Origin of the sequence: Klebsiella sp. BIGb0149 (genome assembly GCF_004362605.1) — a bacterium.
In the GTDB taxonomy this organism is placed as follows: domain Bacteria; phylum Pseudomonadota; class Gammaproteobacteria; order Enterobacterales; family Enterobacteriaceae; genus Klebsiella; species Klebsiella terrigena.
In genome coordinates this window covers 1-115343 of the sequence record NZ_SNYG01000008.1, presented here as the reverse complement: position 1 = coordinate 115343, position 115343 = coordinate 1, and the positions used below count along the sequence as shown (strand labels likewise).

Below are 115343 nucleotides of genomic sequence, written 5' to 3'. Positions count from 1 at the left end.
CATTACAATATCGGCTACCAGCGCCAGCCGCGCGTGCTGCTGGTGTGCGATACCAGCAACGCGATGGTGCGGATGATCGAGGCGACCCTGCAGCGCAAATATCCGCAGCTGGAAATTGCCGCCACCCTGTCGCAGCGCGAGTACGAGCAGCTTGCGGCCGTTGCCGAGGATTTCGTCATTTCCACGGTGCGCATCGGCGAAAAGGATAAGCCGGTGGTCACCATCGCCCCGTTCCCGACGGATTATCAGCTGGATCAGATCGGCAAGCTGGTGCTGGTGGACAGAACCCGTCCGTGGATGCTGGATAAGTATTTCGACGAGGCCCATTTCCGGGTAATCGACACCCCCATCGATCGCCAGACGCTGTTTGCCGAACTGTGCCAGCAGCTGCAGGAGGAGGGTTTTGTCGACGCCGGTTTTTATGACTCGGTTGTCGAGCGTGAGGCCATCGTCAGCACCATGCTCGGCGACGGCATTGCGCTACCGCACGCCCTGGGCCTGCTGGCGAAAAAAACGGTGGTCTACACCGTGATTGCCCCGAACGGCATGGTCTGGGGCGACGAAACCGCCCATATCATCTTCCTGCTGGCCATCAGCAAAAGCGAGTATGAAGAGGCGATGGCGATCTACGATATTTTCGTGACTTTCCTGCGCGAACGCGCGATGACCCGCCTTGCCGCCACCGGCAGCTTTGACGAATTTAAAACCGTGGCAATGGAGTGCGTCAGCCGCTTTTAAGCGCGGCTAGCGCAGATGGTGCACCACCTGGTTGCTGCTGCCGCGCCAGATAAGCATCGGGTCTTTTAGATCCTGCACGAACTTGCCGTCGACCAGCACGTTAATCAGGTCGACCACCGCCATCTGCGCGTCGTTAAGCTCCGCAATCCTGTAGCCCGTCCACATCCAGATATCCTTCCCGGGGCACTCGGCGCGAATGCGCTGCACCAGCGCGAGGATCTCCGATACGTTCTGCGGATGCAGGGGATCGCCGCCGGAGAGGGTGATCCCCTGGCGCTGAATGCGCGCGTCGTTGAGGTCGGCGATGATGCGGTCGGCCATTTCGGTGGTGAACGGCAGGCCGGAGTTGAGCCGCCACGTGCTCTTGTTATAGCAGCCGGGGCATTCGTGGACGCAGCCTGAGACGAACAGGGTGCAGCGGGTGCCGGGGCCGTTGACGATATCGACAGGGTAATACTGATGGTAATTCATTGTTTCCTCTTCTCATTTGACGCTGTAGCGGCGTTGGCTGCGCTCGTGCGCCCAGGTCACTTACTACAGTAAGCTCCCCGGGACTTGCTCGCTTGCCGCCTTGCTACAACGCCAACTGATTTGAGGAAACCCATATAGTGGCGGTAGCCCTGGATAAAAAGCGCTTTGCGGCGCGATCCGCGAGCGGCTCCTGAATGGTCAAACGGCTACTGATTGATCCCCTCTCCTCGTTGGGGAGAGGGGGAGGGGCTAAACCGCTCGGAATTAACCGATCTGCCCGTTGCCAAGGTGCTTAATGCGGCGTTTAACTTCTTCCTGCTTGCCGGCGTTGAACGGACGGGCGTCCGGGCTGCCGAGATAGCCGCACACTCGGCGGGTGACCGAGACGCGGGCCGCGTCGTGGTTGCCGCATTTCGGGCAGGTAAACCCTTTGCTGGTGCACTCGAACTCGCCGGTAAAGCCGCACTCGTAGCACTCGTCGATGGGCGTGTTGGTCCCGTAGTACGGCACGTGCTGGTAGCTGTAGTCCCAGACGTCTTCCAGCGCCTTCAGGTTGTGCTGAATGTTCGGGTATTCGCCGTAGCAAATGAAGCCGCCGTTGGCCAGCGGCGGGTAAGGCGCTTCGAAGTCGATCTTATCGTAAGGATTGACTTTCTTCTCGACGTCGAGGTGGAAGCTGTTGGTGTAGTAGCCCTTATCGGTCACGCCGCTGATGACGCCAAATTCGGCGGTATCGAGGCGACAGAAGCGATCGCACAGGTTTTCACTCGGCGTGCTGTAGAGGCTGAAGCCGTAGCCGGTCTCCTCCTTCCACTGCTCCACGGCGTCGCGCATGCGCTTGACGATGGCGATGCCTTTCTCACGCAGCGCGTCGCTATCGTACATATGCTGGTTGCCGGAGAGCGCGTTGATGGTTTCGTGAATGCCGATATAGCCCAGCGAAATCGACGCGCGGCCGTTTTTAAAGATATCCGCCACGTCGTCGTCCGCCTTCAGGCGCACGCCGCAGGCGCCTTCCATATAGAGGATCGGCGCGACGCGGGCCTTCACCCCTTCGAGGCGCGCAATGCGCGTCATCAGGGCCTTACGCGCCAGCTCCAGGCGGCTGTCGAGCAGTTTCCAGAAGGCGGCTTCGTCGCCCTTAGCTTCCAGCGCGATCCGCGGCAGGTTGAGGCTGATGACGCCGAGGTTGTTGCGGCCGTCGTGAACCTGCTCGCCGTCCTCGTTTTCCCACACCCCGAGGAAGCTGCGGCAGCCCATCGGCGTTTTAAACGAGCCGGTGACCTTCACCACCTGATCGTAGTTGAGGATATCCGGATACATGCGCTTGCTCGCGCACTCCAGCGCCAGCTGCTTGATGTCGTAGTTGGCGTCGCCGAAGCGGTGGTTCAGGCCGTCGCGAATGGCGAAGACCAGCTTCGGGAACACCGCGGTTTTGCGGTTTTTACCCAGACCGGCAATGCGGTTGCGCAGAATCGATTGCTGAATCAGACGCGATTCCCAACTGGTGCCGAGGCCAAAGCCAAAGGTGACGAACGGCGTCTGGCCGTTGGCGGTGTGCAGGGTATTCACTTCGTATTCCAGCGACTGGAAGGCGTCGTAGCACTCTTTCTCGGTGCGAGAGCGGGCGTACTCTTCGGCGTTCGGGATCTGCCACTCTTCGGCGATTTTACGATGCTTCTTGCAGCTCTCGGCCACGAACGGCGCCAGCACTTCGTCAATCCGGTTGATGGTAGTCCCGCCGTAAATATGGCTGGCGACCTGGGCGATGATCTGCGCCGTAACCGCCGTGGCGGTAGAGATAGATTTCGGCGGCTCGATCTCGGCGTTGCCCATTTTAAAGCCGTGGGTCAGCATGCCCTTGAGGTCAATCAGCATGCAGTTAAACATCGGGAAGAACGGCGAGTAGTCGAGATCGTGATAGTGGATCTCGCCGCGTTCGTGCGCCTGAACCACGTCGCGCGGCAGCAGGTGCTGGCGAGCGTAGTGTTTGGCGACAATCCCGGCCAGCAGGTCGCGCTGGGTGGGAATTACCTTACTGTCTTTGTTTGCGTTTTCGTTAAGCAGGGACGAGTTGGTTTGCTCTACCAGGCCGCGGATCTCCTGGTTCAGGCGGCCGCGTTTTTCACGCTCGATATCGCGATCGTGGCGATATTCAATATAGGCGCGAGCCAGCTGCTTCCACGGACCGGACATCAGCTGGTTCTCAACGGCGGTCTGGATTTCGTTAATATCGACCTGAGCCCGATTCTGCATTTGCTGGCTAACGACTTCTGCGACGGTGGCGCAATAGTCTGCGTCATCGACTCCCGCTGCTTTAGCTGCACGCAGAATTGCTTCTTTAATGCGCTCTGACTTAAACGGCATTTTGCAGCCATCTCTTTTCATCACATGCGGTGTCATGATCACTCCATACTTTATAGAACAGGTTATCCACAGAGGCGGAAGGTATACCGAGGTCGCGAGGGGCTATAGCTGCCGCCGTTTTCCTGCGGTTCCGGCCCGTTTTATCCACATCCCACCACCGCCTGATTACGATGGGCTGTGTCGACATAATAGACGATTAATACAATATGTAGGGCCGGGACGCATTTTAAGTTCTATATGTAGTGATTTGCATCAAAGATGTTTGCGATTTTATTGATGCAGGACAAAGTAAAAAGGTGAGAGTACGGATGGTGGGCGCTTGCGCTAAATGTAAATTTATCTGCCTAAAAAACAAGCATAAAAATGTCGTGACGCCGCCCGGACAGGCGGCAGGCGGCGTGGCTCAGGCAATCAGCGTATCGTTCAGCAGATCGACCAGCAGCAGCAGGGCGTAGCGGGCCAGCTGCGGGCTATCGGGGAGCGGAATAATCCCGGCGGCCATGTTGGCCAGGGCGTGGTTTTCCGGCGCCAGGGCGATGATGGTTACCCCCTGGGTTCGCGCCTGTAGGGTCGCGCTTTGCAAAATATTGTCCGCGCCGGCGGTGACCAGCACCAGCAGCAGGTGATCGTCGCTCAGCGTCGAAGCCGTCATGCGCATCAGGGCGCTGTCCTGGCACAGATTGATGGCGATGCCGGAGGGCAGCAGCTGGTGCTGCAGCAGCGTGGCGAGGGCAACATCCTGGGCGCCGAGCGCGAAGCAGTGCACGGCGCGCGCGGTCAGCAGGCGGGATTTGAGCTTCTCGACCGCCGCCTCCGAGGTCTGCGCCAGCTGCCGGGTCAGCGTATCGCCAAGATAGCTCAGCCTGTCGCGCCAGGCGGCGGGCAGGGCGTGGCTGTTCGGGCTCACCCAGCTGGTCCGACGCTCGCTGGCCTGCGCCAGCTGCTTGCGCAGATCGCGAATATCCTCGCAGCCAACGGAGCGGGCGAAGCGGGTGATGGTGGCCGGGCTGACCCCGGCGCTGGCGGCCAGTTCATCGATGGACGCGCTGGCGGTAAAGCTCAAATTTTCCAGAATAAACGCCGCAACGCGCGACTCCTGGGCGCTAAAGCGCACCAGCCCTTGCTGCAACTGACCTACGATATCCATCCTGACCGTCCCTTTCCCCAGAACATCACGTTGAAAATATTTTTCACTTACCGCCTGTGCCTATTTATAGCACCAGCCCAAGGTATTTCCTATGGTTTCGCCGTTAATCGGGCAAACGGCGCGAGCAATAATGATCAAAAATTACGTTTCGATCACATCGGTGAAAATTATTTTCATATAGCCTTCACTTTCACACAATCTTAACAATATATTCGCTGAGGCCCTAACGGGCGAGGTCATAAATCCATCTGGGGGAGAGGTCATGCAACGAATCGTTCTGTGCTGTGCAGCAGGTATGTCAACCAGCATGCTGGTCACGAAGATGAAAGCCGAGGCGCAGCAGCGCGCGCTGTCGCTGGATATCTACGCGGTGGCGGTGGCGGAATTTGAGCGCGAGCTGGCCAACGCCGACGTGATCCTGCTGGGACCGCAGGTGAAGTATGAGGCCGGACGCCTGAGCGCGCTGGCCGCCCCGCACGGAAAAGCGGTCGCGGTGATCGATATGGCCGACTACGGCATGATGCGCGGCGCGGCGGTGCTTGATAAGGCGCTCGCGCTGCTTAATTCCTGATTTTTCTCTCATATCCCTGAACCATCACGCGCGCTCACGTCGACCGCGCGCGGCTCTCTGCATGCCGAAAGAGGTCTCTATGCAAGCACTAAAAATTGCCGTCATTGGCGGCGGCAGTAGCTATACGCCGGAGCTTATTGAAGGAATTATCGTTCGTTATGAACAGCTTCCGGTCACGGAGCTGGCGCTGGTTGACGTTGAATCAGGCAGGGAGAAGGTGGAAATTATCGCCGCGCTGACGCGCCGAATGCTCACCCGCAAAGGTCTGGAGCACGTCATCGTCAGCGTCCACTTTGCGCTGGACGAGGCGATCCGCGGGGCCAGTTTCGTCCTGACTCAGCTGCGCGTCGGCCAGCTGGCGGCGCGGGCCGGCGACGAGCGCCTCGGGCTGAAGTACAACCTGCTGGGCCAGGAAACCACCGGCGTGGGTGGATTCGCTAAAGCGCTGCGCACCATCCCGGCGATCCTTGAGGTGGCGCGCAAGGTCGAGCAGCTGGCGCCGCAGGCGTTTATCCTCAACTTCACCAACCCGGCCGGGATTGTCACCGAGGCGGTGAGCCGCTACAGCAAGGCGAGGATTATCGGCCTGTGCAACGTGCCGATTAATATGCAGCACATGATTACCGGCATGCTGGGCGCGAAAGAAGAAGAGGTTAACCTGCGCTTTGCCGGGCTCAACCATATGGTATGGGTGCATAAAGTGATGCAGGGGCGCGAAGACGTGACCCGCAAGGTTATCGATATGCTGTGCGATGGTCAGGCGCTGTCGATGAACAATATCAAAGAGCTGCCGTGGCCGGCGCCGTTCCTGCGCGCGCTGAACGCTATTCCCTGCCCCTATCACCGCTATTTTTGGCTGACGCCGGCGATGCTGGCGGAGGAGATCGCGGCGGCAAAAACCAAAGGTACCCGCGCCGAGCAGGTGATGAAGGTCGAGCAGGAGCTGTTCGCGCTGTACGCCAATCCGGCCCTCGATGAGAAGCCGGAGCAGCTCAGCTTCCGCGGCGGCGCTTACTACTCGGAAGTGGCCGTGGAGCTCATCAACGCGATTCATAACAATCTCGGCAAAGAGATGGTGGTGAATACCCGCAACAACGGGGCGATTCACGGCCTGGACGATGACGCGGTGGTGGAAACCAACAGCATTATTGATGCCCAGGGCGCCCGCCCGCTGACCTTTGGCGCGCTGCCGCCGGCGATGAACGGCCTGACGCAGCAGGTGAAGGCCTTTGAGCGGCTGACCATTGAAGCCGCGGTACACGGCTGTCGCGATAGCGCGCTGCTGGCGCTGGTGACCAACCCGCTGGTGGGCAACGTCACCGACGCGCAGGCGCTGCTGGACGAAGTCTTAACCATCAACCGTCAATGGCTGACGCAATTTAACTGACCGTTATTTCCTTTGGGGATCGTCTTATGTCGAACACTACGTGGATTGAACGTTACGTCATGCCTGCGGCGCTGAAAATCGCCGGGCAAAAGCACGTCCTGTCGGTGCGCGACGGCATTATTTTGAATATGCCGTTTATGCTGATTGGCTCATTTTTCCTGATTTTCGCCTACCTGCCCATTCCCGGCTATGCCGATATGATGAGCGGCCTGTTCGGCGACGTCTGGCGCGATAAAATTCTTTATCCGGTCAAAGCGACCTACGACATTATGGCGCTGATATCGAGCTTCGGGATTGCCTACCGGCTGGCGGAGAAGTACCGCACGCTCGATCCGCTGACCGCCGGGGCGATGTCGCTGGTCGCCTTCGTGATGACGATCCCGCAAAGTACCCTGTTTACGCCGGTGCACGGCGCGGCGGAAGTGGTCAAAGGGGTGATCCCGGTCGGGCTGGTGGGCAGCCAGGGGCTGTTTGTTGCCATCGTGATTTCGCTGCTCTCCACCGAGATTTACCGCTTTGTCGCCGGCCGTAACCTGGTTATCCGCATGCCGGACGGCGTGCCGCCGGCGGTGGCGAAATCCTTCCTCGCGCTGATCCCCGGATTCTGCGTGCTGGCGGTGGTGCTGGCGCTGCGCCTGATCGTCGAAGCCTCGCCGTTCGGCGACATTAACAGCATGATCGCCACCATTATCGGCATTCCGATGCACCACGTCGGCGGTACGCTGCCGGGGATGATCTTCTCGGTTATCCTGATCGGCATTCTGTGGACGCTGGGCCTGCACGGCGATGCCATCGTGCTGGTGTTTATTCAGCCGGTGTGGCTGTCGAATATGTCGGAAAACCTCACCGCATTCCAGAACGGCCAGCCGATCCCGCATATCATTACGCAGCAGTTTTACGATCTGTGGATTGCCCCCGGCGGCACCGGGGCGCTGCTGGGGCTGGTGCTGTTTATGCTGTTCAGAAGCCGCAGCCAGCAGATGAAGCAGCTGGGGAAAATCGCCGCCCCCGGCGCGCTGTTTAATATCAGCGAACCGATGGTGTTCGGCATCCCGCTGGTGATGAACCCCTATTTCTTCCTGCCGTTTATCCTGACGCCGGTTCTGCTGGTGATTGTCTCGTACACCGCGATGGCGACCGGGCTGGTCGCTCCGCCGGCGGGGATTGCGCTGCCGTTTACCACGCCGATTTTTATTAGCGGCTATCTGGCAACCGGCGGGCATATTTCCGGGACCCTTCTGCAGGTGGTGAACCTGACGATTTCGCTGGTGGTTTACTATCCGTTCTTCCGGGCGTGGGATCGCCTGAAGGCGAAAGAGGAGCACGCTTCGACCCGCGAGGAGGCCGGCAGCGCGCTGTCAACGGCCGACAGGGCCTGACGACAAAGGCGCGTCGCCAGCTCGGGCTACCCTAAGGTAGCCCGGCTAAGCGCGGCGTCGCCTTACTCCTGCAGCCACCACACGGCTTCAAACGGACGCAGGGTCATGGCCGCCGGGCGATTCGCCGCTTCCGCGTAGTTGCTCATCACTACCCGCCAGTCGCCCTTCATCTCATCCGGCTGCCAGGTCTGGAATTCACGGCTCAGGTTAGCCACCACCACCAGCGTTTGCCCCTGCCACTGCCGGCGATAGCACCACAGAGACGGATGCGCCGGGCAAAGATCGAGATAGTCGCCCCAGGTCAGCACCGGCGTGCTTTTGCGCAGCGCGATCAGCTGCTGATAGGCATAAAACACCGAATCAGGATCGGCCAGCGCCGCCTCGGCGTTGATGTGGCGATAGTTATCGCACAATGCAATCCACGGCTCGCCTTCGCTGAAGCCGCCGTTCTCGCGGCCGCTCCACTGCATCGGCGTCCGGCTGTTGTCGCGGGATTTGCTGGCCAGAATCGCCAGCAGCTCGTCGGGCGCCTGCCCCTGAGCCGCACGCTCAATAAACATGTTGTGGCTTTCGACGTCGCGATAGTCGCTGATTCGCGAGAAGTGCGGGTTGGTCATGCCAATCTCTTCCCCCTGGTAGATATAGGGGGTGCCCTGCATCCCGTGCAGCACCATCGCCAGCATTTTGGCCGCCGGAACCCGATATTCGCCCTCGTCGCCGAAGCGCGAAACGATGCGCGGCTGATCGTGGTTACACCAGAACAGCGCGTTCCACGCGCGGTTGTGCATCCCCTGCTGCCAGTGGCTGAACAGCGCCTTTAGCGCCACGTAGTCAGGACGCGCGAGGCTCCATTTTTCGCCGCCGGGATAATCCACCTTCAGATGATGGAAGTTAAAGGTCATCGACAGCTCCTTGCCCTCCTGCGCCGCGTACTGCTGGCAGTGTTCCAGGGTGGTGGAGGACATTTCCCCGACCGTCATCAGATTGCGCGGGGTGAAGACGTCGCGGCTCATCTCCTGCAGGAATTCGTGCACGCGCGGGCCGTCGGTATAGAAGCGGCGGCCGTCGCCCTCGGCGTCGGACGGGAAGGTCTGGTCTTTCGAGATCAGGTTGACGACGTCGAGGCGCAGGCCGTCAACGCCGCGGTTGGCCCAGAATTCGCAGACCTTTTTTAGCTCCGCGCGCACGGCCGGGTTTTCCCAGTTGAGGTCCGCCTGCTCGGCGGCGAAGAGGTGCAGATAGTACTGGCCGCTTTCGGCGTGCCACTGCCAGGCGTTGCCGCCGAATTTGGAGCGCCAGTTGTTCGGCGGGACGGTGGGCTCGCCGTCGCGCCAGATATAAAACTGGCGGTACGGGCTCTCTCTCTTTAACGACTCGCGGAACCAGGCGTGGGCGGTTGAGGTGTGGTTAAGCACCATATCCAGCACGATGCGGATGCCGCGCGCTTTCGCCTCGGCCACCAGCTCGTCAAAATCATCCAGCGTGCCATAGGTCGGATCGATGGCGGTGTAGTTCGCCACATCGTAGCCGTTATCCACCTGCGGCGAGACGTAGAACGGGGTCAGCCAGATGGCGTCCACGCCGAGCTTGTGCAGGTAGTCGAGGCGCGCGGTGACTCCGCGCAGATCGCCGGTACCGCTGCCGGTCGTATCCTGGAAACTCTTCGGATAGATTTGGTAAATAACGCCGTTTTGCCACCAGAGGGGAAGGGTATTCATAGTGCTTTCCTGCTACAACGAGGGGGCGCTTTCGCGCCCCGGAAGGAAGATAAAATCAGACAATCTGCAAGGTGCCCTGGCGGAATTTGCGCTGGTACACGAAGGTCGTGAGAACAATCGGCACGACGACGGCGATAGCCATTGCCAGGCCGTAAACCTGCCAGTAGGTCGGCTGGATGGAGAGGATGCCCGGCAGGCCGCCGACGCCGATCCCGTTGGCCATCACGCCGTTCAGGCCGCACAGCAGCCCGGCGAGGCCGGAGCCGATCATGGCGCAGAGCATCGGGAAGCGGTACTTGAGGTTGATGCCGTACATTGCCGGCTCGGTGACGCCCAGGTAGGCGGAGATCGCCGCCGGGACGGAGATTTCACGCTCATTCTGCTTGCGGCTGGCGATAATAATGCCGACTACCGCCGAGGCCTGGGCAATGTTGGAGAGCGCAATCAGCGGCCACACCGGCGTACCGCCCATGCTCTGAATCATCTGCATATCGATAGCCAGCGTGGTCTGATGGACGCCGGTGATCACCAGCGGCGCATACAGGAAGCCGAACAGCGCGGCGCCAATCGGCGCGAAGCTACCGGTCATCAGGTGGCGCACCGCAAAGGCCACGCCGTCGCCGATCATGCGGCCAAACGGGCCGATAAAGGCGTGAGCAAGGAACACCGCCAGGATCAGGGAGCACACCGGGACGATGACCAGGTAGAGGTAGTCAGGCACGATGCGCTTCATGCGCGTTTCGATAAAGCCCAGCGCCAAGCCCGCCAGCAGCGCCGGGATCACCTGCGCCTGATAGCCCACTTTGGCGATGGTAAACAGGCCGAAGTTCCACACTTCCGGTACCTGCTGGCCGAGCATATAGGCGTTCATCAGCTGGGGAGAAACCAGCGTAACGCCCAGCACGATGCCGAGGATCGGCGTGCCGCCCATTTTCTTCACCGCTGACCAGCAGATGCCGACCGGCAGGTAGAAGAAGATGGCTTCGCCAATCAGCCACAGGAAGTCATAAATCGTTTTCAGCGACGGGTGCATTTGCGCCAGCGTCTGACCGTTGCTCATCGGCAGATCGCCGATTACGTTGCGGAAACCGAGGATCAGGCCGCCGCTGATCAGCGCCGGCAGCAGCGGGAAGAAGATCTCGGCAAAGTGCGAGATCAGCTGCTCGTGCCACTTCATGTTCTGCCGCGCGGCCTGTTTGGCCTGCTCTTTATCCGCAGAGGCCTGGCCGGTGGTGGCCAGCAGCGCCTTGTAGTAGTCGTCCACGTCCGTGCCGATCACCACCTGGAACTGGCCGGCGTTGGTAAAGCAGCCCTTTACCATGCGCAGCTGCTCAATATCTTTCGGCCTGGCGATGGCCGGGTTATTCAGCACAAAGCGCAGACGGGTAATACAGTGGCTGACGGTGGCGATGTTGTCGCGCCCGCCCACCAGTTCGATTAATTTATCGATGTCCTGCTGATTTACTTTACTCATTGTGAGGCCTCAAAACAGAGGGAAGAGATTGCGTAATGAACTGAGACGAATCCTAACCGCTCCGCTTCATTTGCAAAATGGGAACGTTCCCGAAACGCAGCCACGATCACATAAATCCTGCTGACAGGATTAAATCAGCGCCGCGGGAATGACGATTTGACGAGGGTTAGCGTTGCCGGCGATCTGTTCGATCAGCTGCCGCGCCGCCTGGCGTCCGGCCTCGGCGTAGCCCGGATCGACGGTGAGAATTTCCGGGTGCAGGAACTTCATCAGCGGCGTGCTGCCGACGCTGGCGATCTGCAGGCTGTCGATGCGCTGCTCCTGCAGGTACTTGCTGGCGCCAAGGGCGAGGGTATCGGTGGCGCAAAGCAGGGCGCTGGTGTCGGCGCCGAGGACGCCGGCGACGTTTTCATAGCCCTGCTTCATCGCCAGGCCCGGCAGCGCGGCGGTGGGCGTGAGCCGGTGCTGCCGGCAGAAATCGAGGTAGGCCTGATGGCGGCGCTGGCCGGTGGTGACGTCGCTGTGCGGCACCCCGAGGAAGCTGATATGACGATGGCCGCGATCGTAGAGGCGCTGCATCAGCATCCTCACCGCCCCGTCGTCGTCGTAGCAGACCGAGGCAAAGCCCGGCGCGTCGCGGGCCAGCAGCACCAGCGTTTCGCGCCACGGCGTGAGCATCTCTTCGGTAATGCCGGTAAAGCCAAACAGCACCACGCCGTCGACATGGCGGCGGGCGAGGATCCTGAGGTGCTCGCCAACCAGCGCCGGGGAGAACTGGCTCTCCATCATAATCGGATCGTAACCCTGCTCGTAAAAAGCGGGCAGCATGGTCTGCACGGCGAGGTTTTCCGACAGCGAGTCCAGACGGGTGACGATAATCGCCACCACCTTGTCGCTCTGGCCGCGCATCGCGCGCGCGGAGCGGGAGGGCGAGAAGCCGTGCTGCAGCATGACCGCCTCCACCCGCTCGCGGGTGCGCTCGTTGACGCCGCTTTCATTGTTGAGCACGCGCGATACCGTCGATTTGCCGACGCCGCTCAAGCGCGCGATATCTTTGATGGTCAGCCGGTTTTGCATGCAGGGTTCTCGCGGTGGTCCGATTAAATTGAGCCTAATGCTACTCAACCAGACCGCAATGAGCAAAGTCTGGTTTACGTCCGGCAGCGGATCGGCTGCCTCTTTGCGCCGCCTGTCGAAGCAGCCGCAGTGCCAGGCCGCGGCGGCTATTCCGATACAGATCACATTTTCGCGATTTCTTTGCGGGAATTTAACTTTTATATATGAAACCAGCAAAAAGCAACCTAACTATATTGCGCTGATATTAAATAATATTTTTGCCATCAATAGCCGTGCGGCCTTTTTGACTTTTACCTGTAAAAGCACGGGCGGGCGGGAGCGAAGATTCTATTTACTCACTCACAAACGGCGGCTTTTGCCGGCATCTTGCGGCGAATTGACGGGATCGCCACATCAATTACACTGCCGCTAACACCCACCTTTTCTGGAAAATGAGCGCAACGTAATGAAAAAATATCGTAGCCAGACGTGGTTTGGACGCAAGGATAAATCAGGGTTTATCGCCAGAAGCTGGTTAAAAAATCAGGGGCTGCCCAATGATATTTTTGATGGTCGCCCGGTTATCGGGATTTGTAATACCTGGTCTGAATTAACCCCCTGCAACGCGCATCTACGCGATCTTGCCGAGCAGGTCAAAATGGGCGTTCTAGAAGCCGGCGGCGTGGCTTTTGAGTTTCCGGTGATGTCGCTCGGCGAAGCGCTGATGAAGCCGACGACCATGCTGTTCCGCAACCTTGCCAGCATGGACGTTGAAGAGTCGATTCGTGGGAATCCCATTGACGGCGTGGTGCTGCTCACCAACTGCGACAAAACGACGCCATCCTGCCTGATGGGGGCCGCCAGCGTGGATTTACCGACGCTGGTGGTGAGCGGCGGACCGATGCTCAACGGTAAGTATCGCGGGGCGGATATCGGTTCCGGCACCGACTTGTGGAAATTTAGCGAGGACCTGCGTGCGGGCCTGATGAGCCAGGCCGAGTTTGACGAGGTGGAAAACGCCATGTCGCGCAGCCCCGGCGCCTGCAATACGATGGGTACCGCGTCCACGCTCTCCTGCATGGTTGAGGCGCTGGGCATGTCGCTGCCGGGTTCGGCCGCCATTCCCGCCGTTGACGCCGCGCGTCGTCGGGTCTCCCGGCTGTCCGGCCGGCGTATTGTCGAGATGGTGAAAGAGGATTTGTGCATGTCGCAGATCCTGACCCGCGAGGCTTTTCAGAATGCCATCGTCGTCAATGCGGCAATCGGCGGTTCAACCAACTTTATCCTGCATCTTCTGGCGCTTGCCGGGCGGATCGAGGTGCCGCTGACGCTGGAGGATTTTGACCGCTTTAGTCAGAACGTTCCCCTACTGGCAAACCTGAAGCCGTCGGGGGAGTTTCTGATGGAGGATTTCTACTACGCGGGCGGCGTTCCGGCGGTGATCGGCCAGCTTACCGACAAGCTGCATAGCCAGGTGCTGCAGTGCAATGGCAAAACCCTGGATGAAAACTACCGCGAGGCGGCGATTTTAAACGAGCGCGTCATTGCGCAGCGGCACAATGCGCTGCTGGATGACGCCGGAACGATTGTGCTGAAGGGCAACCTTTGCGCCGACGGCGCGGTGATAAAGCCTTCGGCCGCGACGCCGGCGCTGCTCAACCATACCGCGCGAGCGGTCGTTTTCGAGAACATCGAAGATTATAACCGGCGCATCAATGACCCGGATCTGGACGTGCGGCCCGACGATATTCTGGTGCTGAAGGGCGTGGGGCCAAAGGGCTATCCGGGCATGCCGGAAGTCGGCAACTTTGGCCTGCCGCTGAAGATCCTACAGCAGGGCGTGCGCGATATGGTGCGCATTTCGGACGGGCGCATGTCGGGCACCGCATTTGGCACGATTGTCCTGCACGTCAGCCCGGAATCGACCATCGGCGGAACCCTGGCGGTGGTGGAAAACGGCGACATGATTGAGCTGAACTGCCGCGAGCGCCGGCTGACGCTGCACGTCAGCGATAGCGAACTGAGCAGGCGTAAAGAAAACCGACCGCAGGAATATCCTGATTATCCCCGCGGCTACGCCAGCCTTTATATCCAGACGGTGCAGCAGGCGCACACCGGCGCCGACCTGAACTTTTTACCGGGTAAGTCAGGTAGTGACATTAAACGTGAACCCCATCCTGAATAATACACAGAGGAAATATTATGAGCCACGCCTGGTCAGATGATGAAACGTTATTTGCATTAGCAAAAGAAAAGCTCTTTGTTGCATTAGTGGGGGATATTCTGGATTCAATGGGATTGCTTCATCAGTTTTTATCGCCGCAGTTAAAACCGATTGATGCCAATATGGTTATTATTGGCCGGGCGATGCCGGTACTCGAAGCTGATTATTTCCAGCAAAGCGCCCCGGGCCATAATACGCTCAGCGAAAAGCCGTTCGGCTTAATGTTTCACGCGCTGGACGATCTGCAAAAGAACGAAGTTTATATTTGTGCGGGCGGCTCGCTACGCTATGCGCAATGGGGCGGGCTAATGTCGACCCGCGCCATGCAGTGCGGGGCGGCCGGAGCCGTCATTCATGGCTACCATCGGGACAGCAATGAAATTTTGAACCTCGGTTTCCCGGTGGCCTCCTTCGGCAGCTACGCGCAGGATCAGGGACCGCGCGGCAAGGTGGTTGACTGGCGCGTGCCTATTGAACTGGACGGCGTGCGCGTTGCGCCTGGCGACGTGATTTTTGGCGACCGCGACGGCGTGCTGGTGATCCCGGCGCAGGCCGTGGACGAAGCCTTCCACGGGGCGTTTGAAAAGGCTAAAGGTGAAAATGAAGTGCTGCACGCGCTGAGAAAAGGCATGAGTACCGTCGAGGCCTTTGATAAGTTCGGTATTATGTAAGCGTTATTTCAGGGGGCCTCACGCTTTTATTCTTCGAACACGGTTATATCGCACCATCATTATTTGATGAACTAAATTAAGGATGCAATTATGTGTTCTGCAGACGGTCGTATGGAAAGGGCGACGATAAAGAAAATTTCCGCCAAAATAATACCGATCATGGTGATGCTCTACGTGATTGCCTATATCGATCGGCAGAATATCGGTTTTGCCAAGCTCCATATGGCGGAAAGCCTGTCGCTGAGTGAAACCGCCTACGGCCTTGGCGCATCGTTATTCTTTATTGGCTATTTATTATTTGAAGTCCCGGGCAATATCATGCTGCATAAAGTGGGCGCCCGCCTGTGGTTTGCCAGGATAATGCTGACGTGGGGCGCCATTACGGTTTTAATGGCGTTTACCACCAGCGCCAGCATGTTTTACGTTTTACGCTTTTGCCTGGGCGCCGCCGAGGCGGGCCTCTATCCCGGCCTGCTTTATTATATGACCCGCTGGTTTCCTTTGGCGTATCGTCCCCGGGTTGTTGGCTATCTGATTATGGCCAGCCTCGCGGCGAACCTGATCGGAGCGCCGCTTAACGGCGCGCTGTTAAGCATTCATGGCATATTGAATCTTGAGGGCTGGCAGTGGATTTTCATTGGCACTGGCCTGCCGGCGCTGCTGTTTATTATTCCGGTCCTTTTTTGGCTGCCCGATACGCCGGAAAAAGCCCGCTTTCTGAGCGCGGAAGAAAAGGCCTGGCTTGGGGCGATGCTGCAACAGGAGCAGAGCCGGGACCGGGATCGCCAGGTGAACGGCGTGCTGAAAACGTTGAAAGACGCGCGGGTGCTGCTGCTGGCGCTGGTGCTGGGCTTTATTTCCTTTGGCGCCTATGGTCTGAGCTACTGGATGCCAACTATTGTGAAAGGGTTTGGCGTATCCGATATGACCAACGGGATGATCAACATGATCCCCTGGCTGATGGCGATGCTGCTGCTCTGGTGGATGACGCGCAATCCGGCGCGGACCTCCGATCCGGTGAAAAATATTGCCCTGCCGATGCTGGTGGCCGCGTTTTTTCTTGCCGGCAGCGCGCTGTTTATCGCCACGCCCTGGCTGAGTTTTTTATGCATAACCCTGGTTATTATGGCTATATTCTCAATTCAGCCCTGCTTCTGGACCCTGACGCGGTTTTTAGGCGGCTCGGCGGCAGCGGCCGGATTAGCGGCGATAAACTCGCTGGCTAACCTCGGCGGCTTCTTTGCGCAGAATACCGTTCCGGCAGTACGCGATCTGACGGGAAGCGTCAGCGCCCCGATGTACTATTTAGGCGGGTGTATGGCCATCGGCTGCGTGGTGACGCTATTGACGATTCGCTATCTGCACCGGCGCAGCGATGACCAGGATCCGCTGCATCATACCGATGCGCCACAGAAAGGAGCGTTATGACCGATTATCGAGCCCCGGCGCTAAGCCGGGGTTTACGCGTACTGGAATATTTGTCGGCGTCGGGCGTCCCCATGACGATGGGGGAGATTAGCCTGGCGCTCAGCCTTTCCTTTAACCAGCTATTCCGGATTATTCAGTGCCTGGAAGAGGAGGGGTACCTCAGGCAGGATGCCCGACGCTATTATCATTTGACCGATAAACTCCCCCTCACCGGCCAGTACCGCTATATCGAGCAGCTGGCGCAGTCGGAACGCTGCCAGCAGCTGATGAAAGACTTTACCTGGCGTACCAATCAGCCCTGCCACCTGGCCGGACTGCGGGACGATCGGGTGGTCGTTATCGCCCATCGTCACCCGGACTTCACCCCGGCGATTAGCGCCAGAGAAGGGTCGCTGCTGCATACCATCCGCTCAAGTTCATCGCTGGTGCTTTTGGCCTTCGCCAGCGACCAGGATAGCTGGCGTTTGATCCGCCATCACGCGCTGGATACGGCATTACGCGGGGAGATGGCCGAGCAGCTTGCGCGCATAAAATCCCAGGGCTTTGCCGAAATCCCCCACGATCGCATTATTGGACTGACGTCGGCCTCGTGGCCCGTTTTCGGACCGGATAGCTACGCCCACGCGGTGATTACCTGCCCGTGGTTCGATCGGCTGCCGGGAGACTATGAAGAGACAAAGCAGGCCCTGGGCGAAATGGCGACGGCGCTGGGGGATGCGCTTGCCGCGCTAATGCGTTCGCGATGCTGAACGCGTGATAAAAAGGCCTGAACGGCTGCGCGTATACGTTTGGTTTAGTTACGCGGGGTTACCATAGCCATCATTGCTACAAATAGATCGCTGGCCGCGGTATAATCCGCGCCGTTTTTTACTCACTTACCGGAGATTTTATGGACCCCGATCCCACTCCTCATCCTCGATGGAGTTATACCCCTTTCCGGTAAGCCTGCTTAGCACTGCTTTACCGGAAGCGTAAAGCAGTGACGTCCTTGATGTCCCTGCCATAAAAAAATAATGCCTGACAGGTAGGGTTTTACCGTGCCCGTCGATTTGCTGCGTTCGCCGTGCGAGCGCGGAGGGACTGTTTATGCTGAAAAATTTTACCCGGCAGCTGTTTGCGCAGCTTAGCCGCCACCTGCCACACCGCCTGGTGCAGCGCGATCCGCTGCCCGATGCCCGCAATCTGGCCAGCGCGCCGATCCCGGACTCGCTGGGCAAGCGCTGCCTGAACGTGGCGGCCATGGATGAAAACGAAATCTGGCGCGCCTTCGACAGCCACCCGGAAGGGCTCAACGCCGCCGAAGTGGCGCAAAAAGTTGCGGCGCACGGCGACAACCAAATCCCCGCCCAGAAGCCTTCGCCGTGGTGGGTGCATCTGTGGACCTGCTATCGCAACCCCTTCAACCTGCTGCTAACCGTGCTGGGCGTCGTCTCCTACTCTACGGAGGATCTGTTTGCCGCGGGCGTGATCGCGCTGATGGTCGGGATCTCCACGCTGCTCAACTTTATTCAGGAAGCCCGCTCCACCAGGGCGGCGGATGCGCTGAAGGCGATGGTCAGCAACACCGCCACGGTGCTGCGGGTGGTCAACGAGCAGGGCGAAAGCCGCTGGTGCGAGCTGCCTATCGACCGGCTGGTGCCGGGGGATATCGTTAAGCTCTCGGCGGGAGATATGATCCCGGCAGACCTGCGCATTCTCCAGGCGCGCGATCTTTTTGTCGCCCAGGCGTCGCTGACCGGCGAATCGCTGCCGGTGGAAAAAGTGGCCCGCAGCCGCGATCCGCTGCAGAGCAACCCGCTGGAGTGCGATACCCTGTGCTTTATGGGCACCAACGTGGTGAGCGGCACGGCGCAGGCGATCGTCTTCGCCACCGGCGGCGGCACCTGGTTCGGCCAACTGGCCGGACGGGTGAGCGAGCAGGAGAGCGAACCCAACGCCTTCCAGAAGGGCATCAGCCGCGTCAGCATGCTGCTGATCCGCTTTATGCTGGTGATGGCACCGGTGGTGCTGCTGATCAACGGCTTTACCAAAGGCGACTGGTGGGAAGCGGCGCTGTTCGCCCTGTCGGTGGCGGTTGGCCTGACGCCGGAAATGCTGCCGATGATCGTCACCTCGACCCTGGCGCGCGGGGCGGTGAAGCTGTCGAAACAGAAGGTTATCGTTAAACACCTCGACGCCATCCAGAACTTTGGCGCGATGGATATCCTGTGTACCGATAAAACCGGCACCCTGACCCAGGATAAAATCGTGCTGGAAAACCATACCGACGTTTCCGGCAAGGTGAGCGAGCTGGTGCTGAACGCCGCCTGGCTTAACAGCCACTACCAGACCGGGCTGAAAAACCTGCTCGATACCGCGGTGCTGGAGGGCGTGGAGCTGGACGCCGCCCGCCAGCTGGCCGAGCGCTGGCAGAAAGTGGACGAGATCCCGTTCGACTTTGAGCGCCGCCGGATGTCGGTGGTGGTGAGCGAGCAGGAAGGCGTCCATCAGCTTATCTGCAAAGGCGCGCTGCAGGAGATCCTCAACGTCTCGACCCAGGTCCGCTACAACGGCGACATCGTGCCGCTGGACGAGACCATGCTGCGCCGCATCCGCCGGGTAACCGACACGCTTAACCGTCAGGGGCTGCGCGTGGTGGCGGTAGCGACCCGCTATCTGCCGGCGCGGGAAGGGGACTATCAGCGGGCCGACGAGTCGGATCTGATCCTCGAAGGCTATATCGCGTTCCTCGATCCGCCGAAAGAGACCACCGCCCCGGCGCTGAAAGCGCTGAAGGCCAGCGGCATTACCGTCAAAATCCTCACCGGCGATAGCGAGCTGGTGGCGGCGAAGGTGTGCCATGAGGTGGGCCTCGACGCGGGAGAGGTGGTTGTCGGCAGCCAGATTGAAGCGCTCAGCGACGACGAGCTGGCGGCGCTGGCGAAACGAACCACCCTGTTTGCGCGCCTTGCGCCGCTGCATAAAGAGCGCATCGTGACGCTGCTCAAACGCGAGGGGCACGTGGTGGGCTTTATGGGCGACGGGATTAACGACGCCCCGGCGCTGCGCGCGGCGGACATCGGGATTTCCGTCGACGGGGCGGTGGATATCGCCCGCGAGGCGGCGGATATCATCCTGCTGGAAAAGAGCCTGATGGTGCTGGAAGAGGGGGTTATCGAAGGGCGCCGCACTTTTGCCAACATGCTCAAGTACATCAAAATGACCGCCAGCTCGAACTTCGGGAACGTCTTCAGCGTGCTGGTGGCGAGCGCATTTCTGCCGTTTCTGCCGATGCTGCCGCTGCACTTGCTGATTCAGAACCTGCTGTACGATGTATCCCAGGTGGCGATCCCGTTTGATAACGTGGACGATGAGCAGATCCGTAAGCCGCAGCGCTGGAACCCGGCCGAGCTGGGGCGCTTTATGGTCTTCTTCGGCCCGATTAGCTCAATCTTCGATATCCTCACCTTCTGCCTGATGTGGTGGGTGTTCCACGCCAACGTGCCGGAAGCGCAGACGCTGTTCCAGTCGGGCTGGTTTATTGAAGGGCTGCTGTCGCAAACGCTGATTGTGCATATGATCCGCACCCGACGCATTCCGTTTGTCCAGAGCCGCGCCGCGTGGCCGCTGTTCGCCATGACCCTGGTGGTGATGGTGGTCGGCATCGCGCTGCCGTTCTCGCCGCTGGCGGGCTATCTACAGCTGCAGGCGCTGCCGCTGAGCTACTTCCCGTGGCTGATTGCGATTCTGGCGGGCTATATGACGCTGACCCAGATGGTCAAAGGCTTCTACAGCCGTCGCTACGGCTGGCAGTAACCCTGGCTTCCTCCGCCCCTCTCCCGTTCATGGGAGAGGGCATTTATCTTAAACTTCATCAAGTTGTGAAGCCCGTCATGTCATTTCCTTGACGCTTTTTTTGGCGCATGTTAACCAAATGTTTTGCTTTTTTTTGGCCCGTCATCAAAAGGAAAACTCATGCTTAACACCCTGCGCTATGGACTGCTTACCAGCGGATTAATTCTCAGCGGCCTGGCCTGCGCCGCCCCGGCGGGCGATCTGCCGCTTATGCCCTGGCCGGCTCACGTCGAGCGTCCGCAGGCGCAGGGCGCGCTGGTGCTGAATAATCAGCTGACGCTAAACGTCAGCGGCGACGATTTGGGGGATGCCGCCGGCCGCTGGCGCGAGCGCATCGCCCGCCAGACCGGCTGGACGCTGGAACCGCAGCTGGCACCGGCGAAAGCGCCGACGATTAACGTGGTGATTGCTAAAAAGGTCCCGGCCATTCCGCGCCCGGACAGCGATGAAAGCTACCAGCTGAAGGTGACCGCCGAGGGCGTGACCCTCAAGGCGAACACCCGTTTCGGCGCCCTGCGCGGGATGGAAACTCTGCTCCAGCTGATCCAGAACGGCGCGGAGAATACCGCCATTCCTTACGTCACGATCGACGATGCGCCGCGCTTCCCGTGGCGCGGGCTGCTGCTGGACTCCGCGCGCCACTTTATGCCGCTGGAGGCCATTAAGCGGCAGATCGACGGCATGGCGGCCGCCAAGCTCAACGTCTTCCACTGGCACCTGACCGACGATCAGGGCTGGCGCTTTGCCTCCACGCGCTACCCGAAGCTGCAGCAGCAGGCCAGCGACGGGCTGTTCTACACCCAGGCGCAGATGAAAGAGATCGTGCGCTACGCGACGGATCGCGGCATCCGCGTGGTGCCGGAAATCGATATGCCGGGACACGCCTCGGCCATTGCGGTGGCCTATCCGGAGCTGATGAGCGCGCCGGGCCCCTATCAAATGGAGCGTCACTGGGGCGTGCTTAAGCCGGTGCTTGACCCGACCAAAGAGGCCACTTACGCCTTTGCCGAGGCGATGATCGGCGAGCTGGCGGCGATCTTCCCCGATCCCTATCTGCACATTGGCGGGGATGAGGTTGACGACAGCCAGTGGCGGGCGAATCCGGCGATCCAGAAGTTTATGCGCGATAAGGGGCTGGCGGACAGCCACGCGCTGCAGGCGTACTTCAACCGCCGGCTGGAGACGATCCTCGAAAAGCACCATCGCCAGATGGTGGGCTGGGACGAAATCTATCATCCCGATCTGCCGAAAAGCATTTTGATCCAGTCGTGGCAGGGGCAGGACGCGCTGGGAGAAGTGGCGAAGCACGGCTACCGCGGGATCCTCTCTACCGGATTTTATCTCGATCAGCCGCAGTACACCGCCTATCACTACCGCAATGAAATCGTGCCGCAGGGGCTGAACGGCGTCGACACCATTACCGATAACGACAGCGCCCAAAGCTGGAGCTTTGTGATGCCGCGGCTGAAGGGGAGCGCGGTGGAAGGCAGCTTCACGTTGGTAAAAGGCGAGAGCGGCTGGCGCGGGTTTATTGATTTTAAGGGCAAATCACGTCGGGCGGTGCAGGATATTGCGTGGCTGAACGATAACCAGATAACCTTCAGCGTCGATACCTGGATGGGGGAAACCCGGCCGGTGCTCACCGTCAATGACGATAAGCTTGGCGGCTACTTCCTGCTGGGCAACGCCCGCTATCCGGTGAGCGGGCAGCGGCTGGACGAGGTGCCGGAGGGGATCCCGCCGGTGGTTCCCGATGCCGAACAGCAGAAGAACCTGCTCGGCGGCGAAGCGGCGCTGTGGGCGGAAAACGTGGCGGCGCCGGTGCTGGATATCAAGCTGTGGCCGCGGGCCTTCGCGGTCGCCGAGCGGCTGTGGTCGGCGCAGGATGTCAAAGACAGCGACAATATGTACCAGCGCCTGCAGGCGATGGACGGCTGGTCAACGGTCTCGGTCGGCCTGCAGCAGCACGGCCAGCAGCTGGTGCAGTTCACCCGGCTGGCAAACGGCGGCAGCCCCCTGGCGCTGCAGATCCTCGCCCAGGCCATCGAGCCGGCGCACTATTACACGCGCCAGCATCTGAAATTCCAGGCCAATAATTATCATCAGTTTGAGCCGCTGAACCGCCTGGCCGACGCGCTGCCGCCGGAGAGCGACACCGTGCGCAGCCTTGACCGCTGGGCCGAAAGGCTGATTAGCGATGCGGAAGATAACGAAAGCGCGGACGCGCTGCGTCACGTCTTTACCCGCTGGCAAAATAATACCGCCGATGCGCTGGCGCTAACGGAAAATAGCTATCAGCTGGCGGCGATCGGCCCGGTGGTGCAGCAGGTTGATAAGCTGGCGACGCTGGGGCTGCGGCTGACGGACCTGGTGGCCCGTCAGGGTACGCTGGATGATAAGGAGTATGCGTCGGTGCAGGCGCAGCTGGATGAGGCGGCGAAAACCCAGGATGAGCTGGTGATTGCGGCGGTCTATCCGCTGGAGAAACTGCTGCGGGCAACGAAGGTCGAGTAGGGGAGATATGCCAGTGCCGGCCTTAAGGGCCGGCACTGTGGCAGAAGACTCTTGCCGTAGAGACCAGCGGCTTAGCCAGCGATCCCGTTCAGCTTTTCCATCACTTCATCGGACAATACTATTTGCGCGCTGGCCAGGTTCTCCTGCAAATGCTGCGGCGATGACGTGCCGGGGATCAGCAGAATATTGGCCGAGCGCTTGAGCAGCCAGGCGAGGGCGACCTGCATGGGCGTTGCCTGTAATTCGCCGGCGACCTCATCGAGCCGCGCGGACTGCAGCGGCGAGAAACCGCCGAGCGGGAAGAACGGCACGTAGGCGATGCCCTGCGCGGCCAGGCTATCGACCAGCTCGTCGTCCTGGCGGTTGGCAAGGTTATACATATTCTGAACGCAGACAATCGGCGTCATCTTTTGCGCATCGGCGATCTGTTTGGCGGTCACGTTACTCAGGCCAATATGACGGATTAATCCGCGCTCTTTCAGCTGAATCAGCGTTTCCAGCTCTTTTTCCAGCGAACCTTCCTTCGGCGTGTGGACGTCATGCATGCTGCGCAGATTCACTACCTGCATGGCGTCCAGCCCCAGATTCTGTAAGTTCTCTTCTACCGCACGGGTCAGCTCCTGCGGGCTGAAGGCCGGGATCCATCCGCCCTTTTCATCCCGACGAGCGCCAACCTTAGTGACGATGCTCAGGTCGTCGGAATAGGGATGCAGCGCTTTTTTAATCAGCCGGTTGGTCTCATGCGGGCCGTAAAAATCGCTGGTATCAATGTGGTTAACGCCGGAGGCGACGGCATCACGAAGAACCTGAATGGCCCGGGGCTCATCCTTCACCGGGCCAAAAACGCCCGGACCTGCCAGCTGCATTGCGCCATAGCCTAAACGGTTCACTTCGCGGTCGCCGAGGCGGTAAGTCATTGTGGGTTTTGACATGGTGCTCTCCTGTATGAGTGTGTTTCGATTGTATCGATGAATGCGCTGTGCAACTATCCAGCTAAATGAGGACAACCTGTACGAGGTGGCGCACAGTGTCGATGGATATGGGGTTGCTGCATGCGGTGGTAGAAGTGGCGAAGGCCGGGGGATTTCGCGAGGCCGCAAGGATCACCGGCAGCAGCGCGTCGCGGCTAAGCGATGCGGTACGTCGTGCGGAAGAGCAGCTTGGCATCAGGCTGTTCCATCGCACCACGCGCACCGTGGTGTTGACCGAGGCCGGCAGGGCGCTGATTGAGCGCCTGCTTCCGGCCATGAACGAAGTGGACGCCGCGCTGGATTCACTCAATCGCTATCGTAATACTCCCGGCGGCACGCTGCGGCTGAACGTGCCGGTCAGCGCCGCGCGGCTGGTATTGCCCTCTCTGGTGCCGGAGTTTATCCGCCGTTATCCCAATATTCAGCTGGAGATCGTCGCCGAAAGTAACGTCCAGGATGTGTTTCGTGACGGCTGCGATGCCGGCATTCGCTATGACGAGCGGCTCGAGCAGGATGTGATTGCTCTGCCTATCGGGCCGCGCCGTCAGCGATTTGCCGTAGCCGCCGCCCCGGCGTATTTAAGCCAGCACGGCAGGCCTACGCATCCACGCGATCTGATGCACCATCAATGTATTCGTGGCCGCTACGCCACGGGCGTCATGCCGGCGTGGGAGTTTGAGCGTGAGGGAGAGAGCTACAGCGTACAGGTGAATGGCCCGCTGGTGGTGAGCGTCGGTAGCGCAGTCGACCTGGCGGTTGACTCTGCGATTGCCGGTATTGGCGTTATCTATCTGTTCGAAGAGTGGCTGCGGCCCGCTATCGCCAGCGGCCAGCTCGAACCAATATTACAGCCGTGGTGGCTGTCGTTCTCCGGGCCCTATCTTTACTACAACGATCGTCGGCTGATCCCGGTGCCCCTGCAGGCGTTTATTGATTTTGTGCGCGAGATGAATGCGTCGTCATGAGATGAATTGCCGAAGATAACCCTCCCCGCAGCGGAGAGGGCTGAACAATCAGCGGCGAATCGCGATCGCTTCAATCTCAATCTTCACGTCTTTCGGCAGACGCGCAACTTCGACGCAGGAGCGTGCCGGGAAGGTCGCATCATGCTCGGTGAAAAACGCTTCATACGCGGCGTTCACGGTGGCAAAGTCGTTCAGGTCTTTGACGAATACGGTGGTTTTAACGATATCGCCCACTTTCAGGCCTGCCGCTTCAACGATAGCCTTTACGTTGTCCAGAGACTGGCGCGCCTGAGCGGCAACCTCTTCCGGTACGCTGCCCGTTTTAGGATCAACCGGGATCTGGCCGGAAGTGATGATCATGCTACCCAGATCAACACCCTGAACGTACGGGCCGATAGCTGCGGGTGCATTTTCCGTCGCGATAGTTTTAGACATGAGTTCTCCTGAATAACAGCTTAATTAAGAAGTGACGCGAAATCCTTCGGGTTGCATCGACGCGGCAGGAGGCGAGTCGCCTTGGGCGCTCACGCCGCCGACAAGGAAGCAGCTTGAAGGATAGCGCGTTAAGGACCCGGCCATTATAGGGAGCCGGGTTGCCAATACCAACCTCAATTAGTTGGCCAGAACCACATTATGTGAAAACTCTTTTTCACAATATTTGCACTTCAGCGCGATGTCATTTTCGCGTTTTTTCACCGCAAAGCTGGAGGAAACGGGCTCGGCGTGGCTGATACAGTTGCTGTTCGGACACACCAGCACGCTGTTAATCCGATCCGGCAGGTTAGGCCGCGATTTGCCGACCACCTCATAGTCGTCGATACGGTTCACCGTCGCATGCGGGGCGTACAGCGCCAGCTGGTTGACCTGCTCGTCGGTGAGGAAGGTATTCTCGATTTTAATCAGATCTTTGCGGCCCATTTCGCCTGACGGCAGGTTCAGGCCGATGGTGATGCGCTGGTCGGTTTCGGTCAGCTTAAACAGCGTCAGCAGCTTAAAGCCCACCTGCGCGGGGATGTGGTCGATGACGGTGCCACGCTTAATGGCTTCTACCTGCAGTTTATTATCGTGTGTCATGGTCGTTTCCCCTTACAGAGCCAGCTCGCTAGTCAGTACCAGTGCCAGTAACGCCTGGCGTGCGAAGATGCCGTTGCCGGCCTGCTGGAAGTACCAGGCGTGCGGCGTTTTATCAACATCGGTGGTGATTTCGTCAATGCGCGGCAGCGGGTGCAGCACTTTCATATTGTCGCGGGCGCCTTCCAGATCGGCGGCGCGCAGCACAAACTGCGCCTTCACGTTGGCATATTCCGACGGGTCGAGGCGCTCCTTCTGGACGCGGGTCATATAGAGAATATCGACCTCCTCCATGACCTCATCAATGGCGCTATGGACGCTCCAGGCAATCCCTTTCTCGTCGAGCATATCGAGGATGTACTGCGGCATGGCCAGCGCGTCAGGGGCGATAAAGTAGAAGCGGTTGCCGTTAAATTTCGCCAGCGCCTGGGTCAGGGAGTGCACGGTGCGGCCGTATTTAAGGTCGCCGACCATCGCCACGTTAAGGTTTTCCAGGCGGCCCTGGGTTTCCTGGATGGTGAACAGATCCAGCAGGGTTTGCGTCGGGTGCTGGTTGGCGCCGTCGCCGGCGTTGAGCACCGGAATGCCGCCGGAGAATTCGGTTGCCAGCCGCGACGCGCCTTCCTGCGGATGACGCATCACGATGGCGTCAACGTAGGTGCTGATGACCGAAATGGTGTCGGCGAGGGTTTCGCCCTTTTTGCCCAGCGAGGTGTTGCTGCTGTCGGAGAAGCCTACCACGCTGGCGCCGAGGCGGTGCATCGAGGTTTCGAACGACAGACGGGTGCGGGTAGAGGCTTCAAAAAAACAGCTGGCGATAACCTTGTGCTTCAGCAGTTCCGGCTGCGGGTGCGCTTTCAGCTTTGCAGCGGTCGCCAGGACCAGTTCAAGGTCTTCGCGGCTGAGATCGTTTATGGAAATGATATGTTTTTGATATAGCGGGTTAGCCATGTTTATCTCCTGACGCCTGGGCAAAAAAAAAGCCCCTTAAATAAGGGGCTTCGAGAATTCATTGAGCAACGGAAAGAAAAACGCTACGCCAGCGCCTGTTTTCAGACGCGGTAAGACAGAATGTCGTACGCAATAGACCATGCTTCCTCCCGGCAAATCGACCGGCATTATACGCAGCTCAAATTTCGGATCAAGCGATTCGTCCACAAACAGGTAAACGTTTGCTTCGATATCGCTGCGCCAGCGCAAAAAAGCGTTAAAAAGTGGTGGTATGGCAGTCGCAAGGGGCGTATAAAAACCGGAAATGAAAAGCTGTTTTATATTTGAGGGTTATTATGATCGTCGGCAACATTCACCATCTGCAGGCCTGGCTACCGGAGCCGCTGCGTCACGCTATCGAATACGTTAAGGCTCACGTCAGCGAGCAGACGCCGCTCGGTAAACACGATATTGACGGCAACAACCTGTTTTATCTCATTTCGCAGGATACTACCGAAGCGCTCAGCGAGCGCCGCGCCGAGTATCACGCGCGCTACCTGGATATCCAGATTGTGCTGCAGGGCGAGGAGGGGATGACCTTCAGCACCCGGCCCGCCGGGACGCCGGATATCGACTGGCTGGCGGATAAAGACATTGCGTTCCTCGCCGCCGGCGAACAGGAGAAAACCATGATTCTCAGCGCGGGAGATTTTGTGGTGTTTTATCCAGGAGAGGTGCATAAGCCGCTGTGCGCGGTGGGCTCGCCCGCCAAAGTGCGCAAAGCGGTGGTGAAGATGCTGATGGGCTAAGGGCCATCACTCCCCGGCCGCGCTGCGCTTGCCGGGGAGTGGCCGGACAGGGCGCACGCGCCGCCTCCGGGAGTCTTCGCGGGTTATTTACTCAGGGTCGCGACCATCACCGCCTTGATGGTATGCATGCGGTTTTCGGCCTGATCGAAGACGATGCTCGCCGCAGATTCAAACACCTCGTCGGTGACCTCCATGCCGCCGTGCAGGCCGAACTCGGCGGCCATCTGCTTGCCAAGCGCGGTCTGATCGTCGTGGAACGCCGGCAGGCAGTGGAGGAACTTCACCTGCGGATTGCCGGTCAGCGCCATCATGCTGCTGTTCACCTGATAGTCACGCAGCTGGGCGATACGCTCGGCCCATTTCTCTTTGGCTTCGCCCATCGATACCCAAACGTCGGTATAGATAAAGTCCGCGCCCTTCACGCCGGCGGCGATATCTTCGGTCAGGGTGATGTTGCCGCCGTGCTTTTGCGCCAGCGCTTGGCACTCGGCCACCAGGCTCTCTTCCGGCCAGCAGGCCGCCGGCGCGACGAGGCGCAGATCCAGCCCGGTAAGGGCCGCCGCTTCCAGCATCGAATTGCCCATGTTATTACGCGCGTCGCCGGCGTAGGCGAGGGTCATCTCGTTGAACGCTTTCCCCGGCAGATGTTCCTGCATGGTCAGCAGATCCGCCAGCAGCTGGGTAGGGTGAAATTCGTTGGTCAGGCCGTTCCACACCGGCACGCCGGCATATTGGGCGAGGGTTTCAACCACTTCCTGGCCGTGGCCACGGTACTGAATACCGTCATACATCCGGCCCAGCACGCGGGCGGTATCTTTAATGGACTCTTTATGGCCGATCTGGCTGCCGCTTGGCCCGAGGTAGGTGACGCGCGCGCCCTGATCGAATGCGGCAACTTCGAAAGAGCATCGTGTGCGGGTAGAGTCTTTTTCGAAGATGAGCGCGATGTTTTTGCCAGCGAGATGCTGGATTTCAATGCTGTTTTTTTTATCGGTTTTGAGCCGGGTCGCTAGCTTGAGCAGGGCGGTGATTTCTGCAGGTGTAAAATCAAGCAACTTCAAAAAATGCTTCTGATAAAACGTCGACATGGTTCCCTCGCATGGCTTAAGCCACTTATTGAATTAAAATTCACTTTATATGTATGAATATTCATTTTCAACCCCGCCGCACAAATCTTTCGCGCAAAGGTGGAGGCAATCACGGCGGTATGTGACAATAGAAGTAACTGCCGCACATTATGAGGAACGAGCCATGGCAAACCCGGAACTACTGGAAGAACAGCGTGAAGAAACGCGTCTGATTATCGAAGAGCTGCTCGAAGACGGCAGCGATCCGGACGCGCTGTACACCATTGAGCATCATCTCTCCGCCGACGACTTCGAAACGCTGGAAAAAGTTGCGGTCGAAGCCTTCAAGATGGGTTACGAAGTGACCGAGCCGGAAGAGCTGGAAGTCGAAGAGGGCGAAACCGTTATCTGCTGCGACATCCTGAGCGAGAGCGCGCTGAAGGTTGAGCTGATTGATGCCCAGGTTGAACAGCTGCTGACGCTGGCAGAAAAGTTTGGCGTCGAGTATGACGGTTGGGGCACCTACTACGAAGACCCTAACGGTGAAGATGGCGACGAAGACGATGACGAAGATTTCGTCGATGAAGATGACGACGGCGTACGTCACTAAGCCGCTGATGGATACGGCGGTATCTGCCGCCGTATAGCAAGGAATCTCGATGGACTACCCGCAAATACTCTCCCCCGTACTCAACTTCCTGCACTGCACCACCCCGCAAGCGTGGATTGATGAAGCCCGTAAGCCGGAAAACCTGCCGCTGCTGCTCACCGATCATATGGTCTGCGAGCTGAAAGCGGCGCAGAACGCCATGCTGCTGGTGCGTAAATATGTGGCGGATAAAGAGGGCGCCGACGAGCTGCTGGCCTGCCTGAAGCCGTACGAGGACTTTACCTATCGCTGGGGCCCGGAGCCGGATTTCGTCGCGCTGCATAAGCGGATCAATAAAAGCACCATGCCGCATACGGACGACCCGTGGGGACGCCAGCTGATTGACAGCATGGTGCTGCTGATTAAAGAAGAGCTGCACCACTTTTGGCAGGTGCGCGAGATCATGCAGGCGCACGATATTCCCTACGTCAAAATGACCGCCAGCAGCTACGCCCGCGGGCTGCGCCGGGAGGTGCGATCCCATGAGCCGGCGATGCTGATCGATAAGCTGATCTGCGGGGCCTATATCGAAGCGCGCTCCTGCGAGCGCTTTGCCGCCCTGGCGCCGTGGCTGGAGGAGAGTCTGCAGAAGTTCTACCTGTCGCTGCTGCGCTCCGAAGCGCGCCACTTCGAAGATTACCTGCGCCTGGCGCAGCAGATTGCCGGGGAAGATATCAGCGAGCGCGTGCGCCAGTTGGGCGCTGCGGAAGCCGCGCTGATCAACGCGCCGGAGGCGGAGATTCGCTTTCATAGCGGGGTGCCGGTGGCCGCTTAAGGCGGCGCTCCCGCAGCCGCGGCAGAATATGCTGAGGCGGGTCCCCGGTAAGCGCAGCGCGGCCGGGGAAGCGTAAACAACAAGACTCACTACAGCGTTTTAAGCATCCGCACTTCGCAGTCAACGTGGCCGGTATGGCCCAGCGGCCCGTCGATATGCTCGAAGCCAAGGTGCTCGTATAGGCCTACCGCTTCCTTGAGGAAGGCGGTGGTTTCCAGATAGCAGCGCCTGAATCCCTGCTCGCGGGCATGATCCAGCGCGAGCAGCGCCAGCTTTTTCGCCAGCCCCTGTCCGCGGGCCGAAGTCATAAAGTACATTTTCTGCAGCTCGCAGATATCGGGCTCGCTGTGGGCTAATGGCGCCACGCCGCCGCCGCCGACCACCTGACCATTCTGCTCCACCACCCAGTATGCGGAACCCGGCTGGCTGTAGAGCTGGAAAAGCTCATCCAGATTAGGGTCGGCTACCGTATAGCCTTTATCGGCGGTCAGCCCGTATTCGGCTGAAACCTGGCGAATAACGCCGGCGATAGCCGCATTGTCTTGCGCGGTGATCCGGCGCAGCGACACCGTGATGGTCGCGATGGTATTCATACGATTACTCATAGCAAAAATGGCGGATGATGCTGTTGTTAATAACATCGGAAAAGGGGGCAGCGCAAGCGCTGTTCAACGCGACGGACGTTTGTGCTGCAACCTGGTCGTTAGCGCGTGGGAATACGCGGTGATTGGGCCCCTTGCCCGGTCAGGCAAGGGGCAGAAGGTTACAGCGCGGCGATGACGGCCTGCTGTTCAACCAGCTTGGTTTTCGCTTCCGCGTAACCTTCCAGCTTTTCACGCTCTTTAGCAATGACCGCTTCCGGCGCGCGGGCGACAAAGCCTTCGTTGGAAAGCTTGCTTTCGATGCGGCCAATTTCCGCTTCGACTTTCGCCACTTCTTTCGCCAGACGCGCCAGCTCGGCGTCCTTGTCGATAAGGCCGGCCATCGGGATCAGCAGCTCGGCGCCGTCGATGATCTTGGTGACGGAAACCGGACCTTTGTCATCCGCAGGCAGAATGGTGATGCTTTCCAGACGCGCCATGGACTGCAGGAAGCTCTGGTTATCCGTCACGCGACGCACAGCATCTACGCTGCAACCACGAAGCAGCAGCTCCAGCGGTTTACCCGGCGCGATGTTCATTTCCGCACGGATGTTACGTACGGCAACGATCGCCTGCTTCAGCCATTCGGTATCGGCAAGGGCGGCTTCATCAACCTGAGACGCGTCATAGGCCGGGAACGGCTGCAACATGATGGTACGGTCTTCGTTCACGGTATTTAATTGGAAACGAAGTTCTTTATTCGCGATAGCATCAACACGCTGCCAGATGGTTTCGGTGATAAACGGAATGATCGGGTGCGCCAGGCGCAGCAGGCCTTCCAGCACGGTGACCAGCGTATGGCGGGTGCCGCGCAGCTCGGCCTCGCTGCCGCCGTTCATTACCGGCTTGGTCAGCTCCAGATACCAGTCGCAGAACTGGTTCCAGGTGAACTCGTACAGAATGCCCGCGGCGATATCGAAGCGGAAGTTATCCAGCGCTTCGCGGTACGCTTTGATGGTCTGGTTGAATTCAGCCAGGATCCAGCGATCGGCCAGAGAGAGCTCCATGGCGCCGCCGTTGAAGCCGCAGTCCTGATCTTCGGTATTCATCAGCACGAAGCGGCTGGCGTTCCACAGCTTGTTACAGAAGTTGCGGTAGCCTTCCAGGCGCTTCATGTCCCAGTTGATGTCGCGGCCGGTTGAGGCCAGCGCCGCCAGGGTGAAGCGCAGGGCGTCGGTACCGTGCGGCTCGATGCCGTCCGGGAACTGTTTTTCGGTGCGCTTAGCGATTTTTTCCGCCAGCTGCGGCTGCATCATGTTGCCGGTGCGTTTCTCCAGCAGGTCGGCCAGGGAAATACCGTCGACCATATCCAGCGGGTCAATCACGTTACCCTTGGATTTGGACATCTTCTGGCCTTCGTCATCGCGGATCAGGCCGGTCATGTAGACGGTCTTAAACGGAACCTGCGGCTTGCCGTTTTCATCTTTGATGAAGTGCATGGTCATCATGATCATGCGGGCAATCCAGAAGAAGATGATGTCGAAGCCGGAGACCATCACGCTGGTTGGGTGGAACTGACGCAGCGCGTCGGTGTTTTCCGGCCAGCCGAGGGTGGAGAAGGTCCACAGCGCGGAGGAGAACCAGGTATCGAGAACGTCGTCGTCCTGGCGCAGCGCGACGTCTGCGCTCAGGTTGTTTTCGCTGCGCACTTCTTCTTCGGTGCGGCCAACGTAGACGTTGCCTTCGTTGTCGTACCATGCCGGGATGCGGTGGCCCCACCACAGCTGACGGGAGATACACCAGTCCTGAATATCGCGCATCCAGGAGAAATACATGTTTTCGTACTGCTTCGGCACGAACTGAATGTCGCCGTTCTCAACCGCTTCCACCGCCGGTTTTGCCAGCACGTCGGCACGAACGTACCACTGGTCGGTCAGCATCGGCTCGATAACCACGCCGCCGCGATCGCCGTACGGGACGGTCAGGTCGTGCGGTTTAATCTCTTCTAACAGGCCCAGCGCATCGACGGCGGCAACCACCGCTTTACGCGCGGCAAAGCGTTCCAGATTCTGGAACTGGGCCGGGATCGCGTTAGGGTAGGCGTCAGATTCGTTGCCTTTGGTGTCGTACACCTCCGCGGTTTCGCGGATATCGCCGTCAAAGGTCAGGATGTTGATCATCGGCAGGCCGTGACGTTTACCGACTTCGTAGTCGTTAAAGTCGTGCGCCGGGGTGATCTTCACGCAGCCGGTGCCCTTTTCCATATCGGCGTGTTCGTCGCCGACGATGGGAATGCGGCGGTCAACCAGCGGCAGAATAACGAATTTGCCGATCAGGTCCTTATAGCGCGGATCTTCCGGGTTAACCGCCACGCCGGTATCGCCGAGTACGGTTTCCGGACGGGTGGTGGCGACCACCAGGTAATCTTTGCCGTCGGCGGTTTTCGCGCCGTCGGCCAGCGGGTAGCGGATGTGCCACATGGAGCCTTTAGACTCGCGGTTTTCCACTTCGAGATCGGAAATCGCGGTGCGCAGCTTCGGATCCCAGTTGACCAGGCGCTTGCCGCGGTAGATCAGGTCCTCTTTGTACAGGCGGACAAAGACTTCCTTCACGGCGTTGGAGAGGCCTTCGTCCATGGTGAAGCGCTCGCGCTCCCAGTCCACGGAGTTGCCCAGGCGGCGCATCTGACGGGTAATGGTGCCGCCGGATTCCGCTTTCCACTGCCAGATTTTATCGATAAAGGCGTCGCGACCGTAATCGTGGCGGGTTTTACCTTCTTCGGCGGCAATCTTACGTTCAACCACCATCTGGGTTGCGATACCCGCATGGTCGGTACCGGCCTGCCACAGGGTATTTTTACCCTGCATGCGCTGGTAGCGAATCATGGTATCCATGATGGTTTGCTGGAAGGCATGACCCATATGCAAACTGCCGGTGACGTTCGGCGGTGGGATCATGATGCAGAAGCTCTCCTGGCTTTCATCACCATTCGGTTTGAAATAGCCCTGCTTTTCCCAGTGCTCGTAAAGCGGCTGTTCGATATCTTGTGGGTTGTATGTCTTTTCCATTATTTCCAGGTTGCCGTGTTCAGGTTGAAACCAGCCATGCGGTACGCTTTATAGCGTTCGCGTGCCAGTTGTTTCAAAGAGTCTTCGTAAGGGACAAAGTCTATCACTTCTGTGAAAGCGGTGGCAAAATCTGCAAAGTTTACCCGCAGACTGATCAGGATGTCCCGCGGGCTGCTGTTGCGCTTTTGCGGCCAGGCGACCTCCACCGGCGCGCCACCTCTGGGGCCTTCTCCCGCCAGATTATGCGGGACAAAACTCTCCGGTGGCCGCGTCCACAGCGCTTCGTCGAGGCGAACCGCCTGCTGCTCATCTTCACAGGCGATCAGCACGCGCTTGCCGCTGCGCCAGCGCTCCGCGGCAATTTCACACACCAGCTGTTCGACGGCGCTTAAACCGTCCTGCTGCGCGTCGTTGTCCAGCAGATAAAAGGTTGCGTTCTTCATATCTCTACCCGTTGTCTTTCCCGTTGCCTCTTGGTTGGCCGCCTTTGGGCACCCCCGACCGCAGAGTGAACTATGCTGACGGAAGTGTGCGCCGCTCTGCCGCCGCGATGCAACTCGAAATCCATAGGGTACTGAATTCTAATTGCTCGAACTTACGGGCCGGATAAGCGTCGCGCCATCCGGCCTGCAAGATTACTCTTCGCCGGTAAAGCCGGCGCGGTTGAGCAGGAACTGCGACAGCAGCGCCACCGGACGACCGGTCGCGCCTTTGGCTTTACCCGAACGCCATGCGGTGCCGGCGATATCGAGGTGCGCCCAGTTGTACTTGCGGGCGAAGCGCGACAGGAAGCAGCCGGCGGTAATGGCTCCGCCCGGACGGCCGCCGATGTTGGCCATATCCGCGAAGTTGGACTCCAGCTGATCCTGGAACTCGTCGCCCAGCGGCAGACGCCACGCGCGGTCCCCCGCCAGCTCGGATGCGCCAATCAGCTCATGGGCCAGCGGATTGTGGTTCGACATCAGGCCGGTGATATGGTGGCCGAGGGCAATCACGCAGGCGCCGGTCAGCGTCGCCACGTCAATCACCGCTTCCGGTTCGAAGCGCTCAACGTAGGTCAGGACGTCGCAGAGCACCAGGCGGCCTTCGGCATCGGTATTCAGCACTTCCACCGTCTGGCCGGACATGGTGGTCAGGACGTCGCCCGGGCGATAGGCGCGACCGCCGGGCATGTTTTCACAGCCCGCCAGCACGCCGATGACGTTCAGCGGCAGCTGCAGCTCGGCCACCATACGCATCACGCCGTACACCGCCGCCGCGCCGCACATGTCGTACTTCATCTCGTCCATGCCTTCGGCAGGCTTGATGGAGATACCGCCGGAGTCGAAGGTCAGGCCTTTACCGACCAGTACGATCGGGCGGGCGTCTTCCGCCGGGTTGCCTTTGTACTCAATCACCGACATCAGCGATTCGTTCTGCGAACCGTTGCCGACCGCGAGGTAGGAGTTCATCCCCAGCTCGCGCATCTGCTGCTCGCCGATCACGCGGGTGACGACGTTTTTGCTGTAAGTATCCGCCAGCTGGCGCGCCTGCGAGGCCAGATAGGCCGCGTTGCAGATATTCGGCGGCATGTTGCCGAGATCTTTTGCCGCTTTGATCCCGGAGGCGATGGCCAGGCCGTGCTGGATTGCGCGCTCGCCGCTGGTCAGCTCGCGGCGGGTGGGCACGTTGAAGACCATTTTACGCAGCGGACGACGCGGTTCGCTTTTGTTGGTCTTCAGCTGATCGAAGCTGTACAGCGTCTCTTTCGCGGTCTCAACGGCCTGGCGAACTTTCCAGTAGTTGTTGCGCCCTTTGACGTGCAGCTCGGTCAGGAAACAGACCGCTTCCATCGACCCGGTATCATTCAGGGTATTAATGGTTTTTTGAATCACCTGCTTGTACTGGCGCTCATCCAGCTCGCGCTCTTTGCCACATCCAATCAGCAGAATGCGCTCTGACAGAATATTTGGCACATGGTGGAGCAGCAGCGTCTGGCCTGGCTTACCTTCCAGTTCACCGCGACGCAGCAGGGCGCTGATATAGCCGTCACTGATTTTATCGAGTTGTTCGGCAATGGGGGAGAGGCGACGCGGTTCGAAGACGCCGACCACGATACAGGCACTCCGCTGCTTCTCCGGGCTACCGCTTTTTACACTGAACTCCATGCACTACGCTCCTGAATCTTAAAGACAACGACGGTGGCTACGGATAGAATTGAAAGCTTTCGTAACTCATGTCCGCTGTTGTGGTGACTTCGTGTTAATCTTAACGTTATTACGGCCTTGGTTCGTCAGAAAAAAACCTGATACGCAGAACCGATGAGTCATTTAATCTTAGCGATGTTTTCGACGACCAAAGAGAATAAATGACGTTTAAGCCATGAAACAAGCAATTTTCCTGCAATAAGACGGGTTTTTACGGGCGTATTTATAGTGATAATCATAAGATATCTGGTTCGTGAGACGCTGAAAAGCCAGTTGGCGATCCTATTCATCCTGCTGCTCATTTTCTTTTGTCAGAAACTGGTCAGGATCCTCGGCGCTGCGGTAGATGGCGATATCCCGACAAATCTGGTGCTCTCGCTGTTAGGGCTGGGCATTCCGGAAATGGCGCAGCTGATCCTGCCCCTGAGCCTGTTCCTCGGGCTGCTGATGACGCTGGGCAAACTCTATACTGAAAGCGAAATCACGGTGATGCACGCCTGCGGCCTGAGCAAAGCGGTACTGGTGAAGGCGGCGATGATCCTCGCGCTGTTCACCGGCGCGGTCGCGGCGGTCAACGTGATGTGGGCGGGGCCGTGGTCGTCCCGGCATCAGGACGAAGTTCTGTCGGAAGCAAAAGCTAACCCCGGCATGGCCGCGCTGGCCCAGGGCCAGTTCCAGCAGGCCAGCGACGGTAGCGCGGTGCTGTTTATTGAAAGCGTTAACGGCAAGCGTTTCCAGGACGTATTCCTCGCGCAGCTGCGGCCGAAAGGCAACGCCCGTCCGTCGGTGGTGGTCGCCGATTCGGGCGAACTCTCGCAGCAGAAAGACGGCTCGCAGGTGGTGACCATGAATCAGGGTACCCGCTTTGAGGGTACCGCGATGCTGCGCGATTTCCGCATCACCGATTTCAAAAACTATCAGGCGATTGTCGGCCACCAGGCGGTGGCGTCGGATCCCGATGACACCGAACAGATGGATATGCGCACGCTGTGGCATACCCAGACCGATCGCGCTCGCGCCGAGCTGCACTGGCGCTTCACGCTGGTGGCGACCGTCTTTATCATGGCGCTGATGGTGGTTCCGCTGAGCGTCGTCAACCCGCGCCAGGGCCGCGTGCTGTCGATGCTGCCGGCAATGCTGCTTTACCTGGTCTTCTTCCTGCTGCAAACCTCGATTAAGTCGAACGGCGGCAAAGGTAAAATGGACCCGATGATCTGGATGTGGGGCATCAACCTGCTCTATTTCGCGCTGGCGGTGCTGTTGAACCTGTGGGATACGGTGCCAATGCGTCGCTTCCGTGCCCGTTTTAACAAAGGAGCGGCGTGATGCAGGCGTTTGGCGTACTTGACCGTTACATCGGTAAGACGATTTTCAACACCATCATGATGACGCTGTTCATGCTGGTTTCGCTGTCGGGCATTATCAAGTTTGTCGATCAGCTGAAAAAAGCCGGGCAGGGCAGCTACGACGCGCTGGGCGCCGGACTCTATACCCTGCTCAGCGTGCCGAAAGACGTGCAGATATTCTTCCCGATGGCGGCGCTGCTCGGGGCGCTGCTTGGCCTCGGCGCGCTGGCACAGCGCAGCGAACTGGTGGTGATGCAGGCCTCAGGCTTCACCCGTCTGCAGGTGGCGCTGGCGGTAATGAAAACCGCTATCCCGCTGGTTCTGCTGACGATGGCGATGGGGGAATGGGTTGCGCCGCAGGGCGAGCAGATGGCGCGTAACTACCGCGCTCAGCAGATGTACGGCGGCTCGCTGCTTTCCACTCAGCAGGGCCTGTGGGCGAAAGACGGCCACAATTTTGTCTATATCGAACGGGTTAAAGGTAACGACGAGCTGGGCGGCGTGAGCATTTACGCCTTCAACGATGCGCGTCGTCTGCAGTCGGTCCGCTACGCCGCGTCGGCGAAATTCGATAGCGAGAATAAGGTCTGGCGCCTGTCGCAGGTCGATGAGTCCAACCTCACCGACCCGAAACAGATTACCGGCTCGCAGATGGTCAGCGGCACCTGGAACACCAAGCTGACGCCGGACAAGCTGGGCGTGGTGGCGCTGGATCCCGACGCGCTGTCGATTAGCGGCCTGCATAACTACGTCACCTATCTGAAGTCCAGCGGTCAGGACCCTGGCCGCTACCAGCTCAATATGTGGAGCAAGATCTTCCAGCCGCTGTCGGTAGCGGTAATGATGCTGATGGCGCTGTCGTTTATCTTTGGTCCGCTGCGCAGCGTGGCGATGGGCGTGAGGGTGGTGACGGGGATTAGCTTCGGCTTTATCTTCTACGTGCTGGACCAGATTTTTGGCCCGCTGACCCTGGTCTACGGCATTCCGCCGATCATCGGCGCGCTGCTGCCGAGCGCCAGCTTCTTCCTGATAAGCCTCTGGCTAATGATGAGAAAAAGCTAGCGCACTTCCCCCTCTCCGGCGCGGAGAGGGGGCACTAACCTACCGTTTTCGCCCGCCGAGCAAGCTTCCCAGCATCCCCCTCACTATCTGATTCGTCACCTGACGCACCGCGCTTTTGGCCGCCGTTTGCACAATACCGTCGCGCTTGCCGCCGCGCGGGCCGGTGGTGCCAAACAGAATATCCTTCAGGCCGCCGAGCAGGCCGTCGTCGGCGCTGCTCTGCTGGCCTTTGGCCGGCGGCGCATCCTGCTGCTCGGTGGTGGCCTGTACCCCTTTTTGCAGCATTTCAAACGCCGACTCGCGATCGACCTCCTCCTCGTATTTTCCGTACAGCGCGGAGTGGTTAATCAGCCCGTTACGCTCGTCGTCCGTGACCGGCCCCATCCGCGAGCAGGGGGCGATAACCATCGCGCGCTCTACCACCGACGGGCTGCCTTTTTCGTCGAGGAAGGAAACCAGCGCCTCGCCGGTGCCCAGCTCCTGAATCGCCTGTTCGGTACTGAACGCCGGATTGGCGCGCATGGTTTGCGCCGCCGTTTTTACCGCCTTCTGATCCTTTGGCGTGAAGGCGCGCAGGGCGTGCTGCACCCGGTTACCCAGCTGGCCGAGCACCGCGTCGGGGATATCCGCCGGGTTTTGCGAAACGAAGTAAACCCCCACCGCCTTGGAGCGAATAAGGCGGATAACCTGTTCAATTTTATCGAGTAAAACCTGCGGCGCGTCGTTAAACAGCAGGTGCGCCTCGTCGAAGAAAAAGACCAGCTTCGGTTTGTCCAGATCGCCGGCTTCCGGCAGGCGCTCGTAGAGCTCCGAGAGCATCCACAGCAGGCTGGCCGCGTACAGCTTCGGCATCTGATACAGCTTTTCAGCGCTGAGGATATTAATCACCCCTTTGCCGCTGGCATCAACGCGCATCCAGTCCGCGATATCCAGCATCGGCTCGCCGAAGAAGTGCTCCGCCCCCTGCTGCTCAAGCGTCAGCAGGCCGCGCTGGATAGCTCCCACCGAGGCGCTGCTGATGTTGCCGTACTGGTTCTGGAAGCTTTTCGCGTTATCGCCGATGTACTGGGTAATGGCGCGCAGATCTTTAAAGTCGAGCAGCAGCAGGCCGCGGTCGTCGGCGATGCGGAAAATGATATTCAGCACCCCGGACTGGACCTCGTTGAGGTTCAGCAGGCGCGCCAGCAGCAGCGGGCCGAGGTCGGAGACCGTGGCGCGAAGCGGGTGGCCTTTCTCGCCGAAAATATCCCACACTACCACCGGGTTAGCGTGCGGCTGCCAGTCGCTGACGCCGATTTTTTCCAGCCGCGCCTGCAGCTTTTCGCTGCTCTGGCCCGCCTCGGCGATACCGGTGAGGTCACCCTTCACGTCGGCCATAAATACCGGCACGCCGATTTCGGAAAAGGACTCCGCCAGCTTCTGCAGCGTGACGGTTTTACCGGTCCCGGTAGCCCCGGTGATCAGGCCGTGACGGTTGGCCATTCCGGGGAGTAGATGCAGCTGTTTTTCCAGCGTACGCGCAATCAGCAGGGGTGAGCTCATGGTCGATTCCTCCATTTATCCTGCGTCGATTATAGGCAACCTGGCCGCAAAAAGACGCAGGGAATCGCCACTTTAGGGCGGAGTCGGCGTTTATTTTCTTCAGGCGCAGTGCTGCTGGATCAGCGCGATGCTCTGCTCAACCTCACGACGGATATCCTCTTCACGCCAGTTTGCCAGCTCCGGGGCAAACGGCTCGAAGGCGTAAACGCCCCGATAGCCGCGCGCCTCGAGGTTTTTGACCTGCTCGCAGGTCTGCAGCCTGTCGCGCGGCGTCAGCATAATGCGCTCATCGTCGGTGAGCTCCTCGCGCGGGCGGGTATCCTCGACGCCGGAGAGATGGACCAGGCCGATAGCGTCGATCTCCAGCTGGCTAAACTCCTCATCCGCCTGCGGGTAGAGATGGTGGTGGAAGGTATCGATCAGCAGCTTAAACGGCACGCGGGCATCGTGAATAAGCGTTTGCGCCTGCGCCGCCGAGCGCAGCGAGCTTTGCGGAAAGCCCAGCGGCTCAACCAGCCCGTTGATGCCGTAAAAAGAGAACAGCGGCGCCAGCTCGCGAAGCGCGCTCAGCGTCTCGTCGGTGGAGACCGCGCGGCCGTCGTTGAGCGGGCAGAGCACCAGCGACTTCGCGCCAACGGCCTGCGCCTCCTTCAGCAGGGATTCGGTCAGGCTGCGTACCTCCGGCGTACGGCAGTTGAAGGGATAAACCGCATTGATGGTCAGAATCTCAATATGATAGCGCTCGGCCAGTTCGCGCACCTGGCGGGCGCTGAGGTCGTCCGTCACCTTTGCGCCGGGGAGATCGTTGCGCAGCTCGACCTTGTTCAGCCCGAGGCTGTTCACCAGGCGAAAGAAGGACTCGATATTCAGAGAAGGGGCGATCTTGCGATTAATGCAGAAGCGGTGCTGGGCAATGGTCATTTTACTCTCCGGGAACAGGATGAAGTGGCTTCGTTCGATTACCCTCTAGTCAAAACGTTTATTCCAAAATTGGCAATACGTGAAATGGTGATTGTTTGAGCCGCCTCGCAAAATAGCGTGCGCAAAAGGGACGATACGCGCCGGGTCGAAGTGCCGCAGCGTCTGTTTCCGTGCGATCGCGCTTTCCTGCAGGAACAGAAGCGTTATTGCTGAAAATTGCGACCATTATCACCAAATTGGAATTTCATTTTATATCTGTGTTGAAATATAAATTTCATTTTACTACGGTTATAGCACAGCAAAATCGGAGATGGGCCGCAGCGTTGGCCTTCCACACCATGAGGCGAGAACATGACGATCACAGGAAACTTTATTGGCGGGCAGACCGTTACCAGCAGCAGCAATGAAACGATGCCGGTGTTTGACCCGGCGACGGGCAAAGTGGTGCGCGAAGTCACGCTCTCCACCGCCCAGGAGGTCTCTGACGCCATTCAGGTCGCGCGCGACGCGTTTGAAGGCTGGTCGCGCACCACGCCCCTGCGCCGTGCCAGGGTGCTGTTCAACTTTAAAATGCTGCTGGAACAACATGCCGAAGAGCTGGCGGGGATCATCGTGAGCGAGCACGGTAAGGTGTGGTCGGATGCGCTGGGCGAGCTGACCCGCGGCCTGGAAGTGGTTGAGTTTGCCTGCGGGATCCCGCACCTGATTAAAGGCGAGTATTCATCCGACGTCGGTACCGGCGTCGACAGCTATTCCCTGATGCAGCCGCTGGGCGTGGTGGCGGGGATTACGCCGTTTAACTTCCCGGCAATGGTGCCGATGTGGATGTTCCCGCTGGCGCTGGCCTGCGGCAACAGCTTCATCCTCAAGCCGCCTGCGCTGGCGCCTACCGCGGCGGTACGTCTTGCGGAGCTGCTCAAAGAGGCGGGCCTGCCGGATGGCGTCTTTAACGTGATCCACTGCAGCAACGAAGATGCTGAGCAGCTCTACACCGACCCGCGCATTGCGGCGGTCAGCTTTGTCGGCTCCTCCGGCGTGGCGGAGTATATCTACAAAACCGCCAGCGCTCACGGGAAGCGCGTGCAGGCCTTCGGCGCGGCGAAAAACCATGCGATCGTCATGCCGGATGCGGACCTCGATGCCACGGTGAACGCGATTATGGGCGGCGCGTTTGGGTCGGCGGGAGAACGCTGCATGGCGCTGCCGGTGGTGGTTGCCGTCGGCGATGAAACCGCGGACAAGCTGATTGCCCGCCTCCAGCCGCTGGTGCAGGCGCTGAAGGTCGGCCCTGGCTGCATGCGCGGCAAAGAAGAGAACGAAATGGGCCCGGTGGTTTCCGACAGCCATCAGAAAAAAGTGCTGGGCTATATTGATAAGGGCGTCAGCGAAGGCGCGACGCTGGTCGTCGACGGCCGTAAGCCGCGGGTGCCGGGTTACGATGAGGGTTACTATGTTGGCGGGACGCTGTTTGATAACGTGACGCCGGAGATGACCATCTGGCGGGAAGAGATTTTCGGGCCGGTGCTGGGGATTGTGCGCGTCGCCGACTATCACAGTGCGCTGGAGCTGGTGAACAGCCACGAGTTTGGCAACGGTAGCGCTGTCTTCACCAGCAGCGGTCATACCGCGCGTGAATTCGTCCATGACGTGCAGGCCGGGATGGTCGGGGTCAACGTGCCGGTGCCGGTACCGATGGCGTTCCACAGCTTTGGCGGCTGGAAGCGCTCGGTCTTCGGCGCCCTGAACGTCCACGGGCCGGACGGCGTGCGTTTCTACACGCGCATGAAAACCGCCACCGTCCGCTGGCCGGAAGGGCAGCAAACCGTATCTGAATTCAGCATGCCGACGTTAGGCTAATCGGCGAAGGAGAGCGCCATGTCGTTACTGGCTAAATCGCAAAAAGAGGGGCAGATCCAGCACATTACGCCGCAAAGCGCCGGCTGGCGCTATATCGGATTTGACGTCTGGATGCTGAAAAAGGGGCAGAGCGTGACGCTGGAAAGCGGCGAACGCGAGCTGTGCCTGGTGCTGGTTGCCGGGCTGGCTTCGGTCAAAACGACGAAGGCCGACTTCCCGGACCTCGGGCAGCGGATGTCGCCGTTTGAGCGCACGCCGCCGTGGTCGGTCTACGTGCCGCCGCAGGATAAAGTCGAGGTTACCGCCGATTCCGATCTCGAGCTGGCGGTCTGCAGCGCGCCGGGTAAGGGGAGCTTCCCGGCGCGGGTGATTCGCCCGCAGGACGTTGGCGTTGAGCATCGCGGCAAAGGGCGCAACCAGCGCCGGGTGCACAATATTCTGCCGGACAGCGCGCAGGCTGACTGCCTGCTGGTGGTCGAGGTCTACACCGATGAGGGGGCCACCAGCTCGTGGCCGTCGCACAAGCACGATACCGCGCTGCCGGGCCGCGAGACCCAGCTGGAGGAGACCTACTATCACCGCTTCGACCCGCCGCAGGGCTTTGCCTTCCAGCGCGTCTATACCGATGACCGCAGCCTGGATGCCTGCATGGCGCCCTACAACCACGACGTGGTGATGGTGCCGCGCGGCTATCATCCGGTGGCGGCGATTGCCGGCTATGACAGCTACTATTTGAACGTGATGGCCGGGCCGGATCGCCGGTGGCTGTTTAGCTGGGAAGAGGATCACGCGTGGATCAATAGCCCCGACTATCCTCGCCACGACTGATATGCCGTGAACGCGACGCAGGGCCGGTTAGATTTGCTAACCGGCCTTTTTTGTTGCCTGAGCGTTCCCGGTCGCGCGACCCGGGCCGACAACGGGCCGTAGGGGCGGGCGGGGCGAATTTGCACAATGTCGCCCGACTGGACGGGATGATAAGGCGTGCGGCGCCAGCCCGGATAAGGCGCCGACGCCGCCATCCGGGGAGAAGAGAGAACGTTTGGTCGTGGTCGCCCGGACGGGCGAGCGCGCCGCCTCCGGGGAGGCGGTGCCTCAGGCCTGCTGCTGGGCCTGCGGATCTTTACTGCTGTTGAGGGCCAGCGAAACCGCCAGCGTCTGGGCGAGGCAGAGCGAAGCCACCTGCGAGCGGAACCCGTCAACCTGGGCCTCGCGCACCACGAAGCAGACGTCGCTGAAGGCCGCGAGCGGGCTAACCTGGCTGTCGGTGATGGCAATCTGCCGCGCCTTGCGCTGAGCGCCGAGCTCAACCAGCTCAACCACCTCGCGGGCGTAAGGCGAGAAGCTGACCGCCACCACCACGTCTTTCGGGCCGACCAGGCTCAGCTGTTCGGTAAACATGCCGCCGAGTCCGTCGATCAGGAAGGCCTTGCGGTCAAGGTGGCGCAGGGCGTAGGTCAGATAGGAGGCGACGCTAAACGAGCGGCGCAGGCCGATAACGTAGATATTCTCCGCTTCCGCCAGCAGGGCTACCGCGCGCTCAAGATCGTCGCCCGAGGTCTGCATGGCAAGCTGCTGCAGCGCCTGGGTGTTGACCATGGTAAACATATTGAGAATTTCGGTCGGCGTTTCCGGCGGCGAGCTCTCATCGCTGGTGGTCTGGCGGAACAGGCGCGCGCGCTCGGTATAGTTGGCGGTCTCTTCCATCAGATGCTGTCTGAACATCTGCTTCATTTCGTTAAAGCCGCTGAAGCCAAAAGCGTTGGCGAAACGAATCAGGGTGGATGGCGGAACGTCGGCCTGCTGGGCAATAGAGGCTACGGTATCGAAAGCCACGCTATTGCTGTTATCCAGAATATAGCGCGCCACCTGTTTTAAGCGTTTGCTTAACGTCTCGTAGCGACGCCTGATCTCATCCTGCAGGATGGTAAGTTGGGTTGGATTATTGGCCATAAATTGCGCTCTGATGAAATGAAAGAAATATAACTTCCAGTGTACCAAATGAAGCGAATTTTTCATTTTTTGCGATGAAATACGCGATTCATTTCACGAAGAAAGCGAAAAAGCCCGCACCGGAGGGGGAAGGTGCGGGCTGAACAGGATTAGCCGCGGGCTTCGCGCCAGTAGCCGATAAGCGCCAGGTAGTTGCGTTTCACCTCATCGATCAGCGCCTCATCGCTAAGCTCGCCCTGCATCCAGCGGCGTGAAGGCTGACCAAAGATGGTACGCCCGACGGCAAAGCCTTTGATGATAGGGTGGTTCGCGGCCTCGGCGAATCCGGCGCGCAGGCGATCGGGCGGCGCGTCGAGGCCAAGGATCAGGATCCCGCGGCACAGGCTATCTTCGCGTTCGATCAGCGCGGCGATCTTCTCCCAGTTCGCGCTGGAGAGCGGCGGCAGTTTCCACCAGTCGGGCTGGATACCGAGCCGGTAAAAATGTTCCAGCATGGCGTAATAGTGGCGCTCGTCCTTATCCGGACCGCTTTCCGGCAGGATCACTTCCAGCAGCAGCTCGTGCCCGGACTTATTGCAGGCCTGCCAGACCTCCAGCAGCAGCGCATCCTGCTCGGCGCGCAGCGCCGCCGGGTCGGCCGGATGATAGAAGACCAGGCACTTAACCACCTGTTCCAGCGGCCAGTCGATCAGCTGAGAGCCGATATTACCGTGCTCAAGACGCAGCGGGCGAGAGCCCGGCAGCTCGATTGGCCGCCCGATCCACCAGCCTTTGCCGGTAATGGCGTTCAGCGCGCGCTGGCCGTAGGTGCCATCGGCGAGGATACCGCTGCGCCGATCGAGCCCGGCCTCCTGCGCCGCCGCTTCGGCTGCGGCCAGCAGCAGCAGCTTGAGCTGCGGGATGCAGGCCGTATCGCGACCGGTTTCCTGCACCAGTTCCGCCAGCTGCTTGCGGTGGTCAAAGGCGAAGATGCACAGCTCAGGCCACTGCTGGCGGCGGCTGGTCACCCGATGGAGATGGTTCAGGCGCGCGTCGAGGTCCGGGCGCGGGACCGATTCCGCGCGCAGCAGATAGTCATCCAGCTCCACTTTCGTCGGCATCGCCGGCGCGCAGCCGTGGCGAGAGACCACCAGCGCCCCGCAGGCGTTAGCGTAGCGGCAGGCCTGCTCCCAGCCCTCGTCGTTCAGCCAGCCGCGCAGCAGGCCGGACATAAAGGCATCGCCGGCGCCCAGTACGTTGAGCACCTCCACCCGCACGCCCTGCTGCAGCGGCACGCTGTCCCAACCGTCGGGGATCTCGCCTTCCAGCACCACGCAGCCCATCGGGCCGCGCTTGCACACCAGGGTGGCTTTAGTGGCGTGGCGGACGTTTTTCAGCGCCGTCAGCGTATCGGTGCTGCCGCCGGCAATATGAAACTCTTCTTCTGTACCGACCACTAAATCGAACAGATGTAGCACTTCCTGCAGCTGACGGGTGACGGAACCGGAAGCAATGAAACGCGTTTCACCGTCGCCGGGCGAGGTTAATCCCCAAAGAACCGGGCGATAGTCGATATCCAGCGCCGTCCGCAGGCCGTGGCGGCGGGCGTACTCCAGCGCTTTCAGCACCGCTGCGCGGGTGTTGGCATGCGAAAGGTGCGTACCGGTGATCGCCAGCGCCCGGGAGGAGGCGATGTACTCTTCCTTAATATCTTCCGGCGTCAGCGCCATATCGGCGCAGTTGTCGCGGTAAAAAATGAGCGGGAAGGTTTCCTGATCTTTAATCCCCAGCATCACCAGCGCGGTAAGGCGCTGCTGGTCGGTTATCAGGTATTCGGTATCGACCCCGGCACGGCTTAGCGTTTCCCGTAAAAAGCGGCCATTGTGCTCATCACCCACGCGGGCAAGCATTGCCGATTTTAATCCCTGAATGGCGGTGCCAAAGGCCACGTTGCCCGAGGAGCCGCCCAGATATTTAGAGAAACTGGCGACATCTTCCAGCCTTGCGCCAATCTGCTGGGCATAGAGGTCGACAGCCACCCGGCCAATACAGATGACGTCGAGCCGCTTTACTGCTGCATTCATAGCTAGGGTTTCCTTTTGCATGTCTGCTGTACGGAAGGGTCGATATCGACGAGGTCTCCACAAACAGCCTGAGAGTGAACGATTCCCCTTAGTTTGAGAAATAAATATTTCATTTGCAAATTGGATCGAAATTAAAAAACCAAAAGTGTGAGGGATCTACCACTCTGCGGCGCCGGGCACCATTATACAAAGGTTTGCCGGTGCCGGCTGCTCTTGCATGAAAAAGGGTGAGTAATAAGCATCTTTATACCTGATTTTTAAAAGGATATTGGCCTGTGGCGCGACGTGGAATGGGAGGCGGGTTGCGCGCCGATGTCGATGAAACGAGTGAAATGCGCCGAGAGTTTGATCCTTCTCGCAAAATGAAATGTTTTTTCTGTATTTATGTTTAATGAAAAAAATGTTTGCCTATAATCCAACAGTATTCCAGTGGCCGTTAACGATTTCCCTCTACCTCTTCCGGTATCGCCGCAGGGGCAAAAGCGCTAACCCACACACAAATACTGAACAATAAGGATTGTGCAACATGGGCAAACTGAGACTGACAATGGCGCAGGCGCTGGTGAAGTTCCTTGATAACCAGTATCTGGAAGTCGATGGCGAAGAGCATAAATTCGTCAAAGGTATTTTTGCCATCTTCGGCCACGGCAACGTGCTGGGGCTGGGCCAGGCGCTGGAGCAGGACAGCGGCGAAATGCGGGTATTCCAGGGGCGTAACGAGCAGGGGATGGCGCACGCGGCGACCGGCTTTGCCAGACAGTCTCTGCGCCGGCAGATCATCGCCTGCACCTCCTCCGTGGGGCCGGGCGCCGCCAACATGATTACCGCCGCGGCCACCGCGACCGCCAACCGTATTCCTCTGCTGCTGCTGCCCGGCGACGTCTTTGCGACCCGTCAGCCCGACCCCGTCCTGCAGCAGGTTGAACAGAGCTATGACCTGAGCATCAGCACCAACGACGCGTTTCGCGCGGTGAGCAAATACTGGGACCGTATTACGCGCCCGGAGCAGCTGATGAGCGCCTGTATTAACGCGATGCGCGTTCTGACCGACCCGGCAGAGACCGGCGCCGTGACCCTCTGTCTGCCGCAGGACGTTCAGGGCGAAGCCTGGGATTATCCGCTCTCTTTCTTTGCCCGACGCGTGCATCGGCTCGACCGTCGCCCGGCCAGCGCCGCGCAGCTGGCGGACGCGCTGGCGGCGATTAAGGCCAGCCGCAAGCCGCTGATTATCTGCGGCGGCGGGGTGAAGTACGCCGGTGCCGGCGAGGCGCTGTCCCGCTTTGCCGAACGCTACGGCATCCCCTTTGCGGAAACGCAGGCCGGGAAAGGCTCGGTGGTCTCCTCCCATCCGCTGAACGTTGGCGGGGTGGGCGAAACCGGCTGCCTGGCGGCCAACCTGCTGGCGAAAGAGGCCGACTTAGTGATCGGTGTCGGCACCCGCTTCAGCGATTTCACCACCGCCTCAAAATGGCTTTTCCAGCATCCCGGCGTGCGCTTCCTCAACGTCAACGTCAGCAATTTTGACGCCTGGAAGCTGGACGGGATCCCGCTGCTGGCCGATGCCCGCGAAGCGCTCACCGCGCTGGACGACGCGCTGGCGGGCGAGTCCTGGCAGGCGGAATGGGGAGCGCAGATCGACAGCGTTCAGAGCCGCCAGCTGAAAGAGACCCAGCGCGTCTATCAGGCGGTATGGCAGGAGGAGTCCTTCGTCCCGGAAATTGACGACCGCCTGGATCGCGATGCGGTGTACCGCGAATTCCGCCAGATCACGGATTCAACCTTAACGCAGTGCAGCGTGCTGGGCGTGCTGAACGAAACCCTGGCCTCCGACGCGGTGATCGTGGCGGCGGCGGGCAGCCTGCCCGGCGATCTGCAGCGCGTCTGGCGCAACCGGGCGACCAACACCTATCACGTTGAGTACGGCTACTCCTGCATGGGCTACGAGGTGAATGCCGCGCTGGGCGTGAAGCTGGCGCAGCCCCAAAGCGAGGTCTATTCGCTGGTGGGCGACGGCTCATTCATGATGCTGCACTCCGAGCTGGTCACCTCTTTACAGGAGCGCGCCAAGATCAACATCGTGCTGCTCGATAACATGGCCAACGGCTGTATTAACAACCTGCAGATCGAGCACGGTATGGACAGCTTCGGCACCGAGTTCCGCTACCGCTCGGCGGAGAGCGGGCGGCTGCAGGGCGGCCTGGTGCCGGTCGATTTCGCGACCATCGCCGCGGGCTACGGCTGCAAAACCTGGCGCGTCACCACCCTTGATGAGCTGCGCCAGGCGCTGGACGCCGCGCGTCGTGAAACGGTCAGCACGCTGATTGATATTAAAGTGCTGCCGAAAACCATGGTGCATAAGTACGGCAGCTGGTGGAACGTCGGCGTGGCCCAGACGGCGCTGTCCGAGCGGATCCGCAAAGTCGCAGAGCAGATTAATGAAAAACGCGCCGAGGCGCGGGATTACTAAAACAGAACACTTACCCTGAACCCTACAGAACCGCGGGAGAACACTATTATGTCACTCAGATTAGGCGTTATCGGCGCAGGCGCCATTGGTAAAGAGCATATCCGTCGCTGCACGCAGGTATTACAGGGGGCCACGGTGGTGGCCGTTTCGGACATCAATGCCGACAACGCGCGGGCGGCGGTTGCGCTGCCCGGCGTTCACGCTGAAGTCTACGCCGACGGCCACGACGTGATTAACGCCAGCGACGTTGACGCTATCCTGGTGACCTCATGGGACCCGACCCACGAAGAGTACACCCTCGCGGCGATTGCCGCCGGCAAGCCGGTATTCTGCGAAAAGCCGCTGGCGATGAGCGCCGAAGGCTGCCGCCGCATTGTCGATGCCGAAATAAAAGCCGGCCGCAGGCTGGTACAGGTCGGCTTTATGCGTCCGTACGATGAAGGCTACCTGGCGCTGAAAAAAGTAATTGATGACGGCGACATTGGCGCGCCGCTGATGCTGAAGTGCGCGCACCGCAACCAGAGCGTCGGCGAGAACTACACCACCGATATGGCGATCACCAACACCCTGATCCACGAGCTGGACGTGCTGCGCTGGCTGCTGAACGATGACTATCGCTCGGTGCAGGTTCGCTTCCCGCGCGCCACTTCCCACACCCACGCCCGGCTGAGAGATCCGCAGATCGTCTCGTTTGAAACCAAAAAAGGCGCCCTGATCGACGTCGAGGTTTTCGTCAACTGCCAGTACGGCTATGACATTCAGTGCGAAGTGGTGGGCGAAACCGGGATTGCGCGCCTGCCGGAACCCTCGGCGGTGCAGATGCGCAAGGCGGCGAACCTCTCAACCCCGATCCTCACCGACTGGAAAGACCGCTTTATCAAAGCCTACGACGTCGAGCTGCAGGCCTTTATCAACGACGTGCAGGCCGGCAGGCTGCAGGGCCCGTCGGCGTGGGATGGCTATGCCGCCTCCGTCGCCGCCGACGCCTGCCTGCAGGCGCAGGAAAGCACCGGGCCGGTCGCGGTCGCGCTGCCGGAGTGCCCGGCTTTCTATCAGCGCTAAGCGCGGCCGCGTCTGCGCAACCTATGCAAACAGGACTCGACGATGAAAATTGCCTTTGATGTGGATGTGATTAAAGACCTCGGGATTAGCGGGATGGTGCATCAGGTAGCGGAGTGGGGCTACCGCTATATTGAGCAGTCGCCGCACCCGCAGATTAACCCGTTCTATAAGCACCCGCGCGCCGGTCGCGAAGTGATTGCCGAGTACAGGCAGGCGCTGCGCGACACCGGCGTTGAGCTCTCTTCATTTATCTGCGTCTATCGCTGGTCGGGTCCGGATGAAGCGCGTCGCCAGGCGGCGGTGAAAAACTGGAAGCGGCTGATCGAAGTCGCGGTGGAGATGGGCGTCCAGGTGATCAACACCGAGTTCTCGGGCGATCCCAACCAGCCGGAGATCTGCGAAGAGATGTTCTATCGCTCGATGGAGGAGCTGCTGCCGATCTTTGAGCGCGAAGGTATTCGCGTCGAGATCCAGGCCCATCCGTGGGACTTCTGCGAAGAGAACAACGAAACCGTCGATATCGTGAAGTCGTTCCGCAGCGACAACGTGAAGTACGTGTACAGCGTGCCGCACACCTTCTTTTATGACAAAGGGAAAGGCGACGTGGAGAAGATGCTGCGCTACGCCGGCGACGATCTCTCCCACGTGCTGATCGCCGATACCCGCAACCATACCAGGCACTGCCGTTACATCGTTAACCCTCCGGGCGTTGATGCCGCCGTGCACCAGCACGTGGGCGTCGGCGAAGGGGACGTAGATTTCAACGCGCTGTTCCGCACGCTGCGCGAGATGAAATTTGCCGAACGGACGTTCAAAGTCGGCGGCGAGCCGATTGTGGCCGCCTCCCTGTTCGGCTACCCGGAGAAGATGAAGTACCAGGCAGTGGAAACCCGTGAACTCATCGAACGTGAATTGCTGCGTCGTTAAGACGCGGCGGCAGGAGCAACCTAATGAACAAAGATAATATCAAACTCGCTATCGCCCCGATCGGCTGGACTAACGACGACATGCCGGAGCTGGGCGGCGAAAATACCTTCCAGCAGATCGTCAGCGAAATGGCGCTGGCGGGCTTTAGCGGCAGCGAAGTCGGCAGTAAATACCCCCGCGATCCGGCGGTGCTGCAGCCGATGCTGGCGATCCGCGGTATCCAGATCTGCAACGCCTGGTTTAGCACCTTTTTTGCCGACGGGCAGCGCGAAAAAACCATTGATGAATTCGTTAACCATATGAATTTCCTCCATGCGATGGGGGCGAAGGTGATCGGCTGCTCCGAGCAGAGCGGCAGCATCCAGGGGCTGGACAAGCCGATTTTGGCCGACGCCAAGCCGTGCTTTAGCGAAGAGGAGTGGCAGCGGGTTGCCGAGGGCTACAACACCCTGGGGCGCCTGGCCGCGGAAAAAGGGATGCAGGTTTGCCTGCACCACCACATGGGAACCGGCGTTCAGACGACGGCAGAGATCGATAAGTTTATGTCGCTGGTGGATGACGGCGTCTTCCTGCTGTACGACACCGGCCACGCCTGGTACTCCGAAGGCGGCGAAGAGCCGATGCTGGCGATCCTCAAAAAATATCTGCCGCGTATCAACCACGTGCACCTGAAGGACGTGCGCCCGGCGGTGATTGAGCAGGTGCGCCGCGAGGGGCTTTCCTTCCTCGACGGCGTGAAGAAGGGCACCTTTACCGTGCCCGGCGACGGCACAATTGATTTCCGTCCGGTATTTAAGCTGCTGGATGATTTTGGCTACAAGGGCTGGATGGTGGTGGAAGCCGAGCAGGATCCGGCGCTGGCCAACCCCTTCGAATATGCGCTGAAGGCGCGGAAATATATTCGCGAAACGGCAGGAATTTAATCGTTGCTTCACTTCAGGCCATGCAGCAGCGTGGCCTGCTTTTTCCCGGCGCTGTGCGCTAATCAAATAAACACGTCAGTGAGGCCATCGCCTCTGCATTCAGACCAGAGCGGATCTCCCCCTACAAGGCAGGTTACTGGAGTCTTTTATGTCAAAGGAACAATATCTCACCCTCAACAGGGCCTCGGGGCCCAATAGCGACGCCCCGACCACGCCGTTTGTGAAGGTCGTTGCGCTGATAGCAACGCTCGGCGGTTTGCTGTTCGGCTACGATACCGGCGTTATCTCCGGCGCATTGCTGTTTATGGGCAATGAGCTGCATCTCACCCCGTTCACCACCGGCCTGGTGACCAGCTCGCTGCTGTTCGGTGCCGCGTTCGGCGCGCTGCTTTCCGGCTATATGGCCAGCGCGGCGGGTAGAAAGAAAATCATCCTCTGGCTGGCGGTTATCTTCGCCATTGGCGCCATCGGTACCGCGCTGGCGCCCGACGTGAGCTGGATGATTTTCTTTCGCCTGGTGCTCGGCGTGGCGGTAGGCGGCGCGGCGGCGACCGTGCCGGTCTATATCGCCGAAATGGCGCCGGCGAATAAACGCGGACAGCTGGTGACGCTGCAGGAGCTGATGATTGTCTCGGGCCAGCTGCTGGCCTATATCTCGAACGCCGGGTTCCACGCCGTGTGGGGCGGGGAGAGTACCTGGCGCTGGATGCTGGCGGTCGCCACGCTGCCCGCCGTGCTGCTGTGGTTTGGCATGATGTTTATGCCGGATTCGCCGCGCTGGTACGCGATGAAAGGGCGCCTGGCGGAAGCGCGCCGGGTTCTGGAGCGCACCCGCCGCAAAGAGGACGTCGAATGGGAGCTGATGGAGATCAGCGAAACCCTCGACGAGCAGCGCAATCTCGGCAAGCCGCGGTTCCGCGAAATTATGACTCCGTGGTTGTTTAAGCTGTTTATGATTGGCATCGGTATTGCCGTTATTCAGCAGCTTACCGGCGTAAACACCATTATGTACTACGCGCCAACGGTGCTGACGTCGGTAGGGATGAGCGATAACGCCGCGCTGTTTGCCACCATTGCCAACGGGGTGGTGTCGGTATTGATGACCTTTGTCGGCATCTGGATGCTGGGTAAAATTGGCCGCCGGACGATGACCATGATCGGCCAGTTTGGCTGTACCGCCTGCCTGGTGTTTATCGGCGCGGTGAGCTATTTGCTGCCGGAAACCGTCAACGGCCAGCCGGACGCGCTGCGGGCCTATATGGTGCTGGTGGGCATGCTGCTGTTCCTCAGCTTCCAGCAGGGGGCGCTGTCGCCGGTGACCTGGCTGCTGCTGTCGGAGATTTTCCCCACCCGCCTGCGCGGGATCTTTATGGGCGGGGCGGTGTTCTCAATGTGGATCGCCAACTTCCTGATTTCGCTCTTCTTCCCGATACTGCTGTCGTGGATTGGCCTCTCCGGAACCTTCTTTATCTTCGCCGGGATCGGCGTGTTTGGCGCGCTGTTCGTCATTAAATGCGTGCCGGAAACCCGCAACCGCAGCCTCGAGCAGATTGAGCACTATCTGCAGGACCGGCTTGATACCAGCGAAGAGCGCAGGGCCGCGCGTAAGATGTGGGCCGAATCCCAGGCGGATAAGGCCTAAGTCAGCGTTACCCCGGAAAATCCCCACAGGCGCCGCGCCGCCTGGCGGGGAGACGGGGCTGCGGGCCCGCGCTCCTGCAGCCCGCACCGGTGCCACGCGCCACCTCGGGTATTTTCTCCTCTCGCGCCGCCCCTGCAAGAACGACGGCCGGAGGATTTTCTCCGCCTCCGCCTCCGCTGCGCGGCGCTATAGATCAGCGCCGTTGCAGCATTATGTGATCCAGCCTGAAAAATCGGCACCTGCGTCCGCAACCCCATTTACCTTCCCTTTCCCGGCAGCATAGTATGATCGGTAAATAAACGAACGCTGTTCTATAATATAGAACAAAAATGTCGAGCAATGCATCAGCAAGGAGATCTCATGCAGCAGACCGTGCAGTTCTCGGGGATTATTCCGCCTGTTTCCACCATCTTTACCGCCGACGGCCAGCTTGATAAGCCGGGCTTCGCGGCGCTTATTGACGATACGATCGCCGCGGGCGTTGACGGCCTGTTCTTCCTCGGCAGCGGCGGGGAGTTCTCGCAGCTCGGCACCGAAGAGCGCAAGGCGGTTGCGGCGTTCGCCATTGGCCACGTCGATCGGCGGGTGCCGGTTCTGATTGGCACCGGCGGCACCAACGCGCGGGAGACCGTTGAGCTCAGCCAGCATGCGCAGGCGGCGGGAGCTGACGGCATTGTGGTGATTAACCCCTATTACTGGAAAGTGTCGGAACAGAACCTGATCCGCTACTACCAGCAGGTGGCGGACTGCGTGACGCTGCCGGTTATTCTCTATAACTTCCCGGCGCTCAGCGGCCAGGACCTGACGCCGGCGCTGGTCAAAACCCTGGCGGACTCACGCAGCAATATCGTCGGCATCAAGGACACCATCGACTCCGTGGCCCATCTGCGCAGCATGATCCTGACCGTGAAGGCGGCGCACCCGAATTTCTCGGTGCTCTGCGGCTACGACGATCACCTGTTCAATACGCTGCTGCTGGGCGGCGACGGGGCGATCTCGGCCAGCGCTAACTTTGCGCCGCAGCTGTCGGTGAAGCTGCTGCAGGCCTTTCGCGACGGCGACCTGGCGCAGGCGGCAAGCTATCATCAGACGCTGCTGCAAATCCCGCAGATCTACCAGCTCGATACGCCGTTCGTGAACGTGATTAAAGAGGCGACGGTCCTGTGCGGCCGGCCGCTGTCAACGCACGTGCTGCCGCCGGCCTCGCCGCTGAGTGAGGCCGGCAAGGCGCAGCTCAAAGCGCTGCTGCAACGGCTCAAGCTCTGCTGATACGGAAAAAGACGATGACCATCGACAAGATTTTCACTCCGCAGGACGATGCATTCTATGCGGTCACTACCCACGCCGCCGGCCCTCAGGGCGCGCTGCCGCTGACGCCGCAGATGCTGATGGAGTCGCCGAGCGGCAACCTGTTCGGCATGACGCAGAACGCCGGCATGGGCTGGGACGCCAACAAGCTGACGGGGAAAGAGGTGCTGATCGTCGGCACCCAGGGCGGCATTCGCGCCGGCGACGGCCGGCCGATCGCGCTGGGCTACCATACCGGGCACTGGGAGATTGGCCTGCAGATGCAGGCGGCGGCAAAGGAGATCACCCGCAGCGGCGGCATTCCCTTCGCCGCCTTCGTCAGCGATCCGTGCGACGGACGCTCCCAGGGCACCCACGGGATGTTCGACTCCCTGCCGTACCGCAACGACGCGGCGATCGTGTTTCGCCGCCTGATCCGCTCCCTGCCAACCCGGCGGGCGGTGATCGGCGTCGCCACCTGCGACAAGGGGCTGCCGGCGACGATGATCGCCCTGGCGGCGATGCATAATCTGCCGACGATCCTCGTGCCCGGCGGGGCGACGCTGCCGCCAACCTTTGGCGAAGATGCCGGAAAGGTGCAGACCATCGGCGCGCGCTACGCCAACCACGAGCTGTCGCTGCAGGAAGCGGCGGAACTCGGCTGCCGCGCCTGCGCGTCGCCGGGAGGCGGCTGCCAGTTTTTAGGCACCGCCGGGACCTCGCAGGTGGTGGCGGAGGCGCTGGGCATGGCGCTGCCGCACTCGGCGCTGGCCCCGTCCGGGCAGGACGTGTGGCTGGAGATCTCCCGCCAGTCGGCAAGGGCGGTGAGCGAGTTGGATAATCGCGGCATTACCACCCGCGATATCCTGACCGATAAGGCCATCGAAAACGCGATGGTGATCCACGCCGCGTTTGGCGGCTCAACCAACCTGCTGCTGCATATTCCGGCCGTTGCCCACGCGGCGGGCTGCACCATTCCCGACGTCGAGCGCTGGACGCGCATCAACCGCAAGGTCCCGCGGCTGGTCAGCGTGCTGCCCAACGGCCCGGACTACCATCCGACGGTGCGCGCGTTCCTCGCCGGCGGCGTGCCGGAAGTGATGCTGCACCTGCGCGATCTCGGCCTGCTGCACCTCGATGCTATGACGGTCACGGGCCAGACGGTCGGGGAAAACCTCGACTGGTGGCAGGCCTCTGAGCGTCGGCAGAAGTTCCGCCAGTGCCTGCTGGAGCAGGACGGCGTCGATCCGGATGACGTGATCCTGCCGCCGGAGCGCGCCAGGGCGAAAGGGCTCACCTCGACGGTGGCCTTCCCGGTGGGCAACATCGCGCCGGAAGGTTCGGTAGTCAAAGCCACCGCCATTGACCCGTCGGTAGTGGGCGACGACGGCGTGTACCGCCACACCGGCCGGGCGCGGGTATTTGTTTCGGAAGCGCGGGCGATCGGGGCGATTAAAAACGGCGAGATTGAGCGGGGCGATATCATGGTGGTGATCGGCGGCGGGCCGTCCGGCACCGGCATGGAGGAGACCTACCAGCTCACCTCGGCGCTGAAGCACGTGTCGTGGGGCAAAACGGTTTCGCTGATCACCGACGCGCGCTTCTCCGGCGTCTCGACCGGCGCCTGTTTTGGCCACGTGGCGCCCGAGGCGCTGGCGGGCGGGCCCATCGGCAGGCTGCGCGATAACGATATCATCGAGATCGTGGTTGACCGTCTTGCCCTGACCGGCAGCGTGAACTTTATCGGCACGGCGGAGGCGCGCCTGACGCCGGAGGAGGGCGCCCTGGCGCTGGCGGCGAGAGCGCCGCATCCGGATCTGCACCCTCACGATTTTTTACCGGACGATACGCGCCTCTGGGCCGCGCTGCAGTCGGTGAGCGGCGGCACCTGGAAAGGTTGTATTTATGATACCGATAAAATTATTGAGGTTATTAACGCCGGTAAAAAAGCCCTCGGCTTATAAATAATTAAGCGGTTAATTTTAGCCTGCGGAAAATATTCCGCGGGCGAATTTTAGTTGGCTTTAAAATCCTATTTATTGAGTATTTTGTTATTCAATAACTCGTTAAAAATAAAAGCTAAAAATATTTATTCAGTTTCCTCTTTATACCGACTTTAATCACAAAAACAAAAAAACATAATTCATAAATTAAAAATGGTCATTGCCGTAAAAACGAGCGGCTCATTACACTCTATTAACACGACAACGTGAATTAGGCACACGCATCACGGGTGTTTTCCTGACGACGCTGCGGGTATTTTTTTGCCCTCTTCAGGCCCCTGACGTTTGCATCATTCCACTCTCTGGGGTTGGGGATAAATATGCAATTAACCATGAAAGATAAAATTGGCTACGGGCTGGGCGACACCGCCTGCGGCTTTGTCTGGCAGGCGACGATGTTCCTGCTGGCCTATTTCTATACCGACGTCTTTGGGCTTTCCGCCGGGGTGATGGGCACGCTGTTCTTAATTTCGCGCGTGCTGGATGCCGTTACCGATCCGCTGATGGGGCTGCTGGTGGATCGCACCCGCACCCGCTACGGTCAGTTCCGCCCGTTCCTGCTGTGGGGGGCGATCCCGTTTGGCCTCGTCTGCATGCTGACCTTCTACACGCCGGACTTCTCCGCGCAGGGTAAAATCATCTATGCCAGCATCACCTATATCCTGCTGACGCTGGTGTACACCTTCGTCAACGTGCCCTACTGCGCGATGCCGGGGGTGATCACCGCCGATCCGAAAGAGCGCCACACGCTGCAGTCATGGCGCTTTTTCCTCGCCGCCGCCGGATCGCTGGCGATCAGCGGTATCGCGCTGCCGCTGGTGGGGATCATCGGCAAGGGCAACGAACAGGTGGGCTACTTTGGCGCGATGTGCGTGCTGGGGCTGACCGGCGTGGTGCTGCTGTACGTCTGCTTCTTTACCACCAAAGAGCGCTACACCTTTGAGGTGCAGCCGGGCGCTTCGGTGATGAAAGATCTCCGGCTGCTGTTCGGCAATACCCAATGGCGGATCATGTGCACCTTCAAAATGATGGCGACCTGTTCCAACGTGGTGCGCGGCGGGGCGACGCTCTACTTCGTCAAATACGTGATGGATCACCCGGAGATGGCGATGCAGTTTCTGCTGTACGGCAGCATCGCCACCATGTTCGGCTCGCTGGCCTCGTCGCGCCTGCTGGGGCGCTTCGATCGGGTGAAGGCCTTCAAAGGGATTATCGTCGTCTATTCGCTGTTAAGCCTGCTGCTGTTCTTTATCCCTGCCGAACAGATTGGGCTGATTTTCGCGCTCAACATCGTTTTCCTGTTCATCTTTAACACCACCACGCCGCTGCAGTGGCTGATGGCCTCCGACGTGGTGGATTACGAAGAGAGCCGCAGCGGCCGCCGCCTCGACGGCCTGGTGTTCTCCACCTATCTGTTCAGCCTGAAGATTGGCCTGGCGATCGGCGGCGCGGTGGTGGGCTGGGTTCTCGCCTTTGTGAACTACTCCGCCAGCAGCAGCGTGCAGCCGGTGGAAGTGCTCACCACCATTAAAATCCTGTTCTGCGTGGTGCCGGTGGTGCTCTACGTCGGCATGTTCATCATGCTCTCACTTTATAAGCTGAGCGACGAGCGCGTTGAGGCCATCAGCCGGCAGCTGCTTAAGCATCGCGCGGCGCAGAGTGAAGCCGTTCCCGGCGCCGCGGCCGCAGCATCTAACTAAGAGGGAGGAAATATGTATACGATTACTAACCCGATTTTGACCGGCTTCAACCCCGACCCGTCGCTGTGCCGGCAGGGCGAGGATTACTATATCGCGACGTCCACCTTTGAGTGGTTTCCGGGCGTGCGTATTTACCACTCGCGGGATTTGAAAAACTGGTCGCTGGCCAGCACGCCGCTGGATCGCGTGTCGATGCTGGATATGAAAGGCAACCCCGACTCCGGCGGCATCTGGGCGCCGTGCCTGAGCTACGCCGACGGCCTGTTCTGGCTGCTGTATACCGATGTCAAAATCGTCGACTCGCCGTGGAAAAACGGCCGCAACTATCTGGTGACCGCCCCATCCGTCGAAGGCCCGTGGAGCGAGCCGATTGCGATGGGCAACGGCGGCTTTGACCCGTCGCTGTTTCACGATAGCGACGGCCGCAAATACTACATCTATCGCCCGTGGGGGCCGCGCCACCACAGCGATCCGCACTGTAGCATCGTCATGCAGGAGTACTTCCCGCAGACGCAAACCCTGGCGAAGACGCGCAAAACCCTGTTTACCGGCACCGACCTGCGCTATACCGAAGGGGCGCACCTGTACCGCAAAGAGGGCTGGTACTACCTGCTGGTGGCGGAGGGCGGCACCGGCTACGAGCACGCGGTGGTGGTGCTGCGGGCGAAAAATATCGACGGGCCCTACGAGCTCTCTCCGGAGGTGACGCTGATGAGCAGCTGGCACCTGCCGGAGAACCCGCTGCAGAAAAGCGGCCACGGTTCGCTGCTGGAGACGCATACCGGCGAGTGGTATATGGCGTACCTCGTCAGCCGCCCGCAGCGCCTGCCCGGCGTGCCGCTGCTGGCATCCGGCGGGCGCGGCTACTGCTCGCTGGGGCGTGAAACCGGCATTACGCCCGTCGCCTGGCGCGACGGCTGGCCGGTTATCGAGGGCGGCAAGCACGCGGCGCTGACGGTGGCGGGGCCGCAGATGACCGAAAGCCAGGCGCCGGCTGAGCCGGCGTGGTGCGACGAGTTCGACGGCGCGACCCTCGACCCGGAGCTACAAACCCTGCGCATTCCCTTCGATGAGACGCTCGGCTCCCTCAGCGCCCGGCCGGGCTATCTGCGCCTGTACGGCAACGATTCGCTTAACTCCACCTTTACCCAGTCCACCGTGGCGCGGCGCTGGCAGCACTTTGCCTTCCGCGCCGAAACGCGGATGGAGTTTGCGCCGGAGAACTTCCAGCAGAGCGCCGGTTTAACCTGCTATTACAACAGCAAAAACTGGAGCTACTGTTTTGTCGATTTCGAAGAGGGGCGGGGCAGAACGCTGAAGGTGCTGCAGCTCGACCACAACGTGCCTTCCTGGCCGCTGCACGAGCAGCCGATCCCGGTGCCGGACGAGGTGCAGAGCCTGTGGCTGCGGGTGGACGTTGACCATCTGGTGTACCGCTACAGCTATTCGTTTGACGGCGAGAACTGGCACCGGGTGCCGATCGACTACGCGGCGTGGAAGCTGTCGGACGACTATATCGGCGGCCGCGGGTTCTTTACCGGGGCGTTCGTCGGCCTGCACTGCGAGGATATCAGCGGCGACGGCTGCTACGCTGATTTTGACTACTTCCGCTACCTGCCGGTAGAGGCGTAGGCCATCAGGCCGGGTAGCCCAGCGCTTTTGACAGCTGGCGCCCGGCCTCTTCCAGCTGCAGCCGGTAGCGGGTGAGCTCGTCGTCGTCCACCCGTGAGGTGAGGGTGGAGAGGCTCAGGGCGGCAATCACCCGCGATTCATGATTCCACACCGGTACCGCCACGCAGCGCACGCCCTGTTCGTTCTCTTCGCTGTCGAGGGCGTAGCCCCGGGAGCGGGTTTGCGCCAGGACATCCAGCAGCGCCTCGCGGGAGGTGATGGTCGCGGGCGTGAAGGCGGTGTACTGATAGCCATCCAGCAGGGTATTCAGCTCGGCGTCGCTCAGCCAGGCAATCAGCACCTTGCCGATGGCGGTGGCGTGCACCGGCAGGCGGCGGCCAATGCGCGAGTAGGCGATGGCGGCGAGCCGGCCTTCAATCTTTTCTATATAGACCCCTTCGCGGCCGTCGAGAATACCGAGATGGGTGGTCTGCCCGGTATGTTGGGAGAGTTCCGTCAGCCAGCCCTTCGCCTTCTGGCGGATATCCATTGAGCCCACCACAAAGTGGCCGCGCTCCACCAGCTTCATGCCGAGGCGGTATTTGCCGTTTTCCGGGTTCTGGTCGATATAGCCGTGCAGCTGCAGAGTTTTGAGCAGCGAATGGAGCGTGCTTTTGCTCAGGCCCATTTGCTTGCTGATGTCGGTGATTTTGAGCTCCTTCGCCTGGTCGTTAAACAGATCGAGGATCGTCAAGGCACGTTCAACAGACTGAATAATAGGCATTATGTACGACCATTCGCGCGGGGAGAGGGTGAAAAAGTACCTTTTTTGCGCTGAAAAATCAAACGGCTGGGGTGAAAATGCCTCGTCGCCCCGCTCGGCGCGGTGCGGCCGTCGGGGCGACGAGGTGGGGGCTTACTTTATCTCCGCGAGCGCGGTTTTATCCACGTACGGCTTCATCAGGGCATCGGCCTCTTTCTGCGCGGCCTGGGCCGCCGCTTCCGGGGTGACCTTCGCATCGTTGACGACCGCCGCCAGCTGGTTCTCCATCGCCTTACGTACGGCGACGGTTTCCCAGGTGGAGTACCACGGATGGGCGTATTTCAGCTGCTCCAGGGCGATGGCCGCGCGCGGGTCCTGCTGCAGATAGGCCTTCATTTCCGGCGTATCGTAGGCGGCTTTGCGCGGAGAGAAGTAGCCGGTGAAGCGGCTCCACTCGCCGTTGACCTGCGGGCTGACGAGGTAAGTGAGGAACTGATAGGCCGCCTTTTTCTGCTCGTCGGAAATGCCTTTAAAGCTCACAAGGCTGGCGCCGCCGATCGGTACCGCGCGCTGCTCTTTGGCCGGCAGCATCGCCACGCCGAGCTCGAAGTCTTTGCTGTTCTCGCGCATAAAGCCCAGCGCGCCGGTGCTCAGCATCGCCATCCCGACCTTGCCGGAGAAGAACGACGCGCTGATCTGCTTCGAGTTCAGCACGCCGGAGGGCATCACCTTGTCCTGATAGACCAGGTTCTGCCAGAAGCGCAGGGCGCCGATGGTGGTCGGGGCGTTGTAATAGACTTCGCCAGGGTAGTCTTCGTTAAAGTATTTCCCGCCGTTGGCGCGCACCAGCGCCGAGAAGATCCAGCCGCCGTAGTCGTCGTTGGTGGACGGCAGCATAATGCCCCACTGGCCTTTGCTCTCGTCGGTCAGCTTTTTGGCATCCGCCAGCATCTCGGCCCAGGTCTGCGGCGGCTGCTTGATCCCGGCCTGCTCGAACAGGGTTTTGTTGTAGTAGAGGATCGGCGTCGAGTTATGGAACGGAATGGCGTAAGTGGTGCCCATCACCTGGGCGTTTTTGTGCATCGCCGGCCAGAACTCGTTGACCAGGAAATCCCCGGCCTTCTGGTCGCCGTATTTGAACAGCTCGTCCATCGGCAGGATCTCATCCTTGAGCGCGAGGTCGGTGGTGAAGTTGGCGGACATAATCACCAGCGCCGGCGGCTGCCCGGCCTTCTGCGCCGACTCGGCTTTGATCTTGGTGGTGTCGTAGTTGCCGGTAAAGATCCCGCGCACTTCCACGTCCTGCTGCGAGTCGTTAAAGGCCTTGATGACGCGGGTCATCTCCATGGTCAGCTTGCCGTCTACCGGCGCCGGGAACATGAAATCGATCTTCTCTTTCGCCAGCGCCGTACCGCAGAGGGCAAGGCTAAGGCTGACGGTGATGGCCGCTAAGGGCTTAAGCATGGTCAATCTCCTGGAGTAAATTATGCTGTTTCTCAGCATGAAAAAGATGAATATCCCCGGGCGAGAAGCCGAGGATCAGCGAATCGCCTTTCTCCGGCACCGCGCCGCGATGGCGGCGGCTAAAGCGCAGGGTGCCGATGGGGGTGCTGACGTGGAGCAGGTAGTCGGCCCCCATCAGTTCTCGTTGCAGCACGGTGGCACAGAGGCGCAGATGGCCCTCTTCCACGCGATCGCTGATATGTTCCGGGCGGATGCCCAGCCAGACGCGGGACTCATCGCGATAGCGCGGCGGCAGCGGATGACGCAGCTCGCCGAGACGTACCTTGCCGTCGGCGCAGGGTAGCGACAGCAGGTTCATCGCCGGGGAGCCGATAAACCCGGCGACAAACAGATTGGCCGGGTGGGCGTAGAGGTGTTCCGGACGCCCGACCTGCTGCACGTGGCCGGCGTTCATCACCACGATACGGTCGGCCATCGACATCGCCTCGGTCTGGTCATGGGTGACGTACACGGTGCTGGTTTTCAGCTGCTGGTGGAGGTCCATAATGCTGTCGCGCACCTCGCTGCGCAGGCGGGCGTCAAGGTTGGAGAGCGGCTCATCCATCAGGAACAGCCGCGGATTGCGCACGATGGCGCGGGCCATCGCCACCCGCTGGCGCTGGCCGCCGGAGAGCTTCGCCGGCTTGCGATCCAATAGGGCGTCCAGCTGCAGCATCTGCGCGACGTTATCCACCCGCGGCTGCCAGCTGGCCTTCTCCTCCTTGCGCACCTTCATGCCGAAGGTGATGTTGTCGCGCACCGACAGATGCGGAAACAGGGCGTAGTTCTGGAAGATCATCGCGAAGTTGCGCTCGCGCGGCGACATATCGGTGATGTTCTGCTCGTGCAGCCAGATTTCACCGTCGCTGACCCGATCGAGCCCGGCCAGCAGGCGCAGCAGGGTGCTTTTACCGCAGCCGGAGGGGCCGACCAGCACCACGAACTCGCCTTCGTGAATATCCAGCGACAGGGCGCTGAGGGCCGGCTTGCCGTCGAAGCGTTTGGTGATATTTTGCAAACTCAGCATCGTGATTAGCGCTCTTGCGTCGGGCAGCTGATGTTTTCGTCATACAGCCACGGCCCGGCATAGTGCGCCAGCGAGTGCTGGTAGCTCACCCACTGCTCGCCCACCTGGCGATGCATCAGGCAGGAGGCCGGCGACATGTCGTAGTACGGGCGGGTATCTTCGTGGAAATAGGGCACCTGATGCACGGTTCCCGGCACGGTGGAGATAATCGCCTGGCGGTGCTGGGTCAGGGTCAGGCTGTGGTTGTGGCCGCAGAAAATGCGCGTCAGCGACGGGAAGCGCTCCACCAGCGCCAGCAGGCGATAGCCGTTTTCACAGGCGATGGGGTCCATCTGGGCGTTGCCCAGCGGCAGCGGCGGGTGATGCATAAATACCGTCGCCGGCTTATCGCCGCCGTCGAACAGCTGGGCTTCCAGCCATTTAATGGTCTCGTCGGTCAGCCAGCCGCTGGAGGTGCCGGCGCGGCTGGAGTCGATAAATAGCAGGCGGGTGGCAAAATCGTCCACCGCATAGCGCATGTTCTGCGGATCGCTGCCGAGCTGCGGGCACAGCGGATGCAGGTATTCGAGAAACAGCGCTTTGTCGTCGTGGTTGCCGGGAATGAGATACAGCGGGTAGTTCAGGCCGCTGAGGATCTGGCGGGCCGCCTCGTACTCCTCCGGGCGGCCGCAGTTGACGATATCGCCGCTGACCACCACCGCGTCCGGACGCTCCTGCAGGGCGTTGAGCTGGGAAACCACGTCGGCGTTGGCGGCATTAACGTCGATAAAGCCGTACAGCTTCTGGCCGTGGCTGCGGAAGTGGGTATCGGAAATTTGCGCTAACAGCATCAATAACTCCTTATTTGATCCCGGAGAAGCCGAAGCTTCGCAGGAACTGTTTCTGGAAAAGGATGAACGCCAGCATCAGCGGCAGGCAGACCATCAGCGTCCCGGCGCCGATGGTGCCCCACTGGCCGCCGGATTCGGCGCCCATGGCGAAGGAGACCAGCCCCACGGTCAGCACCTGCTTATCGGGATCGTTGAGCATCATCAGCGGCCACAGGTATTCGTTCCAGTGGTAGGTAATGCTGACGGTGGCGAAGGCCAGCACCGACGGCCAGGACATCGGCAGCAGCACGCGGAACAGCACCTGCCACCAGCGGCAGCCCTCCATCAGCGCGGCCTCCTCCAGCTCTTTGGGGATGGCGAGGAACGCCTGGCGCATCAGGAACACGCCGAAGGCCGAGGTGAAGTAGGGCATCATCACCCCGGTGAGGGTGTTGAGCAGGCCGAAGGTTTTCAGGGTCAGCATGTTCGGCACCATCATCACCACCGGCATGATCATCAGCTGCACCAGAAACAGCAGGAACAGGGTCTGCTTGCCGCGGAACTCGTGGCAGGCGAAGACGTAGCCGGCGGTGGTGATGGTCAGCAGCTGCACGCAGAAGGTGCCGAAGGTGAAGATAATGGTGTTGGCGTAGAGGCTCAGCCAGTCGGCGCTGGCCCAGGCGTCGCGGAAGTTATCAAGGGTCAGCGGCAGCCTGGGGAGCAGCGAGGCCATATCCTCACCGAAGGTGGTGGCGCTGAACGAGGTTGCCAGCATCCAGATAAACGGGCTCACCCACAGCAGCGCCAGGCAGCACATCAGCACGCTGAGGGTGAAGGGCTGCGAACGGCGCAGGCGCAGCCACAGCGGACGCGAGGCACCCGACGAGCGCACGGCCAGGGGCGAGATTTCAGCGCTCATGGTGGGCTCCTTTTTCCAGCAGTCTGAGGTTAAGCAGCGAGAAGGCGAACAGCCCGGCCAGCGTCAGGAAGGTGGCGGCGGAGGCTTTGCCGAGGTCGTGGGTATCCCAGGCCAGGTTCTGGATGTAGTAGAGCAGCACGGTGGTAGCGTTGTCCGGCCCGCCGCGGGTCATCACCGCCACGTGGTCAATCTGGGTGATGGAGTAGATCAGCGCCGTGGTGATGACGAAGCTCAGAGTCGGGCGCAGCAGCGGCAGGGTGACTTTAAAGAACATCTGGCTGCGGGTGGCGCCTTCCATAATCGCCGCTTCGCGGGCCGAGGCCGGGATGCTCTGCAGGCCGGCGAGGAAAAACAGCATGTAGTAGCCGGCAAACTTCCACACCCCAATCAGCGCCAGCGCCAGCAGGGCGGTGTTGCTGCGCCCCAGCCAGTTGTTGTTCATCGGGCCGACGATCTTCGCCAGGTAGTGGTCGAGCAGGCCGAGGCCGGGCATAAAGATAAACAGCCACAGCGCGGCGGCGCTGACCATCGGGATAATCATCGGGAAGAAGAAGGCGGTGCGCAGCCAGCGGTTGACGCGGTGGTTTTCGCTCAGCGCCACCGCCAGCAGCAGGGCGAGGGTCACGCCCGGCACCACCGTCAGCAGGATATAGAGCAGGTTGTTGGCCAGCGACTGCCAGAAGACGCTATCGGCGAACAGGCGGGTGAAGTTATCGAGGCCGACGAACTGCGCGCCGTCGCTGACCATCCGGGTATCGAACAGGCTGTCGTAGACCGATCGCCCCAGCGGGAACCAGGTAAAGAGCAGTAAAAACAGCAGCGAAGGTGACAGTATCAGCCAGGGGAGCCAGCTTTTTCTCATAACGGCGACGTCTCAATCGGGCATTGTCGAAGCACGGATTGTGAGAAGCTTTGACTGCAAAAGTATGGCGGGAAGATGACTATTTAATGACCGGGGGCGGAGCTGCCGGGTAGACGGGCCGCCCGGCGGAGAGGTTACAGACCGGCGCTCAGGTAGCGTACATGCGGCCTGAGCGCGGCGGAGATCGTCAGAAGTCGGCTTTCAGCACCACCCGATAGCGGGCCTTGCCTTCGCGCACGTGCTTGAGCGCCTCGTTGATTTGCGACATCGGGAACTGCTCGGTGATCGGCGCGACCTTGCTGCGCCCGGCGAATTTCATCAGCGCGCGCAGCTCGGACGGGTTGCCGGTCGCCGAACCGGAGATGCTGAGGTCGCCGCGGATCAGGGTAAAGGCGGGTACCGGGAACGGCTTCATCACCGCGCCGACGGTATGGAATTTGCCGCTGTAAGCCAGGGCTTCGAAGTACGGCTGCCATTCGAGATCCACCGCCACGGTGTTAATGATCAGGTCGAACTGGCCGGCCAGCGCTTTTAGGGCTTCAGGATCGCGGCTGTTGACTACGCGATCGGCGCCCATCGCCAGTACTTCCTGCTCTTTCGCCGGGTTGGAGCTGAAGGCGGTGACCTCCGCGCCCATTGCCCGCAGCAGCTTAATAGCGATGTGGCCGAGGCCGCCGATACCGATGACGCCGACGCGGCTGGTGGCGGTGACGTTGTGCATCAGCAGCGGTTTAAACACCGTAATCCCGCCGCAGAGCATCGGGCCGGCGGAGGCGATATCAATACTTTCCGGTAGCGGGATCACCCACTGCCAGTCGGCGCGCAGCTTATCGGCGAAGCCGCCGCGGTTGGCAATGGTTGGCACCGAGCCTTCCAGACATTTGATCTGGTGGCCGCTGATACAGGCGTCGCAGTGCCCGCAGCTGCGCGCCGTCCAGCCGATGCCGACCTTCTGGCCGACCTTCAGCCCTTTCTCCTGCGCCGCGCTGCCCAGCGCCGCGACGCGGCCAATGATTTCATGCCCGGCAACCAGCGGGTAGCTCGACATGCCCCATTCGTTGTCGATCATCGACAGGTCCGAGTGGCAGATGCCGCAGTACTCCACCTGGACCTCGACATCTTCCGGCCGGAGTTCGCCGGCGTCGTATTCCCACAGCGACAGATCGGCGCCCGCTTCTTTGGCGGCGTAGCTTTTAATTATGCTCATGACGGTTTCCTTGGGTTTGGCGTAGATAATCAGGAAGTGTAGAGCATTGGGGGTGGCGACGCCTGGCAGAAGGAGGTGTGGGGGAGGGGCGTGGGTGGGGCGAGAAACGAAGAGCGGCCAGAGTTCCCCCCGGCGGCGAGGGGAAGGGAGCGCAGGCTCAGGCCTTCAGCAGCAGCGCATTCAGCCAGGTTTCGCTGCGCTCCGGGCGCTTATCCAGGGTTTGCCACATCCGCGTGATGTCGATATCCGCCAGAGCGGCGACCAGCGCCGTGAGGCCCGCTTCATCGAGGTCGGTAAAGCGTCGCCCCTCTTTTTCGCGCTCGCCGGTCCCGTATTTAAACGAGACGTACCAGACGCCGCCGGGTTTAAGTGCCGTCGCCAGCCGCTGCATCACGCCGGGCAGCTCATCGCCAGGCACGTGCAGCAGCGATGCGCAGCACCAGATCCCATCGTAGCGCGCGGTTTCGCTGATGTCGGTAAAGCTGCGCTGACGGACCGGCAGCCCGCTGTAGCGCGCCGCCCGCGCCACCATTTCCGAGGAGGCGTCAAAGGCCTCGACCCGATAGCCCATCTCTGCGAAAGCTTTCGCATCGCGCCCGGAACCGCAGCCGGCATCGAGGATCAGCTCCGGCGGCGTTAGCGCCTCAACGAAGGGGGTATACAGGGAGGACATATCGACAGCGACGGTGGCGGTAAAAAAGCTGTCGGCGTTGTGTTGGTAATAGTTGATGGTCATCAGAAGATATCCGGCCCGGCGGCCTGGGGCTCCCATTCATGAAGCAGGGTAATACGCGCGGTATTCCAGGCGTTGTTTAAAAAATCATGCCGGCGCGCCGGCGTGCTCCCGGTCTGACGGATGAGCGTTTCACGCAGCGGCAGGTGGCTGGTAATAAAATATTCGTTCCTGTCGCGCAACCGGTAGAGTAATTTTTGCGACGGCACCCGCATAAACTTGCCCCGTTCGCCGCGGTTGCAGCTCCGGCAGGCGAGGACCAGATTCCAGACGCCGTTGATATTGCCCACCTCATGACGTGCGCTCCACGGGATAAAGTGGTCGACGTCGGCCAGGTTCTCGTCGCCGCTATCGAGGCTAACCGGCGCGTAGCAGTAGAAGCATCGTCCTTTTTGGTAGCCGTTGAGGCTGTCGCGACAGCTGGAGATGGCTACCCGACGGGCGCTGCTGGCGCTGAACAGCTGCTGTTCGGCCGCATCGTATTCGATGGCGATCAGGCTGCGGGAGACGTTCATCGCCCACGCCTGCTCGACCAGCCGCCAGCGGGCCTCGGTTTCATGGATCAGGTTCGGGTACTGCTGGCGTTCGGTCAGCCGGTAAAAGCTGTCGGTCAGGCGGATGCCCCTGTGCGTTTTGCGCTCGTCGATAAAAAAGCGCTTATCGATTTCGCCCTGATTGACGTTGTGAAACTTATCCAGCACCACGCTAAAGCCGAGCTTCACCGTGGCGGCGGTGAGCCGATCCTGGCTTATCTCCCGGCGGTTAAAGCTGTCGCAGGTATTAAGGAACTGGCTTCTGGTGGAGGTGATCTGCTTCGGCGCCTGCTGCAGATGGCGGCACAGATGCTGGCTGAAGGGCAGCGCCAGGTCTTCGAGCAGGATCAGGTCGCTGCCGTCGCGGCGGACGTCGTACAGGGCGTGGGCCAGCGCGAACTTATAGGAGGCGACGTTCTTGCCAAACAGAATAATGCCGCGCCAGTAGTTCTCCAGCGTGGGTTCGATCTGATAGAAACGCATAGCGGGCACCCTGTTATTGGGAAAGTATCGGCGTTATTACGCGAACCAATAACAGGATCTGATAACAAATGGCTGAAAATGTAAACCGCCCTGAGGCATTTGCAGTTTTTTGCGAGCAGGTTCGGAGATAAGTGCCTGAGAGAGCAGGGGAGCGCGCGGGTTAGCGCGGTAAAAGGCGGGTTACGCTGTTTTTTTCGACACTTAGCGTAGCCGGCATACGCTGTTGCTTGCATGGCAGCCAACGACAGGTATAATCCACAACGTTTCCGTATCCCTTCTGTGCCGGAGTGGCGAAATCGGTAGACGCAGTTGATTCAAAATCAACCGTAGAAATACGTGCCGGTTCGAGTCCGGCCTTCGGCACCATCGGAACATCAATAGACGTCAACGGACGTCTTTTTTTGTGCCTGAAATCCAGTATCCGCAAGGCTTTCCTCGCTTTTTCACTCAACCTAAGTCAACCTGATTCAATCTACATCAACTTACTGATGCGGGTACAACTGCGGGTATATCCCGGTTCGATTATGTTTGTACCCACACAGGACCCTTGAAAGGATACTCATCATGGCTCTGAGTGATGTGAAGGTTCGTTCGGCAAAGCCGGAAGCAAAAGCCTATAAGCTGACTGACGGCGAAGGCATGGTTTTGCTGGTTCACCCTGAGCATCTTGATGAGCGGCGATTGATGCTGCAATGGTGGGCGGATTATCTGGATGTAAATTGGGAGAAGGTGATTAGTCCTTTTGATTATGGGCATCATATATAAATAAACTTCATTTGTGCTTTGAAGGTAATTTGTGAGCAATGATTGAGAATTAATTAAGCAAATTATAGGATAAATTAAATAATGAAGTTAAGAAATATGCCATCTGTTTTCCTCACTATGCATGACCTGCATTTAGATGCGAACGAATTTTTGGATAATTGTAGTGATGAGGATTTTTTCAAGTTTAGGAGGGAAATTGAAGAGGCTCGAAAAAAATTCCCTATTGCACTATGTAGTGTGTGTTATCAATCAGTGGTTTTAAGAGGTGATGCGCATAGAACAAAGTTCTTTGCGCATACAAAAAATTCAGCCGATTGTCCTATAAAGACAACAACAAACTTAACTGAAGATGAGTTGCGTGCTCTAAAATACAATGGGCAAAAGGAGGGAGTGGCCCATAAAACAAACAAAGAAAAAATAGCGAAACTATTATTACTTGATGATTTGTTTGAAGATGATGTTAAAGTTGAAGCAACATTTCGTCAAGAGAATCATGTAGGGATTGCTAAGGAATGGCGTAGGCCAGATATAAGTTGCGTATTAAAGTATTCGAATATTCCATTGGTTATTGAACTACAGGTGTCAACCACATTTTTAGATGTAATCATAAATCGTGAGGCGTTTTATAGACGTAATGGGGTATATATATTATGGGTTTTTATATCATTTGATCCTGATAAGTTTACAACTTTAGATATAGCATATGGGAATTTTGCAAATGTTTTTGTATTTGATGCCGAGGCTAAAAGCGAGTCTGAAAAATTTCAGAAGCTCATGTTGAAATGTTACTATAGAAAGCCACATATTACTGAATTAAATACGATATCTTATGCCTGGGAGTGTGAGTTAGTTGATTTTAATATTTTATCATTCGAAGAGAAAAGTAAAAAAGTCTATTATAAAGATACTGAGTACATGAAGGAAACAGCAATAAGTGAAATTTATAATAGGGAGCAAGAAGTCAAAAGAATGCGAGAGCAGGTCGAGTTGGCACGACAAAATATGAATTGTTTAAATAGAGAACGGACTACTGAAAAATTTAATGAAACTACAAACAAAAGGCCTATAAACCATCAATATAAGAACAAGCAACATAGAGTTAATATTTCTTTATTAAAATCAGTACAAAATAGAAAAAACCATGAACTTGCTCAATGTAATAACTGTGGGTTTATTGGGGAAGTGAGAAAAATAGGAACGTCAGTATTATGTGCAAAGTGTTTTCAACCAGTTTAGGGTTGCTGAAACCATAGTTATTAATAACTATGGCTTCAGGTTGTTATTTAATATACTTGTGTGATTTTACCGAGAACCAACACATTTTTGCTCATGCGGATCAATATCAATAAGTTTATATTTTTGATTTTCTTTTAATTTAGTAAAGATTTTATTTAGGTTTGCAGTATTTGACTTATCTTTTGTGTCTTTTGATATACACATTATTGTCTGTTTATTAGATGATGCAGCATATGTAAGCAATGCAACCATGCTTTCTACATTCATTGCATGTTGGCCTGGTTCATCGAGTATTAAAAAGCCTGGGTGGTTAGCTGAAATATCCAAAAGAGTTAGATAGAATGCCCATTGGGCCCGAATGAAATCACTTGCGGAAGAACTGAGTCTTATTGTTTGAGTATCACGACCAGTAATAATTACAGGAAGTAGTCTTGATGGGGGTTTATTTTGAATTGCAATATGATAAATATGATTGCTAGTATAGTTGAAATACTCAGAACCTAGTAGTATCTTAAATTTCTCTAAAAAGAAGGCTATCTTGATATTATCTCTTTCGTCTGATGACCTAAGTGAGGATTTATGATCTTTTAATTTAGTAAACTCTACTACTAGATCTTTTAGATCTGTCTTTATAGCTTTAAATGAAGTTAGTAGTTTTTTATATTGTTCTATTTTTTGCGATATAGTTAGTTCGTTTAATATATCAGTTCGTAGGGTCGAGTCTTCAAAAGAAGAAATATCTTTTCTCAGGTTTTTTATTTCATTTTTCTTTAAAGAAATTTCATTGACCAAATAATTACTAATGTTATCGAACTTAGAGTCTAGCTCATTATGTTTACTGATATAAGATATGTAAAGATTTCTCTGGCTTTTGAGAAAAGCTATGGAATCTCTATAATTCATTTTTGAATTTGTAACATTTAATCTTGATTCAATATCAAGTTCGTGATCGCAAAGTGGGCATAAAGAAGATCTTTTATCTTCAGGTAGAAATGCATCTAACTTTAGAGCACTATCTAATCTATCTATTTCAATATCTAATTTATTTATTGATTCTTTATATTCATTTATTTTTTGTTTTTCTGATATCCGTTCTATATTTAATGTTCTAAGCTGTCGGTTTATTAACGAAATTTCTGATTGTAATTTTCTCTGTGCATTTTTAATTAACTCTGGTGTTAAAGACGATTTTTTTTCTTTTATTTTCTTTATGGTTAATGTTAGTTCATTATCTAATTCAGTTAATTCTTTTTCGAGCGTGATCCATTCTTTTTTATCCGTCGATATCTTACTCAATGAAGACATTGAAATGTTTTTTAAGTCATTACTATGGATATCCGTATTGATCCCTTTTAAGATAAAGCCTTTTTCAGAGGCTAATCCATCAATTTTTTCATATTTTTTATCCCACAATGATTTAATATTTTTCTCCTCTTGAACTAGAATATCCTTTTTAAATTCATTCTCTAAGCTTTCTAAATTTAAAAGAAATTCTATTAATTTTTGTTTAGCATCTTTTATTCCAAAATTAGGCATTTGAGCGAAAAAATCAGACCAACCTTTAGTTTGTTCAATTAAAGCACAAGGAAATATGTTTTGTAGGTATAAATGCTTTACTTGATCAGTATTTTCACTGTAGGTTTTAGGTAACTCTATCCCTAAAAAAAGAGTTAGCCATTTATAAAAACCTGAAGCTCTATCATGATCTCCGGAAGTGTGGACTAAATATGATTTAGTATTTCCATTCTCAGTAATTATTATTTTGTTTTTGTTTTCATCAATGTTGTTTTTTATATATCTTTTTAAAGTTGCAATTCTATTATTGTGACTGATTTCTAATTCTGCTTTGGATTCAGTGATGGTATAAGTTTTTCCATCATAATCGAATTCTCTAGTTATGCTTTTATCTAGTATTAGATTTCGATTTCCACCAAGCAGTTGCTCCATACCTAAGCAATAATAAATACAAGAAATAATTGTTGATTTACCACTAGAGTTATGTCCAGTAATGATATTCAATCCAGAATCAAAGTTATATGAAAAGCCATATTCTTCTACTGAACCAAAAACTCTAGCATGAAGATTTATACTATTTATTTTCATAAGATTACCAAAGCAGCTTGTTGTTTTGTAGTTTTTTAACTGTCAGTTTTTTGGTTATTTCTCTAGCTGATGTATTAATATCCTTAAATAATTCTTCATTAATCATTTCTTCAACATATGAATTTCCATTATCAGTTATTTTTACTGCCATTTTTCTGTTTTTATAATCAATGTCGAGTAATTCATAAGAGTATAATAACAATATTATTGGCTTGATTAATGTATTTACATTCCAAAGTTGAACATAATTATAATCTAAGTTCTTTGTCTTGTTTATGATGTTGTCGAAGGCAAAGCTTATGTATTCTAAATTGACGGATTTACTTTTTCCTTTTAAAGCGTAATAAATAGTAAATAATACTATTGAAGAATATATCTCATTTGTATTAGAGCTACTAGCTAAAATTCTTCGCTTATTTAATTTGATTTCTATCATGAGTCATCTTCCAAAAAGTCTAAATCACAATTAGCGAGCCAAAAAGCAATATCTTTATTACGCAATAAGAGTATTTCATCTTTTTGTAAACCGTGAGGGGATAGGCTATCGGACAAAATATTTAGATAATCAAGCTTAATATCTTGATATCCTTTATTTGCCTCTGCGCGGTTATTAACGTATAAAGTCATATCCTCTCCACCGAATACTTGGTGTGCGGTTGAGTAGCTAGTTTCAATATTTGGATAGTTAATCATCCTTGCTCGAGCAAAATTATTTCCAGAAAGCAGATTAAGGATTATTTTTTTCTTTTCTTGCTCAATTTTACTTGCAACGTGTAATACATTTATTTTTCTGTCTATATTTTTTTTGTATTTTTTATTCTCTTCTAAGTTTCCCCAGTCATGAATTACTGACTCTATATTTTCATCCTTTAGCATAAGCAAAGATTCTTTTAATATTGAACTGCCAAAATCATAATCATTGCTGTTATTTATTTTTAATGAATCGTGAATATCAATAAAACAAGAGGCGTTACTACATCTAATTTTTCCAAATAAACCATCATCAGGAATGGAGGATATAATACCTACTAATACTAATTGTTGATGAATTTTAATAAAAACACCCGCGCCCGATATTCCGTGTAGGGCGCTAGCCCCCCATTGGCCAGAAGAGTCTTCCATAATGCTTTTGTCAATATTTATATAATAATAAAAGTCGTCAAGTTTTTCTATTTGTTCTTTTGAATATAATGAAGCAGGGTTCTTATTAAGATGGCTTCGGCATCTGGATATTAATTCCAAATTTGGATGGGGTATTGGGTTAAAAAAACATATTTCTTCAAGATTGTTAACGTCCCCATCTAAAACTAGAAGTGCAATATCACGCTTCTTGCTTTCATTAATATTACCTCGTAGTTCATTAACTTTATAAATCCGTTTTTTTTCATCCATTATTTGTATTAAATGTCTATAGTCGGAAAGATTAAGAATTAATGGCTCAAGAACATGAAATGCTGTTGCTAGCATGATTTCATTATTGTTTTTAAATATAACAGCACATCCGATGAAATTATCTGATATATAAACGAATGCTGTTACTCTGCATAGGTTATTGATCTGGTAGCAAGTCATAAAATGATCTCATTGGTGACGATTTTGAAAATTTCAATATCAAGCTCTGCTTCATTTATGATTTCGAATTCTGATGCAGATTGATAATTAAAATAAAAATAAATCTTAGGGAATCCAGCGTTAATAGCATAACTGATTATCTTATTTATTGTCTCTATATCGGGGTGATTATAAGGACGGCTACCATCGGTAGAAATAATAAATCTATTGCAATTAATTAAGCTTAATAATTCCGATGTTGTATTATGTTTACTTCCATGATGAGATATTTTTATAATATCAAGATTTATTTTTTCTATCTGTTGGTTTTTAAGAAAAGTTTTTAATTGTTTTGAAATTATTCCAGGATGAGCATCCCCTAACATCAAGGCTTTTTTATTTTTATATTCAATAAGACATGCTATAGATGTTGAATTTAATAAATCATTGATTGGGTTTTTTACTAAATCATCTGGTGTTACTTTAATGTCAATTTTGAGCTTCTTTTTTTGCACCGATACAAACTCGTCGCCGTAATCTTTTTTATTTAATTCTTTCTCTATTTTTATCCATTCTTCTTTTAACATATAGATATGTTCTAATATTGGCGATAAAATCGTGATCTCGATATTTTTTAAAGATAACACATCTCCTGAAAATAGCGGTTTGCTTTTTAACTTAAGTGTGGATATAAGAGCCGATAGTGCAGATCCGTGGTGAAAACCAACTTCATCATTGTCTTTATATCGTATTAGATCTAATGTATTTCCAAAAAAAATCAAATCTGGATGCAGATCATTTCTTTGAGCTTTGGATAAAAATTTTAAAAATCCACCAATATGATCGTAGTCGATGTGCGTGAGTAAATAGAATTCAATATCTTTGATTGGAGGTAAAGAAGGATTACGGTTCTTCCTTAAAGTGGATGGAGTACCGCTATCAATGAGCATGTGGTTCCCCTCCCATGACAACAGAAGTGAATCTCCCTTACCAGCTTTTAAAATCCCTATTCGCATATCATCCATTACCCTAAGGAGTAAGATTAGCGTTAAAATTTGTTTAATGCTATCATCATTTGTTCTTTTTTTGAACTGTATGTATTTACACTGTTTTTATATTCAGTAATTAATGTTATATATATTGAATGTAGCTTAATCATAAGGTGTTCGTCTCTATTCATAATTTTGTTTTCATTAAATGAAATGCTATTTTTATTTCCTATGAAATATTTGTTCTTCTATTAATACGGAAGGGTATTATGAGTTAGTTAGGATGTGTAAGAATTATTTCATCAGTAAAAGATGGTTGATTATTATGAGTAGGGTAATTCAGTCCCTAAAATTTTCTTAAAAAGAATGGTTGATTTTTATCTAATGTAATATGTAATGGAGGTAGGCTCATATCATATTTTCTGCGTTAAAAATTAATGAGTTATAGTAACTATGAAGTCAAGTTATTCAAAGGAACTCAGCTTGCTTTAGTATTAGTTCAACAGCATAAAGTGTATTATCTAGGGGGGGCTTGTACTTATGATCTCTTCCCAGAAAACAGTACCCGTCTAAACTGAAGTATCCGGTCTTTCTTCCTGCTCACAGAGAGGCTTATTGCCATGAAAAAGACTCGCTAGACCGAAGAACAGATTATATTTACGCTGAAACCGGCACCCGCGTCGGGGAAGTCTGCAGAAAGATGGGCATTTCTGAGGCCACTTTTTACAACTGGAAGAAGAAATTTGCCGGTCTGGGCGTAACAGAATTCTGTCGTTTGCGACAGTCGGAGGATGAAAATCAGCGGCTGAAAAAACTTGTGGCTGATCTGAGTCTGGATAAAGAGATGCTGCAGGAGGTACTGAAGCAAAAGTTCTGAGGCCGGCTCAGAAGCGTCAGGCGGTGCATTTCCTGCGGGAGGCTTATCGTATCAATGTCCGGCGTGCTGATGCAAAGCAGAACCGTTTACCACTGACAGAGTCGGCGGGATGATCGGGCGATAACCCTGCGCATCAGGGAAATAGCAGAAACCCGGATCCGCTACGGTTGCCCGCGTATTCACATCCAGTTGCGACGGGAAAGCTGGCGGGTTAACCACAAGAAAACACACCAGATTTATTGTCTGGAAGGACTGAATCTGCGTCGAAAGCGTCCGCGCAGGCATGTCAGTGCAGCACATCGTCAACAGCGTCCCATTCTGACCGGTATCGATCAGTGCTAGAGTATGGATTTCGTGTCGGATAATCTGTTTAACGGACGGCGTTTTCGGGCGTTAACTGTAATGGATAATTTTAGTGGCGATCCAAGCCGGAAAGTCGCTGCAGGGCGAGGATGTGGTCGGTGTGATGGAAGGATTACGGGTACTGAGTAAACGCCAGCCTGTGCGTATTCAGACAGATAACGGCAGCGAGTTTATCTCGAAGAGTCTGGATAAATGGGCGTATGAAAACGGGGGTGACAAAGGACTTCTCCTGCCCCGGAAAGCCGACAGATAATCCGTTTATTGAATCATTTAACGGTAGTCTGCGGGATGAATGCCTGAACATTCACTGGTTCCTGTCACTGGAAGATGCACAATATAAACTCGACAACGGGCGCAGGGAATATAATCATGAGAGAACACATTCATCATTAAATGACATGACTCCGGCTGAATTTATCCGGAGCCTGCAAAAAGACGACGATCTCTGATTTATCACTGTACTGATTTTGGGCCAGGGTCAAAAAAACGGAAACCTCAAAAAGTGCGTGGAACTAAAATGGGTATGCTTACATGTCAGCTCAAAGCTTGTGAGTATATGCTTAGCTTAAACTCTGTCTGCATCTCAGCCAGGTTCCTGAAGAGTACATACATATCCTGATAAATTTCATTATTTGCCATAACCCATCTCCTATCGCCATAAGCTTGCTATCAACAAAATAAGGTTATTTAAAATAAAATCATAAAGTTAAAATGGACTGTCGGCTAAACAGCTTATACCCTAATCCGCATGTTATAAAATTGTATTGGGTGGTTTATGGCTCTACAAGGAAAGTTGATTTTAAATGGGGCAGACTATGCACCTTTCAACCTGTACGGCGTGGGCGTGTTCATGGCTTTTTCCGGTAACGGTGTTTATCGAAACAAGGGAGCGTGTAGCGCTGTAAAAGGGGATGGCCCGTTGCCTCCTGGCAAATATTGGATAGTTGATCGTGGTGCTGGCGGGCTCTTTTCAGGATTGAAAGCCAAAGGACAGGATACATGGAACAAGGTTAGGCACGGCGCAGAGTTTGGACGTGATGAATGGTTTGCTCTGTATAAGGATGATTGGGGCATTGATGACGGAACCTGGATTAACGATGTTTACCGTGGATTATTCCGACTTCATCCTGGAACATTATCCGAGGGCTGCATAACTATTGGCCATAACTCCGACTTCGCACAAATTCGCAATGCATTGATGAACACATCGCTTATTCAGGTTCCGTGTATGCGCTCTCTTATGGCTCGTGGCTGGGTTGAGGTAGTGGCTAATGGCAACACCAACACTTGCCCGTAGATGGGGCGTAAGATTGCTAAAGACGGCTCTATTTCTGCTGATCGGTATGGCAATAGGGAGAATATTAGGCAATCCAGAAATTTACATTAATCATGCAATTGCATCAAAGATAAGTGACCTTTTTTACGGCGATATTAACGCAGAAACCATGTATGACACTTATTTTTACCTTGACGTTCTAACGGTGGTTATTGCCACTACTGTTATTTATTTCATAACGATGAAGTTGATCAGAAAAATAAGGCGCAAATGAAATGCCAATCCCTCCGTACATATGGTTAAAGATGATGGCGGCGCAGACTGTAGTGGCACGCTGTCAGAAGGTTGTATCACCCTTTCACATGATTCAGATTTTGCCATGTTACGCAACGCGTTACTGAGAACACAGCAGGTAGATGTTCCTTGTATGAGTAAACTAAAAGCATACGGCACAATTGAGGTGATTGCCAATGGCAAAACATGCCCTTAGCTTGTTCATTAAGATAGCATTGTTTTCTGTGGTTATGCTGATTGTCTCTGAGGTGATTCCTTACGACGGTTTAGTCAGTTCAATCATTGCTCTTTTCGATTTCCGAAGTGCCAGTAATTTTACTCGTTTCATACTAGGTGAACCTGATTTAGAGATGTGGGAATCGTTACATATTTACTTCGCTATCCTGATTAATACCCTGATCAGTGTTCCTGTTATAAGTACGATTATTACTGCCTACAGCGGTGTTACACGAAAAGTGAGTCCGGCTCGCCTCCCTGAGGATTGGATTTTATCCACGCTGCGGCGTTTGGCTAAGTTATTTGCGTTCACGTTGTTGTTCTGGATGCTTTTCCGCTTTCTGCCTTACCAGATTTTTTTCCCCGATGGAGAAACATATTCAGCTCTCATTATTGCGGCAATCATGACTTTTAATTTGTTGCTAACGGTGGCTTGTTATGGGGTCGTTATGAATAAAATCACAACCAAAAGGAGTTTGTAAAATGCCTATTCCGGCTTATATGTGGCTTAAAGATGATGGTGGCGCAGATATTAAGGGATCTGTAGACGTTAAGGATCGTGAAGGGAGTATCGAGATTATTGGTTTTAGCCACGGTTTGAACATTCCGGTGGACGGTGCCAATGGTAAGATCACTGGCAAGCGATCGCACTCTCCGATGATGATTGAAAAGGAGTTTGATAGCTCCAGCCCGTATCTATATAGAGCCGTATCTACGGGGCAGACGCTGAAAAGCGCGGAGATTCGCTGGTATCATATTAACGATGCAGGGCAGGAAGAGTGCTACTTCATTATGACCCTCGAGGGCGTGAAGATTACAGGCGTGAATCCGGGTATGCCAAACGCTAAAATGGCTGGTAACGCGCAGATCAATCATATGGAATCTATTGCTCTTATGTACGATAGAATCACATGGCGCTATGTCGATGGTAACGTGCAGTATACCGACGACTGGAATGTGAGGGCTTAGTCAACGTTACTGAGGAAAGGCGTTTACACAGAATGATGTACAGGATCTTTTGGGAGACAGAAAGTAGTGCTCCTGTCTCCACAAATACTCACCAGCGCAGAAGCATTAATTCTTTATGTCCCGTTTCCCCGCAATCACCCCAATAAACTCCCGGACCTGCTTCTGCTTCCTCGCCGACAGCTTCTCCACCCGACGCATCGCTTCTTCCAGCTCGGGTTCCGGCTCAACCGCCGTCAGCACGATACAGCCCGCCATGACCCGAACCTCTACCTTCGCACCCGTCGCGAACCCGGCCGCCTCCAGCCACTGGCCCTTCATAACGATAGCCGGGATACGGGTATAATCCGGAAAGCGGCTCGCATAGCTCACGGTAAGCTGGCGCTTATTTTTCACCGGCGCTTCTGCATCGAATGAATCTGCAATACAATCGGTCTCAGTCATAATTGCTATTCCCACTTAATAGTGATTGTGATGAGCGATGCGGGTGTGTTGGCGCACATCCGCATTGCGTTAAATAACACCTGTAAACTTATCCAGTAATAAAGACAAAGTCCAGCGGATAATAAAACTTAATCGGCGCCTTCTGGCTTATTTTAAGATGCAGGGGAAGATATTTAATCTTTATGTGTTTAGCGCATGAATAGAATAAATGAATGGATTTGTTTTCTTATTAATAATGAAATGGTTTAACGTCAGATATTATTACCAACCATCGGGAAAAACGTCAGTCTCGCCGCCTCATCCTACGAATAAACCCGCTCGTCTCAGCGCTGATACCAGCCCGCCACCACTTCTGCCAGATCGTCCTCGACCGTATAAAAATAACAGGCCGGGATATTCAGCACTTCCGCCAGTCGGCAGGCCAGCGCGAAATCGGGGGTATGGATGCCGCGTTCATACTGGTTCATCCGTGCGCTCGCCGTCGCCTCATCGATACCCGCGAGGATACCCAGCTTCTGTTGGGAAAGTCCCGTTCTGAGACGGGCTTCTTTTAAACGGTGCGGCAGCATGGTGATCCTGAAAGGCTGGAAACAGAATCACGATTTTGGTAGCTGTTAGTTGAAAATGTACTAAGTATTACTTAGTGTTGTGGCGAGAATATGAACGACTTCACTAACGCAAAGGAATGAATGAGATGAACAGAACCGATATGCATCCGGCTGATATTATTGCGCAATTGAAAAAACGTAACCTGTCGCTGGCGGCGGTATCGCGCCAGGCGGGGCTGAGCTCGTCAACGCTGGCCAACACGCTATCCCGCCCCTGGCCCAAGGGCGAGTTTCTCATCGCCCAGGCGCTGGGGATCGACCCTGCGGAAATATGGCCGAGTCGTTACTTCGATCGGCAGGGCAACCCGATCGACAGAAAGAAGCTGATTCGTACAAAGTTCTGAACGATCCGCTTGCGAAGGTGCGGCCCGGGTACTCCGGGCGCTGCTGCTTCTCGTATGCGCGTCGGTACGTTCTTCACCGACGCATCTCTCTGAGATCGAAACGAATCGGGAGCGTCACGCTGAACGACGGCTGTCCCGCCCGGATATCATCCGGCGGCGGAGGCAGCGGGGCGGCCCGCTTCGCCAGCTGCTCCGCTTCCCGGTCCAGCGAATCCACCCCGCTTGAGCGGAGTAACTTTGCCGCCAGCACGTTGCCCTGACGATCCAGGGTGATGCTGATATACACCACCCCCTGTCGCTGCTGGCGGAGCGCCACGGCGGGGTAGCGCTTAAAGCGGCTCAGGTGTGCCAGCAGCTGCCCGCTCCAGTCCGAGCTCATCGGGTTCGCCTGCGGCGCCGCCATGTTCTGCGGCGCCGCAACCTGCCTGTCGTTCATCGAAGGCGGCGCGCTGGTATCCGCTGCGGCAGACGTTTTTGACGGCGTCACCTCCCGTTCAACCGCTGTTTTAGGCGGCGTCGGGTCTTTGCGCTTCGCGGGCTTGCTCTTTTTGACCGCCGGGGGCGTCTTCGGCTCCGTGCCCTGCGGAGACTGGGTCAGGGCTGGGCGGGTCTCCTCTTTCACCTCCTCCTTCTGCGTCACGGGCCGGCTGCTGGGGAGGGCGTGCGTCTGGAGTACCCCGGTCGGCATTTTCTCCGGGCTGGCGACGGACTGCGTCTGGCTGGACAGCATTAACACCACCATCGGCGCGGCCGCCGGTAGCGGCGGCCGCGGGCTGGACTGATAGCAAAGCCAGCCCAGCAGCATCACGTGAAGGAGCAGCGTCAGCAGACCTGCGAAAGTCCACCGCCTTCCCGCTCCCCGCTCCCATTCCTGGGGGAAAAGCGGGACAGCGGAGAGTGCGTTTTTATTTAACATGGAAAAGTTACCACCGGTACAGGAGAGCGTGTCGTCGCGAGCGCAATGCCGCGACGTTAATCAGCGTCGGATAACAAACAGGACACGCTGCCCGGCAGGAAAGGGCATGTCTGGTGGGAATAACGGGATATAACGCCATAAAAATATCATTATTAGAGTAAAGGACTTCAGGAGACGCTGACAAAGTACTTTGACAGATAGTTTATCTGGACCGGCAGGCTGTCAGGCAGTGAATCAAGAATGCGGTCGGTGTTATTGAGCGGGAAAACCCCCGACAGACGCAGGTTGGCGACCTCCGGCCGGCAGCGTATATAGCCCCGGCGATAGCGGCCCAGCTCGTCGAGGAAATCTGCCAGCCGCATATCATCGGCCACGATCAGCCCTTGTAACCAGGCCGGTTCCGCCGGTACCCGGTGCAGCGCGCCGTACCCGCGTTCATTGAGCCACAGACCGTAGCCCGCGCTGACGGTCACGCTCTGGCTCTCCACCGCCGGGCGGGCGATCAGCTGGCCGCGGTACACCGCAATATCGCTTTGCGTATCGCCCAGCCGGACCGCGAACCGGCCGTTGTGCGCGGCGAGCTCGCCCTGCGGCAGCCGCAGCCGCAGCAATCCGGCGTTTTGCGGCGACGTCACCATCATTTCTCCGTTCAGCAGCGCCACCCGCTGGCCGTCGTCGTGAGAGGTGACGTTGACCGCCGTTTGCGTGTTGAGCATCAGCTGCGTGCCGTCCGCCAGGGTCACCTTTTTCTGTTCGCCGATCGCCGTGCGATAGTCCGCCAGCCAGGGCCGCCAGAGGCTGTTCCCGGCGCCGATCCCCACCGCGCCGGTCAGCCCGATCACGGCAATGCTCTTCAGCAGCCGACGGCGCTGGGGGTTGTCCAGACGGGACAGGCTTTGCTGCGCAGCCATGCCGTTAAGCAGGGAGAAACCGGAGGAAAAGGCGCCGATCTGCTGCCATGCCTGGGCGTTTTCCGGCCGCGACTGATACCAGCGCTGCCAGTTTTCCCGATCCTGCTGGCTGGCCTCTTCCGACATCAGCTGCGTCAGCCAGATGGCGGCTTCGCGGGCGCTTTGTTCATTGAGAGTGGATGAAGGACTCATGCTGCTATCATGATGATAAGGCAAAGAAACATTGCAGGTTCGCGCGCTGCAAATACTGTTTGACCGAGCTGGCGGAGACCCGCAGCCGCTCGGCAATGTCGCAGTAGCGCATGCCCTGCAGATGGGCCAGCAGGAAGGCTTCGCGCACCGGCGCGGGCAGGCCGTCCAGCGCCTGGTCGAGCTTTTCCAGCATCTCGATCGCCTGCAGGCGAATTTCCGCCGACGGGGATTCGGCTTCCGGCAGCTCGCTCAGGGCCTGTAAATAGCGCTCTTCAATATGCTTGCGGCGGTAGTAGTTGGCTACCAGCCGGCGCGCCACCGTGGCTAAGAAGGGGCGGGGATGGCGAATGGTCGTGAGCTGCGGGCTGAGCAGGATGCTGATAAAGGTATCCTGCGCCAAATCTTCGGCATGCCAGGCGCAGCCGACCTTTTGCCGCAGCCAGTGGCACAGCCAGCCGTGATGTTCACTGTAGAGCTGCCGGGCAAACCCGTTAGCGATTGCAATATCTTTCCTGGCCATGCGGCATACCAAACGTGAGCGCTTTAAATGAAAATAAGAATCATTACTAATTAAGATAATGTAAGTTATGTGTCAAGAGATTGCTGATTATTTACATTAGACGGGGGATTCAGGCGGAGGGAAGCAGGGGAGCCGGCGGCTCCCCGTGGGTAAAAGGTCAGAAACGCTGGCTGACGCTGAATTTAATATTCCGCCCGACGCCGGACACGGATTCGCCGAGGTAGGGGTAATATTCGTGGTTGAAGAGATTATCCACCGCCACCCTGGCCTCAAACCCCTTCAGTGACGTGGGCTGCCAGGAGGCGAACAGGCCGTGCAGGGAGTAGCCGGCGGTTTTCGGCAGCGCCCATACGGAGGCGAGCGGATCGCCGTCGGCCGGGGAGCGGTCCTGCTTACGCACAAAGTCGCCGGTCCAGCCAAACGCCGCATCCCACTGCGGCACTTTTATCCCCAGCACCGCGTGGGCGGTGACCGGCGGGATTTCCGCGATCCAGGTCTGGTTGCCCCAGGGATCGCGCGGGGAGGCATCGCGCTTGCCGCGGATCGCGGAGTACGCGAAGCTGCCGAACAGGCGATCGCTGTCGTAGAAGGATTCAATTTCCACGCCTTCAATGGTGTAGCCCGGCAGGTTACGGTAGTTCGACAGCGGCTGGCCGCACTCCCCGCCGCTTCTGGCGGCGTCGCACAGCACCCCGCGACGATAGAAGATTTCATCCTTGCCGCGGTTGCGGAACAGGGTCGTACGAATTTGCAGGCTGTCTTTTTCCGTCAGCAAGTTGTTGAAATCCAGCACCGCACCTACCCGTATCCCGGTGATTCGCTCCACCTTCAGGTTGCGGCTGGTGCCGGGAACGTTGGAGCTGGCCGACTGAACCTCGTACTGTTCATCAATGACCGGCGCGCGCCAGGTGCGGCTGACGTCGGCAAACAGCGACAGGTTGGGCGTGGCTTTCCAGATCGCCCCCAGGTGCGGAGACCAGCCGGTGTAGGTGACGCTGCTGTAATCATGCCCGGCGGCAGGATCGCTATCGTTATAGCGCGGCGCGCGGTTGGGCTGGCCGGTATTGGTGACGTGATCGAAGCGCACGCCGGGGGTGATGGTCAGGCTGCCGTAGCTGACCGCGTCCTGCAGGTAGGCGCTGCGGGTTTCCTGCTCGCCCGCCGGCATATAGTAGGGCTGGAAATAGCCGTAGTTGTAGCTGGCGCTGTTCTTCTGCGCCGGGTAGTACATCAGCGTATCGCGCTTATGCTTATGCCAGCGCACGCCGAACAGCAGCTTATGATCGAGCGGGCCGCTGCTAAAGCGGCTCTCGTTGTTCATATCGAGCTGCTGATCGACATAGCTCACCCAGCTCTCGTTCCCCAGAGAACCCAGGTAGCTGTACTGCGACGCGGAGTCCGGCCGTTTATCATGCTGTTCGGTTTTCGAGTGGGCGTAAGATACCGTCAGGTTCAGCAGCGGCTGCTCTTCCGGCGCCAGGTTCCATTTTACCGAATAGTTGGTGTCCACCTGATCGCGATAGACCAGGATCCGCCGCCACGCCTCGTCCCGGCCGTAACGGTCGATATCCGCCTGGCTGGGGGCGCTAATATCGTCGCGCTTGGCGGCAAAAGGCTGCCAGCCGTCGGACTCGGAGCGCATTGCCGACAGGGTTAACGTCTGCGCATCGGTCAGATAGAGGTTCGACTTCACCAGCCACGAGGCCTGATCGTTGGAGGAGTAGGCAAAGCGCGTGCCGTCAGGCCGCTTGATATTGCCCCCGTCGCGCTTGCTGAAATAGACCAGCCCGTCGGCGAACCCTTCCTCGGTGCGGCCATATAGCGCGCCGCTGTAGATCCCCTGGCGGTCGTTGGTGTGATAGCTATATTTCAGCAAGCCGCCAAAATTCTCACCGGGCTCCAGCATATCGCCGGCGTCTTTGGTTTCCATCGTAATGGTGCCGCCAAACCCGCCGTTGCCGTTCAGCAGGTTGTGCGGACCTTTATCGACGTCAACGCGCTTGAGCAGCTCCGGCTCGATGAACACCGAGCCCTGGCGATATTTCTCGAACCCTTTGGGCGCGCCGTCCAGCACCACGTTGACATCTTCCATATCGCCCATCCCCCAGATGTTCAGACTCTGTCCGCCGGGGCGAGGCGAGCCGGCCATCGAGACGCCGGGCAGGCGGTCGAGCAGGCTGGCGACGTTATCGGCCTGCACGCGCGCGATGTCTTCCTGATTCAGGGTCGAGCGGCCGGCGGAGACGCTATCGCTTAAGCCGCTGACCACCGACAGCTCCGGGATCACCAGCTCCTCAAGCGGTTCAGCCGCCACCAGGCGGTAGCCGTTTGCCGTCTGCCGGGCGCTGAGACCGCTCCCCGCCAGCAGGCGGCTAAAGGCTTCTGAGAGGCCGTATCGCCCCTGCAGGCCGGCGGTGCTTTTCCCCCGGGTTTGCTCCGGCGTAAAGGTCAGAATGACCCGGGCGCTGCTGGCAAGACTTTGTAACGCCGGGGTCAGATCCCCCGCCGGAATGGCGAAAGTCTGAACATCGGCCTGCTGCGTCGGCTGCGGCTGCGCCTGGGCGGAGAAGACGGCGGTCGCGCAGGTGGCAAAGACCAGCAGCCCGCAGGCGGGCCTGAGCACTCTGCCGGCGGCCCGCTTTCTGCCGGATAGATGATTTGCGGCGTTTTTGTTTTTTATAGACATCGACTGGTTCCCTGAAAGTGTGAAACTGAAATCTCAGTAGAGAGGTCACGCGGGCGACAAAATCGGGCAGAGATTTAATGAAAAAAATTCTCATCTGGTGGCAAACCTGCGGGGCCGGCGCTATCCGCCGGCTATTTTCCCGTACGGCGGCCCGCCGGACGCTTGAACAGAGGACGATCCGCATGGCGTAACGGGTTGACAGTTTTACCTGATATTGATAATCATTATCAATTATTCCACGACGCGTCGACTCACCGGGCGGGTCGTTCCAGGGGGAGTTAAGAACATGTCATCACCCTCGATCGCGTCCTACGCCACCGACTGCTGCATCGTAGGCGGCGGCCCTGCCGGGCTGATGCTCGGCTATCTGTTAGCCCGGGCGGGCGTCAGCGTGACGGTACTGGAGAAGCACGATGATTTTCTGCGTGATTTCCGCGGCGATACCATTCACCCTTCCACGCTGGAGCTGATGCATCAGCTTGGTCTGCTTGACGATCTCCTGACGCTGCCGCACCAGCGCGCGGAAAACCTGTGGGCGGAGATCGCCGGGCGCAACGTGATGCTGGCGGACTTCTCCCGCCTGCCGACGCGCTGCAAATTCATCGCCTTTATGCCGCAGTGGGAATTCCTCACTTTCCTCGCCGAACGCGCCGCCGCTTTTCCCCATTTCACCCTGATAAAGTCGGCGCGGATGGCCGAGCTGCGCTATGAGCAGGGCCGGGCGTGCGGCGTGCTGGCGGAGACCCCGGAAGGACCGATCGACGTTTCCTGTCAGCTGGTTGTCGGCGCCGACGGGCGGGGTTCCGTGGTGCGTGAAAAGGCGGGGCTCAGCAGCCGATCGTTCGGTATGCCGCGGGATCTGCTGTGGATGAAGCTCACTAAGCGACCGGGGGATCCGCAGTGGTCGATGGGCCATACCGGGCCAAGGCGCAACTTCATCATGATCGATCGCGGCGATTACTGGCAGTGCGGGTATGCGATCGAGAAGGGAAGCTTCGATGCGATCCGGGAGAGCGGGCTGGAAAAATTCCTGCTGCAGGTGGCCGAGGTTGCTCCGTTTCAGGACGATCGCTTTCAGGAGATTGCCGGCTGGCAGCAGGTGAAGCTGCTGAGCATCCGCATCGACAGGCTGGAGCAGTGGGCGAAGCCGGGGGTGCTGTGCATCGGCGACGCGGCGCACGCCATGTCGCCTATCGGCGGAGTGGGCGTCAATCTGGCGATTCAGGATGCGGTGGCCGCGGCTAACGCCGTTAGCCTGCCGCTGCGCCAGCGGCGTTTGCAGCTAAAACATCTGCGGCGCGTGCAGCGGCGGCGCGATTTTCCCACCAAAGCCACGCAGTTTTTACAAATTAAAATGAGCCAGCGCCGGACGAAAAAACGCCGCGCGGTGGGCGGCTCCGGTCTGATGAGCTGGCTCAGCCGCCGCCGCTGGCTGCCGCGGCTGGCGGGGCGCATCATCGGCCTCGGGTTTCGTCGCGAAACGCCGCGTGGGTTTTAGCGGCAGGCGGATTGCTCCGCGGCGGCGGAATAGATACGCGGGCGCCGCCGCACGTTGTTGTAAGAGGTTGACCACATAGCCGTATTTCGGCCAGCGCTAATGATAGGGATTCCATAATGAGATGGCTGCTTTTGATAATCGCTTCTTTGTCACAGATCTCCTGCACGTTAAGAGTCGGGGATGAAAAATTGCTAAAAGGAGGTGCAATTGAATATCTTGAAAAACACTACAGCACGGCAACAAGAACGCCTTTTATCGGCGGGGCCATGTACGTCAATATGCGGCCCTATCTATATCCGATGGTCGTGAATTATTGCGTGGCGAACAACAATAAGATGGAGGGAAACTGGTGCGTGGATAGTAAAGGATTCCCACTTTTCAGGGTGCAAAATGATTCGGTCAATACGGTGGTGGCGTCGACGGGGAGCGCACTGATTACCATGCCCGGCGACGGCGGCTGGCTCAGCGTGATTGAAAGGAACAATATCATTTCCGATCGGGAGTGGCTGCAAACGGCTCAAGAAACCTATCATTTTAAGCCCGAAAATAGATAGTCACTATTTTTGTGCCGGGTTTAATACACCAAACGACGCCTGGGCGCCGTTTGGTGCGGTCGGTTAATCGCGGCTTTGCACCCAGAACGCGTGAATCAGGCCGGGAATATAGCCCAGCAGCGTCAGCACGATGTTAAGAATAAACGCCCAGCCGAATCCTTTACCCAGCAGCACGCCAAGCGGCGGCAGAATAATCGTTAAAACAATTCTCCAGAATCCCATATACGCTCCCTCTAAGTAAAATTAACCGTTTCCCTGATTAAGCTTAGTAATTCTGCCCGAGAGTGCCAGTTTGCCCTGGGGGTTACGCTCTCGGGCCTTTGGCATATGGCCTGCGGCCCTTCGTATTCATCGGAACAGGGGCCCTTGTCCGGCCCGTAGCACGTGAATTACAGCGGATGCGGTCAGCGCCCACGATAGCGGATACATCCTTAACCGCTTTAATCGCATTCGCGCGAAGGCATCCCATTGTACTGTGCGGTCGGTCAGGTCGCCGATTTTGCCTGGATGTTTTTGCCATCCGTTCTCCATATCGGCGGTTCGCTCAATCTTTTCCTCACCAGGCGCAGTTTGCCTTATTGTGAAAATTAATCTGCCATTAATTCGCATGGCTGAATATTCGGGGAGCTTATATTTATGAGACACGTCGGTATAAAAGTATCGCGTCTTTTAAACCTGAAGGCGGATGGCGTAAATGAAGTGCTTGCCTGGTGTAAATTATGTGTTTGATAATAGTTAAAGGTTGGCGTCGCTTCGTAACATCCCCGCTTTATGAGATCGCCTGCTATCAGGTAATATTTTCAGGATGCTGAAGCTGGCTGATATTTTCAGAAGGTTATTGAATGTTTTAATATGTTTCTGGCGAGTACGGCGTCCGGTGTCGCAATACTCCAGCTTCTTTTATCATTTGCGTTCGCCACTTCTATGCATCTTAGCCATCCAAAATGAAGGCGCAGGGACGGATACAGGCTGAATAGTTCGCCGGCAGATAACGATCCAAATTCATAATGGTATGATTTATCGGCTGAAATTATTAATAAATTAATCAGCCCGGCAACGTTTTTAAAACCTGACGGGATGCATTTAAATTTATAATTAGTTACATCAGTATCAACTTAGAAACAAGTTGATAATCTGTCTATGGATGTTGCTGAAATAAATAGATATCCCTCGCATTTTGCGTATTGCGATATGGATTTTCTACATCGGAACATAGTTAAATTCCGTTTGTTAATCTTTATTTGATCGGTTAATATTTGCGCGAAAAATTTTCTTCATTCGCAGAATATCTAACTCACTGATTTCAAAGACACTGGTAGCTAAGGGTGTAGTAATATGGATCGCACAGATGACATCCAAAGCTTTATTATTGGGGAGAGGGCTGCGTTCGTCCCTTCCCGGCGGGTGATTGTTGATAAGCTAAATGCAAAAGAAATTAAGCTACATCTTCCTGCCAGCTGCTGTCTGGAAAAGTTACTTCGTCGCCAGGGAGAGATTGTTTCTCAGGAAGAGCTGATCCTCTGCGGATGGGGAAGCAAGCGCAATGCCGGCGTGAGCCATAACACTTATTACCAGTGTATTTTACATCTCCGAAAATCCCTTGCAATTATAGGGTTTTCAGACGTTATTGATACGGTGCCAAGGCACGGATTGAGGTTTAATAATAGCGTAAAAGTAGCGTATCTGTATCCGGATGGAGATGTTGAGCTACAAATTGACAACAGTGTAAAAATCGACCCTGACGGCAAAGAGATCCTGGAGCTGAATAATATCACGGGTGAAATTCCAGCGCTGGCAGAAGTTGATGATACTCTGGCGGTGTTTAATCGTACGGCTGAGGTATTACACGCTCCGGCGGTAGATGAAAGCAAACCAGTCAGCAATTCGCAAAATAGTGATAGTAATAATGGAAATAAATGGTTAAGACATGCAGGGATTGCCTTCATAGCCGCGATGGCTGGATTGATGATGCTTAATCATCGCTCCGGGGCTGGCGGCGACGCTTTTTCTGACTATATCAAGATCTCTTCCGATGGCTGTACCCTATTTTCGGCAAGCCGGACATATTCATCCTCTGAGATTAAGGCAATCCTCGGCACTCTGGGGCTGTCATGTACGAATAACGAAGTCGTTTATTTTACCGCGTCACCCATGAATACGCGATTAAACTTAATGTATTGCCTGGCTTACGATAAAAACAATCAAAACTGCCGCTCGCTGACGGTAATGAAAAACATAAAGGTAAAGTGATGCGAACAAAGATATATTACCTGGCAACTTTACCGATCGCGGCGGTGTTTGCTGCAGTTTATTTCTTTAATATAGATGATTCAAATAATAAAGTTGTATGCCAGAGTCGTCATACCTTACTGCATGATGGTTTTCGTCTGGATTCAAATTTTGGCTTCATCCTGGCCAATGATAAAGGTGAGCTCACGGTGCACGCCATCGCCGCTGAGAATGGCGTGCAGTCGCAGGTTGGCAGAGTCATTAATTTTACATACGTGAAAAATAATGATGTTTACATACTTAAAAATCAGTATGTCGAGTATCTGAGTACCGATAACAGCAAAGGCAGCAATGTGGATTTTCACTTTCCTGCATTCTTTTATGAAGCAGGAAAAGAGCTTGCGCTGAAGATTGAGTACGATAAGTATCATAATCCTGTCATCTACTTACATAATATGCCGATGTTCTACTGTAAGAAATACAATCACGTTTAAATCATCAGGCAGGAATCTGCCGTCATGGTCGGTGGTCAAAGATCGCTGCGGCCTGAAAGGACGATGATGGCTCAGAGAGTTTTTTGCTTATGGCATACGTAGGCTGGCAAGGTCGAGAATATAAATAAATAGCTGTTCTGTTGTTCAAGTATTTTCACGTAAATATCCTTTTTGGGGTAAACGAAAAACAAAGGCTCATATTTCTCTAACCAGCTGTTGTTAACGGTTTCATCAGGGAAGACCACATTGTTAACCGAGTGCAGGTGATAAACGTTGTTGTGCTTTGCAATGTTGAAAAATATTTTTCGATTGAATTTGTTCGCCCCATTAGTCATGGAGCGGCCATTCATGCTGAGCATGCCGCTATCCTGGCTAATTCTGTACGTTAACGAGACATAGAGATTCTCGTCCGCGTGGTGCTGAACAAAGTTTGCTTTACATGTGAATTCAAGCGGCTGATAGCGCTGCCACAACGAATAACCAGCCAGTATTAAAGTTAAAAATAAGCATACACAAAGCACATACACCGATGCACGGTAATGTCTCATTCTAATGATCCTCGATAAAATAGTTTGAAATACAGTAGTTCGGGCTGGACATGGGTTTATTACAGCGAATCACCGAAGCCCTGGGCAGCATGGCGTATCTGCTGATATATACCCATGGGAACTTTTGGCAGTCAGATTTGAACTGAACGCCGTAGTTAAGCGCTTTCTTTCGTTCATCAGTATTATGAATATCTTTATTGAGGAACAGGTGGCAGCCATTGGTGTTGACGGTGAGCTGATAGTTTTCGAAGTAACGCTGGTCCTGGAAGTGGGTCACTATGACCTTGAGATCCGTCAGCAGGATAGAAAAGATAAGAATCGTGATGAGAAAAAAAAGCTTACTGAATCTGCCGAGGTCTCTCTTTTGCAGGTACAGCGGAGCGGGGATGTTGGGGGCTGAGGCCGGTATATCGGCAACGGACTCGACTGACTCCTGCGAGCTGCTGGCATGGCCAGAGTCCGCCTTGTTCAACTCTTCATAAGATGCGGACAATACCGTTTCATCGGCTGCCTGTCCGTCATCATTGTCTGACGCTGGCGGGTCCGTGGATTCCATGGCTTGAATCTGTGTATCAAGGGCCAGCGTTAAGCCAATACGCGGTATCGTTGTGATGGGGTCGCTGGTAAACCCAATTTCTTTCATCCCCTTTCTGAGTAGACAAATGTTTTGATAGTAGGTATTTGCTGACACAACGAGCCCGAGTTTTTCCCAAACGTTATACATAAACTCTTGCTGCGTCACAATTGTGCCGGATCTCTCGATTAATAATAATAAACAACGGCTTGCCGGAGAGTTCAGAACGACCATATTCGTGGGGGTGATAATATTCCTTAACTTGCGGGTCGTTGGGTGGAATTCAACAGTATTGTTAATAACGTAATATCTATGCATTAATTATATAGAACTCATTCAGCAGCAGGTGAGATTTATCCGGTAGATGCAGATAAAATTAAGATATTTTCACATTTAGATAAAAGTATAAGTGATAGATTAAGCGCTGCATACTCTGGCCCCTGGCGAAAATTCTTATTTATATAATTGCTTTGAATCAACGAGCCTGTCTGGTCGGGCTATCGCGGGCAGGATATTCCTTCCATCAATAACAGAAGTGAATCATCGGCTTGCCATTACGCGTCTGCATGGGCCTGACAGCAGATTGTCTGAAATAAGATTAAGTTAAGATCGATCCCAACATGACTTTTACTTTATGTTTTAACCCGGCGATGCGGTGAAATGATGGCGCAACGCTTTTGCCATCATTCAATAAAGTATTCGGAAATACACGAGGTCGATTGTGCGAAGGGTTTATTGCAGCGGATGATCGAGGTTCTGGGGAGGTCTGCACCTGTCGTCACGTATACCCAAGGGTAGTTCCGACAATCGCGGGTGATATGTTCGCCATATTTGCTGAGCATTGCTTTTTTCTGGCTGTCGGATGTCGGTTCTGCCGATAAAACATGGCAGCGTTGGGTCGAGGTTATCGTTTCATAGCCAGAAAAATAGCTTTCTTTTATACCCGCCATGTATGAGAGAAGTGTGGCCATCGCGGCGATTCCTGCCGCCAGAAGAACGCTATTTTTTATCGTGAAAACCGGCCTGCGTCTCTTAACGCTGATAAGCGTGGCTGGAAGGGGCTTACTGCCATCTCCCGGCCATGCCGGCTCATTTTTTAAGCCATATTCGCCGATGCTCATTGATGCGCGTTCGATCTCCTCGTGGCTAGTGTCTTTAACCACTGCGATCGATGTACTGTGGAACAGTTTCTTTGTGCCTCCTGAGCCAGGGGATGCGTCCGCGACTGATTGACGGATTTGCGTGCCGGAGGCCAGAGTTAGCCCAATCCGGGGAAGGGTGATGATCACATTATCCTCCAGCCCGGCATGGATAAGGCCTCTGCGGAGAATCGAGATATTCTGGTAATAGGCGTTGGCGGTGACTCGCATGCCGCTCTGTTTCCAGACGATATCCATAAAATCCTGCTGCGAGACGACACTACCTGCGTGATTAATTAATAGCAGCAAACAGCGTCCGGCGGGTAAATTCAGCGTAACCTTAAGGTCGGGTGTGTGGATATTACGTAAAGTGCTTGTCGCTGGCTGGAACTCTACGCATTCATTAATGATATAATTGGTGCGCAAGTCCGTTATTAATTTATATGATTTATTGCTGTCGTTTGCCATTTTATTTATCTCCTGGTAAAAGACAAGCATAAGCACGTGAACGTAATAACTGTAAAATGAATTTTGTTATTATTATATTATTTAAACATACTCTTTCGTGACGTCCGGTTAAGGCCCGCTAGCCCCTTCGTCCTGAGCCTTTCAAGGGAGCGCACAGGCCAGATATATAAAAAAGCGGCAATGAGCCAGGGCGGCATGAGGTCTCCTGAACTTCAGGGCTGGCCTAATTAATGATAAGGGCCTCGCGAGTCGTTTGGTTGCTGAGTCGGGCAGGCTGTTAACGTCCGAATGCGGAGGTTCATGCGGCAGGCGTTGGCAACGTTATTCAAAATACCCGTATCTACACCAATCGTTTAAGCCCTCTTGCTGAGGGCATTTTATACTCTGAATACCGGGATTAATCCTCCTGGATAACGACTTCCAGAACCGCTTTCACCAGTCCGTCAGAAATATCATTATTCATGCGGAAATAATCAGCGGTAAAGCTGATGTCCTGATTAAGACTCAGGGATGAAATAGTGTAGGCATCGGTATCGAAAAACTTCACCGGAGAGTTATCTTTTTTCAAAATAATCCCAACGTTATTGGCGCCACCGCCACCGCCCGGTATGACGGGGATGGTATTTTCCAGTACCCCTGGATCGGCGGCAACCGCTCCCTTCGGGTTAAACCAGTAGGTGAGTTTCTTACCTTGCATATCCGTTGGGCAGGAAATATTCATATCAATTGCTTTACCTTTGCCGGTTGTCGCACCGCGAGCAAGCGCCAGCAGATCGCTTTTGGCAATTCTTTGCAGATTGACCGTGGTCGGCCCTTTAAGCGAAATATTGCAGCTCTCATTACGAAAGGAAATTGCTCTATTTGTTTTGGGGTTTACCCAGTAGATAGCGCCTTTTCTTGCATATCCCGGGTCGGCCGGGTCTGCCACGCGAAACTCAATTTCGACGTTGATGTTGGTCGCCCCGCTGGTATCAATGGGGCCCGTTTTAACTAACCAGGCAGAAAAGTACGGCGTTGCGAGAAACTGCGCGGATTTATCATAAGGCGTTGGCCAGGTTCCTGCCTGTCCGACGATCTGTTTACCGATCCGGCTCGAGAATATATCGCTGAACTGAATACCGATACCGTCAACGCCGGTTTCATAAACGGGCATGCCGCGAAGGCTCATCCCCGGAACCTCTGGCCTGCTCACGGCGACGATATAATTTGCTCCCGGTCCGCAGGTATAGAGTCGGTGATGTAGATTCATCCCGCCTATCGTTCGGCTATAAAGGATTGCACCAACCGGAAGAGTCGGATCGGCTGATATCTTGGGGTACATCGTCATACCCTGACGCTCTTCTACGCCACCATTAGGACCCTCATTACCCGCAGAATTGGTATAAGAGCATAGCCGTGCAGCCGAAACCCCGCCGCAGAAAAATATTCCGGCCAGCAGTACAATCATTTTTTTCATTTCACTTATCTCTTTATGATTATTATCGACACAGGGCTTCAGTCTGGCTGACTCCGGAGTTTTTCTTCTGGCCGGCAGGCAAGGTATAGATGGCGGTACATTTCTGGCCCGCATTTTTACCCCAGCTGACCGTCAGCGCGCCCGTTGGCTGTAGGCCGGTCATATAAACCATGCCGGCGTCGCTCACGATGTTGGCCTGGGATTTAGCCGCGCTGGCAAGCGTGACCATTGCGCCAAAAGGCACCTCGCGGCCTGCGGGAGTTTTAAGCCGAATAAATGCCCGCTGCCCAATATTCCCGGCATAGTTTGCGCGCACGATGGCGCCGCGGGTGGGAACGACCTGCTGCGTGGTTTGCATCAGCTCCATATCGTCGCCAAAGGATGTGCTGTCCAGAGTGATATCGGTACTGCGGTAGGGGGTAAGATAGGGAACGATGGCGTAGCCGCGACTGTCCGTGACGATCGTTGAATCCGAGCTGAGCCTGACGTTGTCCAGACCTGGGGCCTGGATTAGCACGGCCGCGTTGCTGATATTCTGGCCAAACGTTATTCCGTTCGCATGCGCGATCAGGCTGCCGCTGGCACCGTAGTCGAACCGCCGGCTGTTGTTGTCGTAGCTGTAGCCGGCGTTGACGCTGCCGCGCGAGCCGTTATAGGTTCCCCTGAGGTCGCCGCTATAGTGCTCACGGTTGCTGTAACCCTGCTGGATGTCCCAGTCGAGATTATTGTTTTCCAGCCCGATGCCGCCTAAAGAAACGTACTGATCCGTAGAGCCTGGGGTACTTTCGGTGACCTGGTAGCTGGCATAGGTATTGGGCAGCCAGTTGCTCAGCGGGATGGAGATGGTGAGCGCGAGGCGCTGATCGTTTCGCACCTCATGGCTGGAGCTGAGCGTACCCCAGGTATAGCGGTTATAGCTATAGCCCAGATAATAGTTAACACCCCGCCAGCCGCCGTTATAGCCGAGGCTCAATGATTTATTTGTACGCTTGTTATCCCAGTAATCTTCGATGAGGGCGCTGATGGACAGGCTACCTCGCGATTTTCCCAGGCTCTGGTTAAGCGTCAGGTTAGTACGATTGCGTAAAGAGCGCGCCGAGTAATACCGTCCGTCATCGGAATAGGTATTAAGCACTTCGGAAAGGGTGTTAAACCCTTTTGTCGAGTAGCGATAGCCGGCAATAGTGAAATTGGTTCCGGTTTCGATAATATTTTTACCGTAGCGTATGCGCCACGACTGGCCGGACGTTTTATCTTCATAGCGTTTTTTCGACCATGCCTGGGTCACGTCGGCCGACAGAGCGCCCAGGTTGGCGAGGTTATACCCCAGTCCGCTGGAGAGAGCCTGATATTTTGCCGATGCCTGCACGCCGCCAAAAATGGTGGCGCTGGTTGATAAGCCGTATTTGGCCGTGGCCTGGGTAAAAGGGGTTTCATCAATGGTGCCGACGTAAGGGCGGTATTTCCCCGAGGTGATTTCATATTCGAACTGGTTCTCCCTCAGCATCACCGGCAGAGCCGCAAAGGGCACGATAAAGTTCTGCCTCGAGCCGTCGGACTCTTCAACCGTCACGTACAGATCGCCACTCCCGCCGCTGGGGTACATATCCGTAATTTCAAACGCGCCCGGCGCGACGTAGGTCTGGTAAACCTGATAGCCATTCTGCTTGATCACCACGCGGGCGTTGGTTTTCGCAATACCGCGGATCACCGGGGCGTAGCCGCGCATGCTCTCCGGCAGCATGCTGGTATCCGTCGCCAGCTGCACGCCGGAGAAGGGGACGCTATCAAATATGCCGGATAGAGAAGAGCTTTCGCCGATGATCAGGTCGCTGCTGATGGAGCGCAAGCTGCGCTGGAGATAAAGATAGGCGGAATCAAAATGAGCTGATTCCCCCTTACTTTTGTTCCACATGCCAAGGTTCCTGATGCGCCAGGGGCCGAGGTTTATCCCGGACTCCAGATTCAGGCCGTAGTATTCATTATCGCTTTTAAAATCCTGCGAACCGTTAAACTGGTAGTTCACAAACATGGCGTTTATGCCGTCATCAAACTTTTCCGGCGGGATATAGTCGTTGGCCACCGTGCTCATCGCGGCCTGAGGCGTGGATATATCCAGGCGCTGGGCGGTGAAATCGAAAATTGTTTTGCTGTCTGGAATAATATCGAAGTTGGCGCAGCCTTGTTCATTCTCTTTCAGCTCGGGGAATGATTTAACCCTGACGCCATACTGGGAGAGTGCGTCCAACGTAAAGCAGGGGATCAGGTTTAACTGTTTATCAAGCCTGCTGCGCTCGGTCGTAACAAATTTAACGTTTTTAGTTTCCAGGTAGCGGCCATTAAAAACGACGTCGACCCGATAGTCTCCCGGAGCCTGAGCGTTGACCGATTGATAAATCGACAGGTCGGGAACGCTGGATGCGTCACCTCCGTTGGCAGATGTAATAAATGCGGGATCAAAGAATTCACGTGCATTCACCGTAGTGTGAATGCTCGCCGTCATTATAGTAATAATCGCTATGCAGAGCGTAGATAGCCTGAAGCCATCTCTGTGTTCTATTGGCATAAAAACATCCATTTATAAATGCGAACTGTTTATGGCAATTTCGATGAATAGAGGGAACCTGCACCTCCATAATCATTGACTATTTTCCACGTTACTTTGGTAGCATTGCCGTTATCTTTTAGCGTTATAGCTTTTGAGGAGAAGGGCTCAATATATTTAATTTCTGCCTGGTATTCGCTGGCGCCAATCTGGACACTTCTAAAATAGAAGAAAAATGGCGTTGGATTTTTTATGGTGAGCTGCTTTCCGGCCCTGCGCCATTCTATTTTTTCGGCTTCGGTATTATTGGACAGCTCGGCTAACGCTTTTGGCCGGTAAATCAGCCGCATGCGATGGCGAACAGCGAGCTGAATGGTATTGTTGTTCACATAGGTATCATCCGACGGCGGAATGGCCATAATATTAAAAAAGTAAGACGATTCGCGATCGGTGGGAGCGCTGATGTTGCCAGTGGAGAATATACGGACGGTATTTTTCTGTTTCATCTCCAGGCGGAAAAGGGGAGGTGTGACCATAAATGCCGGCGTTTTTCCCTCTGGTGCTTCAACCCATGATTTGATCAGATAAGGCATCTCGTCTTTATTCTCAATTTGCGCAGATATCTCACGAGCGCCTTCTTTATAAAGATAGCGGGTTGATTCGATAACAATTCCTGCATGCGCAAAGCCGCTCAGTATCATGGCGAAGGCAATGATTGCCTTGATCATCATCTGGTACATTAGATTCCTTCAGCATTTAATTAAAAGGGCCCGCTGGATCAGCAGGCCCCTTAAACATTAATTAGATGGTGTAATCAATGGTAAAGGTTGCAACACCTTTAACCTGGCCTTCACCTACAGGGTTCGCCGCGTTGACTTTTACGTAGCCAGCAAGATATTCCAGGTTAGTCGTCTGATGTGGGGTATAGGCTTCAGCAACCGGAGTGCCATCGAACTTGATGCGGGTGCTGTTGAGCAGCTTCTGAATACCGATACCGATGTTTGTAGCTGCATCGGCACCAGTAATAGCGTTGTCCAGAATCTCAGGATTTGAAGAGGATGTACCGGTAACTTTCACGCTCAGGCCGGTAACGTTGTTTTCATCCGTGCCGCCGATCGCACAGTCTTTAACCTGAAAGCCAAACTTCTGGGTTTTAAATAAGGTATTAGCAGACTGACCGGTTGCTTCATTAGTGGTCACGGTCATTAACTTAACGATACCGTTGTTGAGGGTACCGGTCGGAGTCACGACGCAGGAAGTCTGAGAGTCTGCTACTTCACCCAGGATAGTCACTTCAGCCTGGTTCGTTGCCAAAGCCTGAGCACTGAAAGCGGTAGCGGCAGTAATAACCATAGCCAGAATTGTTTTTTTCATCCGTTTAATCCATTCATTTAAAGTTAAAATATTAATTACCGGAAAAAGAGGCTGAATATAGGCTTCAGCAGCTTAATCCCGTATGTATCCTTATATACTTACTCCGCAACCCTTACGGCTTGTATGGGTAAGTGCCGCTATATTAATCCCGGTCTGTTAAAATACTCATCTGATTTTTTTTCAATAAAACTTAATACACACAAAGCAGCGTTCGGTGAGGGTGAGTGATGGTTTTTCTTAACGACGGAAAGTCGGCTTATGGCGGGCTCTGGCGGGCTGGTTAACGTGAGGGGTTATCCTCATAGATAAACGGGCAGGTTAAACAAAGTTAATATCTACAAAGATTCTGTACGGTTTCATCATACGGGAAGAATCGGCGGCACTATTTTTTTTAGCGAAGGTATTAGTGAAACGCTTATAATAAGCGAGGTAAGATTATTATCCTGATGTTTATTATTCACGGTAGCGGTAATATCGCCGTTATTGCCTGCGGCAGTGCGTTGGCGGTTCTCTCATCCGGCAGATAAAAAGTTGAGATGACCACTGGCGCGACTTTAGGGCCCTGTCCTGGGGCTGTGAAGGTGCCGGCGATGCGGTCATTTTCTTTATTGTTTACTTTCTATATGATTGTTAATGATAGAGAAAATATCTTTATTTTTATGATTAAGGAAAATTAATAGCGCCTATCGCTGCGCCCCTGGCGCGAGAATTCGCCTGACCTGCTTCGTCATCCGAGCCGCGGTAAGCCGGGAACGCCATACCTGTTCTCAAAGGTTGTTGAGAGCGGATTAAGCCCTGATAATGAGGCCCCCTGTTGACCGGCGATTTTCTTATTCATATTTTTATTTCTTATTTAGATCTGAAGCCTGGATTATTCATGAAACTAAAGTTGTTTTTTTACGGGAAGTGCCGAAAATAGCCTCCCATCAACACAGCATATGTGATTGATAAATTTATACCATCTGGAACATACAAATTAAATATATAAGGAATAGTGATGAAAGTACTTTCTCTTGAAGAAATGAATGCCGTTTCGGGTGCCTACTCCTGGAGCAGCCCGTGGGATATTTTTGGCAATATTGGTGAAGCGGTAGTCAGCGCAACGCTTGGCGCGGTTGCCGGTTTTGCTGCGGGAGCCGTTATTGGTGGCACGCATGGCGGCGACGGCGGCGGGATCCTGGGTGTTGGGTCGATTGGTCAGGGCGTTGGTATGATCGTCGGCGGTATTATCGGCGGCATTACCTGCGGTATCGGTGGCGCGATTGTGGGTTATGAGGATACCTGGAAATATACCCAAACGCTGATCGAAGGTTACCTCGACGGCACCTTTAAACCATGATTTTGAATTGATTCCTCTTCTGGCCCGATGCGTCGGGCCTTTTTATATCAGGTCAGGTACTCATGGGTAAAAGATTGTTCAGACAGGAAGCGATAGAACATCAGCGAAGCTACTGGAAAGGACGCGTGATTCTGTTCGGCGGCGTTTCTCCGCTGATCGTTTCCGCATGCTGTCTTGCTTTTTTAGCTGTCATTATTGCCATGCTTTGTTTTTTCAAATATACCAAAAGAATTGATGTCGTCGGCGAGGTTATTACTCTGCCGCATCCTCTTAATATCTCCTCACCGCAGCTTGGCTCGATCTCGAAACAGTATGTTCAGGTGGGTGACGTTGTTAAGAAAGGCGCCGTGTTATTTGAGCTTGATGTATCCAAAAACACCGACGTCGGCAACGTCAGTGATACAAATGTTTCAATGGTGAAAGCCAAGATTGTCAATGCTGAAGATATCATCAAAAAACTAAAAGCTAACAAAGATGATTTTATTGGCACCACGCGTCGCCAGATTCAGCGCTACGAGCGCTCCCTCGATGAAACCGAGAAAATGCTGACGACGGCTAAAAAAGGTCTTTTACATATTGAGACGTCGCTCCAGAGCTATAGTAGCTACCTGCAGCGAGGGCTGATCAATAAAGATCAGTACAATAATCAGCACTCTCTTTTCGTCCAGCAGCAAAATGCGTTTCAATCATTATCATCGCAGAAAATGCAGATAGAGCTGCAGCTCACCCAGACCCGGAGTGATTTAACGGTAAAGACCGCTGAGCTTGATAATCAGATTACTTCACAATATAGCCAGCTGAGAGATCTGCAAACCCAGCTGATTGAAAACAGCGCGAGCGGAAGAATTTTAGTGAAGTCTACGATTGACGGCCGGGTGGAGTCGATAGCCGTTACCCGGGGTCAAATGATAGAGGCCGGCAGCAGCCTGGCTCAGGTTAAGCAGCTTACCGGTATTAACTATTATTTACTGCTGTGGCTACCCGATAACAGTTTACCTTATGTCAAAATCGGCGATACCGTAAATATCCGCTACGACGCCTTTCCTTCAGACAAGTTTGGTCAATTTTCTGGCAAGGTGATGTCAATCTCATCAATGCCGGTTACCCGCCGGGAATTATCTGACTATGGCAATAGCCAGGCTAACAGCAATACGTCGCCGACGCTCTACAAAGCTATTATCAACGTTAAAGAAAAAGAGTTTATTTATAAGAACAGAACGCTTGTGCTATCGAACGGCCTTAAGGCGAAGAGCATTGTGTTTACCGAGGAAAGGCCGCTGTATCAGTGGCTGTTCTCACCAGTATATAAAGTAGTACAGAGCCTGAAGGGACCCAACGATGAATAAAGACGTGCTTGATTTAATTTTTAGAAGGATTAACTTTTCAATCAGGAACAAAGTCCCGGTTATTATACAGTCCGAATCAACGGAGTGCGGCAATGCCTGCTTAGCAATGATTTGTGGGTTCTACGGCAAAGATATCGATCTGTTCAACTTTCGCAATATCTACGGCTCCTCATCCCACGGGACGACGTTAAATGCCCTGGCGACGGTTGCGCAGAAGGCTGGCCTGAAAACGCGGGCGCTATCCCTGGATATTGAAGAGATCGGCGAGCTCCGCCTGCCCTGCGTACTGCACTGGTCATTAAATCACTTTGTCGTGCTGGTTGCGGTAAAAGGTAAGCGTTTTGTTATTAACGATCCGGCGCTTGGCCGACGCGTGGTTCATCGTAAGGAATTATCAGAAAACTTCAGCGGCATCGCGCTTGAGGCATGGCCGGATAGCGGCTTCGTTCAGGAAAAGCAGCGCTCGCGGCTGAAGCTGCGGGAGTTAATGCACAACATTGTTGGCCTGAAGTCAGCGCTGACGAAAATATTGATGCTGTCGGTAGTCATTGAAACGGTGAATTTGCTGCTGCCTATGGGCACGCAGGTTGTTACTGACCATGTTATTACCGCACATGATGAAAACCTGCTGCTGGTCATCTGCGTCGGGCTAATGTTTTTTACGATTTTTAAAACCTGGGTCAGTATGCTTCGCGCGTGGGTTTCGCTAAAGCTGAATACGCTGACCGACGTGCAGTGGAAAACGAGCTTTTTCGATCATCTGATCGGCCTGCCGCTCGCGTTCTTTGAGAAGCGCCAGCTGGGGGACATACAGTCGCGATTTGCTTCTCTCGATACCATCCGCTCGACCTTTACCAACAGCATCGTCAGCGGAATTATTGACTCCATCATGACCATCGGCCTGCTTGTTATGCTGAGCCTGTACGGCGGCTGGCTGGTGTGGGTCGTGTTGGGGTTCACCCTGTGCTACGCCGCGATGCGCGCGATCACCTATAAATTTTATCGCGCCATCAATGAAGAGCTGATCGTCAAACGCGCGCGCTCGGGCTCGCATTTCATGGAAACGCTGTACGGCATCGCGACGATAAAATCGCTTAACCTGAAAAGCAGGCGTTCCCAGCACTGGCTGAATACCAATATCGATGTCAGCAACGCCGGTCTGAAGCAAACGCGTTTCGATATGCTGTTCGGTGGGATTAATACCTTCATTAACTCGGCCGATCAGGTTGTCATTTTATGGCTGGGCGCGCAGATGGTTATGGATAACACGATGACCATCGGTATGTATATGGCGTTTAACGCCTATCGCGGCCAGTTTGCCCAGCGCGCCGCGTCGCTTATCGATCTTACGATGCAGCTGAAAATGCTGTCGCTACACAACGAGCGTATATCTGAAATTGTCTACAGCGAACCGGAGGCCGAGTCGCCGGTAAGAAAGATTTTTGCCGATGATGTCGGCGTGTCTTTAGACGTGCAGAATTTGGCCTATCAGTACGACCTGCTGTCAAAACCCGTGTTTTCTAACGTCAATATTAGCGTGGCCGCTGGAGAGTCCGTCGCGCTGATCGGCGCGTCAGGCATCGGTAAGACAACGTTACTCAAAGTCATGTCTGGCCTGCTGACGCCGGAGCGCGGGGATATCTTTATCGGCGGTTTTGATATTAACAAAATCGGCATTAATAACTTCCGCAACAATATCGCCTGCGTATTACAGGAGGACCGCCTGTTTTCCGGGTCTATTGCCGATAATATTTCGGGCTTTGATGAGGAGATGGATCGGGCGCTGCTCGTTGACTGCGCCATGAGATGCAATATCCATGAAGAGATCCTGCGCATGCCGATGGGCTATGAAACGATTATCGGCGAGCTTGGCGCCGGGATCTCCGGCGGTCAAAAGCAGCGCTTGCTCATTGCGCGGGCGCTCTACCAAAAGCCGAAAATTCTATTTATGGATGAAGCGACCAGCCATCTCGATATTAATAATGAAAAGATGGTCAACGCGGCGATTGAATCTTTAAACATCACCCGAATTATTATTGCCCACCGTCCTTCAACCATCGCCAGCGCCGATCGGATTATTGATTTAGCGAAACTGACCTCGTTGCCACAGCAGCTTACTACGGAGACTATTTGATGAACATCTTAACGGGTATTAATACCGGAATAATTAAATCCCCTAACGCCGTGCTGGCGTTAGTCCTGAAGATGCAAAGCGTCCTGAGTGCGGAAACGCTGATGTACCTTCCGCCCGATCGGGTGCAGGACCTGGTATTTGCCGTTTTCAGCGGCTACCGCAGGCTACAAATGCTGTTTCGCGAGGACCCCGAGAGCATCAGAGCCCGCACCATCGCCGATACCGAGCGGTTAAACAGCCGTACGCTAGCCGTCACCCTTGATGAGATACAGAACCCTAACGTCGCGCTGCGGGTGACCGATTTTGTGATGAAATATCATCAGGAGAAGATCACATTTCTGTTCTTTTTGCAAAATGAGGAGGTGATATCCGTCGATCTGACGGTTACGCAGATGGAGTTTCTGCTCAACCTTTTGCTGGCAACGATACACAAGAGCGAGGACGCGGCGTTTATTTCTCTGGCCCTGCAGGCAAACGATTTTATTCCGTTCTATACCGTCAATTTTGCCAATATCGACAGCAGCGGGATTAACTACAATAAATTTAACGTGCCGGCGTGGAAACTCTCCGCCTTCAGCGATTTTTATTCACTGGTTATGATCGGCGACGACGGCGATATTCCGTGCGGGGCCATCATTAAAGCACTGCCGGGGCTTGAAGCGAGCCGGATTAAGGCGATCGGCGAATTATTACTACATCATAACCCGCTGCTGGCTCCCTACCGGCAGCGAGCGCTGACCTTTGAGTATCAAAAGCTCGATCCCCAGGTGAGAGAAGAGGAGATGGAGAAGCTGCTGCGGGCGCATATTCAGCATCGAGCCACGAAGATGTCGCCATCAACGTGCTAGCTCCTCCTGGCAGAGTGCGCGAGGGCGAGCGGGGCGGATAGCGATCCGGCCCGCTCGCCGCTCGGTTATGCCCGCTGCGCCGGGCGCCGGTGCCGGTACAGCCACATCAGCTTATAGGCCGCCGGAATGATAAACAGCGACAGCAGCGGGGCGGTGATCATCCCGCCAATCATCGGCGCGGCGATGCGGCTCATCACCTCCGAACCGGCGCCGGTACCCCATAAAATCGGCAGCAGGCCGGCGATAATGACCGCCACGGTCATCGCCTTTGGCCGCACGCGCAGCACCGCGCCGCGGTACAGCGCCTCGTCAAGTTTATCAGCGCTGAAGGTTTCCACGTTCTCCAGCGACGGCTCCGCTTCAATGGCGTGGCGCAGGTACATCAGCATTACCACGCCAAACTCCGCCGCTACCCCGGCGAGGGCGATAAAGCCGGTGCCGGTCGCCACCGACAGATGGAATCCCATCCAGTAGAGGAACCAGATGCCGCCGACCAGCGCGAACGGCACGCTGGCGACGATCAGCAGCGCTTCGCCAAAGCGACGGAACGCCAGGTACAGCAGGACGAAAATGATCATCAGCGTCATGGGGACCATCAGCTTCAGCTTCTGGTTGGCGCGTTCGAGCAGCTCAAACTGACCGGAGTAGGAGACGCTGGTCCCCGGCTTCAGCTTCACGCCCTGGGCGATGGCCTGCTGCAGATCGTGAACCACCGAAACCATGTCGCGATCCCGGGCGTCGATATAGATCCAGCTGGTCGGGCGGGCGTTTTCGGTTTTCAGCATCGACGGACCGGTCACCACCTTCACCTCCGCCACGTCGCCGAGGACTATCTGCTGCTTCAGCGGAGTGAGGATCGGCAGCTGGCGCAGGGCCTGCGGGCTATCGCGATAGCTCTGCGGGTAGCGGATGTTGATTGGGTAGCGTTCGACGCCTTCTACCGTTTCGCCCACCATCGCGCCGCCGATGGCCGAGGAGACGAACAGCTGCACGTCGCCGACGCTCATGCCGTAGCGGGCGGCCTGCTCGCGGTTGATATTAATGTTGAGATAGCGTCCGCCGACCAGCCGCTCCGCCAGCGCCGAGGTGACGCCCGGCACGGTGCGCGCCACCGCTTCAATCTGCTCGGCGCTCTCGTCGATATCGGCGAGGTTAGTGCCGGAGACCTTAATGCCGATCGGGCTCTTGATCCCGGTGGAGAGCATATCGATCCGGTTGCGGATCGGCGGCACCCACAGGTTGGCGAGTCCCGGCAGGCGTACGGCTTTATCCAGCTCCTCGACGATCCTTTCCATGGTCATCCCCGGGCGCCACTGATTCTGCGGCTTGAGCTGAATGGTGGTCTCGACCATCTCCAGCGGCGCGGAATCGGTGGCGGTCTCGGCCTTACCGGTTTTGCCGAACACGCGGGCCACTTCCGGCACCGTCATGATCAGCTTATCGGTCTTCTGCAGCATATCCGCCGCCTGCGAGGCGGAAATTCCCGGCAGGGTTGACGGCATATACAGCAGATCGCCTTCGTTGATCTGCGGCAGGAACTCGCCGCCCACCCGGCTGAGCGGCCAGATGACCGTCAGGATCGTTAGCGCCGCGACCAGCAGGGTCGCCTTCGGCCAGCGCAGCACCTTCAGCAGCAGGGGGTGATAAAGGCGGATCAGGAAACGGTTGAGCGGGTTGCTGCTCTCCGCCGGGATCCTGCCGCGGATCCACAACCCCATCAGGATCGGGATCGCCACGATCGCCAGCAGCGCCGCCCCGGCCATCGACCAGGTTTTGGTAAACGCCAGCGGGCCGAACAGCTTACCTTCCTGCCCTTCGAGGGTGAAAATCGGGATAAACGACAGGGTGATAATCAGCAGGCTGATAAACAGCGCCGGGCCGACCTCCACCGAGGCGTCGGTGATGATTTTCCAGCGCGTGTCGTTATCGGGCCGCTCTCCGGGATGCAGGTGATCCCACTCTTCCAGCCGCTTGTGGGCGTTTTCTATCATCACGATGGCGGCATCGACCATCGCCCCCACCGCAATCGCAATGCCGCCCAGCGACATGATGTTGGCGTTCAGCCCCTGGAAATGCATCATGATAAAGGCGAAGCACAGGCCGAGCGGGAGAGAGATAATGGCGACCAGCGCCGAGCGTATGTGCCACAGGAACAGGGCGCAGACCAGCGCGACGACGATAAACTCCTCCAGCAGCTTCATGCTGAGGTTGTCGATGGCCCGGTCGATCAGCTGGCTGCGGTCATAGGTGGTGACCACCTCAACCCCTTCCGGCAGGCTGCCCTGCAGGGACGCCAGTTTGGCCCTTACGGCCGAAATCACTTCGCGGGCGTTCTTGCCGGAGCGCAGGATCACCACGCCGCCGGCCACTTCGCCTTCGCCGTTCAGTTCGGCAATGCCGCGGCGCATCTCCGGGCCAATTTGTACCCTGGCGACGTCGCGCAGATAGACCGGCACGCCGTTGTCGCCGGTTGTCAGCACGATGTGGTTAAAATCGTCGAGGCTTTGCAGATAGCCGCTGGCGCGCACCATATACTCGGCTTCAGCCAGCTCGACGGAAGAGCCGCCGGCCTCCTGGTTGGAGGTCTCCAGCGCCGATTTCACCGCCGCCAGGGTAATGCCGTACTGGGTCAGCTTCAGCGGGTCGACCACAACCTGATACTCTTTGACCACGCCGCCCACCGAGGCCACTTCCGAAACGTCCGGAATCGTTTTTAGCTCATATTTTAAAAACCAGTCCTGCAGCGAGCGCAGCTCCGCGAGGTCGTGCCTGCCGCTGCGGTCGACCAGCGCGTACTCGTAGATCCAGCCGACGCCGGTGGCATCCGGGCCCATCTCGGCGCTGACGCCGGCCGGAAGCTTGCCCTGCACCTGGTTGAGGTACTCCAGCACCCGCGAGCGCGCCCAGTAGGGATCGGTGCCGTCGGCAAAAATCACGTAGACGTAGGAGGCGCCGAACTGCGAGAAGCCGCGTACCGTTTTGGCGCCCGGCACCGAGAGCATGGTGGTGGTCAGCGGCCAGGTGACCTGGTTTTCGACGATTTGCGGCGCCTGGCCGGGGTAGCTGGTCTTGACGATCACCTGCACGTCAGAGAGATCCGGCAGGGCGTCCACCGGCGTATGGACGATGGTCCACGTCCCCCAGATGCTGAGGAACAGCGCCCCCATCATCACCAGAAAGCGGTTGGCCACCGAGCGACGGATAATCCATTCAATCATTTGTCATCTCCTCAGTGCGCATGCGCCGCGCTATTCGGCACGTTCGGCGTCGCGGCGGCCGGCCTGGCGCGCATCCGATCCAGCGCGCCGGAGATATTGGCCTCGGAATCAATCAGGAACAGACCGCTGGCGACCACCTTCTCTCCTTCATGAATGCCGGAGCGGATCGCCGTCATATCGCCGGACTGCTGGAAGACCGCGACCCGTTTCGGCACGAAGCGGCCGTCGTCGCCCACGGTGATAACCCGCTGCTCCGCGCCGCTGTCGATCAGCGCTTTCGACGGGATCAGCAGCATCGGCTGACTCTGCGCGTTCAGCTTCAGCCAGGCGGTCATTCCCGGCTTCAGCGCCTCGTCCGGATTATCGACCTGCAGACGCAGCTGCAGCGTGCGGGTAGCCGCATCCACGCCGGGCAGCATGCTCCATTTGCTGATGGTGAAGACTTTGTCCGGCCATGCCGGAACGGAAAGGGCAAACTGCGAGGCGTCTTTAATCAGCCAGGCGATGGATTCCGGCACCGAGGCGCTAATCCACACCGGGTCCATGCCCTGAATTTTGGCCACCACGTTATCTTTGGCGATGTTCATGCCGGTGCGAAGATCAAAGGCGGTAATCACGCCGTCAATCGGCGCTTTAAGTGTGAAGCGGGTCTGAATTTTGCGCGTCGCCTTCAGGCGGCGGATATCCTCATCCGGCATTCCGGCGAGGCGCAGCCGCTCGAGGATCCCTTCCACCTGGGTGGCAGTGCCGCCGGTTTCCTGCAGCAGCAGATATTCGCTCTGCGCCTCGACCCAGTCGGGGATGGTCAGGTCGATAAGCGGGGTGCCTTTCTTTATTTTATCCCCGACGGTCAGCGGGTAGACCCTATCGATAAAGCCCGCCGAGCGCGCCTGAACGATGACAAACTGGTATTCGTTATAGCTGACGTTGGCCGGGAAGGTCCGGGCGTAGCTGAGCGGGCCGCGGACGACGGCGGCGGTTTTGACGCCCAGATTCTGGGTTTGCGTCGGGTCGATGCGTACGCCCGGCGCGGCTGAGGGCGGCGCCTCTTCATCGGCGTATTTGGCTACCAGGTCCATATCCATAAACGGCGATTTCCCCGGCTTATCAAACCGCGTATTGGGGTACATCGGGTCATACCAGAACAGGACTTTACGCGCCTGTCCGGCGGCAGGCTCCGCATCGCCCGCAGGGTGAGCGGGCGAAAGCCCGATATAGAGGCCCGCTGCAATAACGCCGCCAAGACACATACTGCTGATAATGAGCGCAGCGGTTTTAAGTTTTAGAGAGACCATCGTAATGCGCTCCGTGAACACCTTATTAGTTAACGTGGATATCCTGTAATAAGGAGAGATTGCCCTGCTGAATAAAGGTGAAGGCGACCTTATCGCCGGGCTTAACCGCGTTAAGCTGGGTTTGCGGAGTGATGGTGAAGCGCATGGTCATCGGCGGCCAGTTCACCGCCGGGATGGCGTCATGGTCGATGGTGACTTTTTTACCCTCCATATCAATGATTTTGACTTCGCCGGTGGCGCTGATGGCCTGCGCCTGCCCGGCGGCGGGCATCATTTCGCCATGCTGATGTCCGGCAGCCTGGGCGCCGGAGATCGCTGCAGACAGAAGAAGGCCCAAAATGACCGTTTTTGCGACATGATTCATGATTAACGCTCCTGATATTCAATAATGGTTTATTCCAGCCAGCCGCCGCCGAGGGCGGTAAAGAGCTGAATTTCGTTCACCTGGCGGGCGTAGTTGAGATCCAGCAGGGTTTGCTGCGTGGCGAACAGCGAACGTTCGGCGTCCAGCACTTCGATATAGCTGACCGCGCCGTGCTGATAGAGCGTGCCGGCGCGCTGGCGGGTGATTTGCAGGGAGGTGAGATAGCGCTGCTGGGCGCTGATTTGATCCGCCAGGCTCTGGCGCAGGGCCAGGGCGTCGGCCACCTCTTTAAAGGCGTTCTGGATTTTCTGTTCGTAATTCACCACCGACTGCTGCTGGCGGATTTCGGCGACGTCGAGATTGGCCTGATTACGCCCGGCGTTGAATATCGGCAGCTCGATTTTAGGGATGAAGTTCCACATCCCGCTGGCCGGATTAAACAGGCTGGAGAGGTCGGCGCTGCTGCCGGAAAGCGAGCTGGTTAGCGTAATCGACGGGAAGAAGGCCGCCCGCGCGGCGCCGATATTGGCGTTCGCCGCCCGCAGCCCGTGCTCGGCCTCTAAAATATCGGGGCGCTGGAGCAGGATCTGCGAGGAGAGGGCGGGCGGCAGCCTGACGCTGTGAATATCCCCCGCGGCGTCGGCCGTGTCGTCCGGCAGGCGCTGATAGCTGCCCAGCAGCAGCTGCAGGGCGTTGTTGGCCTGCGCCAGCTCGCCTTCCCGCCTGGCGATGTCGGCGCGGGTGCTTTCAATCACCCCGCGCGCCTGCTCCAGCGCCAGCACGCTACTGCTGCCGGTCAGCAGCTGTTTCTCTACAAAAGCGTAGGACTGGCGGTAGTTTTGTAACGTCTCGCGCGCCACGGAGAGCTGCGCTGCGGCCAGCCGCTGGTTGAAGTAGCTCTGCGAAACGTTTGAAATTAATAAGATGTGCACCGCGCGCTGGGCTTCTACGCTGGCGAAAAAGGTCTGTCGCTGCGCCTCGCTCATGTTTTTCAGGCGGCCGAAGAAGTCGAGATCGAAGCTGAGGTTCAGTCCGGCCTGATAGTCGCTGCTGGTGGTGGTATCGCCTTTAAGCTTTCCGCCGTAGGTGGTGCTGGCGGAGGCGTCGAGCTGCGGATAGCGGTCGGCATCGGTCACGGCGTACTGCGCCCGCGCTTCCTGCACTTTCAGGGTCGCCATGCGCAGGTCCCGGTTATTGACAAGCGCGGTGGCAATCAGCGATTTAACCTGCGGATCGGCGAAAAAGGCGCGCCAGCCGGCGTCCTGATAGCCCGCAGGCGGCGTCACCAGCTGGTTCTGGCTGAGAGAGAACTGCTGCGGCACCGGCGAGGGCGGCTGGCGGTAGTCCGGGGCTAAGGAGAGACAGCCCGTCAGAATAAAAATAACGCTGAGCGAAATAAGCTTTAACTGGCGCATAGTGGCAGGTTTATCGGCTATCAGGGAATGCCCTGTACTTTACGCAACGGCGTCTGTTTGACGCGTGACGGGAAAATGACAAAGCTGTCATTTTCCTGAGAATTCATTGCTATCCGGTTGGGCTCCTCTAAAATTGGAAACCCGCACCACAGTCGCGTGAAGGAGCAGGTGATGAAGATTTTGATCGTCGAAGATGAGATGAAAACCGGCGAGTACCTGACGAAAGGGCTGACGGAAGCCGGTTTTGTTGTCGATCTGGCGGATAACGGTCTGAACGGCTATCACCTGGCGATGACCAGCGATTATGACCTGCTGATCCTCGACATCATGCTGCCGGACGTGAACGGCTGGGATATCGTCAGAATGCTGCGATCCGCCGATAAGGGCATGCCGATCCTGCTGCTGACCGCGCTGGGGACCGTTGAGCATCGGGTGAAGGGGCTGGAGCTCGGGGCCGATGATTATCTGGTGAAGCCCTTTGCCTTCGCCGAGCTGCTGGCGCGCGTAAGGACGCTCCTGCGCCGCGGGGCGGCGACGATCGTTGAAAGCCAGTTCCAGGTGGCGGATTTAACGCTCGACCTGGTCAGCCGCAGGGTGACCCGCGCGGGCGCGCGCATCACGCTGACCAGCAAAGAGTTTACGCTGCTGGAGTTCTTTATCCGCCATCAGGGGGAAGTGCTGCCCCGTTCGCTAATCGCCTCCCAGGTTTGGGACATGAATTTTGACAGCGACACCAACGCCATCGACGTGGCGGTGAAGCGGCTGCGGGGTAAAATCGATAATGATTTTGAACCTAAGCTTATTCAGACCGTGCGCGGCGTCGGCTACGTGCTCGAGGTGCCGGATGGCGATTAAGCTGCTGCGGCGGCCCTTTTCGCTGGCGACGCGGCTGACCTTTTTTATCAGCCTGGCGACGATAGTGGCCTTTTTCGCCTTCACCTGGATAATGATCCACTCGGTAAAGGCGCACTTTGAAGAGCGCGACGCCCACGACCTCAGGCAGCTGGCCACCACCCTTGAGACGGTGCTCAACCACGCCGACTCTCCTCAGGCGCGGCGGCTGGAGATCTTAAAGAACGTGATCGATGGCTACGCCAACGTCTTTATTTGCCTCGATGACGGCAGCGGCCAGACCCTTTTCCAGTCACCGAACGGCCCGGACCTCAGCCATATTATGAGCACGCCGGGCATTGCCGCCAGGCTGCAGGATGGCAACGTTATCTCGTGGGTCGATCCGCATCCGCGGGCGTTGACCCACGATAACCACCAGATGCAGACCCGCTCCTGGCGGCTGATTATGCTGCCGCTTGGACGCGCGGCGGACGGCAGGCCGGCCTACCGCCTGCTGATGGCCCTGTCGATCGATTTTCATCTCCACTATATTAACGAGCTGAAGGCGAGGCTGATCTCGGCGGCGACGATTATCAGCATCCTTATCTTCTTTATTGTGCTGTTCGTGGTCTATCACGGACATAAGCCGATTCGCCGGGTCAGCCGACAGATTCAAAACATTACCTCCCGCGACCTCGACGTGCGCTTAAACCCGCAGTCGGTGCCGATTGAGCTGGAGCGGCTGGTGCTGTCGTTTAACCATATGCTGGAACGTATCGAGGATGTGTTTACCCGTCAGTCCAACTTTTCCGCGGATATTGCCCATGAGATCCGCACGCCGATAACCAACCTGGTGACCCAGACGGAGATCGCGCTCAGTCAGACCCGCAGTCAGAAAGAGCTGGAGGATGTGCTGTACTCCAATCTGGAAGAGTTCTCGCGGATGTCGCGGATGGTCAGCGATATGCTGTTTCTGGCGCAGGCCGACAACAATCAGCTGATTCCGGAGCTAAAAGCGCTGAATCTGGCCGACGAGGTCAGCAAGGTTTTCGACTTCTTTGAGGCCTGGGCCGAGGAGCGAGAAGTGGCCCTGCACCTTAGCGGCAGCGCCTGCTGGGTGGTTGGCGACCCGCTGATGCTGCGCCGGGCGATGAGTAATTTGCTCTCTAACGCCATTCGCTACACGCCGGGCGGCCGGGCGGTCACCGTTCATCTGACGGAGGCCAATGACCAGGTTCAGCTGATCGTTGAGAATCCGGGAACGCCGATCCCTGCGGAACATCTGTCGCGGCTTTTCGACCGCTTCTACCGCGTCGATCCCTCCCGCCAGCGTAAAGGCGAGGGGAGCGGCATTGGCCTGGCTATCGTTAAATCGATCGTCACAGCGCACCGCGGCAGCGTGGCGGTAGAGTCCGACGCGCGCTCAACCCGCTTTATTCTGACGCTGTCAAAACGGGCGTAATAAAAGCAGGTAATAAAAGCAGGCCATAAAAAGAAGCCTGGCGGTGCCAGGCTTTGGGAGGCTTACTCTTCGAAGTACCAGTAACCCTGGTTGATAAGGCGCGTTAGCTCGGCGATAAAGTCCGGGTTATGCAGCCCCTTGCCCAGCTCATCTTTACTCAGCGAGGTGTAGCGGCACAGCGCATCCAGGGCGTCGGCATCGGTGACTGCCAGCGCTTCGCTGTTCACAAAGAAGCTGTCGCCGATATGCAGGACGCGCAGGCCGCTCAGACGGGCCAGCGTTTCGCCGCCGTTGAGGGCATCAACAACCTCTTCTTCTGCATAAGGCGGCTCGGCCGGCGCGATGTCCAGATCGTGACGCGGGGTGGTGGCAAAGCGGCCAAACCACTGGGTAAAGTCCTCCGGCTGGCTAATCATGTCGATCATCATCCCGCGCAGACGGTCGAGCTCATACTCTTCAACCCGACCGGGATGTTCGCGACAGGTCAGGTCCGGATCGCTGTAGTGCTCGCCGCCGAGATCGTTTTCCAGCGCGTAGTCGGCAAAGCTGCTGATCAGGTCGCGACCGTTCGGCCCGCGGAAGCCAACGGAGTAGTTGAGCGCCGTTTCGTGGGTGATACCGTCGTGCGGGAATCCCGGTGGGATATAAAGGATATCGCCCGGTTCGAGGTCTTCATCAATAATCGGTGGGAAAGGATCGACGTGCAGCAGCGCCGGGTGCGGGCAGAACTGACGCATCGGCAGCTTGTCGCCCACGCGCCAGCGGCGGCTGCCCATGCCCTGAATAATGAAGACATCATACTGGTCGATGTGCGGGCCAACGCCGCCGCCCGGGACCGAGAAGGAGATCATCAGGTCATCAAGGCGCCAGTCAGGCAGCACGCGGAACGGGCGAACCAGCTCGGCGGCAGGCATATGCCAGTGGTTGACCGCCTGCGCCAGCAGCGACCAGCCGGTTTCGCCCAGGCCGTCAAAATGTTCGAACGGCCCGTTGCTGGCCTGCCACTGCTCGTTCACCAGGCTGACCAGCCGGCTGTCGACTTCCGGTTCCATGGCCAGACCCGCCAGCTCGTCCGGGGTGATCGGATCGACGAAGTTCGGGAAAGCATTCTTTAATACTACCGGCCGCTTTTGCCAGTACTTCTCTAAAAACTCAGGCCAGTTAATGTTCAGTTGATAAGCCATAGATTCACACCAGTAAGGAGAAACGGTCCTGATTATAGAAAGGTGTGAACCGAGGGCGCCTTGTCGTGAGTCAAAGCGGCTGCTTAATCCGCCGTTTATGGCTCCTCTACGCCAGCGGCTGCCGTCTGCGTGCGGGACGCCATACATTTTTTTAAAAAAAACTGCCTTGAGACGGAAATAGGCCGCAGGCCGCGCCAGTCCTGGATTTTAGCGGTGTCAGCTATTCGAGAGATGAACAGGAAAGTTCAAATAATGAGCGCTTGATAGGTTTTTTGTATTTTAAGGCTTGCCATACCAAAAGAACTCCCTATAATGCGCTCCCACTGACACGGCAAATGTGAACAACTTCACAGATTAAGCCGGTTAAGGTGAAGAGAAAAATCCTAAATTAAGGGTTGACTCTGAAAGAGGAAAGCGTAATATACGCCACCTCGCAACGGTGAGCGAAAGCCGCGTTGCACTGCTCTTTAACAATTTATCAGACAATCTGTGTGGGCACTCAAAGTGACATGGAT

General features: G+C 56.2%; 100 protein-coding genes, 1 tRNA gene and 2 pseudogenes (1 of these 103 running past the window's edge). 49 read left to right on the top strand and 54 right to left on the bottom strand.

The window, feature by feature from the left end; translation table 11 throughout:
• Positions 1–738 carry the 3' portion of a BglG family transcription antiterminator gene (locus EDF75_RS23465; protein ID WP_128879229.1) on the top strand. Its footprint begins 1173 nt before the window's first position, so the window shows 738 of its 1911 coding nt (coding positions 1174–1911); the start codon falls outside the window, past its left edge; it ends in the stop codon at positions 736–738.
• A 6-nt stretch (positions 739–744) separates the two neighbouring features.
• Here the strand turns inward: EDF75_RS23465 and nrdG are convergent, their stop codons facing one another.
• From nrdG to EDF75_RS23445, 3 genes are all read right to left on the bottom strand, one after another.
• A complete protein-coding gene (gene nrdG, locus EDF75_RS23460; RefSeq protein WP_133601064.1) occupies positions 745–1209 on the bottom strand; it encodes an anaerobic ribonucleoside-triphosphate reductase-activating protein in 465 nt (154 codons plus the stop codon).
• Between the two features lie 264 nt (positions 1210–1473).
• Positions 1474–3612 (bottom strand): anaerobic ribonucleoside-triphosphate reductase, encoded by a 2139-nt coding sequence (nrdD, locus tag EDF75_RS23455; protein WP_133601063.1) that lies wholly within the window; start codon positions 3610–3612, stop codon positions 1474–1476.
• Positions 3613–3979: 367 nt separating this feature from the next.
• Complete coding sequence (locus tag EDF75_RS23445; protein WP_045853313.1) at positions 3980–4723, bottom strand: MurR/RpiR family transcriptional regulator; 744 nt, start codon at positions 4721–4723, stop codon at positions 3980–3982.
• Between the two features lie 262 nt (positions 4724–4985).
• Between EDF75_RS23445 and EDF75_RS23440 the strand changes: the two genes are divergently transcribed.
• The 3 genes from EDF75_RS23440 to celB all read left to right on the top strand — a co-directional run bounded on the left by EDF75_RS23440 (position 4986) and on the right by celB (position 8060).
• Positions 4986–5294 (top strand): PTS sugar transporter subunit IIB, encoded by a 309-nt coding sequence (locus EDF75_RS23440; RefSeq protein ID WP_041143771.1) that lies wholly within the window; start codon positions 4986–4988, stop codon positions 5292–5294.
• A gap of 79 nt (positions 5295–5373) precedes the next feature.
• Complete coding sequence (locus EDF75_RS23435) at positions 5374–6681, top strand: 6-phospho-beta-glucosidase (protein ID WP_133601061.1); 1308 nt, start codon at positions 5374–5376, stop codon at positions 6679–6681.
• A 26-nt stretch (positions 6682–6707) separates the two neighbouring features.
• Positions 6708–8060 (top strand): PTS cellobiose transporter subunit IIC, encoded by a 1353-nt coding sequence (celB, locus tag EDF75_RS23430; RefSeq protein WP_045853312.1) that lies wholly within the window; start codon positions 6708–6710, stop codon positions 8058–8060.
• A 62-nt stretch (positions 8061–8122) separates the two neighbouring features.
• Here the strand turns inward: celB and treC are convergent, their stop codons facing one another.
• The 3 genes from treC to treR all read right to left on the bottom strand — a co-directional run bounded on the left by treC (position 8123) and on the right by treR (position 12329).
• The gene (gene treC, locus EDF75_RS23425) at positions 8123–9778 is read right to left on the bottom strand and encodes an alpha,alpha-phosphotrehalase (RefSeq protein ID WP_133601060.1); all 1656 of its coding nucleotides are present in this window, start codon (positions 9776–9778) and stop codon (positions 8123–8125) included.
• Positions 9779–9833: 55 nt separating this feature from the next.
• A complete protein-coding gene (treB, locus tag EDF75_RS23420) occupies positions 9834–11252 on the bottom strand; it encodes a PTS trehalose transporter subunit IIBC (RefSeq protein ID WP_045853310.1) in 1419 nt (472 codons plus the stop codon).
• A gap of 129 nt (positions 11253–11381) precedes the next feature.
• Positions 11382–12329, bottom strand: coding sequence for a trehalose operon repressor TreR (gene treR, locus EDF75_RS23415; protein ID WP_133601059.1), 948 nt, complete (start codon positions 12327–12329; stop codon positions 11382–11384).
• A gap of 58 nt (positions 12330–12387) precedes the next feature.
• Between treR and EDF75_RS23410 the strand changes: the two genes are divergently transcribed.
• From EDF75_RS23410 to EDF75_RS23380, 8 genes are all read left to right on the top strand, one after another.
• Positions 12388–12741, top strand: a complete 354-nt coding sequence (locus EDF75_RS23410; protein WP_133601058.1) for a hypothetical protein — start codon at positions 12388–12390, stop codon at positions 12739–12741.
• Positions 12742–12774: 33 nt separating this feature from the next.
• A complete protein-coding gene (locus EDF75_RS23405) occupies positions 12775–14493 on the top strand; it encodes an IlvD/Edd family dehydratase (protein ID WP_133601057.1) in 1719 nt (572 codons plus the stop codon).
• A 17-nt stretch (positions 14494–14510) separates the two neighbouring features.
• Positions 14511–15203 (top strand): RraA family protein, encoded by a 693-nt coding sequence (locus tag EDF75_RS23400; RefSeq protein ID WP_133601056.1) that lies wholly within the window; start codon positions 14511–14513, stop codon positions 15201–15203.
• Between the two features lie 90 nt (positions 15204–15293).
• The gene (locus EDF75_RS23395) at positions 15294–16631 is read left to right on the top strand and encodes an MFS transporter (protein ID WP_133601055.1); all 1338 of its coding nucleotides are present in this window, start codon (positions 15294–15296) and stop codon (positions 16629–16631) included.
• Positions 16628–17380 carry an IclR family transcriptional regulator gene (locus EDF75_RS23390; RefSeq protein ID WP_133601054.1) on the top strand — a complete coding sequence of 251 codons (753 nt, stop codon included), beginning with the start codon at positions 16628–16630 and terminating at the stop codon, positions 17378–17380. Before EDF75_RS23395 ends, EDF75_RS23390 begins: the two co-directional genes overlap by 4 nt.
• A gap of 140 nt (positions 17381–17520) precedes the next feature.
• Complete coding sequence (gene mgtL, locus EDF75_RS27685) at positions 17521–17574, top strand: mgtA regulatory leader peptide MgtL (RefSeq protein WP_220432789.1); 54 nt, start codon at positions 17521–17523, stop codon at positions 17572–17574.
• 143 nt (positions 17575–17717) lie between these two features.
• Positions 17718–20426, top strand: coding sequence for a magnesium-translocating P-type ATPase (mgtA, locus tag EDF75_RS23385; RefSeq protein WP_133601053.1), 2709 nt, complete (start codon positions 17718–17720; stop codon positions 20424–20426).
• A 159-nt stretch (positions 20427–20585) separates the two neighbouring features.
• Positions 20586–22979: a beta-N-acetylhexosaminidase gene (locus EDF75_RS23380; protein ID WP_133601052.1), complete on the top strand. Its 2394-nt coding sequence runs from the start codon at positions 20586–20588 to the stop codon at positions 22977–22979.
• Positions 22980–23050: 71 nt separating this feature from the next.
• Here the strand turns inward: EDF75_RS23380 and EDF75_RS23375 are convergent, their stop codons facing one another.
• On the bottom strand, positions 23051–23911 hold the full coding sequence (locus tag EDF75_RS23375) for an aldo/keto reductase family oxidoreductase (RefSeq protein WP_133601051.1): 861 nt from the start codon (positions 23909–23911) through the stop codon (positions 23051–23053).
• A 95-nt stretch (positions 23912–24006) separates the two neighbouring features.
• Here EDF75_RS23375 and EDF75_RS23370 point away from each other — a divergent pair, with 95 nt between their 5' ends.
• On the top strand, positions 24007–24915 hold the full coding sequence (locus EDF75_RS23370; RefSeq protein WP_133601050.1) for a LysR family transcriptional regulator: 909 nt from the start codon (positions 24007–24009) through the stop codon (positions 24913–24915).
• A gap of 48 nt (positions 24916–24963) precedes the next feature.
• Here EDF75_RS23370 and ridA read toward each other — a convergent pair whose 3' ends face one another.
• The 5 genes from ridA to EDF75_RS23345 all read right to left on the bottom strand — a co-directional run bounded on the left by ridA (position 24964) and on the right by EDF75_RS23345 (position 27078).
• Positions 24964–25350 carry a 2-iminobutanoate/2-iminopropanoate deaminase gene (gene ridA, locus EDF75_RS23365; protein WP_041143783.1) on the bottom strand — a complete coding sequence of 129 codons (387 nt, stop codon included), beginning with the start codon at positions 25348–25350 and terminating at the stop codon, positions 24964–24966.
• Between the two features lie 177 nt (positions 25351–25527).
• Positions 25528–25989: an aspartate carbamoyltransferase regulatory subunit gene (pyrI, locus tag EDF75_RS23360; protein WP_133601049.1), complete on the bottom strand. Its 462-nt coding sequence runs from the start codon at positions 25987–25989 to the stop codon at positions 25528–25530.
• A 12-nt stretch (positions 25990–26001) separates the two neighbouring features.
• Positions 26002–26937, bottom strand: coding sequence for an aspartate carbamoyltransferase (pyrB, locus tag EDF75_RS23355; protein ID WP_045853294.1), 936 nt, complete (start codon positions 26935–26937; stop codon positions 26002–26004).
• A 2-nt stretch (positions 26938–26939) separates the two neighbouring features.
• Complete coding sequence (locus tag EDF75_RS27490) at positions 26940–26999, bottom strand: pyrBI operon leader peptide (RefSeq protein ID WP_112150686.1); 60 nt, start codon at positions 26997–26999, stop codon at positions 26940–26942.
• On the bottom strand, positions 26974–27078 hold the full coding sequence (locus EDF75_RS23345) for a pyrBI operon leader peptide (protein WP_080773194.1): 105 nt from the start codon (positions 27076–27078) through the stop codon (positions 26974–26976). The genes EDF75_RS27490 and EDF75_RS23345 overlap by 26 nt, the downstream gene beginning before the upstream one ends.
• A gap of 194 nt (positions 27079–27272) precedes the next feature.
• Between EDF75_RS23345 and EDF75_RS23335 the strand changes: the two genes are divergently transcribed.
• Positions 27273–27725 carry a NanQ anomerase/TabA/YiaL family protein gene (locus EDF75_RS23335; protein WP_133601048.1) on the top strand — a complete coding sequence of 151 codons (453 nt, stop codon included), beginning with the start codon at positions 27273–27275 and terminating at the stop codon, positions 27723–27725.
• Positions 27726–27808: 83 nt separating this feature from the next.
• On the opposite strand, the gene argF is transcribed toward EDF75_RS23335, so the two are convergent.
• Both argF and argL read right to left on the bottom strand, forming a co-directional pair.
• Positions 27809–28813 (bottom strand): ornithine carbamoyltransferase, encoded by a 1005-nt coding sequence (argF, locus tag EDF75_RS23330; protein ID WP_133601047.1) that lies wholly within the window; start codon positions 28811–28813, stop codon positions 27809–27811.
• Complete coding sequence (gene argL / locus EDF75_RS27680; protein ID WP_374756750.1) at positions 28783–28878, bottom strand: putative translational regulatory protein ArgL; 96 nt, start codon at positions 28876–28878, stop codon at positions 28783–28785. The genes argF and argL overlap by 31 nt, the downstream gene beginning before the upstream one ends.
• Before the next feature lie 98 nt (positions 28879–28976).
• Between argL and rraB the strand changes: the two genes are divergently transcribed.
• Both rraB and miaE read left to right on the top strand, forming a co-directional pair.
• On the top strand, positions 28977–29402 hold the full coding sequence (gene rraB / locus EDF75_RS23325) for a ribonuclease E inhibitor RraB (protein ID WP_133601046.1): 426 nt from the start codon (positions 28977–28979) through the stop codon (positions 29400–29402).
• A gap of 49 nt (positions 29403–29451) precedes the next feature.
• Entirely contained in the window at positions 29452–30216 is a 765-nt protein-coding gene (gene miaE, locus EDF75_RS23320; protein WP_045853290.1) for a tRNA isopentenyl-2-thiomethyl-A-37 hydroxylase MiaE, read from the top strand.
• Positions 30217–30305: 89 nt separating this feature from the next.
• Here miaE and EDF75_RS23315 read toward each other — a convergent pair whose 3' ends face one another.
• The 4 genes from EDF75_RS23315 to pepA form a co-directional block, all read right to left on the bottom strand.
• On the bottom strand, positions 30306–30809 hold the full coding sequence (locus EDF75_RS23315; RefSeq protein ID WP_133601045.1) for a GNAT family N-acetyltransferase: 504 nt from the start codon (positions 30807–30809) through the stop codon (positions 30306–30308).
• 170 nt (positions 30810–30979) lie between these two features.
• Complete coding sequence (locus EDF75_RS23310; protein WP_133601044.1) at positions 30980–33865, bottom strand: valine--tRNA ligase; 2886 nt, start codon at positions 33863–33865, stop codon at positions 30980–30982.
• A complete protein-coding gene (holC, locus tag EDF75_RS23305; RefSeq protein WP_041143792.1) occupies positions 33865–34308 on the bottom strand; it encodes a DNA polymerase III subunit chi in 444 nt (147 codons plus the stop codon). The genes EDF75_RS23310 and holC overlap by 1 nt, the downstream gene beginning before the upstream one ends.
• A gap of 192 nt (positions 34309–34500) precedes the next feature.
• Entirely contained in the window at positions 34501–36012 is a 1512-nt protein-coding gene (gene pepA, locus EDF75_RS23300) for a leucyl aminopeptidase (protein WP_123709847.1), read from the bottom strand.
• 267 nt (positions 36013–36279) lie between these two features.
• On the opposite strand from pepA, the gene lptF reads away from it, so the two are divergent.
• Both lptF and lptG read left to right on the top strand, forming a co-directional pair.
• Positions 36280–37377 carry an LPS export ABC transporter permease LptF gene (gene lptF / locus EDF75_RS23290; protein ID WP_133601043.1) on the top strand — a complete coding sequence of 366 codons (1098 nt, stop codon included), beginning with the start codon at positions 36280–36282 and terminating at the stop codon, positions 37375–37377.
• Positions 37377–38459: an LPS export ABC transporter permease LptG gene (lptG, locus tag EDF75_RS23285; protein WP_095104269.1), complete on the top strand. Its 1083-nt coding sequence runs from the start codon at positions 37377–37379 to the stop codon at positions 38457–38459. Before lptF ends, lptG begins: the two co-directional genes overlap by 1 nt.
• A 39-nt stretch (positions 38460–38498) precedes the next feature.
• Here the strand turns inward: lptG and EDF75_RS23280 are convergent, their stop codons facing one another.
• Together EDF75_RS23280 and EDF75_RS23275 are read right to left on the bottom strand one after the other, a co-directional pair.
• Entirely contained in the window at positions 38499–40001 is a 1503-nt protein-coding gene (locus EDF75_RS23280) for a helicase HerA-like C-terminal domain-containing protein (protein WP_133601042.1), read from the bottom strand.
• A 99-nt stretch (positions 40002–40100) separates the two neighbouring features.
• Positions 40101–40922, bottom strand: a complete 822-nt coding sequence (locus EDF75_RS23275; RefSeq protein ID WP_133601041.1) for a TIM barrel protein — start codon at positions 40920–40922, stop codon at positions 40101–40103.
• Between the two features lie 351 nt (positions 40923–41273).
• Between EDF75_RS23275 and EDF75_RS23270 the strand changes: the two genes are divergently transcribed.
• Together EDF75_RS23270 and iolB are read left to right on the top strand one after the other, a co-directional pair.
• A complete protein-coding gene (locus tag EDF75_RS23270; protein ID WP_123709837.1) occupies positions 41274–42779 on the top strand; it encodes a CoA-acylating methylmalonate-semialdehyde dehydrogenase in 1506 nt (501 codons plus the stop codon).
• A gap of 18 nt (positions 42780–42797) precedes the next feature.
• Entirely contained in the window at positions 42798–43607 is an 810-nt protein-coding gene (gene iolB / locus EDF75_RS23265) for a 5-deoxy-glucuronate isomerase (protein ID WP_076946980.1), read from the top strand.
• A 267-nt stretch (positions 43608–43874) separates the two neighbouring features.
• Here iolB and EDF75_RS23260 read toward each other — a convergent pair whose 3' ends face one another.
• Both EDF75_RS23260 and EDF75_RS23255 read right to left on the bottom strand, forming a co-directional pair.
• Positions 43875–44732, bottom strand: a complete 858-nt coding sequence (locus tag EDF75_RS23260) for a MurR/RpiR family transcriptional regulator (RefSeq protein WP_045853281.1) — start codon at positions 44730–44732, stop codon at positions 43875–43877.
• Between the two features lie 149 nt (positions 44733–44881).
• On the bottom strand, positions 44882–46795 hold the full coding sequence (locus tag EDF75_RS23255) for a bifunctional 5-dehydro-2-deoxygluconokinase/5-dehydro-2-deoxyphosphogluconate aldolase (protein WP_133601040.1): 1914 nt from the start codon (positions 46793–46795) through the stop codon (positions 44882–44884).
• Between the two features lie 526 nt (positions 46796–47321).
• Between EDF75_RS23255 and iolD the strand changes: the two genes are divergently transcribed.
• The 9 genes from iolD to EDF75_RS23210 all read left to right on the top strand — a co-directional run bounded on the left by iolD (position 47322) and on the right by EDF75_RS23210 (position 60438).
• A complete protein-coding gene (iolD, locus tag EDF75_RS23250; RefSeq protein WP_133601039.1) occupies positions 47322–49262 on the top strand; it encodes a 3D-(3,5/4)-trihydroxycyclohexane-1,2-dione acylhydrolase (decyclizing) in 1941 nt (646 codons plus the stop codon).
• 48 nt (positions 49263–49310) lie between these two features.
• The gene (iolG, locus tag EDF75_RS23245) at positions 49311–50324 is read left to right on the top strand and encodes a bifunctional inositol 2-dehydrogenase/D-chiro-inositol 1-dehydrogenase (protein ID WP_133601038.1); all 1014 of its coding nucleotides are present in this window, start codon (positions 49311–49313) and stop codon (positions 50322–50324) included.
• A gap of 42 nt (positions 50325–50366) precedes the next feature.
• A complete protein-coding gene (locus EDF75_RS23240) occupies positions 50367–51251 on the top strand; it encodes a sugar phosphate isomerase/epimerase family protein (protein WP_045853277.1) in 885 nt (294 codons plus the stop codon).
• Between the two features lie 23 nt (positions 51252–51274).
• Complete coding sequence (iolE, locus tag EDF75_RS23235; protein WP_045853276.1) at positions 51275–52174, top strand: myo-inosose-2 dehydratase; 900 nt, start codon at positions 51275–51277, stop codon at positions 52172–52174.
• A gap of 148 nt (positions 52175–52322) precedes the next feature.
• Positions 52323–53816, top strand: coding sequence for a sugar porter family MFS transporter (locus EDF75_RS23230; RefSeq protein ID WP_133601037.1), 1494 nt, complete (start codon positions 52323–52325; stop codon positions 53814–53816).
• Positions 53817–54176: 360 nt separating this feature from the next.
• Entirely contained in the window at positions 54177–55085 is a 909-nt protein-coding gene (locus tag EDF75_RS23225) for a dihydrodipicolinate synthase family protein (RefSeq protein WP_133601036.1), read from the top strand.
• Positions 55086–55099: 14 nt separating this feature from the next.
• Positions 55100–57067, top strand: a complete 1968-nt coding sequence (locus EDF75_RS23220) for a YjhG/YagF family D-xylonate dehydratase (RefSeq protein ID WP_133601035.1) — start codon at positions 55100–55102, stop codon at positions 57065–57067.
• Positions 57068–57426: 359 nt separating this feature from the next.
• Complete coding sequence (locus EDF75_RS23215) at positions 57427–58806, top strand: glycoside-pentoside-hexuronide (GPH):cation symporter (RefSeq protein ID WP_133601034.1); 1380 nt, start codon at positions 57427–57429, stop codon at positions 58804–58806.
• A gap of 12 nt (positions 58807–58818) precedes the next feature.
• Positions 58819–60438 (top strand): glycoside hydrolase family 43 protein, encoded by a 1620-nt coding sequence (locus tag EDF75_RS23210; RefSeq protein WP_133601033.1) that lies wholly within the window; start codon positions 58819–58821, stop codon positions 60436–60438.
• A 4-nt stretch (positions 60439–60442) separates the two neighbouring features.
• Here the strand turns inward: EDF75_RS23210 and EDF75_RS23205 are convergent, their stop codons facing one another.
• The 9 genes from EDF75_RS23205 to EDF75_RS23165 form a co-directional block, all read right to left on the bottom strand.
• Entirely contained in the window at positions 60443–61201 is a 759-nt protein-coding gene (locus tag EDF75_RS23205; RefSeq protein WP_133601032.1) for an IclR family transcriptional regulator, read from the bottom strand.
• Between the two features lie 132 nt (positions 61202–61333).
• Entirely contained in the window at positions 61334–62644 is a 1311-nt protein-coding gene (locus EDF75_RS23200; protein WP_133601031.1) for an ABC transporter substrate-binding protein, read from the bottom strand.
• Positions 62637–63710: an ABC transporter ATP-binding protein gene (locus EDF75_RS23195; RefSeq protein WP_133601030.1), complete on the bottom strand. Its 1074-nt coding sequence runs from the start codon at positions 63708–63710 to the stop codon at positions 62637–62639. The genes EDF75_RS23200 and EDF75_RS23195 overlap by 8 nt, the downstream gene beginning before the upstream one ends.
• Positions 63711–63715: 5 nt before the next feature.
• Positions 63716–64540 (bottom strand): phosphodiesterase, encoded by an 825-nt coding sequence (locus EDF75_RS23190; RefSeq protein ID WP_133601029.1) that lies wholly within the window; start codon positions 64538–64540, stop codon positions 63716–63718.
• 10 nt (positions 64541–64550) lie between these two features.
• Positions 64551–65438 carry a carbohydrate ABC transporter permease gene (locus EDF75_RS23185; RefSeq protein ID WP_133601028.1) on the bottom strand — a complete coding sequence of 296 codons (888 nt, stop codon included), beginning with the start codon at positions 65436–65438 and terminating at the stop codon, positions 64551–64553.
• Complete coding sequence (locus tag EDF75_RS23180) at positions 65428–66300, bottom strand: carbohydrate ABC transporter permease (RefSeq protein ID WP_133601027.1); 873 nt, start codon at positions 66298–66300, stop codon at positions 65428–65430. The genes EDF75_RS23185 and EDF75_RS23180 overlap by 11 nt, the downstream gene beginning before the upstream one ends.
• A gap of 187 nt (positions 66301–66487) precedes the next feature.
• Positions 66488–67507 carry an NADPH-dependent aldehyde reductase Ahr gene (gene ahr / locus EDF75_RS23175; RefSeq protein ID WP_133601026.1) on the bottom strand — a complete coding sequence of 340 codons (1020 nt, stop codon included), beginning with the start codon at positions 67505–67507 and terminating at the stop codon, positions 66488–66490.
• Between the two features lie 157 nt (positions 67508–67664).
• Positions 67665–68243 (bottom strand): class I SAM-dependent methyltransferase, encoded by a 579-nt coding sequence (locus tag EDF75_RS23170; RefSeq protein WP_133601025.1) that lies wholly within the window; start codon positions 68241–68243, stop codon positions 67665–67667.
• Positions 68243–69256 carry an HNH endonuclease gene (locus EDF75_RS23165; RefSeq protein ID WP_133601024.1) on the bottom strand — a complete coding sequence of 338 codons (1014 nt, stop codon included), beginning with the start codon at positions 69254–69256 and terminating at the stop codon, positions 68243–68245. The genes EDF75_RS23170 and EDF75_RS23165 overlap by 1 nt, the downstream gene beginning before the upstream one ends.
• Positions 69257–69537: 281 nt before the next feature.
• On the opposite strand from EDF75_RS23165, the gene EDF75_RS23160 reads away from it, so the two are divergent.
• The 3 genes from EDF75_RS23160 to EDF75_RS23150 all read left to right on the top strand — a co-directional run bounded on the left by EDF75_RS23160 (position 69538) and on the right by EDF75_RS23150 (position 71257).
• Positions 69538–69622, top strand: a tRNA-Leu gene (locus EDF75_RS23160).
• 198 nt (positions 69623–69820) lie between these two features.
• Positions 69821–70021: an integrase family protein gene (locus EDF75_RS27435; RefSeq protein ID WP_133601023.1), complete on the top strand. Its 201-nt coding sequence runs from the start codon at positions 69821–69823 to the stop codon at positions 70019–70021.
• A gap of 81 nt (positions 70022–70102) precedes the next feature.
• Positions 70103–71257, top strand: coding sequence for a DUF6035 family protein (locus EDF75_RS23150; RefSeq protein ID WP_133601022.1), 1155 nt, complete (start codon positions 70103–70105; stop codon positions 71255–71257).
• Between the two features lie 66 nt (positions 71258–71323).
• Here EDF75_RS23150 and EDF75_RS23145 read toward each other — a convergent pair whose 3' ends face one another.
• The 4 genes from EDF75_RS23145 to EDF75_RS23130 all read right to left on the bottom strand — a co-directional run bounded on the left by EDF75_RS23145 (position 71324) and on the right by EDF75_RS23130 (position 75927).
• Positions 71324–73360 (bottom strand): hypothetical protein, encoded by a 2037-nt coding sequence (locus tag EDF75_RS23145; protein WP_133601021.1) that lies wholly within the window; start codon positions 73358–73360, stop codon positions 71324–71326.
• Between the two features lie 4 nt (positions 73361–73364).
• The gene (locus tag EDF75_RS23140) at positions 73365–73796 is read right to left on the bottom strand and encodes a hypothetical protein (RefSeq protein WP_133601020.1); all 432 of its coding nucleotides are present in this window, start codon (positions 73794–73796) and stop codon (positions 73365–73367) included.
• Positions 73793–74827: a hypothetical protein gene (locus EDF75_RS23135; protein ID WP_133601019.1), complete on the bottom strand. Its 1035-nt coding sequence runs from the start codon at positions 74825–74827 to the stop codon at positions 73793–73795. The genes EDF75_RS23140 and EDF75_RS23135 overlap by 4 nt, the downstream gene beginning before the upstream one ends.
• A 101-nt stretch (positions 74828–74928) precedes the next feature.
• Positions 74929–75927 carry a ComEC/Rec2 family competence protein gene (locus EDF75_RS23130; protein WP_347876912.1) on the bottom strand — a complete coding sequence of 333 codons (999 nt, stop codon included), beginning with the start codon at positions 75925–75927 and terminating at the stop codon, positions 74929–74931.
• Positions 75928–76550: 623 nt separating this feature from the next.
• Here EDF75_RS23130 and EDF75_RS23125 point away from each other — a divergent pair.
• The 6 genes and pseudogenes from EDF75_RS23125 to EDF75_RS23100 all read left to right on the top strand — a co-directional run bounded on the left by EDF75_RS23125 (position 76551) and on the right by EDF75_RS23100 (position 79895).
• Positions 76551–77589: pseudogene (locus EDF75_RS23125) on the top strand (IS3 family transposase).
• A gap of 326 nt (positions 77590–77915) precedes the next feature.
• On the top strand, positions 77916–78437 hold the full coding sequence (locus EDF75_RS23120) for a DUF2778 domain-containing protein (RefSeq protein ID WP_133601017.1): 522 nt from the start codon (positions 77916–77918) through the stop codon (positions 78435–78437).
• Positions 78412–78690, top strand: a complete 279-nt coding sequence (locus EDF75_RS23115; RefSeq protein WP_133601016.1) for a hypothetical protein — start codon at positions 78412–78414, stop codon at positions 78688–78690. Before EDF75_RS23120 ends, EDF75_RS23115 begins: the two co-directional genes overlap by 26 nt.
• Before the next feature lie 54 nt (positions 78691–78744).
• Positions 78745–78906, top strand: a pseudogene (locus EDF75_RS27430) (DUF2778 domain-containing protein); the annotation flags it as partial.
• Positions 78887–79408: a hypothetical protein gene (locus EDF75_RS23105; protein ID WP_133601014.1), complete on the top strand. Its 522-nt coding sequence runs from the start codon at positions 78887–78889 to the stop codon at positions 79406–79408. The pseudogene EDF75_RS27430 and the gene EDF75_RS23105, both read left to right, overlap by 20 nt.
• A 1-nt stretch (position 79409) precedes the next feature.
• Positions 79410–79895, top strand: a complete 486-nt coding sequence (locus EDF75_RS23100) for an Hcp family type VI secretion system effector (protein ID WP_133601013.1) — start codon at positions 79410–79412, stop codon at positions 79893–79895.
• A 105-nt stretch (positions 79896–80000) separates the two neighbouring features.
• Here EDF75_RS23100 and symE read toward each other — a convergent pair whose 3' ends face one another.
• Complete coding sequence (symE, locus tag EDF75_RS23095; protein ID WP_133601012.1) at positions 80001–80336, bottom strand: endoribonuclease SymE; 336 nt, start codon at positions 80334–80336, stop codon at positions 80001–80003.
• Positions 80337–80659: 323 nt separating this feature from the next.
• The gene (locus EDF75_RS23090; RefSeq protein WP_133601011.1) at positions 80660–80905 is read right to left on the bottom strand and encodes a helix-turn-helix transcriptional regulator; all 246 of its coding nucleotides are present in this window, start codon (positions 80903–80905) and stop codon (positions 80660–80662) included.
• Between the two features lie 125 nt (positions 80906–81030).
• On the opposite strand from EDF75_RS23090, the gene EDF75_RS23085 reads away from it, so the two are divergent.
• Positions 81031–81288: a helix-turn-helix domain-containing protein gene (locus tag EDF75_RS23085; protein WP_133601010.1), complete on the top strand. Its 258-nt coding sequence runs from the start codon at positions 81031–81033 to the stop codon at positions 81286–81288.
• Between the two features lie 73 nt (positions 81289–81361).
• On the opposite strand, the gene EDF75_RS23080 is transcribed toward EDF75_RS23085, so the two are convergent.
• From EDF75_RS23080 to EDF75_RS23065, 4 genes are all read right to left on the bottom strand, one after another.
• Entirely contained in the window at positions 81362–82204 is an 843-nt protein-coding gene (locus EDF75_RS23080) for an energy transducer TonB (protein WP_243733550.1), read from the bottom strand.
• 167 nt (positions 82205–82371) lie between these two features.
• On the bottom strand, positions 82372–83307 hold the full coding sequence (locus EDF75_RS23075; protein ID WP_133601009.1) for a FecR domain-containing protein: 936 nt from the start codon (positions 83305–83307) through the stop codon (positions 82372–82374).
• Positions 83308–83314: 7 nt separating this feature from the next.
• The gene (locus tag EDF75_RS23070; RefSeq protein ID WP_128879188.1) at positions 83315–83827 is read right to left on the bottom strand and encodes a sigma-70 family RNA polymerase sigma factor; all 513 of its coding nucleotides are present in this window, start codon (positions 83825–83827) and stop codon (positions 83315–83317) included.
• Between the two features lie 157 nt (positions 83828–83984).
• Positions 83985–86513 (bottom strand): TonB-dependent receptor, encoded by a 2529-nt coding sequence (locus tag EDF75_RS23065; RefSeq protein WP_133601008.1) that lies wholly within the window; start codon positions 86511–86513, stop codon positions 83985–83987.
• Positions 86514–86799: 286 nt separating this feature from the next.
• On the opposite strand from EDF75_RS23065, the gene EDF75_RS23060 reads away from it, so the two are divergent.
• Both EDF75_RS23060 and EDF75_RS23055 read left to right on the top strand, forming a co-directional pair.
• Positions 86800–88011, top strand: coding sequence for an FAD-dependent oxidoreductase (locus EDF75_RS23060; RefSeq protein WP_133601007.1), 1212 nt, complete (start codon positions 86800–86802; stop codon positions 88009–88011).
• A 116-nt stretch (positions 88012–88127) separates the two neighbouring features.
• Positions 88128–88565 carry a hypothetical protein gene (locus tag EDF75_RS23055; protein WP_133601006.1) on the top strand — a complete coding sequence of 146 codons (438 nt, stop codon included), beginning with the start codon at positions 88128–88130 and terminating at the stop codon, positions 88563–88565.
• A 63-nt stretch (positions 88566–88628) separates the two neighbouring features.
• On the opposite strand, the gene EDF75_RS23050 is transcribed toward EDF75_RS23055, so the two are convergent.
• Positions 88629–88787, bottom strand: coding sequence for a YqaE/Pmp3 family membrane protein (locus EDF75_RS23050; protein ID WP_045853240.1), 159 nt, complete (start codon positions 88785–88787; stop codon positions 88629–88631).
• Positions 88788–89900: 1113 nt separating this feature from the next.
• Here EDF75_RS23050 and EDF75_RS23045 point away from each other — a divergent pair.
• Both EDF75_RS23045 and EDF75_RS23040 read left to right on the top strand, forming a co-directional pair.
• Positions 89901–90815: a winged helix-turn-helix domain-containing protein gene (locus EDF75_RS23045; RefSeq protein WP_133601005.1), complete on the top strand. Its 915-nt coding sequence runs from the start codon at positions 89901–89903 to the stop codon at positions 90813–90815.
• Positions 90815–91288, top strand: coding sequence for a hypothetical protein (locus tag EDF75_RS23040; protein ID WP_133601004.1), 474 nt, complete (start codon positions 90815–90817; stop codon positions 91286–91288). The genes EDF75_RS23045 and EDF75_RS23040 overlap by 1 nt, the downstream gene beginning before the upstream one ends.
• Positions 91289–91359: 71 nt before the next feature.
• Here EDF75_RS23040 and EDF75_RS23035 read toward each other — a convergent pair whose 3' ends face one another.
• The 7 genes from EDF75_RS23035 to EDF75_RS23005 form a co-directional block, all read right to left on the bottom strand.
• Entirely contained in the window at positions 91360–91836 is a 477-nt protein-coding gene (locus EDF75_RS23035; RefSeq protein WP_133601003.1) for a hypothetical protein, read from the bottom strand.
• Between the two features lies 1 nt (position 91837).
• On the bottom strand, positions 91838–92644 hold the full coding sequence (locus EDF75_RS23030; protein WP_279538263.1) for a winged helix-turn-helix domain-containing protein: 807 nt from the start codon (positions 92642–92644) through the stop codon (positions 91838–91840).
• Positions 92645–93093: 449 nt separating this feature from the next.
• Positions 93094–94017 (bottom strand): winged helix-turn-helix domain-containing protein, encoded by a 924-nt coding sequence (locus EDF75_RS23025; protein ID WP_241722374.1) that lies wholly within the window; start codon positions 94015–94017, stop codon positions 93094–93096.
• 397 nt (positions 94018–94414) lie between these two features.
• Positions 94415–95473, bottom strand: coding sequence for a fimbrial protein (locus tag EDF75_RS23020; RefSeq protein ID WP_166646232.1), 1059 nt, complete (start codon positions 95471–95473; stop codon positions 94415–94417).
• Positions 95474–95495: 22 nt separating this feature from the next.
• Positions 95496–98039: a fimbria/pilus outer membrane usher protein gene (locus EDF75_RS23015; protein ID WP_133601000.1), complete on the bottom strand. Its 2544-nt coding sequence runs from the start codon at positions 98037–98039 to the stop codon at positions 95496–95498.
• A 29-nt stretch (positions 98040–98068) separates the two neighbouring features.
• Entirely contained in the window at positions 98069–98758 is a 690-nt protein-coding gene (locus EDF75_RS23010) for a fimbrial biogenesis chaperone (protein ID WP_133600999.1), read from the bottom strand.
• A 61-nt stretch (positions 98759–98819) separates the two neighbouring features.
• Positions 98820–99392 (bottom strand): fimbrial protein, encoded by a 573-nt coding sequence (locus EDF75_RS23005; protein ID WP_133600998.1) that lies wholly within the window; start codon positions 99390–99392, stop codon positions 98820–98822.
• 997 nt (positions 99393–100389) lie between these two features.
• Here EDF75_RS23005 and EDF75_RS23000 point away from each other — a divergent pair.
• The 4 genes from EDF75_RS23000 to yjeJ all read left to right on the top strand — a co-directional run bounded on the left by EDF75_RS23000 (position 100390) and on the right by yjeJ (position 105059).
• Positions 100390–100731, top strand: coding sequence for a hypothetical protein (locus tag EDF75_RS23000; RefSeq protein WP_133600997.1), 342 nt, complete (start codon positions 100390–100392; stop codon positions 100729–100731).
• 62 nt (positions 100732–100793) lie between these two features.
• The gene (locus EDF75_RS22995; RefSeq protein ID WP_133600996.1) at positions 100794–102077 is read left to right on the top strand and encodes an HlyD family secretion protein; all 1284 of its coding nucleotides are present in this window, start codon (positions 100794–100796) and stop codon (positions 102075–102077) included.
• Positions 102070–104211, top strand: coding sequence for a peptidase domain-containing ABC transporter (locus EDF75_RS22990; protein ID WP_133600995.1), 2142 nt, complete (start codon positions 102070–102072; stop codon positions 104209–104211). The genes EDF75_RS22995 and EDF75_RS22990 overlap by 8 nt, the downstream gene beginning before the upstream one ends.
• Entirely contained in the window at positions 104211–105059 is an 849-nt protein-coding gene (gene yjeJ / locus EDF75_RS22985; protein ID WP_133600994.1) for a YjeJ family protein, read from the top strand. The genes EDF75_RS22990 and yjeJ overlap by 1 nt, the downstream gene beginning before the upstream one ends.
• 65 nt (positions 105060–105124) lie before the next feature.
• Here the strand turns inward: yjeJ and EDF75_RS22980 are convergent, their stop codons facing one another.
• The 4 genes from EDF75_RS22980 to EDF75_RS22965 are packed head-to-tail and all read right to left on the bottom strand — an operon-like array spanning position 105125 to position 111351.
• A complete protein-coding gene (locus EDF75_RS22980; RefSeq protein WP_133600993.1) occupies positions 105125–108277 on the bottom strand; it encodes a CusA/CzcA family heavy metal efflux RND transporter in 3153 nt (1050 codons plus the stop codon).
• A gap of 11 nt (positions 108278–108288) precedes the next feature.
• Positions 108289–109572 (bottom strand): efflux RND transporter periplasmic adaptor subunit, encoded by a 1284-nt coding sequence (locus tag EDF75_RS22975; protein WP_133600992.1) that lies wholly within the window; start codon positions 109570–109572, stop codon positions 108289–108291.
• 25 nt (positions 109573–109597) lie between these two features.
• A complete protein-coding gene (cusF, locus tag EDF75_RS22970; protein WP_133600991.1) occupies positions 109598–109936 on the bottom strand; it encodes a cation efflux system protein CusF in 339 nt (112 codons plus the stop codon).
• Between the two features lie 29 nt (positions 109937–109965).
• Positions 109966–111351, bottom strand: coding sequence for a Cu(I)/Ag(I) efflux RND transporter outer membrane protein (locus EDF75_RS22965; protein WP_133600990.1), 1386 nt, complete (start codon positions 111349–111351; stop codon positions 109966–109968).
• Between the two features lie 171 nt (positions 111352–111522).
• Between EDF75_RS22965 and EDF75_RS22960 the strand changes: the two genes are divergently transcribed.
• Together EDF75_RS22960 and EDF75_RS22955 are read left to right on the top strand one after the other, a co-directional pair.
• Positions 111523–112206 (top strand): copper/silver response regulator transcription factor, encoded by a 684-nt coding sequence (locus tag EDF75_RS22960; RefSeq protein WP_045853224.1) that lies wholly within the window; start codon positions 111523–111525, stop codon positions 112204–112206.
• A complete protein-coding gene (locus tag EDF75_RS22955) occupies positions 112196–113644 on the top strand; it encodes a Cu(+)/Ag(+) sensor histidine kinase (RefSeq protein WP_133600989.1) in 1449 nt (482 codons plus the stop codon). The genes EDF75_RS22960 and EDF75_RS22955 overlap by 11 nt, the downstream gene beginning before the upstream one ends.
• A gap of 62 nt (positions 113645–113706) precedes the next feature.
• Here EDF75_RS22955 and EDF75_RS22950 read toward each other — a convergent pair whose 3' ends face one another.
• Positions 113707–114828: a ribosomal protein uL16 3-hydroxylase gene (locus EDF75_RS22950; protein ID WP_133600988.1), complete on the bottom strand. Its 1122-nt coding sequence runs from the start codon at positions 114826–114828 to the stop codon at positions 113707–113709.
• Positions 114829–115343 lie beyond the last annotated feature (515 nt).

Excerpts from the sequence above, each read along its gene's own strand:
- nrdG (WP_133601064.1), bottom strand. The coding sequence starts at position 1,209 with ATGAATTACCATCAGTATTACCCTGTCGATATCGTCAACGGCCCCGGC.
- nrdD (WP_133601063.1), bottom strand. The coding sequence starts at position 3,612 with ATGACACCGCATGTGATGAAAAGAGATGGCTGCAAAATGCCGTTTAAG.
- EDF75_RS23445 (WP_045853313.1), bottom strand. The coding sequence starts at position 4,723 with ATGGATATCGTAGGTCAGTTGCAGCAAGGGCTGGTGCGCTTTAGCGCC.
- EDF75_RS23440 (WP_041143771.1), top strand. The coding sequence starts at position 4,986 with ATGCAACGAATCGTTCTGTGCTGTGCAGCAGGTATGTCAACCAGCATG.
- EDF75_RS23435 (WP_133601061.1), top strand. The coding sequence starts at position 5,374 with ATGCAAGCACTAAAAATTGCCGTCATTGGCGGCGGCAGTAGCTATACG.
- celB (WP_045853312.1), top strand. The coding sequence starts at position 6,708 with ATGTCGAACACTACGTGGATTGAACGTTACGTCATGCCTGCGGCGCTG.
- treC (WP_133601060.1), bottom strand. The coding sequence starts at position 9,778 with ATGAATACCCTTCCCCTCTGGTGGCAAAACGGCGTTATTTACCAAATC.
- treB (WP_045853310.1), bottom strand. The coding sequence starts at position 11,252 with ATGAGTAAAGTAAATCAGCAGGACATCGATAAATTAATCGAACTGGTG.
- treR (WP_133601059.1), bottom strand. The coding sequence starts at position 12,329 with ATGCAAAACCGGCTGACCATCAAAGATATCGCGCGCTTGAGCGGCGTC.
- EDF75_RS23410 (WP_133601058.1), top strand. The coding sequence starts at position 12,388 with ATGAGCAAAGTCTGGTTTACGTCCGGCAGCGGATCGGCTGCCTCTTTG.
- EDF75_RS23405 (WP_133601057.1), top strand. The coding sequence starts at position 12,775 with ATGAAAAAATATCGTAGCCAGACGTGGTTTGGACGCAAGGATAAATCA.
- EDF75_RS23400 (WP_133601056.1), top strand. The coding sequence starts at position 14,511 with ATGAGCCACGCCTGGTCAGATGATGAAACGTTATTTGCATTAGCAAAA.
- EDF75_RS23395 (WP_133601055.1), top strand. The coding sequence starts at position 15,294 with ATGTGTTCTGCAGACGGTCGTATGGAAAGGGCGACGATAAAGAAAATT.
- EDF75_RS23390 (WP_133601054.1), top strand. The coding sequence starts at position 16,628 with ATGACCGATTATCGAGCCCCGGCGCTAAGCCGGGGTTTACGCGTACTG.
- mgtA (WP_133601053.1), top strand. The coding sequence starts at position 17,718 with ATGCTGAAAAATTTTACCCGGCAGCTGTTTGCGCAGCTTAGCCGCCAC.
- EDF75_RS23380 (WP_133601052.1), top strand. The coding sequence starts at position 20,586 with ATGCTTAACACCCTGCGCTATGGACTGCTTACCAGCGGATTAATTCTC.
- EDF75_RS23375 (WP_133601051.1), bottom strand. The coding sequence starts at position 23,911 with ATGTCAAAACCCACAATGACTTACCGCCTCGGCGACCGCGAAGTGAAC.
- ridA (WP_041143783.1), bottom strand. The coding sequence starts at position 25,350 with ATGTCTAAAACTATCGCGACGGAAAATGCACCCGCAGCTATCGGCCCG.
- pyrI (WP_133601049.1), bottom strand. The coding sequence starts at position 25,989 with ATGACACACGATAATAAACTGCAGGTAGAAGCCATTAAGCGTGGCACC.
- pyrB (WP_045853294.1), bottom strand. The coding sequence starts at position 26,937 with ATGGCTAACCCGCTATATCAAAAACATATCATTTCCATAAACGATCTC.
- EDF75_RS23345 (WP_080773194.1), bottom strand. The coding sequence starts at position 27,078 with ATGGTCTATTGCGTACGACATTCTGTCTTACCGCGTCTGAAAACAGGC.
- EDF75_RS23335 (WP_133601048.1), top strand. The coding sequence starts at position 27,273 with ATGATCGTCGGCAACATTCACCATCTGCAGGCCTGGCTACCGGAGCCG.
- argF (WP_133601047.1), bottom strand. The coding sequence starts at position 28,813 with ATGTCGACGTTTTATCAGAAGCATTTTTTGAAGTTGCTTGATTTTACA.
- argL (WP_374756750.1), bottom strand. The coding sequence starts at position 28,878 with ATGAATATTCATACATATAAAGTGAATTTTAATTCAATAAGTGGCTTA.
- rraB (WP_133601046.1), top strand. The coding sequence starts at position 28,977 with ATGGCAAACCCGGAACTACTGGAAGAACAGCGTGAAGAAACGCGTCTG.
- miaE (WP_045853290.1), top strand. The coding sequence starts at position 29,452 with ATGGACTACCCGCAAATACTCTCCCCCGTACTCAACTTCCTGCACTGC.
- EDF75_RS23315 (WP_133601045.1), bottom strand. The coding sequence starts at position 30,809 with ATGAATACCATCGCGACCATCACGGTGTCGCTGCGCCGGATCACCGCG.
- EDF75_RS23310 (WP_133601044.1), bottom strand. The coding sequence starts at position 33,865 with ATGGAAAAGACATACAACCCACAAGATATCGAACAGCCGCTTTACGAG.
- holC (WP_041143792.1), bottom strand. The coding sequence starts at position 34,308 with ATGAAGAACGCAACCTTTTATCTGCTGGACAACGACGCGCAGCAGGAC.
- pepA (WP_123709847.1), bottom strand. The coding sequence starts at position 36,012 with ATGGAGTTCAGTGTAAAAAGCGGTAGCCCGGAGAAGCAGCGGAGTGCC.
- lptG (WP_095104269.1), top strand. The coding sequence starts at position 37,377 with ATGCAGGCGTTTGGCGTACTTGACCGTTACATCGGTAAGACGATTTTC.
- EDF75_RS23280 (WP_133601042.1), bottom strand. The coding sequence starts at position 40,001 with ATGAGCTCACCCCTGCTGATTGCGCGTACGCTGGAAAAACAGCTGCAT.
- EDF75_RS23275 (WP_133601041.1), bottom strand. The coding sequence starts at position 40,922 with ATGACCATTGCCCAGCACCGCTTCTGCATTAATCGCAAGATCGCCCCT.
- EDF75_RS23270 (WP_123709837.1), top strand. The coding sequence starts at position 41,274 with ATGACGATCACAGGAAACTTTATTGGCGGGCAGACCGTTACCAGCAGC.
- iolB (WP_076946980.1), top strand. The coding sequence starts at position 42,798 with ATGTCGTTACTGGCTAAATCGCAAAAAGAGGGGCAGATCCAGCACATT.
- EDF75_RS23260 (WP_045853281.1), bottom strand. The coding sequence starts at position 44,732 with ATGGCCAATAATCCAACCCAACTTACCATCCTGCAGGATGAGATCAGG.
- EDF75_RS23255 (WP_133601040.1), bottom strand. The coding sequence starts at position 46,795 with ATGAATGCAGCAGTAAAGCGGCTCGACGTCATCTGTATTGGCCGGGTG.
- iolD (WP_133601039.1), top strand. The coding sequence starts at position 47,322 with ATGGGCAAACTGAGACTGACAATGGCGCAGGCGCTGGTGAAGTTCCTT.
- iolG (WP_133601038.1), top strand. The coding sequence starts at position 49,311 with ATGTCACTCAGATTAGGCGTTATCGGCGCAGGCGCCATTGGTAAAGAG.
- EDF75_RS23240 (WP_045853277.1), top strand. The coding sequence starts at position 50,367 with ATGAAAATTGCCTTTGATGTGGATGTGATTAAAGACCTCGGGATTAGC.
- iolE (WP_045853276.1), top strand. The coding sequence starts at position 51,275 with ATGAACAAAGATAATATCAAACTCGCTATCGCCCCGATCGGCTGGACT.
- EDF75_RS23230 (WP_133601037.1), top strand. The coding sequence starts at position 52,323 with ATGTCAAAGGAACAATATCTCACCCTCAACAGGGCCTCGGGGCCCAAT.
- EDF75_RS23225 (WP_133601036.1), top strand. The coding sequence starts at position 54,177 with ATGCAGCAGACCGTGCAGTTCTCGGGGATTATTCCGCCTGTTTCCACC.
- EDF75_RS23220 (WP_133601035.1), top strand. The coding sequence starts at position 55,100 with ATGACCATCGACAAGATTTTCACTCCGCAGGACGATGCATTCTATGCG.
- EDF75_RS23215 (WP_133601034.1), top strand. The coding sequence starts at position 57,427 with ATGCAATTAACCATGAAAGATAAAATTGGCTACGGGCTGGGCGACACC.
- EDF75_RS23210 (WP_133601033.1), top strand. The coding sequence starts at position 58,819 with ATGTATACGATTACTAACCCGATTTTGACCGGCTTCAACCCCGACCCG.
- EDF75_RS23205 (WP_133601032.1), bottom strand. The coding sequence starts at position 61,201 with ATGCCTATTATTCAGTCTGTTGAACGTGCCTTGACGATCCTCGATCTG.
- EDF75_RS23200 (WP_133601031.1), bottom strand. The coding sequence starts at position 62,644 with ATGCTTAAGCCCTTAGCGGCCATCACCGTCAGCCTTAGCCTTGCCCTC.
- EDF75_RS23195 (WP_133601030.1), bottom strand. The coding sequence starts at position 63,710 with ATGCTGAGTTTGCAAAATATCACCAAACGCTTCGACGGCAAGCCGGCC.
- EDF75_RS23190 (WP_133601029.1), bottom strand. The coding sequence starts at position 64,540 with ATGCTGTTAGCGCAAATTTCCGATACCCACTTCCGCAGCCACGGCCAG.
- EDF75_RS23185 (WP_133601028.1), bottom strand. The coding sequence starts at position 65,438 with ATGAGCGCTGAAATCTCGCCCCTGGCCGTGCGCTCGTCGGGTGCCTCG.
- EDF75_RS23180 (WP_133601027.1), bottom strand. The coding sequence starts at position 66,300 with ATGAGAAAAAGCTGGCTCCCCTGGCTGATACTGTCACCTTCGCTGCTG.
- ahr (WP_133601026.1), bottom strand. The coding sequence starts at position 67,507 with ATGAGCATAATTAAAAGCTACGCCGCCAAAGAAGCGGGCGCCGATCTG.
- EDF75_RS23170 (WP_133601025.1), bottom strand. The coding sequence starts at position 68,243 with ATGACCATCAACTATTACCAACACAACGCCGACAGCTTTTTTACCGCC.
- EDF75_RS23165 (WP_133601024.1), bottom strand. The coding sequence starts at position 69,256 with ATGCGTTTCTATCAGATCGAACCCACGCTGGAGAACTACTGGCGCGGC.
- EDF75_RS27435 (WP_133601023.1), top strand. The coding sequence starts at position 69,821 with ATGGCTCTGAGTGATGTGAAGGTTCGTTCGGCAAAGCCGGAAGCAAAA.
- EDF75_RS23150 (WP_133601022.1), top strand. The coding sequence starts at position 70,103 with ATGAAGTTAAGAAATATGCCATCTGTTTTCCTCACTATGCATGACCTG.
- EDF75_RS23145 (WP_133601021.1), bottom strand. The coding sequence starts at position 73,360 with ATGAAAATAAATAGTATAAATCTTCATGCTAGAGTTTTTGGTTCAGTA.
- EDF75_RS23140 (WP_133601020.1), bottom strand. The coding sequence starts at position 73,796 with ATGATAGAAATCAAATTAAATAAGCGAAGAATTTTAGCTAGTAGCTCT.
- EDF75_RS23135 (WP_133601019.1), bottom strand. The coding sequence starts at position 74,827 with ATGCTAGCAACAGCATTTCATGTTCTTGAGCCATTAATTCTTAATCTT.
- EDF75_RS23130 (WP_347876912.1), bottom strand. The coding sequence starts at position 75,927 with ATGCGAATAGGGATTTTAAAAGCTGGTAAGGGAGATTCACTTCTGTTG.
- EDF75_RS23120 (WP_133601017.1), top strand. The coding sequence starts at position 77,916 with ATGGCTCTACAAGGAAAGTTGATTTTAAATGGGGCAGACTATGCACCT.
- EDF75_RS23115 (WP_133601016.1), top strand. The coding sequence starts at position 78,412 with ATGGCAACACCAACACTTGCCCGTAGATGGGGCGTAAGATTGCTAAAG.
- EDF75_RS23105 (WP_133601014.1), top strand. The coding sequence starts at position 78,887 with ATGGCAAAACATGCCCTTAGCTTGTTCATTAAGATAGCATTGTTTTCT.
- EDF75_RS23100 (WP_133601013.1), top strand. The coding sequence starts at position 79,410 with ATGCCTATTCCGGCTTATATGTGGCTTAAAGATGATGGTGGCGCAGAT.
- symE (WP_133601012.1), bottom strand. The coding sequence starts at position 80,336 with ATGACTGAGACCGATTGTATTGCAGATTCATTCGATGCAGAAGCGCCG.
- EDF75_RS23090 (WP_133601011.1), bottom strand. The coding sequence starts at position 80,905 with ATGCTGCCGCACCGTTTAAAAGAAGCCCGTCTCAGAACGGGACTTTCC.
- EDF75_RS23085 (WP_133601010.1), top strand. The coding sequence starts at position 81,031 with ATGAACAGAACCGATATGCATCCGGCTGATATTATTGCGCAATTGAAA.
- EDF75_RS23080 (WP_243733550.1), bottom strand. The coding sequence starts at position 82,204 with ATGTTAAATAAAAACGCACTCTCCGCTGTCCCGCTTTTCCCCCAGGAA.
- EDF75_RS23075 (WP_133601009.1), bottom strand. The coding sequence starts at position 83,307 with ATGAGTCCTTCATCCACTCTCAATGAACAAAGCGCCCGCGAAGCCGCC.
- EDF75_RS23070 (WP_128879188.1), bottom strand. The coding sequence starts at position 83,827 with ATGGCCAGGAAAGATATTGCAATCGCTAACGGGTTTGCCCGGCAGCTC.
- EDF75_RS23065 (WP_133601008.1), bottom strand. The coding sequence starts at position 86,513 with ATGTCTATAAAAAACAAAAACGCCGCAAATCATCTATCCGGCAGAAAG.
- EDF75_RS23060 (WP_133601007.1), top strand. The coding sequence starts at position 86,800 with ATGTCATCACCCTCGATCGCGTCCTACGCCACCGACTGCTGCATCGTA.
- EDF75_RS23055 (WP_133601006.1), top strand. The coding sequence starts at position 88,128 with ATGAGATGGCTGCTTTTGATAATCGCTTCTTTGTCACAGATCTCCTGC.
- EDF75_RS23050 (WP_045853240.1), bottom strand. The coding sequence starts at position 88,787 with ATGGGATTCTGGAGAATTGTTTTAACGATTATTCTGCCGCCGCTTGGC.
- EDF75_RS23045 (WP_133601005.1), top strand. The coding sequence starts at position 89,901 with ATGGATCGCACAGATGACATCCAAAGCTTTATTATTGGGGAGAGGGCT.
- EDF75_RS23040 (WP_133601004.1), top strand. The coding sequence starts at position 90,815 with ATGCGAACAAAGATATATTACCTGGCAACTTTACCGATCGCGGCGGTG.
- EDF75_RS23035 (WP_133601003.1), bottom strand. The coding sequence starts at position 91,836 with ATGAGACATTACCGTGCATCGGTGTATGTGCTTTGTGTATGCTTATTT.
- EDF75_RS23030 (WP_279538263.1), bottom strand. The coding sequence starts at position 92,644 with ATGGTCGTTCTGAACTCTCCGGCAAGCCGTTGTTTATTATTATTAATC.
- EDF75_RS23025 (WP_241722374.1), bottom strand. The coding sequence starts at position 94,017 with ATGGCAAACGACAGCAATAAATCATATAAATTAATAACGGACTTGCGC.
- EDF75_RS23020 (WP_166646232.1), bottom strand. The coding sequence starts at position 95,473 with ATGAAAAAAATGATTGTACTGCTGGCCGGAATATTTTTCTGCGGCGGG.
- EDF75_RS23015 (WP_133601000.1), bottom strand. The coding sequence starts at position 98,039 with ATGCCAATAGAACACAGAGATGGCTTCAGGCTATCTACGCTCTGCATA.
- EDF75_RS23010 (WP_133600999.1), bottom strand. The coding sequence starts at position 98,758 with ATGTACCAGATGATGATCAAGGCAATCATTGCCTTCGCCATGATACTG.
- EDF75_RS23005 (WP_133600998.1), bottom strand. The coding sequence starts at position 99,392 with ATGAAAAAAACAATTCTGGCTATGGTTATTACTGCCGCTACCGCTTTC.
- EDF75_RS23000 (WP_133600997.1), top strand. The coding sequence starts at position 100,390 with ATGAAAGTACTTTCTCTTGAAGAAATGAATGCCGTTTCGGGTGCCTAC.
- EDF75_RS22995 (WP_133600996.1), top strand. The coding sequence starts at position 100,794 with ATGGGTAAAAGATTGTTCAGACAGGAAGCGATAGAACATCAGCGAAGC.
- EDF75_RS22990 (WP_133600995.1), top strand. The coding sequence starts at position 102,070 with ATGAATAAAGACGTGCTTGATTTAATTTTTAGAAGGATTAACTTTTCA.
- yjeJ (WP_133600994.1), top strand. The coding sequence starts at position 104,211 with ATGAACATCTTAACGGGTATTAATACCGGAATAATTAAATCCCCTAAC.
- EDF75_RS22980 (WP_133600993.1), bottom strand. The coding sequence starts at position 108,277 with ATGATTGAATGGATTATCCGTCGCTCGGTGGCCAACCGCTTTCTGGTG.
- EDF75_RS22975 (WP_133600992.1), bottom strand. The coding sequence starts at position 109,572 with ATGGTCTCTCTAAAACTTAAAACCGCTGCGCTCATTATCAGCAGTATG.
- cusF (WP_133600991.1), bottom strand. The coding sequence starts at position 109,936 with ATGAATCATGTCGCAAAAACGGTCATTTTGGGCCTTCTTCTGTCTGCA.
- EDF75_RS22965 (WP_133600990.1), bottom strand. The coding sequence starts at position 111,351 with ATGCGCCAGTTAAAGCTTATTTCGCTCAGCGTTATTTTTATTCTGACG.
- EDF75_RS22960 (WP_045853224.1), top strand. The coding sequence starts at position 111,523 with ATGAAGATTTTGATCGTCGAAGATGAGATGAAAACCGGCGAGTACCTG.
- EDF75_RS22955 (WP_133600989.1), top strand. The coding sequence starts at position 112,196 with ATGGCGATTAAGCTGCTGCGGCGGCCCTTTTCGCTGGCGACGCGGCTG.
- EDF75_RS22950 (WP_133600988.1), bottom strand. The coding sequence starts at position 114,828 with ATGGCTTATCAACTGAACATTAACTGGCCTGAGTTTTTAGAGAAGTAC.